Source organism: Vibrio sp. L85 (assembly GCF_963871815.1).
GTDB lineage: Bacteria > Pseudomonadota > Gammaproteobacteria > Enterobacterales > Vibrionaceae > Vibrio > Vibrio harveyi.
Genome location: NZ_CAWMYL010000168.1, coordinates 1 through 115,343, shown reverse-complemented (window position 1 = coordinate 115,343; position 115,343 = coordinate 1). Strand labels below are relative to the sequence as shown.

Below are 115,343 nucleotides of genomic sequence, written 5' to 3'. Positions count from 1 at the left end.
TCAATTTGTTGGTGAAGAGGTCACTAAGGATCAAGTTCAAAACGCTCGAAATATAGAGCGAGAAGGGCAAGTTGCGCTTAACCAATTGAACAATCAATTGGAGCAGCACAATATCGCAATCGGACAATACAAGCAGCAGATTGAGCAACTATCCGTTGAGCTTGGTCAAAACGCATCAATGGATTTAGGTGCGTTGCAAGCGTCCATGCAGCAGCTCGATGAACGTCTACAGCAATTGTCATCGATTAACTTGGTTCAGCTGGAACAAAGCGTCAATGAGTTAAACCAGCGTTGTGTTACTGGGGAAGGTAAGCTCAATGAGCTGCAAAACCAGATGGCAGCGAATGAATCGACGATAAAAGTGAACCAAGAGCAACTGGTTAAACTCTCTGCTTCGTTAGATGCTAAGTACTCATCTCTTGAAGTTCTTGAGCAAGATATTATTGCGATTCAAAAACAGATTACGGAGTTGAATACCGCATTCGAGTCTGCACAAAACCATTTACAACAAGCCGTGCTGGCGAAGACCAATATTGAAAGCCAACTGACAACCAATCAACAGTGGTTGAATGAAGCACTCGATCGTTTTAGCACAGCAAAAGCTGATTGGAGCCAGGCTTTGCTGGCGAGTGCATTCGAGGACGAAGCGCAATTCCTAGCATGTAAAGCTGATGAAGCCGAGATGCAGGTTTGGCAGCAAGAAATTGATGCGTTCAAACTGACTCAAATCAAGTTAGAACAAACATTGGCAGATTTAAGTTCAACGTTGAAAGACTTGGTGTTGCCAGATTTAGAAGGGCTTAACGTTAAGCTAAACAGCAATCAGCAAAGTTACGTTGAAGCGCGTAATCAGCTTGATAGCACGCGCTCTTTGTTTGAACGTCTAGAGAAAGTCCGTAATGACATCGCGACGTTACATGACAAGAACACTAAGTTAGAAGACGAATATAAAGTGTTTGGCACCTTGTATGACGTTGCAAGCGGTAAAACGGGTAGCCGCATCAGTCTGCACCGATTTGTCCTTGGTGTGTTATTAGACGATGTATTGATTCAAGCGTCACAGCGTTTAAGTCTGATGAGTAAAGGTCGTTATATCTTGGCTCGTAAAACTGAAGGCTTTAAAGGTGCGGCAGGACGAGGCTTGGATTTGGTAGTAGAGGACAGCTACACAGGTAAAACGCGTGATGTTGCGACGTTATCAGGTGGTGAATCTTTCATGGCAGCGTTGGCATTAGCGCTCGGTCTATCTGATGTTGTGCAGTCTTACAGTGGCGGTATTCGCTTGGATACGCTGTTTATTGATGAAGGTTTTGGCAGCTTAGATCCGGAATCTTTGGATCTTGCGATTCAAACCTTGGTCGACTTACAACAAACGGGTCGCATGATTGGCGTGATTTCTCACGTTTCCGAGCTGAAAGAGCAAATGGCGCAACGCATTGATGTCGAACCGTCGCGACTTGGTTCTACAGTTTCTGTGAAGTCTCAGATGGCATTTGATTCTTAATCAGTACTGGAAAATATGAATAAACAAAAAGCCCCACTAAATTACGGTGTAAAATAGCGGGGCTTTTTGGTTCTCAGTTTCGAAGCATTTATTGTTCGCAGAAGCGACCTTCTTTCGGTGATTGCGTAATCGCATATTCACCATCAAGGTTGCGATAAACAACCGTGTTCCAAACTGATCCGTCATTCAATTCAAACTCTATCGCGTAGTTCACACCACTCACAATTTGTGCATGAACGGACAAGATCTGTTTAAACGAAGCGAGAGTTTCCATTTTGTTTAGGACAAAGGCCATTGCCTTTTGAGCGTCTGGGGTAGCATCGAATTCGTTCCACCCACCTGGCATATTTCCTTGTGTATTACATACATCTGCCGAGGTTGTTGACTGTGTCGCTTCATCTTGAGTTTTTTGCTGACATCCGACAAGCAAAACCAAGATTGCGCAAGCTGACACTGTTTTTAATTTCATAAAAATAACCTCTATTTATGTAAGCCCGCATTATATAAGTTGGCGTTCCAGCCCAATGTCTACGTTGTGCAAACTTTTTATATGAACAGGGTTAAATCCTGATTAAATCGTTGCGAGCGAGCTCCAAAAAATAGATTTTGGTTAACTTTTTGCCTAATTTTGCTAGTAAGTCACGCTTAAGAGCGAACGCTAATTTCCTATTCATTTCGCGTCGTGAATTAAGATCACAATTATAAAATAGACTTGGAAAACATAACTTTGCACGTGTATCTGTTTTCGCAACACAGCCATATAATCCAATAAAAATTCATTAGGCACTAATATAAAGTGCTGAATGATTGTTGTGATAAAGCAAAATGGATGAGAGGTAACACGATGAAGCAAAAAGCGCTATATCTAGCAGTAGCATTGGGTTTGAGTGGTCTTTCAAACGTAGCATCCGCTAATGAAATGGTGAATCCAGATGGCGGTGTTGTAGTCGGTTATTGGCATAACTGGTGCGATGGGGCTGGTTACAAGGGCGGTAATGCGCCGTGTGTGACGCTGGATGAAGTTGACCCAATGTACAATGTGGTTAACGTCTCCTTCATGAAGGTGTTCAATACCAGCGAAGGCCGCATTCCAACCTTTAAGCTCGATCCAAATATTGGTCTTTCAGAACAACAATTTATTGATCAAATTAGCGCACTAAACCAACAAGGACGCGCCGTTCTTATTGCGCTTGGTGGTGCAGATGCGCACGTCGAGCTGAAAACTGGCGATGAGCAAGCATTCGCACAAGAGATCATCCGCCTTACTGATAAGTTCGGCTTTGATGGTCTGGATATCGATTTAGAGCAATCTGCAGTAACCGCGTCAGACAACCAAACAGTAATCCCAGCTGCACTTCGCCTTGTAAAAGAACACTATCAACAGCAGGGCAAAAACTTCCTAATTACGATGGCGCCTGAGTTTCCATACTTAACAGAAGGTGGCAAATACGTTCCTTATATTACTGGATTAGAAGGGTACTATGATTGGATCAACCCTCAATTTTACAACCAAGGTGGTGATGGTATCTGGGTTGAAGGTGTGGGTTGGATTGCACAAAACAATGATGCGCTAAAACAAGAATTCATTTACTACATTTCAGACTCTCTATCGAACGGTACACGTGGTTTCCATAAAATTCCGCATGACAAATTGGTGTTTGGTATTCCATCTAACATTGATGCAGCAGCAACGGGATTTGTTCAAGATCCTCAAGATCTTTACGACGCGTTTGACCAACTTAAAGCGCAAGGGCAGGCACTTCGTGGCGTAATGACATGGTCAGTTAACTGGGATATGGGCACCAACAAGAATGGTCAGGCGTACGGTGAAAAATTTGTGAAGGATTACGGTCCGTTTATCCACGGTCAGACTCCACCACCGCCAAGTGAAGGCGAACCGGTGTTTAGCGGCATCAACGATGTTCGAGTGCATCACGGTAGTGCATTTGATCCGTATGCAGGTGTTACCGCATCTGATAAAGAAGATGGAGACCTAACTAACAGCATTACTGTCGAAGGTTCAGTTGATGTGAACACCGTTGGCACTTATGTTTTGGTTTACAGTGTAAAAGACAGCGACAACAATGAAACCAAGCAAAGCAGAACGGTTGTTGTTTACAGTCTTGTGCCTGAGTTTGAAGGTGTCGCGGATACAACTATCCAGCTTGGTGATGCATTTGACCCAATGGCAGGTGTAAAAGCCACGGATGCAGAAGACGGTGATTTGACTGATCAAGTTCGTGTAGAGGGCCGTGTAGATGTGAACGTTCTAGGCGTCTACAACTTGGTTTACCGCGTAACGGACAGTGCTAATCAAACTACGACAGCTCAACGCTCTGTGATTGTTTCTGATGGCAGCAGTTACCCTCCGTATGAATCTGGAAAAGCGTATGAAGCAGGTGACATTGTCACAGGTTCAGATGGCAACTTGTATCAATGTAAACCATGGCCATACACGGGGTGGTGTTCAAATCCTTCTTATGCGCCAGGTGAAACCGTTTATTGGTCAGACGCATGGGATAAGTTGTAATTAGTTCATTTGCAAGCCTCCTTCACTGGAGGCTTTTTTATGCGCGTAACTTCACATCTTATTGAACCTACACTAGAACTTTAAAGCGTAATCATTAATATCCCGCCTCCGCATTTTCCAGACTTACCTATAGTTGGAATGCGTCGCTCTTTGTCAATTTGGTACGGTCACCTAGGAGGATTTAATGAAAAGGATCAATGTAGTAGGCAGCAGTGCAAGCGGTAAATCGACGTTTTCAAAGCAACTCGCAATGAAATTAGGTGTCACGTACATAGAAATGGACAGGTTGTTCTGGCTTCCCGATTGGAAAGAACTCGATGATGAGACGTTCTTCGATAAAGTCGTGGGCGTAACTCAACAAGACGCTTGGGTACTCGACGGGAATTACAGCCGAACACAACCATACAAATGGCAAAGAGTCGATACCATCATCTGGCTCGATTATTCACGTTCTATCACCACTTATCGTTCCATAACTCGTGCTATTAAAAGGGCATGGACTCAAGAAGAGTTTTGGGAAGGAACTGGCAATAGAGAAAGCTTTAGAAAAGCGTTTTTGAGTACAGACTCGATTATTTGGTGGTCGGTTAAGAATTACCGAAAGAATCGGAAGCGTTATTTAAAATTGAAAGATGACTTAAAAGGTTCGCCTATCGAGTTCATCCACATCACTTCACCAAAAATGGCACAAGATTTTCTTGGTTCTCAAGATTTTATAAATAGATAAGTAACTTATTTAAGTGACTTTTTGGCAACGGCTCGCAGCTGTGTAAATCCTGACATTCCGCCTCCGTTAGATGATGAATACTAGGGTCTGTTGACCTTTCGCTGCAAAAATCAGCTCGAGAGATTAACAGACCCCAATAACGTTCCCGTCGTATTCATTGTGGAGGTATTATGATCGGCTACGAAGAAATGGCGATATCCGGCTACCTAGGTTGGTTACTCGCTGTTTTGTTGGTTTACCCCTTTGCCTATGTTGGTATTCATATCGGTGTATTCGATATAAAAATCCGTACCAAAGTCAGCCGTTATTTCAATCGCTTTATATTAGCTTTGATTGCATTTTTACTGATTATGCATATGCAAACTGAAGTGGTTTACGGCAAGTACTTTCTTGGTCTTTGGGAAGCACAACAGTAACTCTGATCGCATTAATTCCCATCGCCTTGTGCTAAGTTGTCGAAATTGAACTAAAAATCGACAACTTAGCATGAAGCCATACGACCTATATTTTCTTCATACTTCACCCGTACACATTCCACCTTTCTCCGAACTGATGACAGAGCTCGCTCCTGATTTAAAAGTCGCACACTTTGCCGATGCTGGCTTGTTGGAGCGTTTGGTTGCCGGAGAGGAAGAATCTAAGGTGGAGCAATCCGTACAAGACAAAGTACGAGAGCTTTCTGAACAAGCAAACTTGGTGGTTTGTACCTGCTCCTCAATTGGTCGCTTTGCTGAATCACTTACGGAGCAGGGAGTCAATGTTCAGCGTATCGACCGCGCGATGGGTGACCAAGCTGTAACTCATGAGCGAGTGTTGTTACTCGCGGCATTATCGACAACCATTGAACCTAGCTTGGCGTTACTTGAGACAAGTGAGGGCAATTGTATCCGTCAGTTAGATACGTTTGTGGTTGAAGGTGCTTGGGAGCGTTTTCTCGACCAAGATAACCAAGGCTATTACGACAAGATAAAAGCGGTAATAGAACAAAAGGCTCGTGATTATGACGTAATTGTATTGGCACAAGCTTCGATGTCAGGTGCTGCATCATTAGTTGATGTCGACATTCCAGTATTAAGCAGCCCACGTTTAGGCGTAAAAAGGGCAATTGAAACCTTAAGGATATTCCATGCAAATAACTAGTTGGATTCAGCTTTGCTTGCGCGAGCTTGAAGGGGCGCCCATAAAAGAACATTCCGATATCGAAGCATCTTTTGCTGAGTCTGAACGTTTCTCAAAATGGAAGGCAAGCACAAGAGAAATACGCTTCGAAGAAGTCAGTGATCGTTGCTGGATCAAGAGCTGCACGGGTGGCTACATCACAGAGGTACATTTGCATGCAGATGGTTCACTTGATGAATACACCTTGTTTGGACGCCTTCACACCAAAGGGCATTGGGAGCTAGAGGCTGGCGTACTTCATATCACGATCTACAAAGGTGAAAATACTTACGAACTTTCTGTTGTGGGAAATCGTGAACCTTCCATCCACTCTGCGATTGAATACAAAAATGGAGAAGTGCACTCCTATCTAAAACTGACTCCAATTTCTCAATAGCAATTTAACAAGAACGAGCACCACAATATGGACATTGTATTTGTAAGGCATGGCGTGCCAGATTTTACGTTAGCGGATGAGCGGCAGATGACTCAGCTTGAGAAGGACTATGCGCCGCTTTGTCGAGAGCATTTGCCCGTGCTGCAAGAAAAGCTCAATCATCCAGTCTTCAATGATGCTGAAATCATCATCAGCTCTCCTTATACAAGAGCCCTTCAAACTGCAGAAATTCTCAATCGTCATCGCGGTTTGCCTTTGTTTGTTGAGCATGACTTGAGAGAGTGGCGTGCTGACAAAGAAGGCGGCTACATTACATTGAATGAAAGAGACCGACGCTGGCTCGAATACCGAGAGCTGTTAAAAGCGGGTATTCCAATGACTGACAGTCGCTACGAACATGTTGATGAGCTAAAAACACGGGCAGAGTTGGTGCTGGATCGTTACCGCCAATATCAAAAGGTTGTTGTCGTGAGCCACTTTAATGTGTTTGAAGCACTACAAGGTTTCCAAGACGTAGGACTGTCCTGTGGAGAATTTCGATACATTAATTTCTGATCGAATTATTATCTTCTATAGTAAAATCAGGCATTAGGGTCTGTTGACCTTTTGAGCTGATTTTTGCAGCAGTTTGTGGGTTCTTCCTTCTTTATAAACTAAGAAAGAGGCAGAGGCTTTGAAATGTAGTTGCCCTACCTGATAAGCCGATAACGCAGTAGAAAGGAGCCACAAACGCTGCCCGAAGGGTTCGGCTAAAAGCGTTTTACTCTTTGTTGAGAGGATTTTGCTTAGAATAACTAGGCTACAAACCTCTCGCCGCGATTAAAACGCTTTTATCTCGAACAAAATTTAACCGCAAAAGGTCAACAGACCCTAGTTTAATTTCAGGTTGCTGTATGAAATCTCTCAAAACACTTTTACTTTTATCCCTTGCAACGTTGTTTGGCTGTACGTCTAAACCGGACGGCGTGGAGCCGGTCAACAACTTTGAACTTCAACCATATCTAGGTAAGTGGTATGAAATTGCCCGTCTTGATCACTCCTTTGAGCGTGGTTTATCGAATGTGACGGCTGAATACGAGCTCCGTGAGGATGGTGGCGTAACGGTTATCAACCGAGGCTATTCAGAAGAAGATAAAGAATGGACGCAAGCTGACGGCAAAGCGTATTTCGTTGATGGTGAAAACACAGGGCATTTAAAAGTGTCTTTCTTCGGTCCGTTTTATTCGTCTTACATCGTATTTGAACTAGGTGAGAACTACGACTACGCGTTTATCTCTGGTTTCAATCACGACTACCTATGGCTACTGTCACGCACACCAACTGTCGATAAAGCAACGGTCGAGCGTTTCAAACAAGTAGCAAAAGAGAAAGGCTTTGCGTTGGACGAGCTAATTCTCGTAGACCAAACCAAATAACACACGAAATGCTCGCCTTATAACAACGATCTGTGCTTCATAAAACTCAGTGGTGTCTGTCCGGTTTGTTTCTTAAAGAACGCAATAAATGCGCTGTCTGATGAGAACTCCAAACAATGGGCAACATCACTGACTTGTCTTTCTTCACATAAGAGCTCAATAGCCTTAAGTAGCCGCCATTGTTGACGCCAATCTTGATAAGACATGCCAGTCTCAGCCTTAAATAGGCGTGTAATGGTTTTGCTGCTCGCGCCAACGGTTTGGGACAGTTGGTTTAACTCAGGTGCTATAAAATCACACTTGGTCATTGCCTTACGAAACCCTGTTAAACGTCGATCAGAAGGCAAGGGCAATGAGAACTCAAACTGCTTCGCTTGGTAAAACTCTTCCCAAAACAAAGCGCTCGTTGCCTGAGTTTTCGTTTCTTCAATATCCCACTCCCATAACGCCATTTTGTCGATCAGTGCTTTTAAAAGATCGTTCACCTCAATCATCACTATCTCATCAGGGCAGGTGTATTTACTGCAATCGAAATAGAGTGAACGGTAAGCTACAACGTTGGTCATGACGGCTCTGTGAGAAGTATGCGGCGGAATCCACACAGCTTTAGTTGGTGGTAAGGTACAAATAGAGTTATCGAGTGCGAACGTCATGCAGCCTTGTGGCGCATAAAGCAATTGTCCTTTCTTGTGTTCGTGCATACCGGAATCATGCTTGCCGACATCCGCTGCGATGCCAACTACACTCGCGGCAATTGCGTCCGCATTAAACTGAGTATTGTCTTCAATAATTGCCATTTGTCCGAATCTTGATGTTTTTGGTTTTAATGTTGTTAATGGGTAAAGCATAACGCCTTCTATACTGCACGCCAAGTTAAGTTCGTTACCCACTTAAGCCACGAAATCTCGGCAGGGGTGGGACAGAGAGGTAAAAATGAAAACGAAACCTTCTATTGGGTTGATGGTGGTGATGCTGATGTTTCCGCAAATTGTGGAGACGATTTACAGCCCAGCGCTAGGTAATATTGCTCAGTCGTTTGCTGTGACGTATTCACAAGCGGCGCAAACCCTATCTATCTATTTTTCTGCGTTTGCTATTGGTGTGGTGATTTGGGGAATCTTGGCAGATAAGTGGGGCAGACGCCCGACCATGCTGGCAGGGTTGTTGGTTTACGGCGTATCTGCTTTGGTCGCGATGCAAACAGAAAGCTTTGACGTGATGATGATGGCTCGTGCGTTCAGTGCTTTTGGGATTGCGGTTGGGTCGGTCGTGACACAAACCATGCTAAGAGACAGCTTTTCAGGCGATGAGCTAAGCAAAGTATTTAGCGTTATGGGCATGGGTATTTCCATTAGCCCAGTGATTGGCATGTTACTCGGCGGTCAGTTAACAGCACTCGGTGGCTATCAGGTTGTGTTCTTTACGTTGTTTATTTTGGCGCTTGTGTTGCTGTGCTACAACGCGGTTAATCTACCTGAAACACAAACTCAAAAGCAGCCGCTAAACATAGGTTCATTACTTGGACGAATGCTGAAAGATGCTCAAATCTGGCAATCTGCGTTGTTGGTTGCGCTCTACAACATTGCTTTATTCGCATACTACCAATTGGGCGCATTCACTTTTGAGCAGCTCGGACTGAGTTCTGAGCAGTTCGGATACAGCGGTGTGATATTGGGCGTTGGTACCTTAATTGGCAGTTTGATGAACAAGTCATTGCTAGCAAAAGGTCGCTCACAAACGCATTTGCTTTGGATTGCATCAGCATTTTTGATCATCGGAGGCTTCGGTGTGTTTATGCTGCAAACATCGATTTGGTTCTTGGTTCCAATGTCATTCATTGTGATGGCATTTGGTATCGCCATTCCAAATGTACTGAGTACCGCTTTGGTTGATTACAAGCAGCAAGCGGGCAGTGCAGGGGCATTGCTAGGATTAATGTACTACTTGATGATTGGTTCGGGTCTAGGTTTAGCTGGAATGATTCAAAACCTTGGATTTGTTCTTATGTCGTGTGCAGCTTTGGTTTTGTTAGTGACATTGTCACGTAAAGTTTAGCTGAAGTATATTGAAGAGACCGACAAAGAAAAGCCCTGCAAGTAATGCAGGGCTTTTTGTTATTGGTTTGAGTCTAACAGTTTGAATTTGTGAACTATTAAATTCAAAGGTATTACTTAATCAGTCGAACAACCAAAGAACCTGGCGCTCGGATCGATTCAATGTTGTGGCTCAGTACCGTGCCTTCTGTTGGCGCTGTGTAACGCTGAATCTCATCACCAAAGCTGTCGTATTGAATCGCAACCAATTGACCTTGCTCTACCTTATCCATCATCTTCACTTGTGGTAGTACAAAACCACCCAGTTCGGCACGAATGCTGATGATGTCTTTGCCTTCTAGGCAAGGCGTGATCTCTGCAACTTCACCGGTCACTACGTCATGACGAGCAAGGATATTGAAGATGCCAGTCACGGTACGGTCGATCAGCTCTTGTTCTGTGTAACGACCCATGCCTACCTCGATGGTGATGCTTGGAATGCCGCTGTTGTTCCAGACAGTTTCAAGTACACCAGCGTCACCCGGATCGTTAAGAATCGCATCTGGGTTAATGAGGCGAGCCATTTCCAGAGATTGCTCAATACGGAAATCGGCAAATACGTACAGCGGGTAAGCAGCACCGGTGGTTTGAGTGTGCAAATCAATCGCCAGTTCTGCGTTTGGCTTAAGAAGGTTATTCCATAAAGCAAACAGGAAGCGGTTTGCTTCGTTGCCGTTTGCATCACCAGGGAAGAAACGGTTTAAGTTTGCAGGAGATGCATCTGGATCTGCAGAGAAGAAGTCACGGCTGTGGTTCAGCATACCCGTTAGGTTGATGGTCGGAACGACAGTTACAGTACCTGCGATGTCTTTACCAATCAGTTCACGAGCGGTCTTTTGCGCCGCTAAAACACCGTTGTATTCATCACCATGAACACCTGCTGTGATCATGATTTTCTTACCCGGTTTTTCGCCTTTGAAAACCAACACAGGCAAATGTTGCCATTGAGATAGGGCGTTGGTTGCGATACGGAACCAAAACTTGTGCTCGCCTGCAGGCAAGTCTTTTACGTCAAGAGATTGAATGACTTGATGACCTTGAATTACGTCATCCAAAAATTGTGTTGCCATTAAAGTTGTCACTCCAAAACATCTTACTTGGATGCTTGTTTGCCATACGGCTTGAATTAAAAAAGGCGAGAACTTGTCTCGCCTTATTCTTTATACCCAAACTCTGCTTTCGCGTTTAAGTTGCTTGGGGATATTGGTAATCAGTTTACGCAAAACCCATCACGTGAGCTGCGACGACGACAATGCTCGATAGGGTAAAGAGTAATAGCATAAAGCGCCAGCAGAATTTCGCCCAGTCACCCCAGTCGATACGACATACACCCAGTGTTGCCATTAGCGACGCTGAAGTAGGAACGATAACGTTAGTGAAACCGTCACCAAGTTGGAATGCTAGAACGGCTACCTGACGTGTAACGCCAGCGATGTCTGCAAGAGGAGACAATAGAGGCATTGTCAGCGCTGCTTGACCAGAACCTGAAGTCACGAAGAAGTTGAAGATAGATTGGAAAACATACATCAACCAAGCCGCAGCAACGTCAGGAAGACCGCTGATTACGCCACCAGCGCTGTTCAGGATCGAGTTCAGTACGCTTGCTTCATCAGTAGTACCGCCACCTAGGATAAGCAATACACCTTTCGCACAACCAACCAATAGAGCAGGGGCAAGCATGATTGCTGCACCTTCTTTAAATGCGTCAGCCGCACAGTTTAGCGTCATGCCGTTCAGACGGAAGATTGTACCGATGATCGCAACGACAAAGCCCATAGTGAAGAATTGAGATGCGATTTCTGGGATGTACCATGCGTTAGCCACTACGCCCCAAACAACCCATACTGTCGTTGCGATAACCGTAAGGATAACTAGGGTGTCACCTAGGTTCCAACGAGAATCGTGGTCACCTAGCTCTTGCTGACGGAAGTATTTGTCAGTACGACGGCTGTAAGAAAGCTCAGGGTTTGCTTTGATACGCGCTGCATAGATCATAGTGAAAGCAATACCGATAAGTGTAAAGCCAGCCCACAGACCCATACGTACAGTCATACCAGACAGAACCGGAATACCAGCAATACCTTGCGCGATCGCTACCGAGAATGGGTTCATCCAAGACGTTGCAAAACCAATCTGAGTCGCAACGTAGGTCACCATAACTGTAGTGATGCCATCGTAGCCAAGGCGAACCATTAGTGGCGCAATGATAATCGCAAATGCAACGGCTTCTTCACCCATACCAAATACTGCGCCGCCCAAAGAGAACAGCAAAAACAGAACTGGAATGAATAGCGCTTCGTTACCTTTGGTCTTGTCGATAAGGCGTAAGATACCGTTGTCGATTGTGCCTGTGCGCATTACCACACCAAATGCACCACCGATAACCAGCATGAACATGATAACGCCAATCGCGCTGCCCCATTTAGAGCCTGAAACCAGACCTTCGAATGGGAAGTTCATTAGACCAATGCCACCGCCTGAAGCGAACAGTCCAACCTTGTTGTAAACCAATTCACCGTTTTCGTCGGTTGCATAAGAGAAAGAAGATGGATCGATAACAGTACGAGTTTTTTCTGCACCGTCGACCATGTAGGTCACCTGTTGGCTATCGAAATGACCAGCAGGGATTAAGTAGGTAAGAATCGCAGCAAGAATACCAACAATGAAGATCAAAATGAGGGTATCAGGCATCTGCCATGATTTTGGGGTTGCCGCCGATTCCGATGGCTGAGCGTGTGTGTGAGACATAACCTATTTCACGTAGAATTATAGAAAGCATGAAATATCGATAAAATAGAATAAAAAGTCAATATTAACTGAGTTGATGAACTATAAATTCATCAATAATTTGATCTGAAGAGGGTTGAGTTGCTTATCAATGATTTAATGGTTAATTGTTTTGGTTAGATGTTGTGCGAATGAAAACGGAGTTAGGACTTGTGGTGATTCACAAGTCCCATAATTATTCACTTTTCTGCATGAGGTGTTTGTTCTGAATAAAACGCGGCAACATCGCGTAAATCTTCATCATTCAGCATGCGTAATTGGGCTGCCATCATCTCAGCCAAAGGACCTGAACGAAGCCCATCTTGATAGGCTTTCATAGAATCATACAGGTACTGAGCATTCTGACCAGCTAGGTTAGGGTAGGCGTCGTTTGTTGTCATGCCGTTCGAACCATGACAGTAAACACAGCTTGGCGATTTAAGCTTACCTTTATCAACGTCACCGAAAGGTTTCGCCACAACAGAGGAAGAGAGAAGAAGAGACGTTAGAAGCACGTATCTAAGCATTGAATGCACTCATTGTAGTTCTTGAAAGCGCATAGAATAAAGCTTCCCCTTAGGGGAAGCTCAATGATCAAAATCAAGTTAAAGCAGAGATTTAAGGCTAGATAGGAAGGTATCGATGTCTTGTGCTGAAATATCTTTGTGCGTCACGAAGCGGATTGGGTTTCCTGGGGTAATCGTGATGCCTTGCTCCTTCATCTTTTCTGCGATACCAGCGATATCCACTTGTGGATCAAGCTTGGCAAAAACGATGTTGGTTTGAACAAATTCTGGATTAACAGAGAAACCAGGCAATTCCGCTAAACCTTCCGCCAAGGTTTTTGCGTTGATGTGGTCTTGTTTTAGCTGTTCTACTTGCTCGGTAAGGGCTAGTTTACCGGCTGCAGCAAGAATACCCGCTTGGCGCATACCACCGCCGACCATTTTTCTTAGGCGGCGCGCTTTTGCGATGTACTCTTTGCTACCAAGCAGCAATGAACCGACAGGGGCAGCCAAACCTTTAGATAAACAGATAGTCATCGAATCAAAGTACTGACCAATCTCTTTCACTGGAACATCAAGCGCAACAGCTGCGTTGAATACGCGAGCGCCATCTAGGTGCATCTGTAAGTTATGTTTGTTCACAAACTCACGAGCCTCTGCAAGGTAGGAAAGAGGAATCACTTTACCGTTGATGGTGTTCTCTAAACTAAGTAGGCGAGTACGTGCAAAGTGCGCGTCATCTGGCTTGATAGCAGCTTCTAGCTTATCGAATGGCAAAGTACCGTCTGGGTTGTTTTCAATTGGTTGAGGTTGAATAGACCCCAGTACCGCAGCGCCACCAGCTTCGTACTTGTAGTTATGCGCTTGCTGACCACATAGGTATTCGTCACCGCGCTCACAGTGTGCCATTAAGCCAAGTAAGTTTGCTTGTGTGCCTGAGGTTGTGAACATTGCCGCTTCAAAGCCCGCAAGCTCAGCCGCAAATTGCTCTAACTCGTTAACGGTTGGGTCATCACCGTACACATCATCGCCGACAGGAGCGGTAAACATTGCTTCACGCATTGCTTGTGTAGGTTGCGTAACGGTATCTGATCGAAAGTCCATAATTCTCTCCTCGGTCGAAAAGACCTAAATATAACCGCAAAGACGAGCTTTGCTTAGGCAAGCGATAGTTTTGGCATCCGTAATAATGCCTTGAATAATTTGTTGTTCGAGTTCTTCTCGTGACAATGTCACTACTTCAATAACTTCGTCGTCGTCACACTCGTATCGATTGGTTTTGTTCAGTTGTTCGGCAACAAACAAGTACTGGATTTCATCACAGAAACCAGCAAGAGGGGTTACTTGACCAAGCGATGTGAACTTTTCGGCGCTGTATCCTGTTTCTTCTTCCAACTCTCTTTGAGCACAGTGCAATGGATCTTCATCGCCTTCACGTGTGCCAGCAGGCAATTCAAGCAGCCATTTGTTAAGAGAGGGACGGAATTGATTAACAAGAACGATGTTGCCATCTGAAGTAATAGGTAAGATAACGGCAGCACCGGGGTGTTGGATAGTGGTATGTGTGATCATCCGACCAGTTGGTAGTTTAACTTCCTCTTCGACCAGAGAAATCTGCTTCCATTTATGAATTGTATTGCTCATGCAGTTGTGGATCCTAGCTGTAACCGCGCATTGACGTGTTTTGCACATTAACCACAAACCACCGGAAACAAAAGAAGAAAATGGTTTCATACTCTTGCGAAACCAGCACATTCAGTGAGTTATGTCTCATAAATGAAAACTATGGTTGCTCGCGCACGCGCGCGAAGAGCATCTGGTATAAACGAGGTTCACTAAAAAATACACTTGTAACAAAGTGATAACAAATGTATAAAATTATATATACAGCCTCAGTTCAACAGCCGGAGCTTCTATGATTCAACCATCTTTCGCATCTAATGCAGAAAAGGCGCTTCTTTCAGAGCGTATCAACAAGCTAGCGAAAGCGTTAACTGATGGCGTTTACGAACGCGAACACACCATCAAACTCTGTCTTCTTGCCGCTCTTGCCGGCGAAAGCGTCTTCCTTCTTGGTCCTCCAGGGATCGCAAAAAGCTTAATCGCAAAACGACTTATCCAAGCTTTTGATAATAGCAGTTATTTTGAATACCTCATGACGCGCTTCTCAACACCTGAAGAAGTGTTTGGTCCATTGAGCATTCAAGAGCTAAAAGACAACGGTCGTTATGTCCGTCTTACTCAAGGGTACTTACCAACGGCGCAAGTGGTTTTCCTTGATGAGATTTGGAAGGCGGGTCCTGCGATTCTGAACACGCTATTGACCGTTGTGAACGAAAAGACATTTAAGAACGGCAGCGATATCGAACGTGTACCGATGCGCCTTTTGGTTTCTGCATCAAATGAACTGCCAGATGAAGACAGCGGCTTAGACGCACTTTACGACCGTATGTTGGTGCGCGTGTTTGTAAACCGCATTCAGGATAAACAAAACTTCAAATCCATGCTGACGGTGGGTACGTCTCAAGAAGCGCAAGTTCCAGAGGGCTTGGCGATCACAGACGAAGAATACCACCGCTGGCAACAACAGCTCGACAAACTCACTCTGACCGACAACGCATTCGAAAAGCTATTCCAACTAAAAACCATGTTGGAAACCAAAGTTGAGTCTGAGTTTGGCGACGCCTCATTAACGGACATGTACGTGTCTGACCGCCGTTGGAAGAAAGCGGTCAAACTGCTTAAAGCGAGCGCGTTCTTTAATGGGCGTGACGAAATCAATCCACTTGATCTTCTGCTACTTCAAGATTGTTTATGGAACAGCCCTGAGTCACGCGATGTCGTTCGCGGTGTGATTCAAGAGTTCGCACTTAAACATGCCTTTGACCAGCAAGAAGCAGAGCAAGAGATCGAATACTGTCGTGAATCTTTGGTTGATGTACAGCATGAGCTTGAAGACAAATATCGCATGACGCTAAACGCAGAAGCGGCAACCGGTCTGCTTCGCAAAGAAACCATGAGCTTCGATACATCCAAAGCGAAAACTTACAAAGTAGGTGCGGCGGTGAATCTGGTTAAACTGGTTATTCTGCAAAGCAACATGTCGGTTTCTGAATCAGAGAAGGGCGACAGTCGCTGGGTATACGTGCCAAAAGACGAGCTTGATCGAGTGATCAAAGAAGGTCATGGCGATGTGTATGGTTACGTGAACCAAAACACCAATATGTGTCGTCTGCGTTTTGATGTCGATGCTGCCAACAACCTAGTGATCCGTGACATTGCTAACCGAGGCGTGTTGGTGAGCTTGGTTACCCAACAAGGTTTAGACGTTGAGCTTTACCAAAAATGGTTGGCAGAAAGCGAAAAAGCAGTCAGCCAATTGAGCGAAGCTGAACATCATATGCGTAAGGTTAAAGCCAACTTCCATGGTGCATTACCACACAGTTTCGTGGATCCAGAGTTACCACGTCTAATGGAGTCGAGTCTGCAACAGGTGAGCCAGAGACTTGAGTCTATCCAAGGTGAAAGCGAGAAGATCATTCAACGCTTCAAAAACTTACATCAGTTTTTCTCTTAAGGAGACGACATGTTAGGTGCAGACGGACTCAACTTAGCGCTCATGGTGGCGGATTCAGGCATCATTGATAGTGCGGTTAACGATTTAATGGCGCGTTCACAAGTCATGATGATGGCAGAAAACCGAGGCATGAAATCCTCAGTGAAAAACCATCTGCTTAAATGGCGTGGCAACGTGAAAAAGCGCATGACAAAAGTCTGTGAGACAGAACGTTTTCAACAGGAGCTCGCACTCTACCAAGAAGTGATTTATTGGGATGAGAACGAGTTCTTTGAGCGCATTGATGATGTGATCAAGAAGCTTGAATGGCACTCAGCGTTTTACATGCAAGCGCGTCGCATGATGGAGAAGAACAAGGGCGTGAATAACCCGATGTTCCCTCATTACTTCTGTGACCAGTGGTATCAAAGCCTTGCAGAAGCAATCAAACAAGCACAAGTCTCTGAGCTTGAAGAGAACAAAGAAAAAGTCCTTAACGACCTTTATCAGCGTATGGAAACCATGCGTAACATGGATAAAGTGACGGAGTCTGGTGACGAAGAAAGCGTAGGGCGTTTATGGGATATGGCGTCAGCTAAGTTGAGTAAAACCGACTTAACCGTGATGAAGCGCCACGCAGAGTTCCTTAAAAAGCACAAAGGCTTACAAGAAATCGCAGAACAGCTTGGTCGCATGGCGGGACAAGTGAATGATCCAGACCTCAACCGCGCGCCAGCAGAAGAGCTGCAAATGGTTGAGGAAAAGAGTGACGAAGCGACAGACGACATCGTCGGTATTCATGAAAGTGACGATCTCAATAAACTGCTCCCTAACGAAACCATGTTTTTGGCATACCCAGAGCTGGAAGTGGTGTTCTACAAGCATTTGGTTGATAAACGCTTGATGAACTACCGCACGCAAGGTAAGTCTCGCACACTGCGTAAGGTAAAAGCGCACAAACCAGATCATAAAGCGGTGGACGTTGAAAAAGGACCGTTTATCGTTTGTGTTGATGCGTCAGGTTCGATGAGTGGCTTCCCAGAGCAATGTGCTAAAGCTATGGCTTATGCACTGATGCAAATCGCTCTCGCTGAACAACGAGATTGCTACGTGATTATCTTCTCCACTGAGCACATTACTTACGAGCTAACTCGTCAGGATGGGTTACGTGAAGCTGCCGACTTTTTAACTTACAGCTTCCATGGTGGTACAGATTTGGAGCCAACGTTGATTAAATCCATCGATTTGATGAACAGCGACAAATACAAAAACGCCGATATGGTTGTTATTTCAGACTTCATTGCGCCAAAACAGCAAGATGAGTTGCTTGCAAAAGTCGATGCGTTAAAAGCGAAGAAGAACCGCTTCCATGCTATCAGCTTGTCGAAGTACGGCAACCCAGCGTTAATGTCGATGTTTGACCACACTTGGTCTTACCATCCAAACGTAGTAGGACGCTTGTTTAAACGCGTTGCCAACGGTTAACCACGAGAGTTAAGAGAGAAAAGCGGCACTGATTGCCGCTTTTCTTTTGTCTATCTGTTTTGATTTGTCTTAACCAAAGTGAGTAAATCTGGGCGGTGTAGGTCGAATTAACATCGGATTGGTTTAAAACAAAGCAAACAAACAGAAATTTTGGATTTTTGTTTGACTATATTTCCTGAATCCGTAAAGTAGCAACCAACGCTACGGGGCAGAGCCTTTAAGCGTAAACAATTTGGCGCCTTGGCAGAGTGGCTATGCAGCGGATTGCAAATCCGTGGACCTCGGTTCGACTCCGGGAGGCGCCTCCATATTTTTGGGTATGGCAATGGCGATATCCAGATGCGAAAGCATCACCAATAGACCAGCGAAAGCTGGTCTATTGGTGATGCTTGGCAAGCTGAACAAGCACTCGCGGAGTGTTTGCATACAGATAAATGCGCTTCTCAAGTGTGACTTCTCAGCCAGCATTTAGCTTTAAAGCCCTTTACAATATGTTCTTCAACAAGGAAGCAGTGAAGACACATGAGAAATACCGACGACTACATTATTTTCTATCATTTGGTTGAGCAAGGTTCATTCAGCGCCGCAGCAAGACAAATGGAACTTACTAAGTCGGTCGTCAGTAAGCGTATTGCCAAATTAGAGCAGGAGATAGGTGTTCAACTGCTTTATCGAACCACACGCACGCTTAAACTGACAGAAGCAGGGCAATCCTTCTTCGAACATGCTCGTAGTGTTTATCAAGCCGTCGCAACCGCCGAGGAGTCGATTGTTGGTTTGGGTAAGAACCTATCCGGCAATATCAAGATTACGGTACCTACCATCTCTGGTGAACTTATCCTTCCTACGGTTATTTCTGAATTCAACCAAGCTTACCCTGATATCAACATTGATATGGAACTGGACAACCGGTTTGCTGACATCGTCAACGAAGGTTTTGACCTTGCTATTCGTACTGGGGTTTTACCAGACTCAAGCCTAATCGCACGCAAGCTTGTTGATGCAAACTGGATTGTGTGTGCATCGCCCAAGTACGTAGCCAAACATGGCAAACCAAAAACGCCGGACGATCTCACTAAGCACAACTGCTTGGTTTACGCCTATCAAGAGACAGGGGCTCGTGAGTGGGCTTTCAAGCGTGATGATGAGGTGTATCAGGTTAAGGTGGATGGGAATCTATGTACCAATAACTCATCTGCGTTACGTAACGTCGCTTTGCTGGGGCAAGGTATCATTTATGTGCCTCGGGTGCTGGTTTATGAAGACTTGCAGCAAGGTAAGCTGATTCAGTTGTTTAAAGACGAAACGGCTAAGTGCTTGGGTATTTATGCCGTGTACCCATACACCCGCCAGCAACCAGAAAAGATTAAGATCTTTATCGAGCACCTGTATCAGTGTTTTCAACGTCGTAACCATCAATTCTAGTGGCTCAACTTTTCTCAAAGGAGTGATTCTCCTTTGATTGAAGGGATTTGCTCTAAATTTTAAACTCTCCACTCTAACTATTTTCTTCAGTGATCGGCAATGTCACAGCCATATAACGCTGCTATAACGTCATGGTATTCACATGTTGTGGTTTTGTGCTGACTCAATATTCTGACAAGGTCAGGAATACAAAGCCTTGTCATCCCTTTTAACTTTCTTGTTCTTCGATATCGTGCACATTTGTTAACAATGTACTTTGCTATTGTTTCTTTTTGGAAACGATAAGTTTCTTTGTTGATTTTACAGTTCTAAGAATTTTAAGTGATTGAATGTATGGGTAATTAATGTAGTTAACTTGATCTGGGCGTCGTTATCGGACTTTGGTGGCATGGACGTTCAGATTCGGACTACTTATATTGGCTGGGTATAATAACTAGAGATACGGATATGAAACAGAAGCAGCTCATCGACGCGTTTGTCACCATTGTCGGGGAAGAAAATGTCCTTACCGATCAAATCAAAACCAAGTATTATCGCAGCGGTTTTCGCTCAGGAAGCGGCACGGCGTTGGCGGTGGTTTTTCCTAAGACTCTGCTAGAGCAGTGGAAGGTCATCCAACAATGTGTCGACAATAATTGCATCATCATCATGCAGGCGGCTAAGACGGGTCTGACCGAAGGCTCAGCGCCAAGTGGTAGTGATTACGACCGCGATGTGGTGGTGATCAATATCACCAAGATGAAGCAAATCTATCTGTTAGACGGGGGTAAGCAAGCCGTTTGTCTTCCGGGGGCGAGTCTGCATTCGTTAGAAAAAGAGTTGCGAGCAGTTAATCGCGCGCCGCATTCGGTGATTGGTTCTTCTTCTCTTGGAGCAACAGTTGTAGGTGGTATTGCGAACAACTCTGGTGGCGCTTTGGTTAAACGTGGTCCTGCTTACACAGAATTAGCCATATTCGCTCAGGTGGACAAAGACGGTAAGCTCAATCTTGTTAACCACCTTGGTATTGAAGGATTAGGCTCGACGCCTGACGAGATCTTACAGAACATCCAAGATGGTAATTTCGACCCAGATAAAGTGATTCATGATGAACGCATGGCGTCGGATAAAGAATACGACGAACGTGTTCGTGATGTGACTTCTGATATCCCATCGCGCTTTAATGCCGACGAACGTCGTCTGTACGATGCGAGTGGTTGTGCGGGTAAACTCGGCGTTTTTGCGGTTCGAGTCGACAGCTATCCAATCCCAGAGAAAGAGCAGGTGTTCTATTTAGGCACTAACGATCCAGAGAAATTGACCAAGCTGAGAAAAGACTTCCTTACTCAATTCGAAAACTTACCAGAAATGGGTGAGTACCTTCACCGTGATATCTTCAACATGGCAGAGAAATACGGTAAAGACGTTTTCCTTTCTATCGATTTATTAGGCACAGACAATCTGCCTAAGATGTTCTCGCTAAAAGCTAAGGTTGAAAACTTCTTAGAGCGTGTACCGTTAGTCAGTAAATACCTGCCAGATACTATTCTCTACTACGCAAGCAAGCTATTCCCACAGCACCTTCCTAAGCGCATGTTGGAATACCGTGATAAGTACGAGCACCATCTTGTACTTAAAATGAGTGACGGCGGTATTGCCGAAGCGCAGAAATACCTCAAAGAGGTTTGGGCAGCTGAGCACGATAGTGACTTCTTCGAATGTACACCAGAAGAGGGTAAGAAAGCGTATCTACACCGTTTTGCAGCGGCAGGTGCAGCAATTCGTTACGAAACCATTCACCGCAAGGAAGTGGAAGACATTGTTGCTCTCGACATTGCGTTACGTCGTAACGATGAAGAATGGTTAGAAACATTACCTGAGGAAGTAAGTAAGAACCTCGTTAAGTCTCTCTATTATGGGCATTTCATGTGTTATGTGTTCCACCAAGACTACATCTTTAAGAAGGGTACAGACACCAAGCTGATGAAGAAACTGATGCTGGAGCACCTAAATAGTCGTGGCGCGAAATACCCAGCAGAACACAACGTAGGTCACTTATATGAAGCAGAAAACTCGCTACAAAAGTTCTATCATCAACTTGACCCGACCAACACCTTTAACCCAGGCATAGGTAAAATGGACCGCTACAAGCGCAACTGTAACTGTTGTGCTTAAGCACTAAACCGATATGATGTGGAGAGTCGCTTAAACAGTGGCTCTTTTTAGTAATAAATGGTGGTAGAAGTGGTTTGAATTTTAATCGAATCGCTCAACTCCCATACGTTCAGTCGTGTTTTTAACCATCTGAATCAAAAAGAATAAATTTTTGTTGACCTAAAATCTTAATCCGTTAAAGTACGCCTCGTTCTCACGGCGCAGGTCGTTAGAGCAGGTGGTGTTACCATCGCATTGATTGCGTTGCCCTGGTGGTGGAATTGGTAGACACAAGGGATTTAAAATCCCTCGACGTTCGCGTTGTGCCGGTTCAAGTCCGGCCCGGGGCACCATCCTAAAATTGAGTGGGTGAATTTAATATCCCGCCGTCGAGTTGACCGGCCCAGTGTCGGACCATCAATTCCGGCTCGGGTCACCATCTCAAATTATGCGACACTAGCTCAGTTGGTAGAGCGCAACCTTGCCAAGGTTGAGGTCACGAGTTCGAACCTCGTGTGTCGCTCCAGTTGAGGCGCCTTGGCAGAGTGGCTATGCAGCGGATTGCAAATCCGTGGACCTCGGTTCGACTCCGGGAGGCGCCTCCATTATTTTCGAAAGCTCGTCATCATGACGGGCTTTTTTTCGTTTTAAAGCATGATAATTCATCGCTTAAGTCTCAATTTCGCTACGCTTTTTGGTTATCTCCTCCCTGATTATTTGATCGTGATTCAATAATTGCGCTCAATTAGTTATTGGTTTTATAAATGTTACACAACTCAATAATTGTAGAGGGTGATTGGTGATAATTTCTCCACGATTGTAGTCCGAACTTTTTGTTGTACAACAGACGGTTAGTTGGATCTCTTCCAGTCGTCATGTTGGCTCTCTAAGTTCGAACTTCGTTCTAAAACGTGAGAGAAAAATAATGAAAACATTCAACCTTAAACCCACACTTTTACCTTTAACTTTGCTGCTGAGTTCGCCGGTATTGGCGGCACAAAATGGAACTATGATGCAGTATTTCCATTGGTATGTGCCAAATGACGGCGCACTCTGGACACAAGTTGAAAACAATGCGCCAGCACTATCCGACAACGGTTTTACAGCGCTGTGGTTGCCACCAGCATATAAAGGCGCAGGTGGTAGCAACGACGTTGGTTACGGTGTTTACGATATGTATGACTTAGGGGAGTTTGATCAAAAAGGATCGGCACGAACTAAGTACGGCACCAAAGACCAATATCTAAATGCCATCAAAGCAGCACACAAAAACAATATCCAAATTTATGGTGACGTAGTGTTCAACCATCGTGGCGGTGCAGATGGCAAGTCGTGGGTCGATACCAAGCGTGTGGATTGGAATAACCGCAACATTGAACTTGGCGATAAATGGATTGAAGCATGGGTTGAATTTAGCTTCCCAGGACGTAACGATAAATACTCGGACTTCCATTGGACGTGGTATCACTTTGATGGCGTCGATTGGGATGACGCAGGTAAAGAGAAAGCGATCTTTAAATTCAAAGGTGATGGTAAAGCATGGGATTGGGAAGTCAGTTCTGAAAAAGGCAACTATGACTACCTCATGTACGCAGACCTAGACATGGATCACCCAGAAGTGAAGCAAGAGCTGAAAGATTGGGGTGAATGGTACTTAAACATGACGGGTGTTGATGGCTTCCGAATGGATGCAGTGAAACACATCAAATATCAGTACCTACAAGAGTGGATCGATTACTTGCGTAAGAAAACGGGCAAAGAGCTCTTTACCGTTGGTGAGTACTGGAACTACGACGTGAACAATCTGCACAACTTTATCACTAAGACTTCTGGCAGCATGTCATTGTTTGATGCTCCGTTACATATGAACTTCTATAACGCTTCACGCTCTGGTGGCAACTTTGATATGCGCCGAATCATGGATGGCACCTTGATGAAAGACAACCCAGTGAAAGCAGTAACACTGGTTGAGAACCACGATACGCAACCACTACAGGCCTTAGAGTCTCCGGTGGATTGGTGGTTCAAGCCTCTTGCGTACGCATTCATTTTGCTTCGTGAGGAAGGTTATCCGTCAGTCTTCTACGCAGATTACTACGGTGCGCAATACAGCGATAAAGGGCACGATATCAACATGGTGAAAGTGCCTTACATTGAGCAATTGGTGAAAGCACGTAAAGATTATGCTTATGGTAAACAACATTCTTACCTTGACCACTGGGATGTGATTGGTTGGACACGAGAAGGGGATGCGGAGCATCCGAACTCTATGGCGGTTATCATGAGTGATGGTCCTGGCGGAACAAAGTGGATGTACACAGGTTCACCGAGCACACGTTATGTCGATAAACTAGGTATTCGTACCGAAGAAGTATGGACTAACGCTAGTGGATGGGCGGAATTCCCAGTGAACGGCGGATCGGTTTCTGTTTGGGTTGGCGTTAAATAATCTCGAGTGCAGAGTTGCAGGTGTGACCAATTTCGAAAATAGCATGCATTTAATCAATGTCTTATTTGATATTCATGAAACAAATGCGTAACTTTATTGTTGAGCATTATCAGTAGGCAGATTAAGGAAAGGAATCTATGCAGGAAGTTGCAACTATTGCGATTATATTCGGTGCAATATTCGGTGGTGGTATCGTTAAGTTGATTCTTAATCATCGCAAGGAAGTAAAAGCGCTCGAAATCTCTGAGCGTAAACTGATGAATCAAGAAGAGCGAGATGGTCTTAACAAACAAATAGACGACCTGAAACAGCGCGTCGAAGTATTAGAGCGCATCGTTACTGACAACAAATACCAACTTGATAAAGAAATTGCGTCTTTGTAATTCTGAACCAAGAACAAAGAGCCAGTTTAATACTGGCTCTTTTTGTATCTGTCGCTGAATCACAAGAAAGCGAAGTAATGGATTAACGCTCATCAAAGAAGTCTTTGTTGCGAATGTACTTGCTCATTAAGTGATAGGAAAAAGGGCGGATCAACCAACTTACCAAAGAACGCCCAAGGCGCATTAACGTTGGCGTGTTCTCATAAATTCTTCCATTATAAAGCCACAACATTTTACCTACATGCCAATAAAGAAAAGGTACCGGAGGCATAAAAGTAACAATATCGATGTCGCAACAGATTCGATAGGTTTTGTGGCTTAAACGATAGCGTTTCTTGAATGTCCAATCACCAATCGCTGGTTGACCAAATGTCACCACTCGTTTGATGCTTTTTGGGTACTTACGTTCGATATAGTCGGCAAACACGCTGCCAATTGCGCCGCCCGACGAATGTCCAGTAATGGTGATGCGCTTACCTTGTAGAATCAGAGGTACAACGGTGGCTTCTAGCCGCTCAATCACGCTCAAACCGAGACGATCTTCATTTCGAGAAGGTTGGCTTTCTTGAAACAACAAATGGTAGAAACCTGCATGGATGCGATAGTTAAGTCCTAATCGCTTGCAGCTACGAGTCCACATGGCAAAGTTCAGCAACCAATCGGTAATACTGTGCGAGCCTTTAATAACCACAACGACCTCAGTACGTTTTTTACTCCATAAAACACGGATCATGGTTTTGCCAAATTCGTTTTTAATGATCCGCTGCCCATTAGGGTCAAATCCATAACGTGTCTGCCTAAATACTCTGGGATAAGCGAGATTACACAGCACGGCGTAGCGTTCGTATTGGTATCGTTTTAATGGCTTCACGTTGATTTACTTTGTCGGTATCAAGAGAAGATTTTAAAACTAGAATATTAAAATGACATGAATAAGAAGAAAAACGTTAACTAGATTTATTGCCTAATGGTTGATTAAACAAATCGCACTGTTTATATGTACCCACAATTGAATGCAAATCACAAATGGATGATTATATGTAACCAATTGAATTGATGTGAGGTTTATATCGCTGAAAAAGAATTGCTTAGATGAGAAAATTCTTTTTTATCAGTGGTTTTATAAGAGGCTCTATTTATGCAATTAAGTCTAAAGAGGAAAATGGTTTTCTCTGTCGTTTTGGCAATTGCAATCACATCTGCGATTCTTCTTTTTATTGGCTACAAGACCTTTCAAACCAATAGTTGGCAAGCAATAGAAAGTGAAAGTCGAAATATATTACATGCAAATGCAAAAGGTATTGGTGATTGGTTTTATGACAAGAAGCAAGCGGTACATGGCTTGAAGCGACAAATTCAGCTCGATACTTCATTGGATATTGTTCCTCACTTACGGCAAACCTTAATCTCTGGTGGTTTCGGTCTTAGTTATTACGGCAACAAACAAGGAGAGATGTTTCGTCACGATCCTTCGTTAAACAAATCTGGGTACGATCCACGCGTACGTGGATGGTACAAGCAAACGTTGGCGGAAAACAAAGCAATAACAACGAAACCATATGTTAGTGTAACTATGCAAACACTCGTTGTGACACTTACTGACCCTGTTATTGAAAATGAACAAATTATCGGTGTCGCAGCGTCTAATTTAGCTTTGGATAAGTTGATAAAAGACGTGTTGGCAATTGAGGTGCCTGGTGCTGGTCAAGCAATTCTAATCGATCGTCAAGGTACGGTCGTTGCGCATAAAAACAAAGACTTTATCTTGAAACAGGTCTCTGAGATTGCACCTGAGCTAAATATTGACAGCTTAAATCAAGCGTCTCAAAACTTAGCTACAATTTTCACTACTGTTGATGGGCAAGATAAAGTCGTGATGGCAGAACCCATTGAAAATACCGATTGGTTACTCGTTATTGAAATGGACAAGAGCGTGTTAGAACAACCGTTATTTGACATGATTAGTAGTCAAATTACCACGGGGCTGCTTGTTCTAATTGTTATGGCAATTGCTACCTCTTGGTTCGTTGCGCGTCAGTTAGTTGAACTTGGTCGTGTAAGTGAGGCGCTGGCTGATATTGCAGAAGGTGAAGGAGACTTAACTCGAAGACTACAGGTATCTAGCCAAGATGAAGTTGGTCAATTGGCAGATAAGTTCAACGTATTCGTAGATCGCTTACGTCAAATGATGAAAAATGTTAGCGAAGTTTCGACGGCGATGACGAAAGGCGCTGATCATGCCAATGTAAATGCGACGCAACGTAATGAAAGTGTTAGTAGGCAACAAGATGAAATTACAATGGTCGCTACCGCAGTAACTGAAATGGCGACTGCGACGGCTGAAATAGCTTCAAATGCTGACAACACAGCGAAAAGTGCAAGCCATTCTGTTGAACTTAGTGAGCAAGGCTTTAAACAAATGGAAAAAAGCCAGTTGTCAATCAACGAACTTGCTGATGAACTTACCAATGCTGTTTCCATAATTAGCGAGCTTGAGGAACATGGAAATCAGATAGCAACCATCTTAGCGACAATTCGAGAAATTGCAGAGCAAACTAATTTACTTGCATTGAATGCGGCTATTGAAGCGGCGCGAGCTGGCGAACAAGGGCGCGGTTTTGCTGTCGTTGCAGATGAAGTACGAGTGCTATCGCAACGTACACATGCTTCAACAGAAGAGATTGAGGATAAGATAAAGCGCTTGCAACAAGCTACAGATGGTGCAGTGAAAGTGATGACACAAAGTCATGACATGGCAAAAACTAGTGTCCATGACGTTAACTTGGCTGGCGAGAGTCTGTCAAAAATCCGAGAGGCGATCCAGCAGATTAGTGATATGGCAACACAAATAGCGTCTGCTGCAGAAGAGCAATCACTAGTGACTGCGGAAATAAATGCTAATACTGAGTCGGTTCGTGAAGTGAGTGAAGTCATGGCAAGTGATGCGGTGGATGCTGTTGGGCAAGCGCAACAATTGAACCTCTTAGCGAATAACTTAAAATCGGAACTTTCTCGATTTAAGCTTTAAACTGAGCGTTTGTATGTATAAGAACCGGGCGCTTAGTGCCCGGTTTTCGATTATGGGGAACTAAAATCAAACTTTGACCCTGGGGTTAATTCAAACGCTGAATTCTTAAACTTAATGACGTAGATCTACACGTCAACATCGAATTTAGTTCAGAAGAATTTTCAAATTCTGCTTGCGGTTGGCAAAGTGAGCGATGAAATACTATTCGAGTTGGTGATTGTATGATCTAATAAGTTTGCTTTTTAACCGTATGAATCAAAAACACAAAATTTGTTGTTGACCTAAAATCTTAATCCGTTAAAGTACGCCTCGTTCTCACGGCGCAGGTCGTTAGAGCAGGTGGTGTTACCATCGCATTGATTGCGTTGCCCTGGTGGTGGAATTGGTAGACACAAGGGATTTAAAATCCCTCGACGTTCGCGTTGTGCCGGTTCAAGTCCGGCCCGGGGCACCATCCGAAAATTGAGTGGGTGAATTTAATATCCCGCCGTCGAGTTGACCGGCCAAGTGTTGGACCATCAATTCCGGCTCGGGGCACCATCTCAAATTATGCGACACTAGCTCAGTTGGTAGAGCGCAACCTTGCCAAGGTTGAGGTCACGAGTTCGAACCTCGTGTGTCGCTCCAGTTGAGGCGCCTTGGCAGAGTGGCTATGCAGCGGATTGCAAATCCGTGGACCTCGGTTCGATTCCGGGAGGCGCCTCCATTCAATAAAGTACCATTACATATCTATTGAATGTTTACTGTATAATTGCTGCTTATTAAAACGAAGGCGTTGAAGATAAAAGACTCTATCTCGGTTTAGTAACGTGGTGATAATCGAAAGAGCAAACGCTCTTACGAACTTTTCAAAGTTTCAATACGAAACACTATGGCGCCTTGGCAGAGTGGCTATGCAGCGGATTGCAAATCCGTGGACCTCGGTTCGACTCCGGGAGGCGCCTCCATTCTCTTTCTTGTTTCAATTCAGACCTCTGACCAATCGGTCGTGAGAATTCGCCTTTTCGTTGTGATTCTTCGACAAAAGTATCAATAACCTTTACATCTAACTCTTAATTCTATTTCACCCTGATTTTCGACTGGGCATAACTGCTCAACGATCCCAATTTGATCATTCAACTGTATTAACAGAACGTTGTTGTCTATAAACTATGTGCATTACTAAGGGCTAATTGATAGCATCATATATTAACACTTGTTAATATATGAAAGTGTTAGTCTTTTTGCTCAGGAAGAGCGTATTCGGTTTATGGAGAAATACACGTGTTAAGACAATTGAGCAGGCAAATCGTAGTCTTGATGATGAGCACCGCATCTTATACTGCTTTTGCAGCGTCAATGGCAAGTTACCCAGAAGGGTGGCAAGATTGGCCCGTTGTTAAAGAGTCACAAAACCTACCTGCAGATACTGTCCTGCCGCCAGATACTTCACTATTTATTCAAGAATCCGTAAGAGCCTACAGCTGGATCAACAATGGTCAGGGGTCACCACTTACTATCCGAGTGAATCCGAACAAAATAGAGCAATACAAAACTCACGGTCCGTATACAGATGGACCGACGGCGGTGGCGATTTCAGAAGTAGAAGGTATCGTGTGGGTGACAGAACATATTGGAGGTATGGCAATTTATGGCAGCTATGACCGTAAAGGAAAAGACATTAGCCATTCACATCCTTCATTGGCGCCTTCGTTTTGTCAAAGTTGCCATACTACTTATCAGGACATCTGTATAAACGGTACTTGCGCAGAGCCCGTTTTGGATGTGTACAAAGATAAGCAGTAGTCCAAAGTGAGTAATCGAGTTTTCGGTTGGTTGACGATAAACCAGATGCTTTTTTTATCGCATCTGGTTTTAGTGATTTCCATTATTTCTGGGTTGTCCTATACGCGCTTCCAAAGTGAATGGGATATGCGTATCGAGCATGCAGTGATTATGGCGAAAACGCATCTGTCTTCACAAATGACGTTTCTCTCCGGCTCTATAGCGGGTCGTAATTATGCAAACTTGATGATGCCTTCGACCAAAGAGAACTTCAGAGCCATCGATGGTCTACTGTTTGTTGAGGTCTCCGGCACGTCAGATTACAAAGAACAAAAAGTGGCAGTTCGATATTTGGCACAATCCAATCAAGTGTGGCGAATTGATGTCAGCGATCAGGAGGTAAGGGCGCTCCAAGCGCAAAAGGGAAATCTTGAGCACATCTTGGCGGCGACGCCTGACACAGATGAAATTAAGCGTAATAAGCTCCAATACCTTATCAACAAAGCAAAGGTTGATTTAGAGGCACTACAAATCAGCAAGGGGCTTAATCAAGATACCAATCTGCCATGGACAAAAGATTATCTTCGACAAACCGACTTCTACTACGATGCCAATCTATCGGTGCTTCATGTTTGTCTGCCTTTAAGAAACGTAAACGGTGGCTACATTTGGGCGGTATTAGATGCAAGTAAACTCGACACTATCAAAACGACGCTAATTAAAGAGCTGCTTAATGAGGCGTTAATCGCTTCGTTAATCTCTATGGTGATGATATACATGGTCACCATGTGGATTGTTAGCCCACTCAAGCGTCTTTCAATGTCGATGAAGAAAGACATTGAAAAGATCGACCAATCGTATATTCCTGAAATTCAGCGATCGGATGAAATTGGTGACTTAGCTCGTTCATATTCCAGCTTGATTACGAAAATCAAAAACCAGTTGCGCGTTCTTCGTCAACAAACTGATACTGATGCCTTGACGGGATTAGGGTCGCGTTACTTGTACAAACGTACTGCACCACTGTTTGTTCAGCAAACGGTAGGTAATATGAGTTATGCCTGCTTCGTTTTGTGCGATATCGATAACTTTAAAAAGTTTAATGACACATACGGACATATCGAAGGGGATAACACGTTATGTGATGTTGCTGAACTCTTTCGCTCGTTTTTAGGTAAGGACCAACCGTCGTTTCGATTAGGCGGCGAGGAGTTTGCCTTGCTTGTTTACGGGAATACCTTAGATGTGCTTCAAGCAAAAGTAGAACGTTTAAGACAAGCCGTAGAGGCTTTAGCCATTCCACATGCCAAAAATCTTCCATCACAAGTTGTTACCATTTCAGTAGGGGCTGTGCCTTTGACAAAAATAACGCCTTATCCGAGTGTGGATGCATGCGAGAAAGCACTCGAACAAGCCTTTGAGGTTGCGGATAAGAACTTATACCTAGCCAAAGATAAAGGACGCAACGTTGTGATTATGGACAAACCAATTGAAATATAATCAGCAGAGCCTAATGGTGTAAAATAGTAGGGCTTACTCTGATCTAGTTCTATCGCATCATAAAATGTTGAATTTTTTCAAACAAATTCAATACGGCTAAACCGTTTTCAACACGTACCAGCCAAATAGATTTATTTCATTTATGAAGAAATGTTAAGAGTTTATCTTCTCGGTGATGAATTACTACACAAAGATGTAGCAAATTTACCGTTAGACCCTTTTAAATTGAGGGTTTTAACCTGTCTACCCCTTTAGGGTAGTTTGATTCCGTAATTGATTTACATCATGTATTAATTTTCTTTCACATTTAACAATGCGCTCAGTTATAAGAACCTAACCCTTAGGAAGTACAATGAGCAAGTTGAAGCTAGTAGTCATCGGTAACGGTATGGTAGGCCACCGTTATATCGAAGACTTAGTCGAGAAAGCTGATATGTCTAATATGGACATTACGGTTTTCTGTGAAGAACCTCGTGTCGCATACGACCGTGTGCACCTTTCCTCTTACTTTTCTCACCATACTGCAGATGAACTTTCTTTAGTGAAAGAAGGCTTCTACGAGAAACACGGCATTAACATGTTGATCGGTGAGCGTGCGATTAACATCAACCGTGAAAACCGCATTGTTTACTCAAGCACTGGTCGTGAAGTTCAATACGACAAGCTGATTCTTGCTACTGGCTCATTCCCATTTGTTCCACCTATCAAAGGTCACGAAAGCAAAGACTGTTTTGTTTACCGCACTATCGAAGATCTTAAAGCGATCGAAGCGTGTGCGAAGAAGAGCAAATCAGGTGTTGTTGTCGGTGGTGGTCTGCTAGGTCTTGAAGCAGCAGGCGCATTGAAAGCACTAGGTGTAGAAACGCACGTTGTTGAGTTCGCACCAAAGCTAATGGCTGAGCAACTTGATCTAGCTGGTGGTAACCAACTTCGTCAAAAGATCGAGTGCATGGGCGTGAAAGTTCACACTAGCAAAAACACGCTTGAGATCGCGGCAGAAGGCACAAATGCACGCAACGTTATGCGTTTTGCTGACGGTTCAGAGCTAGAAACAGACTTCATCGTATTCTCCGCAGGTATTCGTCCCCAAGACAAACTAGCACGCCAAATGGAGCTAGAAGTGGCACCTCGTGGCGGTGTTGCTATCAACGACCATTGTCAGACTTCTGATGAGAACATCTACGCCATCGGTGAGTGTGCGTCTTGGAACGAAATGTTCTACGGCCTTGTTGCTCCTGGCTACAAGATGGCGACAGTTGCCGTTGATCACCTGCTAGGTAACACAGAAAGCAAATTCGAAGGCGCTGACATGTCTGCGAAGTTGAAACTTCTTGGTGTAAAAGTAGGTTCAATCGGTGACGCGAACGGTCGTACCGAAGGCTGTAAGAGTTACGTTTACCAAAACGAAGAGCAAGAAGTTTACAAACGTCTTATCGTTTCTGAAGACAACAAGAAACTGCTTGGCGCGGTTATGGTCGGTGACACCTCTGACTACGGCGACCTGCTTCAACTTATGTTGAATGAAATCGACCTGCCAGAGCACCCGGATGCGTTGATCCTTCCTGCACACGCAGGCGCTGAGAAACCAGCACTAGGTGCAGACGCTCTACCAGAAAGCGCAGTAATCTGTTCTTGTTTCGACGTAACCAAAGGCAAGATCGCACAAGCGGTTGCTGATGGTCACCACACATTGGGCGACATCAAAGCCGTGACTGGAGCAGGTACAGGCTGTGGTGGTTGTATTCCTCTAGTCACTTCTGTTCTAAATGCTGAGCTTGCTAAATCTGGCATCGACGTGAAGAACGACGTGTGTGAGCACTTTGCATACTCACGCCAAGAATTATTCCACTTAATCCGCATTGAAGAGATCAAAACGTTTGATGAGCTTCTAGAAAAATACGGTAAAGGTTACGGCTGTGAAGTTTGTAAACCATTGGCTGGTTCTATCTTGGCTTCTTGCTGGGGTGAGCACATTCTTAAGCCACAACTGGTTAAGCTGCACGACACGAACGATAACTTCCTAGGTAACATCCAAAAAGACGGTACTTACTCTGTGATCCCACGTATGGCGGGTGGTGAAGTAACACCTCAAGCATTGGGTACGCTAGCGAACGTTGCTGCAGAATACAACCTATACACCAAAGTAACCGGTGCTCAACGTATTGGTCTGTTTGGTGCACAAAAAGACGATCTTCCAGAGATCTGGCGCAAGCTTATCGACGCTGGTTTCGAAACAGGTCAGGCGTACGCAAAAGCACTTCGTATGGCGAAGACATGTGTGGGCTCAACGTGGTGTCGTTACGGTGTTCAAGACTCTGTTGGTCTAGGTTCCTACATCGAGAACCGTTACAAAGGCATTCGTACACCTCATAAGATGAAGTTCGGTGTTTCTGGTTGTACTCGTGAGTGTGCGGAAGCACAAGGTAAAGACCTTGGTGTCATCGCGACTGACGCAGGCTGGAACATGTACGTATGTGGTAACGGCGGTATGAAACCTCGTCACGCAGACCAACTTGCAAGTGACCTAGATAAAGAAACGCTAATCAAGTACATCGACCGCTTCATGATGTTCTACATCCGTACTGCTGCGCCACTACAACGCACATCAGTTTGGATGGAAAACATGGAAGGTGGCGTTGACTACCTACGCGAAGTGATTGTTGACGACAAACTTGGCATCAACGCGCAACTAGAAGCAGACGTAGCGAAACTTGTCGACGAATACGAGTGTGAGTGGACTGCGACTATCAACGACGAATCACAACTGACTCGTTTCGCGCACTTCATCAACTCTGACAAGCGCGATGAAAACGTCGTGTTTGTACAAGAGCGTGAACAGCACCGCCCAGCAACCTTCACGGAAAAACACCCTGAAGCGAAAGGCGACATCCTACACGTAGCGATCACTGAAGCATAAGGGAAGGTTGATTATGTCATTTGAAAAGATTTGCCAAATCAGCGACATCGTACCGGGCACGGGTGTTTGTGCACTGGTTGATGGTCAGCAAGTTGCGGTATTTCGCCCAACACAAGCAGAAGAAGTGCTGGCTATCAGCAACACAGATCCGTTCTTCCAATCAAACGTGCTTTCTCGCGGTTTGATCTGTGAGCACCAAGGCGAGCTTTGGGTGGCAAGCCCACTTAAAAAGCAGCGCTTTAACCTGACTACGGGTGCGTGCATGGAAGACGAGCGTTTTAGCGTGAAAGCGTACAAAACGCGCGTAACCAACGGCGAAGTAGAGATTTCTGCATAAGCGTGGTTTCCATTCCCTCCTCTAAGGGGGAGGGAATGAACCGAAATCTAGATTTAATAGGTAAAGGCTTTCCAGAGTCATCTGCGGGGGACAGGGAAGCGAGATGTTACTGAGTTAACGGGAAGCCTTTCTCTATTCAATCTTTAATTTTTAACTTTCACTTTTTGAATAAGGACACATTCATGTCTACTGATTTTAAGCCTGCAGAATTCGTTCAAACCATGATCAACGTGGGTGAAGCGAAAACCAACACCAGTACTCGCGATTTGCTACTCCGCGGTACAATGGCGGGTATCATCCTGTCGCTAGCGGTGGTTGTGGCTATTACGACTATCGTACAAACGGGCGTGGGCGTTGTGGGTGCGCTTGTCTTCCCAGTTGGTTTCGTGATTCTAAGTGTGATGGGTTACGACCTAGTAACAGGTGTTTTTGGTCTGGCTCCTCTAGCTAAATTTGCAAACCGTCCTGGTATCACTTGGGGTCGTATCTTCCGTTGTTGGGGTTTGGTTGGTTTGGGTAACCTAATCGGTTCTCTAATCGTTGCTTACCTAGTAGCGATCTCTCTAACAGGTAACTTCTCTCTAGAATTGAACGCAGTAGCGAAGAAATTTGTCGCTGTTTCTACAGCACGTAGTCTTGGTTTCGAAAATATGGGCATGGACGGATGGATCACGTGTTTCGTACGCGGCATCTTCTGTAACCTAATGGTGTGTCTTGGCGTTATCGGCAACATGACTGCACGTTCAGTGTCTGGTCGTGTAGCAATGATGTGGTTCCCAATCTTCATCTTCTTCGCACTAGTATTTGAGCACACAGTGGTAAACATGTTCCTATTCCCACTAGGTATGATTCTAGGTGCTGATTTCGGTATTGCGACTTGGTTGAACTTCAACCTTATCCCAACCATCCTAGGTAACATCGTTGGTGGTCTAGTGATGACTTGTATTCCACTGTACCTAACTCACGCTAAAACTGCGCCTTCTATCAATGCTGAAGAAGAAGTAAAAGCACAGCCTGCAATGGCTAAGTAATTGAGGTTTATTACCAATATATTAGGTAATGAACAAGTCGGGACTCTCTTTGGGCTTGAACTGAGAGATTCCCGACTACGCTCCTTCGTCGATTTCGGGAATGACTCATATAGGAGCAATTCAACAAATACTGCTCATCTAATGCGATAACAAGCAAAGCGAAAAGCCTGTCATTCCTTAGATGAAGGAACTTCAGAGCAGGGAACCTCGTTCCCATATACTAATAAGCTATTTGGCTATAAAAAGCGTTTCTTTGTCAGAGTCTCTCTTTATATCTAAATTTTTCGATAGGCGTTGATATGACAACTGTTAACTCATCTTTAAACAGCGGCTTTGTTTCTCTTGTTGGTGCAGGTCCGGGTGACCCAGATTTACTGACAGTAAAAGGCTTAAAAGCCATTCAAGCAGCCGAAGTTGTGGTGTATGACCGATTGGTGTCGAAAGATATTCTAGAATTGGCTCACGCATCAGCAGAGATGATCTACGTAGGTAAAAAGTTGGACTTTCACTGCGTGCCTCAAGATCAAATCAACCAAATCTTGGTGCAAAAAGCGCAAGAAGGTAAACGTGTTGTACGTCTAAAAGGCGGCGATTCATTTATCTTTGGTCGTGGCGGTGAAGAGCTAGAAGAGCTAGCAGAATTCGGCATCAAATACGAAGTGGTTCCGGGTATCACAGCTGCTGCGGGTGCAACGGCTTACGCAGGTATTCCATTAACGCATCGTGACCACGCGCAAAGCGTTCAGTTCATTACTGGCCACGTACAAAAAGATGGCCGTGAGATTGAATGGCACTCGCTAGCGCAGTCAAACAACACGCTTGTGTTCTATATGGGGTTGAAGCAAAGCGGTCATATCATGGATAAGCTTATCACACATGGATTAGACCCAGAGATGCCATGCGCTATCATTGAAAACGGCACACGTACAGAGCAGCGCGTATTCCAAGGTAATCTGAACGAGCTATCTAATATGGCAGAACAAGCAGTGAGCCCTGCGTTGATTGTGGTTGGCAGCGTGACGCAATTGCACAGCAAATTGGATTGGTTTGGAAAATAACTGAAGACTTAGTCTTAAGCATTAGATCGCGCAAGGACTGCGTTTCTGTTGCATCTCTCTTTTTCGCATTGGCATTTCATCGATCAAATCGTTGATGAACTGCCAATCAGTCTTCGCACCCCAGCGGTGTTTCTCTTCTCCGTCTTTACCCAAAAGAATCGCAGTGTGTTGACCTGCTTTGACTTCGTAGAGAGCAGCCAGCATTTTCAAATCGAACTCTTCTTTTAACCATGAAGGTTCAGTAAAACCGTCCTCTGCAATCACTAAAGTGATCACATCGCGGTCTTCCAATTCACATTCATTCATCAAAGCTTCGAGCAAAAACTGTTTTACGTGGTCGTCATTCGCAGGGGCGAAGTATAGGACACTGCGATGTGGCCAGTACTGTGAGTGTGCTGGATAACCAAACGCATTGCCTGATATGAGGCATGCAAGCAAAAGGGCTAACGTCGACTTGTTCATGGCTCCCTCCTTGAAACGCGAGACTTCGTTTATCACGTTATACGGTAAGTTTAGTGGAATTAGCTCATTGTGCTTTGGTCCAAAGTGGCATAGGGTATGCGGCAAACAAATAAAGCGTATTAAATAGATGAACTCTGAAAGCAAACAAAAGATCGCAATCTTAGTCGACGTACAGAACGTGTATTACACCTGTCGTGAAGCGTACCGCAGCAATTTTGATTACAACCAGTTTTGGTATGTCGCGACACAAGGAAAAGAAGTGGTAAGTGCACGTGCCTATGCCATTGCGAGCAATGACCCAAAACAGCGTCAGTTCCACCATATTTTGCGTGGTGTTGGGTTTGAGGTGATGCTTAAACCTTATATTCAACGTCGTGACGGGAGCTCGAAAGGCGACTGGGATGTAGGTATTACACTAGATGCGATTGAGATTGCGCCGGAAGTGGATGAAGTGGTTCTGGTATCTGGCGATGGCGATTTTAGTTTGTTGGTGGAACGCATTCAGCAACGCTTTAGCAAGAAAGTCACAGTGTATGGCGTACCAAAGTTAACTTCCCAAACCTTGATTGATTGCGCGGACCATTTTGTTGCTGTCGATGACGACTTTCTTCTTTAACTTCTTCTCGCTGTATAGCTTTGAGAATAAAGAAAGGGCGAGTCACTTCAGGCTGTACGTTAACGTACAATGACTCGCCCCAAACTATAAGTTGGTTAGTTACGAAGGAATGATCATTTGTCCTAGCACGTAACCCAAGCAACAAGCACCAATCACACCAATTAAACCCACAGACATGAATGAGTGGTTGAAGTACCACTTGCCAATCTTAGTCGTACCTGAAGTATCGAAGTTTACTGTCGCGATATCAGAAGGGTAGTTAGGGATAAAGAAGTAGCCGTAAACCGCAGGCATTAAGCCGATAAGCAGTGCAGGGTCCAAGCCTAGTCCGAGACCAACAGGTAACATCATACGTGCTGTTGCTGCTTGAGAGTTCACTACTACTGATACGATGAATAGCGCGAGTGCGAACGTCCAAGGATAGTTGGTTACCATTTCAACAATGCCGGACTTGAATTGAGGCATCGCGTATTGGAAGTAGGTATCTGACATCCATGCAATGCCGAAGATAGCAATTGCTGCCACCATGCCGGATTTAAAAACTACGCCGTTTGGCACGTCACGTGGGTCGGTTTTGGTCGCAAGCAAAATAATACCGCCGAAGCAGAGCATCATCATCTGAATAACCACAGCCATGCTGATTGGCTTCGCGCCATCGACGATGGTTCGCACTTCCGGCCACATCGCAATAACGACGATCACAAGAATCGACAGAATGAACAGCAAAACAGAGTTGCGTGCGCTCGCTGGAAGCACTTCGTCCAAAGAAGTTGCCGTTGTGTTTAAGATTTTCTCACGCCAAACCGGATCTTTTAGACGCTCTTGGTACTCTTCGTCATCTTCAAGCTCTTTACCGCGTTTCAAGCTGTATAGCGACATCAACAGCGTACCAAACAAGGTTGCTGGTACTGTTACGAGAAGAATCGATAGCAAGGTGATTTCGTGTTGAATGTCAGACAGCTGTGCTAGGTAGTAAACCACAGCGGCTGAAATTGGTGATGCCGTGATTGCGATTTGAGAAGCAACGGATGCCGCAGCCATCGGACGCTCAGGGCGAATGCCGTTTTTCAACGCAACGTCGCCAATGATTGGCATGATGGAGTATACCGCGTGACCAGTACCAAGTAGAAAGGTCATAAAGTAAGTGACGAACGGTGCAATGAGGGTAACGCGCTTAGGGTTCTTACGCAGTACGCGCTCGGCTACCTGCAACATGTATTTCAAACCGCCAGCGGCTTCAAGAATGGAAGCACAAGTAACCACCGCAAGGATGATCAGCATTACAGTGACGGGTGGGGAGGTTGGTGGCATCTTGAAGATAAAAACCTCAATGACCAAACCAATACCTGAAACAACACCAAGACCAATGCCGCCATACCGTGAACCGATATACAGCATCACGAGCAAAAATAGAAACTCAAGATACAACATGTTTAATTTCCTTATTAGAAACAGGGACTTTTATTGTTTCTATATTCAAGAAAAAAATACTTAGCCTTGTTCACATTCCATTTCATAGGAAATAGTAATGTCTAATAATTGGGAATAACTCACGCTACGGAGCCAAAGTGTTACGTTGCCTTTGAGCTGGTGTTGTTGGAATGTTTTTATCCACTAGTTCTGACGTTAAACCGAACCATTTTGGTGCATCTTCGCGGTTTAATGGTTTATTTTGCTGCCGTTTATTTGGGACTTTTTATTGATTTTAATGCCCTGTGGCACGTCAAAGTGACACAGTGTAAACATTACTGATAATTATTTGCATTGAGTGCTTGGCTTGCGTATAACTGCGTTCAAACAAAAACGTACGTAAACACAACAATGTCTGAGCAGTTTTTTCCGCAACTCTTCCATTACTCAAAGGAAGTCACGCCATTCTTACACGGCAGTATTGGTGAGATTGGTGCTAGTGCAATCCATATCGATAACAACATCAATCCAATTGTACAATCACTCTACCAATCGCTTTCTCAAGCGCATCCTGAAGCGGGTAAAGCCTATTGGCTAACTCGAACATGGGACCTGCTTTGTTGGCAGCCTATGTATGTGGCATTCATTTCGATCTATGGATTTCACACTTTGCCAAATCTACGGGGGATGGGGCAATACGTGCAGCAAGGGTTTGTCACGGGTTACCGCTTTGCTGATGAACAGCATATTCATGGTGAAATTGAAGAACTGATTGTCGAAGCTGGTAAGCAAATACGTGCACTTTATGACTTCTATCAGATACAAATGAGTGATTGGACTCGCATACGCCCGGGCTTTACTCATCAATTGATGTCTGATGGTGTGATGGCATGCTTGATCCGACTCCAGCAACATTTTCCTCAATTTAGTGACGAGCTCATTCACCAGCATGCCAAGTTGTGGTTGGAAGCGCTTGGGTTAAGTTCTGAAAATACATCATCCCTGTACGCTTTTTCAGACGAGCGTCCTTTGAAATTAGTCCGAAAAAGCTGCTGTTTAGTCTACAAATGTGAAGGGCGAAAACTGTGCGAAGATTGCCCTCGAACAGAGGAAAATAAGCAACTCGTCAAATCTCGAAGTACCGTAAAGTAACAAACATATAACATATGTAACAGTGCTCGATCTATGATTGAGAATGAGTATTATTGTCGACTCTGTAATTTATAAAAAGATAAAGACAATGATAAAAAGGAAGTTTTCTTTAAATCTCATCATGCTTGCGATGAGCAGTGGCTATGCAATTCAAGCACTTGCAGAAGAATCTAATATAAGCAAACAGAGTAATGCGGATGAACAAGTAGTGGTGGTTGGCAGTGTTATGCCTAAGTCCATTTCAGACATTCCGGGTACGGTTTGGTTCGTTGATCAAGAGCAGATCGCTCAACAATACCGAGCAGGAAAAAACCTTGGTGACATCTTATCGGCAACGATTCCGTCATTAGACGTTGGTACGGGTGGCCGAACTAACTACGCGCAGAACCTCCGTGGGCGTGCAATGTTGGTTATGATCGATGGGGTGTCATTACAATCCTCACGCCCAATCAGTCGTCAACTCGACGCGATTGACCCATTCAATATTGAACGTATTGAGGTGTTATCCGGTGCGACATCGATATACGGTGCCGGCGCAACGGGTGGTGTGATAAATATTGTCACAAAAAAAGCGACGTCAGATGAACTTGCATTTGAATCTTACGTGAGCGGTACGACCGGTTTTAATGGTAGTGACGATTTTGATTATAAGGTTGCCCAATCAGTATCTGGCGGAAACGACAAAGTAAGTGCGCGTGGTTCGGTGGTGTACGGCGAAACTCAAGGTTTCTATGATGGTAATGGTGACATTGTCACGCCGGACATCTCACAAGGTTCACTGCAGTACAATTCAACGCTTGATGTGATGGGCTCTGCGGAGATTCAAACGTCAGATGAAAGCCAACTTAGCCTAGTTGCGCAATACTATGATAGTCAACAAGACTCGCCTTATGGTCTGTACATTGTGGGGCGCGATTTCGTCGATGTACGTAAAGGATTTGAATCTGACCGCCAACACGGCACAGAACGTGTTCTTCTTAGTGCAAGTTACAGCCATGAGTCTGTATTAGGTCATCAATTGATTGGTGAGTTGTCCTATCGAAGTGAAGACCAAACTTTCACACCATATTTCCAAAGTGCTTCTCAGCAAGAAACAGAGGTTTTTGCAGGGCGTCTGGCGTTAGCGAAGAATTGGAACGATTTTAATCTTATCTATGGTATTGATGCTTATCTTGATCGTTTCGACAGTAACCAAGCACTCTTCGATTCGACGATTGCTAATAATTCTGGAAACTTGATAAACAAGACGTATGCACAAGTTGGCCGTTACCCTGGTGTAGACGTGTCTTCTTACGCATTGTTTATTCAAGGGGACTACCAAATTACTTCGGATTGGTCTGTACAAGCAGGTTATCGCCATCAATACATGGATAACAAAGTTGATGACTTTGTCGCTTATAGTGTGCAGAAGAAGATTGCTGCAGGAGCGGGAACGTCGGCTGATTCAGTACCAGGTGGCAGTACAGATTACTCAGTTAACCTATTCAACCTTGGCACTATCTATCGGTTGAATGATGAGTCGCAAGTTTGGGCAAACTTCTCCCAAGGTTTCCAATTGGCGGACCCAGCGAAATACTATGGTCAGGGCAGTTACGATGCAGTAGATGCAAATGGTCATTACGCACTAAAGGACAGCATCAATGTATCTGATTCTAAATTGTCAGGCATTAAAACGGACAGTTACGAAATTGGTTACCGTTTAGATAAGGAAGCGTTGTCTCTTCAAGCAGCGGGTTATTACTCGTTGTCAGATAACTCAATCAAATACGACCGTAAAACTTTGCTGATTACCAGTGTGGATGACGAGCAACGTGTGTATGGTGCGGAAGCAAACATCAACTACTGGGTAACCAGCGATATTCTTGTTGGTGCTTCCGGTCATTATGTCGTATCTGAACTGAAGACCAATGGCAAATGGGAAGATTTGAGTGCTGGTAAGGCAAGTACATCTAAAGCGAACGCTTGGGCAGCATGGTACCAAAACGATTACTCTGTGCGTCTACAAAGCCAAACTATGTTCGATTACGAAGATGATGCGAACAACAAGTTAGATGGATACACAACATTTGATTTGCTAGGCAGCGTGATACTGCCTGTTGGTCAATTAGGATTCGGAATCCAAAACCTGTTTAACGAGGATTACACCACGGTGTGGGGACAACGTGCGCAAATCCTGTACGCAACTCACTATGAGTCTGCTGCTTATGACTATAAGGGAAGAGGTCGTACGTTCACGCTTAACTACAGCCTTGAGTACTAAAAGTCCGTATCTGAGATACAAATAAGCACGTTAAATTTGGATAAAAAAAGCCGCGTTATGCGGCTTTTCTTTTATGCTTCGTCTGTTGCTTGAGTTTCTTCAGTGGTTTGTGAAGTTTGCTCATTAGCTTGCTGTTCCGCTTCCATCTTCGCGCGTTCTGCTTTTGAGATGTAGCGAGGCTTATTGCTCTTATGAAGCTTTGCATTTTGTTTTTTCTGCTTCGCTTTTAAAATCGAATTAATTTTCTTCTTGCGGTTCATGGTGTTGGTCCTTTAATTTAGCGGGGCAGGATAGTGATTTTTCCGCCAAGTTACAACCCTAATGGATTCCCTATGAAAACACTTACTACCAAGCGCCTCACACTGCGTCTTGTCAGTGTAGAAGATGCGCCGTTTATTTTAGAACTCTACAACCAGCCAGACTTTTATCGTTTCGTCGGTGACAAACAAATTCGAACCCTAGAAGAAGCCAAGCGTTACATCCAAGATAACATGTTAAGAATGCAGGAACTTAAGGGTGTCAGTTTGCTGGTGGTTGAAACCAACCATGATAAACAGCCAGTTGGCATTTGTGGTTTGGTTAAACGCGATACATTAACAGCGTTTGATATTGGTTACGGTTATCTGCCTAGCGCTTATGGCAAAGGTTACGCGAAAGAAGCCGCAAGTGTCGTCGTGGATTTTGCTCGTGAGGAAATGAATGTAGAAAACTTGGTCGCTATCACCAATAATGACAATATTCGCAGTATAAGTTTGCTAGAAAAATTGGGTTTTCAGTTTGAACGCGTTGAGCAGACTTACGATAATGGTCGAACTTTACAGCTCTATACGATGGAGTTGTAACCAGATAAGTAACTTAAAGCCTTATTGTTAAGGTCTCTGGGTTATACCAAGTAACCTGAGATACTAGGTTCAGCGTGAATGACTTAGTTTTTTAGTCAAACAAATGGCTACGTCAAACAACTTGGAAAGAGCTTGCTATTACACGGTTTAGTTTTCTTTGCTCTCGAATCAATGATAGGGCTCTGAATCCTGCATCTTGAAGTCACTTGGGTATGAATCTGTTTTAGTTAGAGGAAAAAAATGAGCGACATTTTGTTAGGTAAACTCGCCACTGAATTTAAAACCGTCAAGGCGATGGTCGAGGTTTACTGTAAAGACCACCATGGCACAAAAGGTGAGCTATGCGCGGAATGTCGCGAATTGTTAGAATATGCGGAAGTTCGGCTTGATCGTTGTCCTTACGGAGAAGACAAGCCGACTTGCAATAAATGCCCAATACATTGCTACAAACCCGAGCCTAAAGAGCAAATGCGTTTAGTGATGCGTTATTCAGGACCGAGAATGTTACTCAAGCATCCGATCTTAGCGATTCGGCACTTGGTGCATGAGAAGCGTGAGGTTCCAAATAAACCAGCTGCAAATGTGTCGAATCGCCACAAACGAATGAGTGCAGAACGCGAAGCCAAGAAGCCTAGTTAAAAACTTACTAAGAAGTCGTAACAACGGTGAGATTCTTGATCCAATACTTTTGCGTGTATCGACGATAACACAGTGCCAATTTCACTACTTCTTCTGCGATCATTAGTGCGTAAACGCATTTAAACTCCCAGTCTAAGACGAACGCGGCGACGGCGCACAAAGGCAATCCAGTCATCCACATCGCGATAAAGTCCATGCGTAAACAAAAGACGTTATCGCCACCCGCTCGAATAATGCCGTTTATGATGATCATGTTGAGCATGCGGAGCCAAATCGCGCTACATAAAATCACGACTGCGGGTGCCGCGAGTGGGTAAAGTTCTGAGTTATCTAGGTTCAATGCTGCAATGATTAACTCTCGATTTAGTAGCAGTAATGCGCCAATCGAAATACCAAACACAAACACCGCTTTAATGAAGAAGCTTGCCATGTGCTGAGCTTGCTCAAAGGCATCACGCCCTAACGACTGCCCAATCATCACTGAACACGCAACAGAGATTCCAAAAAAGATGGAGTAACACAGAGATTCAAATGGACCTAACATGCTAAACACCGCGAGTTCTGTCGTGCCCATGTGACCAAAAATCATTTGATACACCATCGTACCAATGGCCCAAAGTAGCGCGCCTAAGGTCATTGGTAATGCCAAACGGCGATAAGAGAGCCACAAAGAGGGGCGTTCAGCCCCTTCTTTTACTTCCAATAACCAATGTTTACGCCAACGCATATAGCCAATCATGGCTAGTACTTGGAATAAGCGAGAAATCGTCGTCGCTAATGCCGCACCTGCAACACCCATTGCAGGTATACCTAGCCCGCCTTTAATGAGCCAAAAGTTCAGAGCGATATTGAGCACAATAGTCATTGCTCCCATTAATAGTGGAGTGACGGTGTCACCAGACGATCGCATGCTGGCTTCTAATACAATAATGATGTGAGTCAGTAGCAACACAGGGAACGCATACCAAAGGTAGGTAGAACCAAGGTCAATGACTTGAATATCGCTGGTTTGCAGGCGCATGATCACTTCGCTGCCAACTGTGATAATTAGAGTGACAGGAATAAGCACCTTTAGACCAAAACGAATCGCAATACCGGTGACGGTTTTTGCACTTACGGCATCGTCTCGTCCCCAATATTGCGCAACAAGTGTGCCATTTGCAGATGCTAAACCTGCCATGATCATAATGGCGACAAAATGCCATTTTGATGCAATTCCCACAGCTGCGGTTGCTTCTTTACCAAAATCGCTAACCATGAGAACATCGGCTAAGGCAAGTATTGCTACCAAAGCACTCTGGATGGCGACAGGAAAACCCAAACGGACAATCTGCTTAAGTAGCCCGTTATATAAAGGGTTAGCACTATTTTTGATACCAATGTTGTTTGCCATAGTCACTCCTCAAATTTTGAGAGGAATATAAAGCGTATAGGAAAGGAAATACATGTGTGAAAAACCACAAAAGCTGTGCAAATCCGTCATTGAGCAATTTGCAACCAAAACGGAATGGCAAGATGACGTGTACTTGGCTCCTGCATGTAAGGAACGCTTTCTCACTTTGACAGAGATTCCTGAGTGGCATCGTGCAGACATTTTTATGGCAGGCTTGGCTGAGTTACGTGATGGTTATCATGTCGAAAGAAACAAAGTTGGTGTGCATACTTTGTTGTTTACGGTTGAAGGTGGTGGCGTTCTGATAACCCCCGATTCTGTCAAAGAGATAGAACCTTATACGCTGACCATTTTGCCTGTCGATACGTGCTTTCGGTTTGAAATGAATCCTGACAAAGATCATTGGAAAATGGTTTGGCTACTACCTCAGAATGCAGGTTCTTGGCGGCATCTGTCGGATCTTGGTCAGACGGTCATGCCTTTCCAAGGTTCAGAGCAAATTTGGGCGTTAATGACCTTGCTCTACAATGAGATAGGCGGTCGTACTGGTTTTCGTCAGTTATTGATCAGCGAAGTACAACGTTTAGTCAAAAGCGTCGAAACGCCTATCAGTAGCTCGCTTTCTCGCGTTCAAACATTATTTAATGAAGTGGAAGGGCAACTGCACCTACCTTGGACGGTCGCCGAGATGGCAAAGCGATGTTTTATAAGTGAAGAGCAGTTTAACCGACTGTCCAAACAATTATTCAACATGAGTCCGAGGAGCAAGTTAATTGAGCTTCGCATGCACAAAGCGGCGGACTTATTACAGTATCCAGCTTGGTCGGTTGTCATGATAGCAAACCGATTGGGTTATCGTGATCCTTACAACTTCACGCACCGATTTAAAAAGTTCTACGGCAGTTCGCCAACACGTTATCGCAAGAAATTATTGGAGAATCAAAACTAATGAGCCGCTTTAATTCCCCAATGATTTAAAGAGTAGAGTATTTCAGAAACAAAAAACGAGGGCATGAACCCTCGTTTTTTTGTTTGGTTGGGACAGGTTAAAAATTACAAACCTGCCGCCATTTGGTGCTTGGATTTAGTTGCTGCGATTAGCATGTAAATGCAAGTTGCAAGTAATGCTGCAAATAAGTAGCCCAACAAACCGTGCATTTGACCCATAAATTTATCAGCAACCACTGGACCTGCTACTGAGCCCACGCTGTAGCTAAACAACATGACTTGCGTTGCAGACACGATGAAACGCTCGTCTAAGCCTTCACAACCTAGGTTAATCGCAATTGGGTATAGAGCGAATGTCGCCATGCCTAATAGGAACAACGCCACTGCCAACACCACCGCTGACGAAGAAATGAAAGTGAGTCCGATAGAGAAAATGCCAAGGATGCAGAAGAACGCCATTAGTACAGTACGTACCATGTACTTGTTTAAGGTTGTCACCATAGGTTGAACCAACATACCGCCCAGAATCACTAACGCCATCAAAGTACCAATGTCTTGGTGGCTGATTTTACGGTTTGCGAGCTCTACTGGCATCAGACCGTAAATTGCTCCCAGAGTAAGACCAGAAACAACACAACCAATGATTGCTGCGTGGCTTAGTTTTGAAATCTGTTTGAACGACAGTGCAGTAGACTCATGGCTGTTTGGTTGTTCACAGTCGATGAATAGTAGCACTAGCATCGCCATCAAGATCAGTGTCGTGATGGCAACAAAAGGGACGCCACCACTTACGCCAAGAATGCCAATGCCAAATTGACCAAGCGCAGAACCGCCGTACAAAGAAAGCATGTATAGACTCAAACGTTTTGCGCGTGAGGATTCATCGCCAGACATTAGCCATGATTCTACGATGACGAATACGCCCGCTACTGCGATGCCCGCAATAAAGCGTGCAAATAGCCATACCATTAGGAATAATCGGCAAAACGATGATTGTCAGAGAAAAGGCTGCCAAGCTACCGACAAACGCTTTACGGTGCCCAACGCTGCGAACGATTCGCTCAAAGAACATGGCGCCAAACAATAGACCGCCATAGAACACACTCGCCAACCAACTCGCGTAATCAGCAGAGATGTTGTATTCACCAAGCATAAGAGGGATCAAGCTCATCAAATAGCCTGATGCCACTGCATAAAGAGACAGTGCTACGACAGGAACTGTGACTCGTGGTGATGCTGCAGGAATGGCTGTGTTTTCCAATGTTTTGCGCCTATAAGTTAAGTAAAAATCAGGGGTTATTTGGCGCGAATATGAGGCTAATTAATAGGCAAGTAAAATGATATATTTGATTCGTTTCGACAAAAGTTATTTATCGAAATTCTATGAGGAAATGCTGCATAAAAACGCCAGCCCGAGAGCGAGGCTGGCGACTGGGTTTATTTGTTAAGTGCTTGATTTAGCCACTGATCGAATTGAGTTTTTGGTAATGCTCCGTTGATCATGTCAACGCGTTGTCCATTCTTAAAAACCATAATGGTAGGGATACTACGAATACCGAATTGAGCCGCCAATTGTTGTTGAGCTTCAGTATCAATCTTGACAAAACGAGCGTTTCCGGTCTGTTCTTGTGCGACATCCGAGAAAACAGGAGCAAAACCAACACATGGATTGCACCATGGTGCCCAGAAATCAACCACAACTGGAGTGTCACTCTCTAGTAGTGCTGAGAAGTTATCGATGGTGCCTTCTACAGGCGCACCATCAAATAAAGCGTTCTTACATTTACCGCAACTTGCAGCTTCTGCAACTCGCTCATTAGGGACACGATTTAAACCGCCACAAGACGGGCAACGAGTTTTAAACGATGACATGACTTCTTCCTTTATGACAACTTGATGAAAACATGACTTACCAGTCTGCTTCATAATTTGTATACTTATTTTTTAGCCTGCCGAAATACGATATGACAGGTTTGTATTTGGACCCGAACAGGTTCTAAGAAATTTCATTAAAATACAACAATAAATAGGTCTGCGATGACAAATTACTACGCTGAAATTACTGGCTGGGGAAAATGCCTTCCACCAGCTTCGCTCTCTAACGACGACCTTAGCACTTTCCTTGAAACTTCAGATGAATGGATTCGCACCCGTACTGGTATTGAAAACCGTCGCATTAGCCACGTAAATACGTCGGACATGGCAACGGTAGCTGCGCAACATGCGATGGCTCGTGCTGGCGTGGAAGCGAGTGACATCGACCTTATCATTGTTGCGACATGCTCTCCTGATTCTCTTATTCCAAACATTGCCTCTAAGGTGCAACAAAACCTTGGTATTCGCTCTGCTGCCGCGTTCGATTTAAACGCGGCGTGTACGGGTTTTGTCTACGGTCTTGAAACTGGTACGCGTTTGATCCAGTCGGGCAACTACCGTAATGCGATCATCATTGGTGCGGAACGCCTTTCTTTCTACATCGACTGGGCAATGCGTGATACGGCAGTATTGTTCGGTGATGGCGCTGGTGCAGTCGTTCTGACGCGTACAGAGCAAGAAACGGGTCTTCTACAATCACAAATTGGTTGTGATGCAAAAGGGCGAGACATTCTCTCTGTTCCTAAGTTTGGTACATGCATGGACCGCTTCGCTGAAGACAACGGTTATTGGGATTTCAACTTTGTTGGTCAAGAGATCTTTAAACGCGCAGTTAAAGGCATGGGGCTGGCTGCGAAAACGGTTCTGAAAGCTTCAGAGTTAACTACAGATCAAATCGACGTGGTAATCCCGCACCAAGCGAACATCCGTATCATCCAAACGCTGTGTGACCTTTCTGGTATCCCACAAGAAAAAGCGTTCGTGAATATTCAAAACTACGGCAACACATCAGCAGCAACAGTGCCAATCGCATTGTGTGAAGCTCTTGAGCAAGGTCGCGTGAAGCCAGGTGATAACATGTTATTGGCTGCATTTGGCGCTGGTTTGACATGGGGCGCTGCTGTGTTGAAATGGGGTGACCGCGTAACGCCAATTGGCGAAAGTGAAGCGGCATTACCAGAAAGCGATAAGACCGCATTAGAACTTCTAGAGCGTGCAATCAAGCTATGTAATGAACGACCACGCAGCGAAGACGCTTAAATGAGATATCAAACTCAATAAATGAAAGGGAGCATAATGCTCCCTTTTTTGCGTACTGGATTGCAGCAGCTATGACATAAAGCCAAGGTTAGAGGAAGGGAAGTTGCGTATATTTGGGAACACGTAATCCATTGCTGTCCCATCAGTAATGCCCATCCATTGAGCTAAGGTTGCACCTACTTGATCAGTGCCGATTCTTGGAATCAAACGCCCTTTAGAGTAATCATCTTCACCACCTAGTATCAATTCGGGCCAAGTTCCAATTGGTTGAGAACCATTTACCGCGCCTCCCATCACAAATTGATGTCCACCCCAGCCATGATCGGTACCATTGCCATTATTTGTCATGCGTCGCCCAAAGTCAGACATGGTAAATGTAGTGACATTGTCACGCATTCCAAGTGCGTCAATAGCGCGATACATAGCGAAAAGGTTAGTCGCCAAGTCTTCTAGCAATGCAGGATGTTTTGAAAGCTGTGAATCATGGACATCGTAACCAGTATGTTTAACAAAGAACACTTGTCGTTGTTGGTTTAATTGGCTCTGGCTTGCGATAAGCTTGTAAACCGTCTGCATCTGTTTCCCTAGCGTTGTAGAGGTAAAAAGAGGCGCATTGTCGACGTTATGCAGTTGCTCAGCTAACACACCACTCATGGTCATTGATTCATCCACCATGAGATTAAAATGCCCGCTGAATGGATTATCGGGAGAAGTGGCTAACAACTGGTCGTACACTTCTTTGTAAAGCGGGTTTCCAATCGCACTCAACTGGACGGCGCGGTCCTTTTTCAAAACTGTTTGCCTATGTTCAAGTGAGCGCAGCCATAAGGAGTCACCATGAACACTGTAGAGTGGAGTAATCTCAGACGTTCGGCCCATTATGTCGAGCATACGTCCTGCCCAACCAAGGTTTGAAAACGTATCCATACCGCCACGCATCAGAGTTTTGGTCTGCGAGTTGTGAGAAAAGAGTTGATCCGGTAAGGGCACTTCGCCAGACTCGATCATCTGCTTTGACATTGGCTGTTCAAGTACGCCACTGTTCAGGACGACCGTCGCATCGCCATTTTCAAAGACCTCCGTTAATCGAGCCAACTTAGGGTGCATCCCCAAAGGCACCTCATTTCCTCGATTATCTCTGGCGTTTAAGCCAATCGGAATGACGGTATTTTTTGCGACCGATAACTTACCGCGCACGCTGGCATATTGATCATAATGAAAGTCGGAGAGTGGCAAGAAGGTATTGATTGCATCGTTACCGCCATCCATATAAACACAGATCAAAGCACGGAAGTCATTGCTCGGTGTTGCGAGTGCGTAGCCTGATAAGCCGACAGAAGCAAAAGCACCCAAAGAAGCGGTACCTTTCATAAAGTTGCGTCGTGAGAGTTTCATAATCCGCTCCTAATCTTGAATGTAGAATTCGCTGCCCGAAATTGCTGTGAAAATCACTAAAGCAAGTTTGGTTTTCGGTACGTAACTGGTTTGGTAATTATCGAGCACCTCAATCATGAGTTGTTTTAGCTCTGGTGAAGCGGTTCCGGCAAAGAAACGCATGTCGACACGATCAACCAAAGCGTTATGGTCATCGAGGAGTTGATAAAGTTCATCCATATTGAGCGTGTAAGTCGATTCGGAACCTTTGCGCACGCTATAAAGCATGAAGTTCACCAGTTCGGTGTATACCGACCAATCAAACAGTTCATATTCCGGTGCAACTAAACCATTAAAGACAAAGTCTTTTGACGGCTGATAATCAGGAGAGTAGAAGTTGAACACGGATGGAGAGCGCAATGGTCCTTGATTCGCGATATTCATCAAGGATACTGCGTTGTCGTAACGTGCCGCTGTCAGAGTAAAACCAGCAGCGCGATGGAAATTAGTGATGACCAAGATTGGCTCTTTAACTTTAATTGGTTGGTTCGATGTCAATCCTCGCGCTTCGTCGTCGAGAAGAATCGCTTTAATTACCGCGCGCAAATCGCCTTTCACGCCCTTGCCATTGTTATTGAACGTACTAGCAACGCGAGCAATGTACTCTGGCGTTGGGTTTGAGGTGACAAATCGCTGAATGAGCAATTTAGAAACAAAAGGGGCGATGTTGTCATGAGCCATTAAGATATCAATGACAAGTTCGAGCTCTTCTTCTGCATTTAAACCAGCAGGGATAGTGGACCCAAGCACGACTTTCTTGTTGGTATCATGAAGGCTGTTTACCACTCGCATTGGTAACACAAAGTCGACATCCGACTTATTCCAGCCAGTTAGAGCTCGAGCGAGTTCTTGAATATCGTTTTGTGAATAGGTAGCAAGAGGTTGCCCGGTGTCATGATTAAACTTAACACTGCCATCGAGGTTGAGTTGATATAACCCAATAGTGAAGAGCTGCATCAGTTCGCGAGCAAAATTTTCGTCAGGTAGTGCGCCGGTTGTTGGGTTTTCTTTCGTACTCCCCATCATAGATAGGTAATTTCCCATTGCAGGGTGTTTAGCCGCTTTGAGCAACAAATCCTTATAGTTGCCAAACGCATTCTCAACGAGTAAGTCGTAATAGCTGACTAGTCCGGTTGGCTTGCTCGATAAGAAACCGCCATTTTTTGAGACCACCAGAATCTGACTTAATGCAAACGCCATTCTCTGACGCAGTTGATCTTCGGAGGTTAAAACAATTTGATACCAAGCGTTTTCTCTATTTGCTTGGGCTCCTTTGCTGAAAGGAGTGAAGTAAAGATCACTGTGATAGGTGGGTGGGAGAAGTATTTGTTCTGTAATCCACGTGTCATAACTGGTTTGGTTTATCTGGTCTATCAAAGCAGGAGTTGGACCAAATGTCGTTTGATATAAAAATCGTGCGGTCGCTTGGTCAGGGTCGTCTTCGTCAGCCGACACTGGTCCCACAAAGAACAGCAGCATGGCAACAAAGCCCAATACCCAACAAGAAATTTCATTTTGCTTCTGACGTTTCATCGTTAACTCTCTTACCCAAAGGAACGACTTAAATCCATTTAACGGGAGTAATGAAGCTCTTAATGAGCTAATTAATAAATTCAGTTAAATCAAGCAGCTGCAGAACGGATTATAGACGGTAAAAATCACTATCAAAGTTGTTAATTGCAGAAAATAGTCTTGCTGAAGGTTAATTTTTAATGAGAAAAAATAATAAGTGACTGAATAATCGGTGAGCAATGTGATGTGAGCCATCTCAAATAAAATATGAAACTTTTTTGAATTCATACGTTGAGAACGAGAACGTTTGAGTCAGGTTTGACCGAAAAGTGCAAATTGATATAACACTTAGTTGTGGTTTTATGAGCTTTTAAAGAAATTTTGAATAAGAAATGAAGCCATCAAGCGTGACGAGTTAAACCGTTCACGAAAGGTGAGGGTTTTATGTGCTCTGTGTATTTATACAGTAGTGCGCTGTAACCGTAGTTTCTTGGGTTTAATAATAGAAACCACTCTACGATGAGGATCTGTTGCTCTTTCACGGTTAAATTTTGTTCGGATTGGACGCCTAGTCATTCTAAGCAAATATTCCTAAACAAAGCATAAAACGATTTTCGCCGGGAGCGACTAACCGAACCCTTCGGGCAGCGTTTGTTGGTCATTTGTATTGCGTTATCAACTTCTCGTGTAGGCTAGCTACACAGCAAAGTCTTTGCCTTGTAAAAGTAACCAACAATTCGCTGCAAAAATCAGTTCGAAAGGTTAACAGAGCCTAAAAAAGAGTGGTTTTATTGGATTTCGTGAGACTATTTTCTTGCTAGCTTATGGTGCGCGCGGGAGAAATGATCGGCACAGAAAGCACCAACAATAGAAAGCTCACCCGCTAAACACAGACCAGCTGCCACTTCTGCCAACGCTTTCGCTTTGCCATTTCCATGCAAGCCAAGTATATCCAAACACGCTTTCTGAGTTGGTAAGCCAGTACCGCCACCAACAGTTCCAACCATGATGTTTGGTAAAGTTACGGAGGCATATAGATTGCCGTTAGAATCCACATCCATTCGAGTAATACCAACTGCTGATTCTGCAACGCAAGCCGCGTCTTGTCCGCATGCGATGTACAAAGCGGTGAGGGCATTGGCATAGTGCGCATTAATACCGATAGTGCCGCTTAGTAATCCACCGACCGTATTCATCTTGCCAAATTTCACCATGGCATCTGGTGTCGTGTGCAGGTATTTCTCAACCAATGCCGCAGGGATTGTAACCTCAGCGGAAACTTTTTTACCGCGGACTGAACGCAACGTGTGTGTGTTGGCTTTTTTATCACCAGACAAGTTGCCATCTAGGTAAGCATCAACCGGAGTGACTGGACTGTGTTCAAGAATGTAATGGAAAACTTTGTGCGTCGCGATGGTCACCATGTTCTGACCAGACGCGTCGCCCGTCACGTATTCAAACACGAGGTAAACATGATTGCCCTCAATGTTAACGTTGATGTCTTTGAGCTTGCCGTGCGTAGTGGTTGATTCCGCTTCTTTACGGAAAATATCGTATTGAGTCACTACCCAACTGACGAACTGCGCGGCTTCTGCAAGTGATTGGAAACCAAACACGGGAGTACGGCTCACACCTTCGCTGATCAAAAGGGTACTCGCACCACCAGCAGCAGTAATTAAGTTTACTCCGCGGTTGTAAGACGCCACCAATGCAGCTTCCGTTGTTGCAAGTGGTACTAAATAGTCGTCGCTTGCGTACAGACCGTTAATACGCAAAGGACCTGCAACACCAACAGGAACGTTTACCGTGCCAATAAAGTGCTCAATGTTGTTGGCGTATTGGTGGTAATGCGATTGCGTGAAAGGATCTAAGAGAAGATCTTTGTCTGTCATCGATTCCAGCACGTTCCAACGGCGTTGAATGTGCTTCTCCGTCAGACCTGCACTGAGGCAAAGTTTCTTTCCTGGCTTGTGGTATTTCGGTTCTAATGCCGATTGTACTTTTTCGCAGGTTCCATTCTCAGAAAGTGCAGAGCTTTTCCTTGCGCTGTCTAAATTTAATTTCGGCATACAAACGTTTCTTTATTCATTTGGTTTGGAATTGTAGTGATACAAAACGTGATTACAATCCCGTGTATACGTTTTGCAACAAAAGGCTGCTCAGCTTCAAATTGAACAATGCGCGGCTTGAGCGGAAGATTGCTTGATATCGATCAGATAACAAATAAGGAATACGATGGGGTATTAATATAACGCATTGAAAATACGGCATTATAAAGCATGCATAACGTCGACGTAGGAAGGTAAGAAACGAGCAAGTCGGTAAATTCTTCCTATTGTAAAGATTGTGCAAAGTGGATGAATTACTCTAATTTGAGACTTCAAAATGATTGGATTGAAATGTGTTTGAGTGGCGTAAAATGGTAAATAACTTGGTTTGCGCCACGGCATAATAGCCCCACGTTTTCAATTGAGGGTAACGTATGATTGTTTACTTTCGAGTTCAGGACGTAGAAGTGCTGTGTGATGAGATAGACCTCGCAACACTGATGCAAGCCAAGCTCAAGCAATTACCAAGTACCAAGCCTCAAATGGACTGAGCAGTATAACGTCACGAAGTGCTGGATGCGTTCAGCGCAATAGACTGTTTATACACTTTAGGAGATAACCCGGACACTCTTTTAAAGGCGCGCGAAAAGTGCGAAATACTGGTGTAGCCAAGTTGATTGGATATATAAGTGAGAGAGTGTCCTTCTTCCATCAATTCGCAAGAAACAGAGAACATCAATGACTCCTTAATATGTCGAAAAGAAGTCCCTTCATTCTTTAACTTTCTTTGAAAGGTTCGAACAGAATAGCTCAGCAATTGAGCCGCTTCTTCTATCGACAAATTACGCTCTCGCACATAAGGGCGCAGGAGTTCAAACACGCTATCGGTAAAACTCGTATGCCACTGAATCTGACTTGGTTCAGTGCCTAACTGTGAGTCTGATATTTGAATGGGTACGTTAAGAATGTCATCGGGAATGTAAACACCAGTCTTCTCTTGACCTACGAATATCTGGCACTGGCTAGGTACAACACTTTTCACGATGTCACTGTTGCTTCCTTGTAGGCGAACCTTGCTTGGATACCAAGTGGTTTTGGTCAAAATGCTGATGAGTTCCGCGATGTAAATGACAGCAAATGCTTCAGACCAGTCCGCAATTTGTGTGTCTTTTTGTTCAGAGAAACGACAGAACCAAGCATGACCATGATGGGTTTCGAAACAAACGTTACTGCCGGGGGAGTCTAAACTGAATATCTCATCAATGTGCTGCATTGAATCGCCGATGGTTTTAAATGGCACAAACTGATGCAAGACATTGGGTATGACGCGGCGGCGGAAGACTAACACCAATAAGTCGGTAAATTTTGTAATGCCCAGTTGAGAAGAAGTTAAATGAATCAAACGCTTTATCGATTCAGATGGGATGTAGTCACTCTCGGTCTGGAATAAGTCCGCAGGCAAACCGGCATCACTGAGCAATTTGTGTTTGTCCAAGCCATAGTCGGCAAAGACCTCGACCAGAATACGAGCATAGTTAGTCTGAATAACGGGTAGATGAAATGTTTGATTTGGCATCAAGCGAATACTCCATGTATGCCCAAGTGACCTTCAACCAATCTTAGCGCATAACGCACGGTTTTTGATATAGCTCGCTATTTATTCTTCAATTAATGGCAGGTTGGACAGGACGGTATATTCTTAAAATGTTCAATCTATTCAATGGCAAGGGGATAACATGTCCGAGAACGAAAACGAGAAACAGCCAACGGAAGTGGCGGAAAACAAAGAGACGAATAAAAAAGACAAAGTAAAGACGGTCACCAACTATCTGCTTTTATTTATTGTTGTCATGCTCGGCTTCAGCATTGTGTCAGATCGCATCATTCCAGTGACCGACAATGCGCGTGTTAAAGGTTATATCGTGCCAATAAAGCCCCAGGTTTCTGGCAATGTCCTCAATATTAATGTTCGTCCGAACCAACTTGTTGAAGAAGGCGATGAGCTCGCCGTTCTCGATAAATCTGACTATGAAATCGCGGTAAAGCAAGCCGAAGAGAATCTTGAAATTGCTGGGCAAAACGTCGGTGCACAAACCGCATCAATCGCTTCGGCTCAAGCAAGGTTAACGTCTGCGATTGTTGAGCGCCAAAACACAGAAGCGCAAGCCAACCGTGTACTTGCTATGGCAGAGAAAGGTGTGGTTTCTAAATCGGATGCAGACAAAGCCAGAGCATCATTGGCAACGGCGAGAGCAAACGTAGTAAATGCAGAAGCGGATCTTGAAAAAGCGAAACAACAACTTGGCGCAGAAGGTGAAGAAAACAGCCAAGTCAAAGCAGCATTGCTGGCACTAGAGCAAGCTCAACTGAACTTAGAACGTACTGTGATTCGTGCGCCAACTCAAGGTGGTGTTTCGAACTTCAGTTTGACCGAAGGCTTCTACGCTTCAGCCGGTCAGCCAATCATGACGTTTGTGTCGACAGAAGACATTTGGATTGAAGCGTACTTCCGTGAAAACAGCTTAGGCAACGTTAGCATTGGTGACGAAGTAGAAATCGCCCTCGATTTTGTTCCTGGTAAAGTCATCAAAGGCAAAGTCAGCAGCATCGACTGGGGTGTCGATTGGGGACAAAACCAACAAGCGGGCAAGCTCGCGCAAGCCAACCAACAGACAGGCTGGTTACGCCAAACGCAAATGTTACCAATCGCTATCGAGTTTGATCGTGAAGAGGTAACAGGAATGCTACGTGTTGGCGGGCAAGCAGACGTGATTGTTTACAGCGGTGACAACTTCGTGTTCAACACCCTCGGCAAACTTTGGATTCGTCTACTGAGCGTACTGTCTTATGTCCGATAATCTGAGCATTGATAACGCAACTCAACGCCGGATTCTGCGCTTCACCATTGGTGTAGGTCTGGGGGTGTTTCTCGCTGCTTGGATTAATTGGCAACTGGCGTTTGTCGCGCCGGTATTTACCGCGAAGTTCTTGGTCGATAAGCCAAACCTTCATAGAGAAACGATTTACGAGTTGCTGCTGGCATTGATTGCCACCATGGGATTGGGACTGCTTCTTTCAGGAGGCATTACTCAGTACCCAATTGTTCTACTGATTGCCGTCGGTTTGATGATGGCATGGGGTTACTACTTGTTTACTGACCCCAAATGGAATCTGTTCGCGACCATTTTGTTGATTGCGGTGTTGATGTTGCCGTTTATGGCAATAAATAACCCAGCAATTTCTATTGTGCTCGCGAGTGGCTTGGCAATTTCCGGTGCGGTATCGGTGGCGATTTTTGCTCTGGTTCATATTTTTCTACCAGAGCCAGACAGTGAGTTCGCGGGGTATGCGGCTCCACCAATTGGTAAAGAACAACGTTGGCATGCGTCATTTCGAGCCATGTTGATTTCGTTTCCTGTGGTGTGCTTCTTCTTTGTCTTTCAGATTTCAGAAGCGCTGCTCACCATGATGTTTGTCGCGTTGCTGTCTTTGATGATTACGTCAGAGAAGTCAGTCAAATTAAGCGCGTTCTTAATCATCAGTAACGGTATCGGCGGGATACTTGCCATCTTGGCATTCTCGATTCTCGCCATTGTGCCAAGCATATTCTTTTACACCGCCTTTATTGCGTTATTGGCGGTATTGATAGGGAAGAAGATTTACACCGTGCCAGAGAAGGCACCGATATTCGCCACGGCGTTCAGTACCTTGCTTGTCTTGATCGGCAGCACGCTAATGAGCTCCGGAGATATCGACAGCAATACATTTATCCGAATCTTCCAATTGGTGTTGGTCGGGACGTACATGATCCTCGCATCACTCTTTTTGGAAACCCGACAATGGAAGTTTTTGCAAACATAACACTTAACAGACAGTGAAAAGGTAACGCTATGAAAGCTTCAAATGATTTCTCTAAACAGGCGATAGACGCCGCTATCAAGATCGGAGCCGTAGCGTTACTGATCTGGTGGTGTTTCTCTATCCTCAGTCCATTCATTATGTTGGTCGTGTGGGGCGGTATTATTGCCATCGCGCTCTACCCAGTCATGATGTCCCTTCACAATCGGTTAGGTATCTCAAAAGGTAAGGCGAGTGCGCTCCTCAGTACTATCGGTGTGCTGTTACTTTTAATCCCACTTATCGCGCTCTCATCCGGTCTATATACCAGTGGTACCGAGGTCGTCACAGGGTTACAAGATGGCACCTTAGTCGTACCTAAGCCACAAGAAAGCTTAAAAGAGATCCCTGTCGTGGGTGACAAGTTGTTCGTTGCGATTAACTACGCATCGACCAACATGGAGGGCTTCTTAGTTAAGTATGGCGAGCAAGTGAAAGGCTTCCTTTCTCAAGCCGCATCTATTGTTGGCTCGGTAAGTGGTGGTTTCATCCAGTTCATTATTTCGACCATGATTGCTGGTGCGTTCATGAGCAATGCTGAAGTTTGCCAGAAAGGTTTTACCAAGCTGGCTGACCGCCTTACCAACAAGAATGGCGAAGCGTTGATTGATCTTTCAAAATCGACCGTTCGCAGTGTCGTTCAAGGTGTGATTGGCGTTGCACTGATTCAATCTGTCATGGCGGGTGTTGGTATGGTCGCAGTTGGCGTTCCTGCTGCTGCGCTTTGGATGGTTGCTGTGATTCTGATTGCGATTGTTCAGTTGCCTCCGATTCTGGCATTGATTCCTGCGATTATTTACGTGTTTAGCGTCGAATCGACACTGGTTGCTGGCATCTTCCTAGTCTGGTGTATTTTGGTGAGCGCGAGTGATGCGGTACTGAAACCAGTACTTCTAAGCCGTGGTTCTGACACACCGATGCTTGTGACACTGTTGGGTGCACTGGGTGGTATGGCAATGTCTGGTATCGTAGGTCTGTTTGTTGGTGCTGTGGTATTGAGCCTGACTTACCAGTTGATGGTGAACTGGTTAGATGAAGATGACACTGAAGCAAACAAAGCACTGAGCATGGACCAAAAAGCGAAGGAGGAAGACAAAGCAGAGGTGGCATCATGAAACCGATGACCAGGGAAGATAACTTTTACTTTTTGTTTTTCGCACTCATTGCGTTATTTTTTGGCTGTGCCGTGATGCATCAGTTTTATCCAGATGGGCAGGAATTTGTTCTTGCTCTTTTGGTGGTGACGCTAGGCGCTTCGATTGCAGGCATCAACAAGAAGAACAAATCCAATCGTACATGGTATGGTGTGTTACTGATTGTGGCCGTCATCTCCTATGGTATGTCGTTTTTAGAGCATTTAGATCTGTCCATTTTGACGCTAGGTGCGTTATTGGTGTTCTTGTTTTCACATATATACTCGGCGCTAAAGCAGGTGGTTTTGACCAAGTCGGTCACGACAAACCACATCATCGGTTCGATTTGTATCTATCTGCTACTGGGGCTTGCGTGGGCGGTGATTTACTTGTTGGTGTTGGAGTTTTTCCCAAGCTCTTTCACTGGATTAGAAGCAAAACCTTGGCTGTCGAACTTGTTTAATGCTTTGTACTTTAGCTTTATCACATTAACGACAGTGGGCTATGGTGACATTTCACCAACGGTTCCAGTGGCTCAGTTCTTCGTTTTCTTTGAAGCGATAGTCGGGAGCTTTTACTTAGCCATCATGGTGGCAAGTCTGGTGAGTATTCGTTTGGCTCAAGCACAGAGTTAGCAAACAAATGAATGGTCTGAATGGCGGAGGTGAAAAGTCTCCGCCATTTTTGTTTTAAGAGAAAATGTACTTAGCCATTAAATGCACGAGCAACGCGACCTTCACAACGGATTGTATAGCTACCCACATAAGCAGGAATGAAAGCCGATTGCCCTTTACCAAGCACTAAGGTTTCGCCGCTTTTTGCAAGAAGCGTTACGTCTGCATCGATCGGCATTAAGATTTCCGCACTACTCATCTCAACTTGTTGATCTTTTGGCTCTTGGAAGACAGAGAATTTGAAGTCTTGTACAGGAACAGGGAAGTAATGCTCACACCCTTTGATTTCTGCTTTGGTTAGAAGCGTGTTCATCGGTTTTGGAATAAAGTCGGTACACTTAACCAGTTCTTCCACATCCATGTGTTTTGGTGTTAAACCAGCGCGAAGTACGTTGTCTGAGTTCGCCATGATTTCCAGACCGGTGCCTTTAATGTAAGCATGAGGTGTTCTTGCGCTTAAGAACATGGCTTCACCGGGTTTAAGCGTAATAACATTCAGCAGTAAAGGGGCAAACAAACCCACGTCATTCGGGTACTGAGCAGCAAGGTCTAAAATCAATTCGCACACAGGGCGTACTTGGTTGGCTGCTGCGTAACTTAATAAGTGATCCACTGCGTTAACCTTGCGTGCTTCTTCCATGGAAAGAATCTCTACGAAGAACTGACACAACCCTTCTTGGTTGGGATTGAGCTCAAACTGTTCTAGGTAGCCGTTGATTTCAGGAATGTCACACAGGCGGAACTCAGCGATGATTTCATCAAACGGACGAAAGCCGTTCATTGCTTGATATTCCGTTAGGGCGTAAACCAGTTCTGGCTTATGGTTGGCATCTTTGTAATTCCGATTGAATGCACTCAGCGGTACAGCTAACTCTTGTTCTTTTGCATAACCGATCTCCGCATCTTGCTTATTTGGGTGCACTTGAATAGATAATGCTTTATCCGCCGCAAGAATCTTGAAGAGGAAAGGTAGGTCACCAAAGGCGTCTGCCGTGCTTTGCGATAGAAACGCTGACGGATCTTGTTTGATCAATTCTGATAATGAAACCATTGTACTCGAAGCGGCAGTACTTCCTTGTTTAACGATAGAGCAACCATTCGGATGCGTACCCATCCAAACCTCGGCTTGAGGTTGTTGAGCTTCGTTAGCAAAGCCAAATAAATCGTGGATAGCCGTGCGGCTTCCCCAGTCGTAGTTTTGGATCTTATTGTCCATTTTGAAGAAGCATTTTGATGAAATAGTATTCGAATTCATGAATTTTACCCGTAGAAAACCCTCCGAACTGAATCGGAAGCAAAAAATAGTGGAGATTGGGCGGGTGAGCGGTTAACTCACCCTAAGAGGTGTAGAAGTCGCTTCTACAATCAGGTGTCTACAACCTAAGTTTGGGAGCGAGCGGCTTTCTTGAAGGTTGAGCCTGTAAGAACGGTAACAACAGCAAGCCAATAACGGCTGCGCATACCGAGATGGTGATAAAGAATCCAGTCCAGCTGTATTCTTCAAGAATCAATGCTAATGGGTAGCCAGAAAGTGCGGCACCCATGTAAGCAAACAAACCAACAAAGCCCGTTGCAGCACCAGCGGAATCTTTGTGTGAACATTCCGCTGCTGCCATTCCAATCAACATTTGTGGACCAAATACGAAGAAACCAATCGAGAATAGCCCAGCAGCTTGGAATGCGAAGTTGGTTAACGGCATCAACCACAACGCAGCGACAGATAAGAATATACCTGCGGCAAACAAGAGGTTCATTGGACCTCGGTTACCACCGAACAGTTTATCCGATCCCCAACCAGCCACTAGAGAACCAACAAAGCCACCGATTTCAAACATCGACAATGCTGCGTTGGCATTGATTAGACTGTAGTGGTGTTGCTCTGTCAGGTACAAATTCCCCCAGTCATTGATGGCGGTGCGCACGATGTAAACCAGTACATAGCTAAATGCGAGCAACCAAATGTACTTGTTGTTGAACACGTATTGTTTGAGGATTTCTTTATAACTCAGACCTTGCCCGTGATTTTCTTGCGCCAGTTCTAACTTGTCATCACGCCATTGACCAACCGTTGGCAGTCCTTGAGTGGTCGGTTTATCGCGTAAGCGCCAACAAACAATGACACCAAGAATGACGCCGATAACGCCCGGTACGATAAAGCCTTCTCGCCAGCTGTAATGGAATGTAAGAAATCCAACGAGTAGGGGAATTAAAGCGCCGCCTACGTTATGGGCGGTGTTCCAAATTGCCCACAAGAAACCACGTTCTGAGCGCGAATACCACGTCGTAAGTAACTTAGAGCACGAAGGCCAGCCCCAACCTTGGAACCAAGCGTTCATCACCCAAAGAGCAGCGAGTGCAACCAAAGAGCTAGAGAAGCCAAACGCGATATTGATAAGGCCCGTCGCGATTAAACCGACACCCATGAAAAAGCGAGGGTTAGAACGGTCAGATATGGTGCCCGAGATAAACTTCGATAAACCATAGGTGATGTAAAAAAGCGTACCAATCATACCGATGTCGGCTTTATCTAAACCTAAATCAGCAATCATCGCGGGAGCAGCGTAGTTAAACGTTTTACGAGTGAAGTAAAAGCCGGCATAACCAAGATACATACCCAGCATGATGTGTAGACGCCAATAGCCGTAGCGTTCGTCCACTTGGTCTTTGCTAAGGGGAGCTTGGTTATAGCTCGGAGACTGAAATAATCCAAACATGCTCGTTACGCCTTAGGTAATGTGATGGCGATTTGCGTGCCATCCACATGATCGTTCAAAGAGTAGATATACATTTTGCCGCCAAGCGCTTGTACACGTTCTTGCATGCCGCGAACGCCCATACCTTTCATGCAGTCTTCGGTTTTGAAACCAATGCCGTTGTCAGCGATGTTCAACGAAATGTTCTCCTTAATAGAGAGCTCGATAACGATAGACGTCGCATTCGCGTATTTAGCTGCGTTGTTTAATGCTTCTTGGCATAAACGGAATAGGGTGACTTTTAGCGTGTCGCCCAAAGATTCATAGTCACCTTGCCAATCAAGCACAACGCGAGTGCCATGATTGTCGAACTCCATTTCACGGGTTAACTGGTGAACGGAGTCTTTTAAGTCCAAATCATCGAGCATCTTCGGACGCAGTTTGCTCAGCAGATGTTTGGTGGTGTCATAGACATTGAGTGATAGGTTCTCGATCATATCGGCACAGCGTGTGTTCATTTCAGCGTTATCGACCCGCTTAATGATGCTCGCTTGGGTACGGATCGCTGTGATGTTCTGACCAATTTCATCGTGCAGTTCTCTTGCCACGTCGCGACGCACCGACTCTTCCGCTTGGATGAGCTGTCGAGACAAGGTTTGGTTTCTCGATAATTCGCCACGAAGCTTTTGGTTAAGATCTTTTTGTTTCTGCACCGCTAAACCGAGCATGATGCCAGTTAAGGTTTGTGCCGAAAGGGACAACAGAAGGTCCGTGATTTCCAGATTCGAAACACCGCTTCGCGCAGCAATCAGCGCGATACTATTTAACATGGTCGCAAGCAGTGCACCTTGCCAGCCGTAGCGTAGCGCAAGCACAATGATTGGGATTGCCATGCAAAAAGGCGCGAAGCGTTTTAGCTCATCTGGCAAACTGGTTTGAACCAAAATGCTGGCGATCAACAGCACGCTATAAAGCAGAATATGACGAACTTTGAATTGAACTTCGTTTGCCAGTAAGTTCGAGGTCAACGGCGACCAAGGGCTTTGGAAAAGGTAGTTCCAAAGCAAGTAACACATTGGCAGAACCAACAAACCGCCCGCAATGCTCGCCAACCATGCCATGTAGACAGATTGAACGTGATAACCAACCGCAAGTACGTTAATGCAAGACGTCACGAGTAACACGACCGCCATAACCGCTAAATGCTGGTTCTGATCGCCTTTGTAATAACGCTTAGCAAGGTAAACAACCGGCATGCTCAGGAAGCTGGCAACCAACACCATTAGCCATTGCGGCTGTTCAAGAAGTAGAGCAAGAGCAACGGTCAATCCCCATTCGGCGAGATAAATCGTTGCCCAATACTTTGTACGCGTGTGCAGTGTTAGCCCCAAACGCAACGCAAAGGGGAACAACAAGATCGCGAGCTCCGCATCGTTCACAAAGTAATAAGCGATCACCCACAGACAGAACCACGAGCATCCTGTCATGAATAAACCGCAAATGGAGGTGATGGTGTAGCTACGCATTAAAACGACTCTTGCGAGAACAGTTTGGCGAGTTCAACGTTGTTCTTTACGCCAAGCTTATCCATGGCGTTTGCACGGTGAACGTGAACGGTTTTATGGCTTAAGCCAAGCTCAGTGGCGATTGATTTCACATCTAAACCACGAGCCAATAATTGGCACACTTCGTTTTCTCGGCGAGTCAGTTGAGTCAGCGTTGCCGCTTTGTCACTTGGTGTGGCGAGCTTCAATGCAATATCCGGCGTTAAATAACAACCGCCCAAAGCACTGGTTCGTACGGCTTGAATCAACTCATCAGGACTACAACGTTTACTTAGGTAACCTTTGGCGCCGAGTTTGAGAGACTTTTCAACCATTGCGGGAGAGTCGTGCACGCTAAGCATGACACAAGCAATGCCTGAAGGGATTTCGGAGAGTAGGGTAAGCCCACTTTCGTCTGCCATTGAGATATCTAGGATAACTACATTTGGCTTGCACGCAGGTAATCCCACTCGAGCTTCTGCTACCGAGCTAAATTCACCTACAACATTCATGTCTGGCTCAAGGCTCAACAACTGAGCAAATCCAGAACGAACAATGACATGGTCATCAACAAGCGCTACGTTAATCATCTTAAATACCAAACTTCAGCAATACACAAACGAAAATGAGCTCAATACCAATCGGGATAAATAAGTGTTTAGAAAATTGTGCAGAAAAAATCGCTTAGAGCGAGGCGGAGATTGCCGTTAGCTAGTTGCTCTAACTACAAAATTTCCAACAAAGCTATAAGTGATTTTAGCCAGCAAGAATAAACACCTATTTGTTTTGATTGGTATCTAAGCTCAATAAAAACTTACTATGATACTAAATTGACCAAGTTTATTTAATGATCTAGCGCGCTTTGACTAACAAAGCGCGCTGTTTGATTAAGCTTGGTTTTCTGCGAGTTCAAGCTTCTTCTTGTTTTGACGAATCTTTTTCTCTTCTGCGATAGCAACGAAAGCAAGCAAAACAATACAAATCATTGCTGAGGTATCTAGGGCAGCGAACGTGCCTTTCCAACCCGTAAGACCAAAGATTGGTGTACCGTCTGCAATCATACCTAGACCCAATTTCGCGAAGCTGTCACCAATTAGGTAAGCGAATGTGCCTTTTACGCCGTCTGCCACACTGATTGCTTTCTTAGGAACAAAGCCAACCGCAGCAACACCGATAAGTAGTTGAGGACCAAACACAAGGAAGCCAAGAACAAATAGTGACGCTAGGTACATGAACTCACTGGTTGCGTGTTGGTAGAACTCAAGTGATACGATGATCAAACCCAAAGAAACACAAGCCACTAGCGCACGGCGACCATTCGCAAGGTCAGATAAGTAACCCCACATCAATGTGCCGACTAACGCACCCACTTCGAATAGGGTGAAGCCAGAGATTGCTGCTTCTTTTGATAGACCAAGTTCTTGGTATGCGTAAACCGTTGACCATTGGTCGATACCGATACGCACGATGTAAAGGAAGATGTTTGCGAAGCACAGTAGCCAGATCACTTTGTTTTTCAGAACGTATTCAACAAAGATCTCTTTCTTAGTCATTTGATTGCCTTCAGCCGCTTCGTCTTCTTCGCTGACTACTTCATCAAATAGCTCTTCTACTTTACCTAGACCGTAGGCTTCCGGAGAGTCGTTACCATAGCGCATACCGATGAAACCAACGATGAGCGCAATGATAGAAGGGAACACGAACATGCCGATTACGTGACCGTCGAACAAGTAGTTTGCACCAAACAGAGCTACACCAGCAGCACCCGCACCACCTACGTTGTGAGACATGTTCCAAAGACCTAGGTAAGAACCACGCTTGTTACGCGGTGTCCACTTAGTAATGGTCGAGTAACTAGAAGGACCACCAGTACTTTGGAAGAAACCACTTAGTGCGTAGAACGCCACCATCAAGAACAAGCTTGCGCTGCCACCGCCCATGCTGAAACTGAAACCAAGCATTGCCAGACCAGAAAGGATAAGCATGAAAGGAAGGAACTGCTTGGTGTTTTTACCATCGGCATAGTAGGAAACCACGGTCTTACCGATACCATAAGTAATCGAGAAACCGAGACCAATCAAACCTAGATCTGTCATCGACAAACCGTAAGTAGAAATCATGTCGTTTTGTGCGACGTTGAAGTTTTTACGGATCAGGTACATCGTCAAATAGCCAATAAATACCACTAGGTAAGATTGGATAAATGGTTTGAACCACATTTTTCTACGCGCTTCGACTGGAAGGTCTAGGGTAGGCTTCCGGACTTGTTCAAGGAATTTTAACATCGTGAACTCTCTTGTATTAGTGTGATGCACTTGCGTGCTCGCTTTCTTTTAACTGCTGGCGATTGTAGAGAGTCCGCTTTTTAACTACATGAGAGGAGGGCTTAGATCGACTAGGAAAAATTCCTAGAAAACGATTGCTGATTAAGAAAGCGTGAAAATCATCACATTCATAGAAGTATAAATAGCGCTTTAAATAGTGCTTTAAAAGTGAATAGACCGTATCTGTGGCGTGAATTGGCAAGTTCTTGAACAGGCAATGGTCTATGTTGAATGCCAATGTGCGTTGGCTCTTCTGTTCAGAGTGAGTCGTCTCTCATTATCAAATTGCACTTGGATTGTGACTAATGACAGCCCGGAAGTTTGTGCTTAAACTAAAATAATCCTTGGTATTTTAAGATGTTAGCTTGTATGCCCAATACAGATATTCCTTTGGTCCACTCGGAAGAAGTAAAGCTTTTTGCCACGATGCTCAATGAGCTTGATGGTGATATTCATTCATTACTTGAAACCGCACGTATGCCACAGGATATCTTATCCAGCCAATCCTCTAATGCGTTTGTGCCAGAAAGTGCATTAAAGTCGGTATTTCAGACCTTAGGTGAAAGAGCATCGCCCGAGAAGTTTGCCTTGCTTACTTGGACGCTTTGTCACGATATCTACGTTCCTAGGTTTGCCAATCAAATTACCCAAACGCACTCACTTAAAGCGGCATTGGAAGAAGTCTCCCAACTGCTAAAACAGATCTCAGATAATGTCAGTCTTTCGGTCGTATCGCGTGGCGGTAAATGGTGGCTCGTCAGAGAAAAACAAGACGCAAAGAGAGAATGGTTTCGTTACGCGGAAATGTTCTCCGCCATGTTTATGAATGAACTACTCAAAAAGCTTGTGGGTTCACAGTGGCGATTGGCGGAGGTCGGGATTCAAGACATAGAAGCCGAGCCATTCAATCTATTACCTGGGATGAAAAGTGCCCAGTTCTTTACTAGAAGACCGGTTACTGCTATCTCGATTCCGAACGAATGGATTAACCAGCCGATTGCTTTCACGCCATCTCAAACGGCGCCAAACACGAGTTTTCGTGGTGAGAATGATAAGTTTAGTGATGCATTAGCAAGGGCGCTGACGCCTTATCTCTCGATGGGAAAGATCTCTATCCAGTTTGCTGGCGAGTTGATTGACATGAACGCTCGCACCATACAAAGGCGGTTGGCGAGCGAGAACACAACTTATCGAGAAGTGATCGAAGGGTTAGTACTTAAACAAACGTTGGAACTGTTAGCGGACCGAGACCTCAGTATTACGCACATTGCACTCAAAACAGGCTATTCAGATTCTGCTCACTTCACCCGCGCGTTTAAGCGAATGATGAATCTCACGCCTAAAGCGTATCGTCAGTCTTTGTTGTGCCCCTCCGTCAAATGAAACGTAACACATAAAGCCTCTGAATAATCGGAGGTTTTTGTCTCAACTCGCATTTCTTTCACAATATCCGCATGTTGTCGTGTAAAGGCAATTAAACCGCCTTGAAAGTCGTCATGATGACTTCTATGTTTTTAACGTAAGCCGTCTGTTTCATATGTTTTTTGCCTGATCAGTCGTTTTTGGTGATCACAGAAATAGATGCCCTCATAACACCGCTGTTCTGACAGGGAAGTTATAGGAAATGGCCCCCAACTATCCAAAAAACGTAGGTGTAATAATGACAATTTCTAAGAAGAACCTTTCTTTTGTTGCGCTATCTTGTGCATTTGCCTTAAACGCGAATGCAGCATCGACACTGTTTACTAACGTTGATGTTTTCAATGGCACCGATGAAAAGCTACTTCAAAACCAGAATGTCTTAATCGTGGATAACATGATTAAGGAAATCTCACCGAAACCAATTAAAGCTGATAAGCAAACAACGACAATTAATGGCGAAGGCTTAACCATGATCCCTGGCTTAATCGACATGCATTCCCACATGTGTATTCAAGAAGGCATGTTGGTTGGTAGAGATGGTTATGATCAAATGGCGATGGGGGCTCGTGCTCATGTTTCCATGATGCAGTATCTCGACCAAGGCTTTACGACGGCTCGTGATGCAGGCTGTAATATTCTTGGTATCGCAAAAGCGATCAACAATGGTTTGCTTGAGGGACCGCGATTGTTCCCTGCGGGGGGCTTCTTGAGTCAAACTGGTGGTCACGCGGATACTGGTAGCTTTAACGATGTTCCAGGACGCGTTGACGATCTTGAACTCCACGGCTTTGGCTATATCGTCGATGGCGAAACAGAAGCTCGTCGTGCTGCACGTCAGAACCTACGTTCGGGCGCGACGCAGATTAAAATAATGGCCGGCGGTGGTGTTGCGAGTGAGTTCGATCCAATTCACATGACGCAATTCTCTAAACAAGAGATGGAAGCGATTGTTGGCGTAGCAGAAGATTACGGTACCTACGTTATGGCGCATGCTTATCATGATCGTTCGGTTAACCGTGCCATTGATGCTGGCGTAAAAGTGATTGAGCATAACTTCTTAATTTCCGAAGAAACCATTAAGCGAATGAAAGAAAAGGGTGTGGCACTTTCTGCACAAGCGGTGATGTCTCTTGAAGCCTTTGCTGAACCTGAAAAGATCACCTTCTTCAGCCCGGATCAAAAAGCCAAAGCGACCAAAGTAAACGAAGGCGCGAAGCAAATGTTTGAATGGGCGCGTAAATATGACCTGTTGATTGTTACTGGTGGCGATATGTTTGGCCCTGCATACAATACGCGCCAAGCAGACAACATGGTTTGGATGGAGAAAGTCGGTTTTACACCATATGAGATCATGAAGATGGGCACATCGAATGCCGCAGAAGTACTAAGCTGGTCGGGCGGCATGAATCCATATAAATACGGAAAACTCGGCGTTGTAGAGCCGGGCGCTTACGCTGATGTAGTGCTGGTGGATGGGAATCCTCTGCAGGACATCACAATTCTTAACGATTACCAAGATAAATTCAAAGTAATTATGAAAGACGGCAAGATCCACAAGAATACCTTGTAGTAAACTCTTTCGACTATTTGGGGGCGCTATTGTCCCCAAATTTTTCTCTAAAAGACAAAGAACTATTCAAGGGAACGTATGAAGAAGTACCTATTGGCTGGCTTAGTTTTGCTGGCTTCATCAAATGTATCCGCCGATCAATTAAGCTGGGAGCAATTGTTGCCAGTGGATGTCCCTCAGATTGAAGACCCATTTGTAAAACTCACAGACCAACAACTTTTTGAACTTGGTTCTCTTGCAAGATACCGTGATGCTCAAAATCTTAATGAGCAACAGAAACAAACCATGAAGGAATTAGAAGACAGCTTAAAAGCTGACGACTTAGACATTGAATGGTTGTTCAAAAAGCGCGAAGAGATTACTCAGCATCGTCGTATGTTGGCATCAATGCCAAACACAACACTTACTGAAGATACTTATGAAATTCCTGGCTTTGTAACGCCAGTAGAATTTAACAATGACGTTGTCACAAAATTTTTCCTTGTTCCAACTATGGGCGCTTGCATCCATACGCCACCGCCACCTGCAAATCAGATTGTTTTGGTCGATTATCCGAAAGGTTTGAAACTGACTTCTCTTTACGAGCCAATTTGGGTGAAAGGGGATCTGCATGTGAAAAAGACTAAGGCGGATGTTTCATACTCCGACGGAGCTTCGAACGTAGAAACCATCTACCAGATGGACGAGGTTTCAATTCGACCTTATCGATAAGAGTACACCACCGAAAATACAAAGAGCAGTGAGCTGTCGCTTAATGGCAATTTTCAAAACGCTGAATCATTAAACTCTTTTTCTAGAAATCAATTTAATGAGAAACCAGACATGAAAGTAACTGTTCCAAAGCTTAGTTTTATCGCTCTTTCACTTGTAATGGCGTCATCGATTAACGCGGCGAACTTTGGTAGCCCTGATACGGTTGATAATACCATTGCTGAAAATGCTCGTGAAAAACGCACTTGGCGAAAGTCACTAGCGGAAGATCATAACTTAACGTTTGGTTTGGATTACCAAGCGCTTGGCTTAACGGCGTCTGACCCGCAAAGTGGCGGTGAAGATACCGCAAGTGCTGGTGTTGCTCGCTTTTATGGTAGCTGGAATCTGGTTGGTCTTGAGTCTGGAAATACGGGCGGATTGGTTTGGAAAGTCGAACACCGCCATGCTTATAGTGATTTGTCACCAAAAGAGTTTAGCTTCATCGGCAATGGGCTAGGTTATGCAGGCATGATTGGTCCTGCGTACAGTGATCAAGGTGCTCGCCTAACTAACCTATATTGGAAACAAAAGCTCAATGGTGGCAAAACCTCGTTCATGGTGGGTTTCTTAGATACCACTGACTATGTTGATACATACGCTTTAGCCAGTCCGTGGACCGGATTCAGTAACCTTGCACTCAGTACTGGTGGTGGTTCCATTGGTCTACCGGATGATGGGATTCTCGGCTTAGCTGTCGGCCACATGCTGACTGATAACTTCTATATGGTTGCAGGTGTGGCCGATGGTAAAGGGCGTTCAGATGAACCATTTGATGGCTTCGACACCTTATTCAACGATCATAAATTGTTTACGACGTTCGAACTGGGTTGGACGGCATCACAAGATCAAATCTATACCGATAATGTTCATTTAACCGCTTGGCATTTGGATGGCGACACGCAACATAACCTGACGAATAAGGACAGCGGGCAGGGTATTAACTTTTCAGCAAGCTACTTTGCTACAGAGCAATTAATGCCATTTGTTCGTGGTGGCTTCTCGGAAGGCGATGTGGCACTTTATGATCGCTCCCTAACGGTGGGGATTGGTTACTTTGGTTTAGGTAAACCAACCAACAACCTAGGCTTAGCCATTAACTGGAGCCATGTTAACGATAACCTAGAACACGCTTATGGTGTGGATGACTCTGAACAGTTCACTGCCGAGCTTTACTACAACATGCAGTTGAACGACTACATCCAAATCACACCGGATATTCAATACATCAAAGACCCAGCATTTTCGAACAAAAGCAGCACTTGGGTATTAGGTCTTCGTGCGAGAATATTCATCTAGATGATTATGTTTATTTGCCTTACTAAGAATAACTGTATATAAATACAGTTATTCTATTTTTTGGGCTAATTTTGCTGTCGCAAAGAGAAAGGGAAAGGCAATGAACATCGCGTTAAGAGACAAAATCATTCAGGTGTGTAAGAAGAAAATAGAGCAGAAAGGCGACAATGTTGGCGTGTCCTTTTATGCCTTTTTCGCTAATAAGAATGACAATCCTGAGTTATTGATGGAAGCGGCGACTTGGTGGATTCAAATTCATCAACTCGATCACTTCGAAAAAGCGACCAAGATAATTCATTTGGTCGAATCTGAAATGTAGAAAGGGGCACATAATGTGCCCCTTTTTTTCAGCCCTAAACTTAGATATTTATAATCAGAGATTAAGCTCTTGCGAACTTATAGGTACGGTAACCACCAAGTAGGTTACGTGCTTTAAATCCTGAATTGACCAGTTGACGATAAGCGACGTTACCGCGCAAGCCGACCTGACAGTAAATCACGATCTCTTTGTCTTTCGGCAGTTCATTCATACGTTGGCGAAGTTGGTCGACAGGAATATTGATTGCGCCATCAATGAAGCCGACAGATTCCAATTCTCCCGGATTACGAACATCGAGCAGAACTTGGTCCTCTGAGAGGTTGTCGATTTCATCAAAATGAATCGCTGTTGCGTCACCTTTAATGATGTTGTTCGCAACGAACGCCGCTTGGTTAATCACATCTTTCGCTGAACCATACGGTGGCGCGTAAGTGAGTTCAAGGTGTTGTAGTTGTTCTACTGTCATACCAGCACGCTGAGCGACTGCCATTACGTCGATACGTTTATCAACGCCATCTTTACCTACTGCTTGCGCACCTAAAATCTTTCCGGTTGCTGGATCAAACAACATTTTGAACGACACAGTTTCTGCGCCAGGGTAGTAACTCGCGTGGCTGGCTGTGTGGACATACACTTTTTCATAAGTGATGTTGTCACGTTTTAGCTGTTTCTCGTTTTTACCAGTAGAAGCGACGGCTAAATCAAAGATCTTGCAGATCGCCGTGCCTTGCGTACCTTGGTAAGTTTCTTGGCGACCAAGCATGTTGTCTGCAGCCATACGACCTTGACGGTTTGCCGGACCTGCCAACGGAACAAGGGTTTGTTCGCCAGTGACAAAGTCTTTCTCTTCAACCGCATCACCAACGGCATAGATAGAAGGATCGCTGGTCTGCATGTATTCGTTGGTGTAAATACCGCCTAGTGCACCAATTTGAAGACCGGCTTCTTGCGCGAGTTTTGTTTCAGGGCGTACACCAATAGCCATGATCAGGATATCGGTATCAAGCTGATCACCATTGTTTAGAGACAGCGTCAGTTTTCCTTGAAGGTGTTGGTGTGCGTCATCTTCACCCGCTTCTATGTTCGCAACAGATTGGTTCGCCACATATTCAACAGAAGATAGAGCAACGCCTAAACGCAGGTCGATGCCTTTCTCTCGGATTTCTGCATGAGCAAAGCCAGCCATTTCTCGGTCAACGGGCGTCATCACTTGATCCGCCATTTCAACCAATGTGGTTTTTACGCCAAGCTGGTGGAAGGCTTCCATCATTTCCAAACCGATGAAACCACCACCAACGACCGTAGCGTGTTCCACTTTGTTGGTTTCGATCGTCTTAATGATGCGATCCATATCTGGGATATTACGCAGCGAATGCGTCAATGGGTTATCAATACCCGGAATAGGCGGCACAACTGGACCTGCACCAGGGCTGAGTAGAAGAAAGTCGTAGCTCTCTTGGTATTCTGAACCATCAAGCAGGTTCTTAACCGTAACCGTTTTATCTTGGCGGTTAATTGAAGCCACTTCGTTCATCACACGAACATCAACATTGAAACGCGCTAAAAAGCTTTCAGGCGTTTGAAGAAGCAGTTTGCTTCGTTCTTGGATATCGCCACCAATGTGGTACGGCAAGCCACAGTTTGCAAATGACACAAATGGACCGCGTTCAAACATAATGATTTCTGCGTCTTCACTAAGACGACGAGCGCGTGCTGCTGCAGATGCACCGCCAGCAACACCACCAATAATCACGATTTTGCTCATGGATTTCTCCTACTGAATGATCGAAAACGCCTACACCTTACTTAAATAATTTAGCTGTGTCTAATGTTAATTTAACTACATTAGCATTGACTTAATAATATTAATTAGTAATATCTAATAAAACTTAACGTATTGATGAAGAGGCATAAGAATGGGCGACAGTATGCTACAAAGTGCGACCGAAGCGAGTGAGCTACTTAAAATAATGGCTCATCCAGAGCGCTTAATCGTGATGTGCAAGCTTATTGAAGGCGAAAAAGGGGTCGGTGAACTGTTTGAAGGCTCAACATTAAGCCAATCAGCCTTTTCACAACACCTCACCGTATTGAGAAAACACGACATCATCAAAGCTCGAAAGGTTTCTCAGCAGGTGTTCTATTCGATTTCTGATGAAAGAGTTGGTCCGATGATCGAGGCGTTTAACCAAGTTTTCTGTAAGCAGTAATTCAAAACTTTATGCGGGTGGTTGTTATGTTTGAAGTTCCTTGGATGTCGCTTTTGGGCGGCGTCATGGTTGGCGCATCAGCGGTAGTATTGATGCTTTTCAATGGCAAGACCGCTGGAATCAGCGGGATCTTAAATGGTGCCGTTGAGAATGCGGACCGAGTTTGGCGAATTGTCTTCTTAATTGCGATGGCATTGGGCGGTGTGTTTGCTGTTTATGCTCTTGGCGGGTATGTACCAACTGAGTACAGCGGCTCTCTTGGTTTGGTTGTCGTTGCTGGTTTACTGGTTGGGGTCGGTACACGTATCGGTAATGGTTGCACAAGTGGTCATGGCATTTGTGGGATGGGGCGTTTCTCTATCCGTTCTGTAGTCGCAACGTGTACTTTTATGGCAACAGCCATGTTAACCGTCTTACTAGTCTCGTAAGGAATAGTGTCGTTATGAAAACTCAGGTAATGAAAAGCATTAAGCAAATTTCTATCGTTGCATTTTCTGGTGCGCTCTTCGGTATTGGTATGGTGATTTCCGGTATGGCTGATCCGGCAAAAGTGATCGGCTTCCTCGATATTACCGGCGCGTGGGACCCAAGCTTAGCCTTCGTTATGGGCGGAGCACTTGCGGTGTTCGTTCCTGCTTATCTTTTATTAATAAAGCCAAGAAGCGAATCTGTGTTTGGTGATGAGATTGTCTGTCCAACTTCTAAAGCGATAGACAAAAAGTTAGTTGGCGGTGCAGCACTGTTTGGTATTGGGTGGGGCTTACTGGGTGTGTGTCCTGGACCTGCGGTTGCCAGCCTTTTTACTGGCAACACACAAGTTCTGCTATTTATTTCGGCAATGTTGGTTGGGTCATTCACCGCTAAAACAATAGTTAATCGGTAAAGAGCGAATTTCAATGCTAAAAAGAGTATTTCAACGTTAAAATGAGAGCGTCGTAGAAACTGGGCAATGGTCACTCAGCTTATAGTCGAGCACATCTTGTGTTTTGAAAACGGTTTGAACACCTGACGACGCCTTTAAATCACCACTCACTATGATGTGATCGATCACAGAGCGGAATTGGTGGGTTTTATTCGGATTACGATTAGAACGCACTTTACATTCCGCTTTGGTATTTTTGGTCACTAGCTTTGCATTGGTACTGTCCGATAGCACGTCCCATAACCAATCTCCTCGATAACCCAAATTGTGGTTAAAGTCGCCAAGCACCACATATTGTTGCTTGTTGTCCTCGCGCGCTTTTATCCATTTGGCTAGTGCCTGTCCTTGTTGTTTCACGATCTTACAATCGCGATTATTGCGATACGCACCACTGCACCCCGCTTTTAGATGTACAGAGAGTAGGTGAGTCTCGTTGTCTTGGTTTGGATTCAAGACAAGGTAGCTGGCGAAGCGGAGCTTGCTGTTGCCTCGTGTGATAGAAAAGTCTGGTTTGTCCAACACGCTCATACCATTACGTACCGCAAAACCGGTGTATTGATTGGTGTCATTGAACTGAAGGTGTCGGTTGGAGGCGTTTGAACGATCGGACAGATAAATAGTGAAATCATTGCCAACGGCTTTTTGGATTGCGGCGACACTTTCGACTTCTTGAAAAGCGAGAATATCGACTTGTGTTTTATCCACATAGTGGGTCAGTTTTTCAAAATCTTGTGGTGTTCTAGACACTTTTCCACCATCTATAGATAGCCATTCAATATTCCAGCTGGTTAATTTGACGGAATTTTGAGCAAATGAAAGAGAACTAAAAAGTAATATTACCGTAACAAAAAGTGATCGCATTTTGGTCTGTTCCACTCCTATTATTTAGCGCATTCCTTTCCATCCTTTATCCTATAAGACCTCGAAAAAAAGCAAGTGGATTTCGCTCCAATTTTGCAATTTTCACAGTTTTCTTCGCAAGTGAGATCAACGCCAATAAGATCGATTTGTTCTTGTTCGCTACCCATTTTTTATTGATCAAAATCAATGTTTTCAATTGGTGCTTCTCGTTAAATACGCCACAATATATTGTGTCAGCAGAATAAAAAATAACCCCATATAGTGTGTTTGTGGATAACTCTGTGAGTATGCTGGGGTAAGGAGAAAAAGTGAAACCAATCGTAATCAAGCGTGACGGCTCAAGAGCTCCGTTCAACAGGGATCGTATACAAGCAGCAGTAGAAGCTGCAGCGGAAAACAAAGACAAAGATGTCGCCATTTATGCACTAAATGTTGCTCTGGCAGTTGAGTTACAGCTTCAGGATCACGATGAAGTTCACATCCATGAGATTCAAGACTTAGTCGAAAATGAACTCATGCAAGGTCCTTACAAAGCCCTAGCACGTTCTTACATTGAATACCGCCACGATCGCGACATCGCTCGTGAGAAGCAAAGCGCGCTAACTCGCGAAATCGAAGGTCTGATCGAAGAAAGCAACCTAGACCTAATCAACGAGAACGCAAACAAAGACGGTAAAGTAATTCCGACTCAACGTGACTTGTTGGCTGGTATCGTTGCGAAACACTACGCGAAGACACACATCCTTCCTCGTGATGTGGTTCAAGCGCACGAAGTAGGTGACATTCACTACCACGATTTGGATTACGCTCCGTTCTTCCCAATGTTTAACTGTATGCTTATCGATCTTAAAGGCATGCTAACGCACGGCTTTAAAATGGGTAACGCTGAGATTGATACGCCAAAATCAATCTCGACTGCAACAGCAGTAACGGCACAAATCATTGCTCAAGTAGCGAGCCACATTTACGGCGGTACAACCATCAACCGTATTGATGAAGTTCTAGAACCGTACGTAATCACAAGCTACGAGAAACACCTAGAGATCGCAAAAGAGTGGAACATTGCTGAGCCAGAAGAGTTCGCAAAAGCACGCACTGAGAAAGAATGTTACGACGCATTCCAATCTCTAGAGTACGAAGTAAACACGCTACACACGGCGAACGGTCAAACACCATTCGTTACGTTTGGTTTTGGTCTTGGTACAAGCTGGGCATCACGCCTTATCCAGAAATCGATTCTGAAGAACCGTATTGCAGGTCTAGGTAAGAACCGTAAAACAGCGGTATTCCCTAAACTAGTATTCGGCATCAAAGATGGTCTGAACCACAAATCAGAAGATCCAAACTACGACATCAAGCAACTTGCGCTTGAGTGTGCGTCTAAGCGTATGTACCCAGACATTCTTAACTACGACAAAGTAGTGGAAGTAACGGGTTCATTCAAAACGCCAATGGGCTGTCGTAGCTTCCTTGGTACTTACGAAGAAAACGGCGAGCTGATTCACGAAGGTCGTAACAACCTAGGCGTAGTAAGCTTGAACCTTCCTCGTATCGCTATTCGTGCAAACGGCAGTGAAGAGAAATTCTACGAGCTTCTAAACGATCGCTTACGTCTTGCACGTAAAGCACTAGAAACACGTATCTCTCGCCTAGAAAACGTGAAAGCACGCGTTGCTCCGATCCTTTACATGGAAGGTGCGTGTGGTGTTCGCCTGAAAGCAGACGACTCAATCGCAGATATCTTCAAGAACGGTCGTGCGTCTATTTCTCTTGGTTACATCGGTGTACACGAGACAATCAACGCGCTATTCGGTACAGAAGCGCACGTTTATGATGACACTGTTCTACGTGAAAAAGCAGTAGCAATCATCAAGCACCTGAAAGACACAGTAAACGGTTGGGCAGAAGATACTGGTTACGGTTTCAGCCTATACGCAACGCCAAGTGAAAACCTATGTAGCCGTTTCTGCCGCATCGATGCGAAAGAGTTCGGTGTAATTGAAGGCGTAACAGACAAAGGTTACTACACCAACAGCTTCCACCTAGATGTTGAGAAGAAGGTGAACCCATACGACAAGATCGACTTTGAGATGCCTTACCCAGAAATCTCAAGCGGTGGCTTTATCTGTTACGGCGAGTTCCCGAACATGCAACGTAACGTTGAAGCACTAGAAAACGTATGGGATTACAGTTACACCCGCGTACCTTACTACGGTACAAACACACCAATTGATGAGTGTTACGAGTGTGGCTACAACGGTGAGTTTGACTGTACAAGTAAAGGCTTCACTTGCCCAAGCTGTGGCAACCATGATTCAACCAAAGTGTCAGTGACACGTCGTGTTTGTGGCTACCTAGGCAGCCCAGATGCACGTCCGTTTAACTTCGGTAAGCAAGAAGAAGTGAAGCGTCGAGTTAAACACCTGTAAGGTTTACTTAAGCTCAAACCCAATAATGAAAATCAACCTGTCGTGGGTTGATTTTCTTTTCTAGCCAGCAAAACAAGGCACGATTATGAACTACCACCAATATTATCCAATTGACGTTGTTAACGGACCAGGTACACGCTGCACGCTATTTGTGTCGGGCTGTGTACACCAGTGCCGCGGCTGTTATAACCAGTCGACGCAACGCTTGGATTCTGGTGTGTTTTTCACGCAAGAAGCGGAAGACAAAATCATTGCAGACCTTAACGACACGCGTATCAAACGCCGTGGTTTATCTCTGTCCGGTGGTGATCCTTTGCACCCAGCGAATGTGCCGCACATTCTTAAGCTTGTAAAACGCGTAAGAGAAGAGTGCCCAGGCAAAGATATTTGGGTTTGGACAGGTTACACGCTTGAAGAGCTGGACGATGCGCAGCGTGAAGTGACGCAATACATCGACACATTAATTGATGGCAAATACGAGCAAGATAAACGAGACCTCAATCTAGAATGGCGAGGCAGCTCGAATCAAATCATCCATCGATTCACTGAGCTTTAAGCGTTCCAACTCAAGAAAAGCCAAATATAAAAAGGGCACATTCGGATATTTCGAATGTGCCCTTTTGGTGTGAGTTCTTTTTAAGCTTTGATTGATGAAATCGTCCTGTTTTTACTTAACTCAACAACTATAGCACAACGTTTCAGTTACGCCGTCACACTGGAGTCATCATCAACCATGTTATTAATCCATCGCTTAGACTGAATTCGGTGAGTCGTTAGAATGCCTTTTACTAATTCTTCGACCAGTAGAGACATCAACACCCAATGCAGTGGTAAACCTAACACCATTCCAGTGTAGTAGGTAAGCGGTATACCAATCGCCCATTGACCAAACGTGTCGATGAAAATGCTATAGCGAATATCAGCGCCACTCTTTAATACACCTCCAATACCAACCATATTAAACACGCGCAGTATCATGCCTAATGCGAGTACCAAACATACATTTAACGCCATTTGTTTGTCTGTGAGCGGGCTCATCTCTAACAAATTCAAAATCAAAGGCGAGCAAATCCATACGACAAAGAACAAAATGGTTGCCAATACTGCGCTCGTTAATACATACCACCACGCAGTTTTTTCTACACGGTCATATTGTTGGGCTCCAATGTCATTCCCAAGCAGTACAGAAGCGGCAACAGCGAATCCCATAAAGGTTGAAATTAATACGCCTTCAATTGGTGATAGAAACGAGATAATCGCCAGTTCTGTTACGCCCAACTGACCATAAATGATGCTGTAGACAATCAAACCGCCAGTCCACAACGCATCGTGGATTAACATTGGCACTGAGACTTTGAAATATTTGTTTCGATACTTCTTTACTGTGCCTTCACGCCAATCTGAGCGAGTAGGAAGCAGATGTGAATACCGACGAAAAAAGAAGTAAACCAGCACCGCAGTTTGGAAAAAGCGTGAGATAAAAGTACCGACTGCAGCCCCAAATACACCCCATTGTGGAAATCCTAGTAAGCCAAAGATCAAAACCGCATTGAGGAAAACGTTCACGATGATAGCGGCAATACTGACGTAAGTCGGCATCTTTGCCTCACCGACGGATCTCAACACCGACTCAATAGGAACGACAACAGCCGTGCCTATCAAACTCAAGCCTGTGACGACTAAGTATTCTCTCGCATAACCAACATACTCAGGATCGTCCGCCATAAAAGAGACGATTTCTTTGTCATAAACCACGTACAGCCAAATGAATGGCAAAGTCACTATCAGCGAAATAAACCAGGATTGGGCGAGCGTTCGTCTGATTCCTGCAAGGTTTCCCGAACCATAATATTGAGAGGCTAAAACCGTTACTGCACCACACAATCCAAACACCACGGCGAGATTAAAGAAAAAGATTCGGTTACCAACACCAACCGCTGCTGTTGCAGCTTCACCTAACTGACTCACCATAAAAATATCGATGGCACCGAGTAACGAAAACAGCATGGATTGCAGCGATACAGGAACGCCGATCGCAATCAGTTTTTTCCAAAATGCTTTGTCTATGTATTGACGTGTTAAGAGCATCGCATTTCTCCTCTAAGAACAATGCGAGTAGTTTATCCGTATGATTTGGCGGTGTATTTTTCGAAGACATCCAAAAGTTTTGTCAAACTATCCAGTGTTTATCGGTGGTTTGATAGAACACGTTTGCCGTGAGTGCATTTGTGAGCCATCGAATCATGGAAGAGAAGCAAGAACGTTACACCATTTCAGAAAAGACCTATCAAGAGTTCATCGACCACACTCGCGTGCTTGCTCTTGAAGAAAGAGGCATCGTCCAATGTGGAATTGCTACTTGTCGAGAGTTCTTTTCCGTTTATCGAAAAAACCAGAAGAAACACATGTTGTTGTACACGGTTCGTGGCAAAGGCTGGTTGGAGAGCGGAGCCTGTCGTTATGAACTGGAGCCCGGATCGTTAGTGATCGTGCCAGCAGGTATCGAAAATGGCTTTGGAATGGAAGACGAAACGTGGCAAATCGCGTGGGTGTTTCTCTCACAAGACAAAGAATGGTCGATGGTGAATGAAGAGATTGAGTATCAACTTACACCAGCACCAGAAGTGATGTATTTCTGCATTCAGACTCTATTGCGAAGTATCAATCTACCTATCGATTACGGTGGTGAAGTCGGCGCACACAGTGTTGCCCAGTTAGAGCTCATGCTGAATATGCCGCACTCAGATTCCATATCACGCAACCAGTTAAAGTTGCGCCGCGTATTCGATTTGGTTCAGAGACAACTCCATAAAGAATGGACGGTAGAACAACTTGCAGCCCTGTACCCATGTTCTGAACCCCACTTGCATCGTTTGACCCAGCAGCAGTTTGGGCGAAGCCCAATGGCACACTTAACTCGTATGAGAATGGAATATGCCGCGCGTTTGTTGCGCTCAACAGAGTGGTCAATTCAGCACATCGGTGAAATAGTAGGGTACCCAACAGGCGCAAACTTCAGTACACGATTTAAAGCTTGGTCCAACATGACTCCGCGCGAATTTAGGAAAAACGGTAAGCTAGATTCAAACTTCAATGAGTGAATCGTTCTTTTTATGACCGATTGAGTTCATAAAATTCCCTAGGCACCAGAATTTTGTACTCTAATTGGCGAAATGTGTGAAAAATCATTTCGCCATTTTTAACGAAAGTGTTACCGTGAGGTTCGATACTTGAATTTCAAAGGGTTATGACTTTCATGTTTTCTAATCTACCAACTCCCGTATTAGATCCTATTTTATCTCTTTCCGTCGCATACCGCGGCGATGAACGTCCAAACAAGGTTGACCTTGGTATTGGCGTGTACAAAAACAGCGCTGGTGAAACGCCAATCATGAAAGCCATTCAAATGGCACAAGAAGTGGTTGTCGAAAGCCAAAAGACCAAATCCTACGTTGGGCTTGCAGGCTGTGAAGAATTCAACCAAAGCATGATCGATCTACTTCTGACGGGTACGTCAGCAACAGATCGTGTGGCAGCGATTCAAACGCCCGGTGCAAGCGGTGCGTTGCGTATGCTGGGTGACCTAATGAAGGTTGCACAACCAGATACGACGGTTTGGATTTCAAACCCAAGCTACGTAAACCACAAGCCAGTGATGGAAGCGGCTGGACTTAAGGTGAAGTTCTACCATTACTTCTCGCCAGAAACGAAACAAGTTGATACAGCGAAAATGCTAGAAGACCTCTCTAAAGCAGGTCCTTCTGATGTTGTGCTTCTGCATGGCTGTTGCCACAACCCAACGGGTGCAGATATTGATTTTTCTGCGTGGCAATCAATTACAGAGCTTTCGCAAAAGAACGGTTTTACCCCATTTGTGGATATTGCTTACCAAGGCTTTGGTGACGGTCTTGAGGAAGACGCAAAAGGTCTCCGCTTTATGGCTGACAACGTAGAAGAAATGCTGATCACAACCTCATGTTCTAAGAACTTTGGTTTGTACCGTGAACGTACTGGTGCTGCGATTGTGATCGGTAAAAACACGCAAGACGTGGCGAATGCAAAAGGTAAGCTTCTGACGTTAGCACGTTCAACTTACACTATGCCGCCAGATCACGGTGCAGCATTGGTGAAAACCATTCTTCAAGATGCCAACCTTACTTCAGTTTGGAAACAAGAATTGAACGAAATGCAGCAACGCTTGCTGAATCTTCGTCAAACTTTGTGTAACGAATTGAGAAACAACCATAATACAGATCAATTTGATTTCATCGAGAGCCACAAAGGCATGTTTACTGTGCTAGGCTTTAGTGAAAACCAAATGGCGCAACTGCGTGAAGATTATGGTATTTATGGTGTCGGTGATGGTCGTATTAACATCGCTGGTTTGACCGAAACTCATATTCCTTACGTTGCTGACGCGATCCAAAAAGTATCTCAACGTTAATTGGGAGAGTTAATGAAGAACTGGAAACTGATTCTGCCGCTAATGATGAGCGGCGGTCTTATTGCTTGTACATCTACACCGACAACCACTGAGCCTGCTGAGCCAGAAACGCCAGTTGTGGAGCAACCGGTAGAGAAGCCGGACGTAAAACCTGAAATCGAGCCAAAACCTGAGGTGAAACCGGAGCAAAAACCGGAAACAAAACCTGAGAAAAAGCCGGAGCCAAAACCAGAAAAGCCAGCTAAGGTTCAAAAAACACCTGATGGCATGCTGGTCCTTGGTGCAGAAGAATGGGTTTACGTACCAGCGATTGACCGCACATTTAAAGCTCGCATTGATACAGGAGCAACAACGTCTTCTATCAGCGCAACCGAAGTGGTTCCGTTCGAGCGTGATGGTAAAGATTGGGTTCAGTTCAAAATCGATATCAATGGTAAAGCAAGTAAAGAATTTAAACTTCCAGTAGAGCGTTGGGCAAAGATACGTCAGTCTTCTTCGGAAGATGTTGATAAACGTCCAGTTGTTGTTGCTTACATCCAGGTAGGCGACCTAAAAGAGCAAACCGAGTTTACTCTAACAGAGCGTGGACATATGAAGTTTCCGATGCTCTTAGGACGCAGCTTTTTCAGAGATGTCGCTGTTGTGGATGTATCAAAAAAATACGTTCAAAACAAACCAAGCGGTAAGTAGTTCATCGTTTGGAAACTGAAACAAAAAAAGCCTCTCAACTGAGAGGCTTTCTTAATTTTTTCAATAAGTTAACCGAGTTTTAGTTCGCTTGGTTAACCTGTAGAAGTTAGTAAGCGAAACGCGCTGACAACACAAGTTGTTGACCGTAAGTACCGTTATCTTTCAAATCAGCACCTAAAGATAACTGTTGAGTCGAATGGAACCTTGCACCAAGGTTGTAAATCGTTTTTGAATCATCATTATCGATTAATTGGCCAATTCGACCGTGCAATTCGATGTTCTGCATAAACCAAACGCGAGTACCGATGTTAACTTCGGTCTTCCATTCGTCACCGACAAGATCACCACTGTCTTTTTTAATGTTGTGAACCAGCATTTGACCATAGATATCAGCAAACTGACCTGCCGGACCATTAAAGCCGATACCACCGGCGATGTCCCAGTCACCACTGAACTCACTGTCTGCGCGTCCAATAAAATGCGTGTTTTCTGTAAAATATGTTGTGACTTCGCCGCCAAACGTGCCTGGGCTTGTACCCATGCGGAATTCCATCATGTTGTAATTGAAATTGTTAGCGTGTGCGGCAAGTGGCAAAACAGCGCACAAACCAAAGGTTGCTACCTTTAGAGCTTTACCTAGCATGGGTGTCTCCGGCAAAAAATAATACGAACGAAAAAAAGGTCTGCAAAATGCAGACCAAGATTTACAAAATATCATTATAGGTGTTTCCCGTCACCCTATGCACTAGGACAAAGTGCGCATGATCAATGTTTTATTGCCCAAATTGGCGTTGAAAGGGCAGAACTACATCACAACTAAATGTTCGACTTCGATTTCCGGTTTGCTTCCGCCTTCAAACTCACCGAATAGACGTACTTTTGTCGTTTGGTCAATAGGAGTTGTTAGTCGAATATCATCATCCAATTCAACCATGATTTCGCCAGAGCCATCGCTGAAGATAAATTGGTCAGCACGAGTTTGACGTAGTAGATTGCCTTCTACGACAACGTCTTTCTCTGTAAACATGCTTGATTCTTTGATCAACGCATCTACCTTTTCTACCGTTACAGGTCCATTAAATTGGATGCTTGATTGACCGTGGTTGTGGTCTTTAGCCATTGCAACAGTAGGAGCGATAGCAAGTGCAACGATAGTAGCGATTACAGTATTTTTCATAATTTGGTTTCTCTATATAGGTGTTCGTTTTTGATGGTGCTATTAAAACAAACCGTATTTGAACCATTACTGATTCGAACATTCATATTCGATTCATTTTCTTGAGTCCGATACTGAGATAACGTTATGATTGTTCACCTTCTTTTTTCTCTTATTAAACGTTCATGAAATCACCAATCCCTTCATTAATGGTACAAGGCACGACTTCTGATGCCGGAAAAAGCGTCCTTGTGGCAGGTTTATGCCGTGTACTAGCCCGTAGAGGGATAAAGGTTGCCCCATTCAAGCCACAGAACATGGCCTTAAATAGTGCAGTAACCAAAGATGGTGGGGAGATTGGGCGTGCTCAAGCAGTGCAAGCGCAAGCGTGTAATGTCGAACCAACCGTTCACATGAACCCAGTGCTAATCAAACCGAACAGCGATACAGGTGCACAGATCATCTTACAAGGTAAAGCTTTGTCGAACATGGATGCTGTCGGATTTCATGATTACAAAAAAGTGGCAATGGGAACCGTATTGGACTCATTTTCAAAACTGGTGGATGAATACCAATCCGTCATGATTGAAGGAGCAGGCAGTCCGGCAGAGATTAACTTAAGAGAAAATGACATCGCCAACATGGGCTTCGCAGAAGAAGCCGACGTACCCGTTATTATTATCGCGGATATCGACCGTGGTGGTGTGTTTGCCCATCTGTATGGGACGCTAGCGTTACTATCCAAATCTGAACAAGCTCGCGTCAAAGGCTTTGTGATTAATCGCTTCCGTGGCGACATCAGCTTGCTTGAATCTGGTCTTGATTGGCTAGAAGAGAAAACGGGCAAGCCTGTACTGGGTGTATTGCCGTATCTTCACGGGCTAAACCTCGAAGCAGAAGATGCAATTACGGCACAGCAAGAGCTGTCTTCACAAGTGAAACTCAATGTTGTGGTACCAGTATTAACCCGCATTAGTAATCACACCGATTTTGATGTGTTGCGTCTTAATCCAGACATTAACCTTCGCTACGTTGGCAAGGGCGAAAAGATCGACAAAGCCGACCTCGTGATCTTGCCGGGTACTAAGTCAGTTCGAGACGATTTGGATTATCTACGTAGCCAAGGCTGGGATAAAGACATTCAACGTCACATCCGTCTGGGTGGCAAAGTCATTGGCATTTGTGGTGGTTACCAGATGCTTGGCAACGTAATTGACGACCCAAATGGCGTAGAGGGTCAGTCTGGTCGTAGTGAAGGTCTTGGTTTGTTAGACATCACTACAACTCTAACCGACAGTAAACAGTTAACGCATACACAAGCGCAGCTTTGCCTAAACGGTAAGACAGCAGACGTGAAAGGCTATGAGATTCACGTTGGTCGAACTGAAGTTAAGAGTGCTCAACCTCTCAAGTTAAATTCTGGGGAGGCAGAAGGATCGCTGAGTGAATGTGGCCAAATTATGGGAACTTACCTACACGGGTTCTTCGATGAGGCAGACGTGTTGAGCTTGGTTTCAGAGTGGGTAAACGGCACTCAAATAAAACAACAAGACTTTGAAGAGTTAAAAGAACAGGGCATTAATCGCATTGCGGATGCGATAGAACAACATATGAATCTTGACTTTCTGTTCAAATAAAACCAGTTTTTAACTGTTTGAAGCACAAATAAAAGTGGACAGATAGCTCCACAGTTTCAACTTCTGCCTGCCTAGAACCGGAGTGTTTTTATGAAAGCATGGAAAATACATGCTTGCCTAATGGCAATATTGAGCGTTTCATCAGCAGCAAACGCAGCAACTGAATTAAAAGTCTACGCAGCTTCGTCAATGACCAACGCGGTCAACGATATTGCACAACAATTCGAGACAAAGTATGACGTAACGGTCACGCCTGTTTATGGGGGTTCTTCGTCTATCGCTCGCCAGATTTTAAACGGCGCACCTGCAGATATTTTTATCTCGGCAAACACTAAGTGGATGGATTACTTAGTAAAATCAAAAGCAGTAAAAAATGACAGTGTCACTAATTTAGTGCGAAATAGCCTAGTTTTGATTGCACCAAAAGCCTCAACAATCGAGCCTTTTGATTTTTCAGATGCAAAAGCATGGAACCAAGCATTAGAAGGTAATCGTCTTGCTTTGGGTAACCCTGTATCTGTTCCTGCCGGCATGTACGCGAAAGAATCGCTCACCAACCTTGGTGTTTGGAAGAAACTAGAACGCCAAATTGCACCTGCAAAGAACGTTCGTTTAGCTTTAGCGCTTGTTGAACGCGGCGAAGCCCCATTGGGCGTGGTGTATAAGACGGACGCACTTTTAACAGATAAAGTAAAAGTGGTGGGCGAGTTTGCAAATGACACTCACGCGGACATCATTTACCCAGCAGCGATTGTTAAAGACTCTACGCAATCCGAGCAATTCTTCGAATATTTGAAATCGGACGATGCTAAAAAAGTGTTTGCACAATACGGTTTTCAATAAAAAGGGCACAGAGTGACAGAACTTGAATACCAAGCCTTAATACTGAGCCTTAAAGTTGGAGCATATGCTGTCCTATGGTTGATTCCTTTGGGAATTGCTCTTGCTTGGTTACTTTCACGAAAAGAGTTTATCGGGAAGTCTATTCTAGACAGCTTGATCCATCTGCCATTGGTTTTACCGCCAGTGGTAATTGGTTATCTATTGCTGATCTCGCTTGGTCGTCAAGGCTTTTTGGGGAATTGGCTATATGAACATTTTGGTTTGGTATTTAGCTTCAACTGGAAGGGAGCGGTGGTTGCTTGTGTTGTTGTAGCTCTACCTTTGATGGTGCGTTCCGTCCGTCTGAGTTTAGATAATGTTGACCCGAAACTTGAACATGCCGCATCGACGTTAGGCGCATCACCTTTGAAGGTGTTTTTTACGATCACATTGCCTTTAACCATTCCTGGAATTATTACCGGAACGATGTTGTCTTTTGCCCGTAGCCTTGGTGAATTTGGTGCCACAATCAGCTTTGTTTCTAACATACCAGGCGAAACCCAAACCATTCCTTTGGCGATGTACAACTTCATAGAAACGCCAGGAGCAGAGATAGAAGCTGCTCGTTTGTGCGTTATTTCCATTGCTTTAGCACTGTCGACCTTAATGATCTCTGAATGGTTAAATCGTAAAGCGGCTTCACGTCTGGGAGCTAAGCGATGAGTATCAAAATTCAATTTAAACAATTACTTGGCGAAACTGACTTTGACATTGACCTAACGTTACCGGGTAACGGAATAAGTGCCTTATTTGGTCGCTCAGGAGCAGGAAAAACAACGTTAATCAATGTGATTAGCGGATTGGTCACACCCCAACAAGGCAAAGTGTTCATTGGGGAACATGTTCTTTTCGATAGCGATGTTGGCATTAATTTACCCACGCATAAACGCAGAATCGGTTATGTCTTCCAAGACTCGCGTTTATTCCCGCATTACTCCGTGAAAGGCAATTTACTCTACGGTGTCGTGGAAAAAGATGAAGATTATTTTGATAAGGTGACAGAACTGCTCGCTATTAAGCCGCTACTGAAACGCTTTCCAATCTCTTTATCCGGTGGTGAAAAGCAACGTGTCGCTATTGCAAGAGCACTTCTTTCCAAGCCTAATCTACTTTTGATGGATGAACCTTTGGCGTCTCTAGATATGCCGCGTAAGCGTGAAGTAATGCCATTTTTGGAAGAGCTGTCTGAGCAAGTCAATATTCCAATCGTATACGTTACGCATAGCTTGCAAGAAATCTTACGTTTAGCGCAGCACCTGTCGATTCTAGACAAGGGGCGAATCATGACGTCTGGCAAGTTAGAAGATGTGTGGGCATCTCATGCCATGCGCCCTTGGCAGTCGTTTTCAGACCACAGTAGTTTGTTTGAAGGAAAGATCGCAACGCATCATGATAAGTACGCATTGACGTGTGTAAAACTCGCGCCATGTGCTTGTTTGTGGGTTCAAAAGGTGGATGGTGAACCTGATACGCCAATTCGTCTTCAAGTGCGTGCGAACGATGTTTCTATTGCATTAGAGAAACCTGTTGGCACCTCTATTCGTAACGTATTGGCAGCAACAGTCGCTTCCATAGAAGAGCTGAATACAGGTGAAGACAAGCAAAGTATTACCGTTTCGCTCAAACTAGATGAAGAGTGCCATTTGTGGGCAACGATTACGCCATGGGCATTGGACGATTTGAACCTAAAAGTCGGCGATGCCGTCTACGCTCAGATAAAAGGCGTAAGTGTTACACAACGAGATATTGCGTTAGCTCATCACTGATTACCAGAACCTCAAATACACAAAAGGCCGCAGATGCGGCCTTTATTTTGAAGAGTTTCGTAATTACTTCACGAATACTTCTTTGAATTCACGTTTAAGAAGAGGATCGCGACGTGCTTTCTTAAGTTGCTTAACCATGTCTTTCACGCAGTTGTGTAGAACATTGTCTAGCAGTTGAGCACGGTAGTCTTCTTTGTCTTCATCTGTCATGTTTTCTGGCAGATTTAGTGTCGGGAATTCTTCCATTACATTTAGGCCAGCAAAAGCTTGACCAACAGATACTAGAGCGTGGAATTGCTCGAAGTTGTCCAGAATGTTTTGTGCACTCGCTGGCATTTCATCCCAAGATGCACGAACAGCTTCTTCAGACACTTCATGGATAGAGGTAACCATCTCGAACATTTGCTCAGGAACTTCGTCAAACTCGATAACTTTGCGCAGTTCTGGAGAAATAGTTTCTAGATCGATTTTTTTACTTTCGTTGTTAGTTGCTTCTGACATGGTAAGTCCTGTTAGTACATAAGTGCGCACATTACTTTTAGTGCATAGTGTAACCAGATCACAGTGGCTCTCGTTACAAAAGGCGGGAATATTAATACCAAATGCATCAAATAGCTACCATAAGAACTATTTGATTACGTGACCGTTCAACAAAAAAATATAGCACTAAATTTGTCGCGTAATGCAACAAGTCTGTGAGTATGATATATGTTTAATAAAGACTGATAAAAGAATGGAACGCGCTATGCAACCGACAGGGACATCGATGCGCATTCTGTTAGTTGATGATGTTCAACTAGACCGAATGCAGTTGGCTATCCGATTAAAACAACAAGGTCATATAGTTAAAGCCGTTGGAAGCGGGCTAGAAGCACTCAATACCTATGAAAGCTTCGACCCAGAGCTCGTATTGCTCGACATTGCGATGCCCGACATGAATGGCTTCGAAGTATCGCTTCATATCAGAGAAACCTTCCCGGATTGGATTCCTATTATCTTCTTAAGTAGCCATGAAGAGCCAGAAATGATCGCGAAAGCGATAGAGGCGGGTGGTGATGACTATTTGATAAAGCCGGTCGACAAATTGGTGCTCAATTCCAAACTTATGGCAATGCAGCGTATTGCCCACATGCGTCGTGAATTGAAGCAAGCAACCGCGCAACTTGAAGAAATGAATTCACGTCTGCAGCAACAGGCGAACGAAGATGGTTTAACAAAGCTGTATAATCGACGCTATATCGATCATAAACTTGAAACCATGATCGCGTGGCATGGTCGCCATCATATGCCGATGGCGTTAATGCTTCTCGATGTAGACTTCTTTAAGCCATTTAATGACAACTACGGTCATATAGAAGGGGATCGATGCTTACAAGCAATCGCAAACCAACTCAAAGCGACATTCTGCCGTTCAGGAGAATATGTAGGTCGTTACGGCGGTGAAGAGTTTGTCATTTTACTGAGTAGTACAGACGCCCAGACCGCAGAAAGAGAGGCGGAGCGAATCCAAGAAGCGATGTACTTCTTAGATTACCCACATGCATACTCTAGCGTTGCAAATAGAGTGACAGTGTCACAGGGTGTGTTTGCATTTCAGCCAACAGGTAAGGATAATGTCGCTGAATTATATGCGACTGCAGATAGAGCACTTTACACATCAAAGTCGCTAGGTCGCAATACGTATACTGTAGTAAATGCAAGTTAAATCAATGCGATAGAATGAGATACACACTAGTGACGCTGTCACTCTATTTCGACTGTCACTTATTTCGACTGTTACTTTTGCAAATTCAGCGCAAGTACAGCAAACCTTACAAAAAGAGTTTGAGCGTAACTTCGCAATTGGCATCGTCTTATCCGATAGTGATGTGTTTACGTTAGGATTTCACGATTTTGACCCAAACAAATACCTAAATATCGACAATGAGGATATTGGTACCCAAGATTCGATTGATTTGAGAAAACAGGTCGCAATTTCGACGCTACCTTATCACCTTTCACTGACTGACAAAGAACAAACGAAGGCTCGATACAACTTAAAAGGCAGGTTGTACGCACTCAGTATTGATCAAGATGTCACGGTAAACGATGATAAAAGACCTGACCGAAACAAAGAATTGATTCTTGGCGCGTACAATGAACTCCAACGTCAAGACACTCTCTCTGAACACCTCACGCTAAGCACCGCAGCAGGTGCCCATTTTATGTATTATCGCAACGACTATGATTACCGTAGCGATGCTCTCGATAACTTGAAGCCCTATCTAGAAGGCATTTACCTCAATACCGATGCGTGGGCATTGGTTGGTGAAGTTAATGCTGAGCTCAAATACTTAGAAAATGAAAAGTGGGGGAAATGGTACGTTTGGTCTTCGCCGCATTATTTTTACGGTGCAGGCTGGGGCGAAGGTAATAATGGCGATGTGGGTAACCCTGAGGGCTGGTACTGGGTCAATGGCGTAAAGCTTTTCTATGATTTTACTAAGGTAGGTCGCACGGTTCAGTCTGTTTATACAAGCTTCAATCGAGTAGACGTAGGTGGCGATACCAGTAAACCGATGAATACTTCACACTATTATGAAGCAAGCGTCGGCTGGTTGATGACACCGCCATTCAAATCCGATTGGATTGACAATGTCGGACTAGGTCTGACGATCAACTACGGCAGCGCACTCAAAGGCGGCAGTTTGGTTTTGTTCTTTAATCAAGAGTAGAGTCAGTCTATCTCTCTCGGTTGAATTTTGTTCGGATGAGGGACGCCTAGTCAAAATTATTTTAGGCGAGGCAAGGACTGTGTCGTTTAGCCTTCCAAACAAATACTGCTTAATAAACCAGCATAAAACCGCTTGAAAACGCAACCGCTCCTAGGCATAAAGAAAACATTTGCATTTATTTCTTCTCCAAGCCAAAATCGCGCCCCATTTTGCTTAATAGGAACATAAGCACATAAACCAAGTCATGGAACGGCGATAGCAAACACACAAGAGTTATGCGTAAGTTGGCTTGTCTGGCGATGGTTTTCGCCTCTACTTCTTCTTATTCCAGTACGGTTCAAAAACAACTTCAAAAAGAGTTCGATTATAACTTTGCATCCAGCATTGTGCTTTCTGACAGCGACGTTTTCACGTTTGGATTTTCAAACTTCGACCCTAATGAGTTCCTTAACCTTGATGATGAATTGTTGGGTGACAGTGAATCCGTCGATTTACGAAAAAAAGTCTCTGTGATGTCTTTGCCATTCAGTGTTCCCGTTAACCATTATCGTTATTCTCCTTATCAAACTAAGGTAAATGGAAGGGGGTATTTACTGTCTGCTCAACAAAAAATATCCGCATTTGAGTCGAGTACACCCGACGAAATGGATGAGTTGACTTTTGGTGGCTACTTAGAAGTCGAACAGGAAGCGTATCTCAACCGAAATGTAACGTTAAGCGCGGCGGCAGGTACACACGTCATGTATTACCAAAATAATTATGCGTACCGGAGTGATACATTAGAAGACTATAGAGACCAGATTGATGGTGTTTATGTCAACACGAACTCTGTTGCTATGGTTGGTGAACTTAACGCGACTGTAAAATACAGCCCTTACGGTCATTTTGGACAGTGGTACTTTTGGTCCTCACCGCACTATTTCAATGGTTTTGGCATCAATCTAGGGAACGGAGATGATGCTATTAATCCCGAAGGTTGGTACTGGGTCAATGGCGTGAAAGTCTTCCATCGGTTGGCTATTTGGCAAAATATGGTTCAATCGTTTTATACCAGTTTTAATCGTGTAGACATTGGTGGAGACACGAAAAAGCCGTTAAACACAGACCACTACTACGAAGCAAGTATGGGCTGGTTGATGACTCCTCCAGTCAAAATTCCGTTTGTCGTTAACATCGGTGTGGGGATGAGCCTGAACTATGGTAGTGCATTCAAGGGGGGAAGCTTGGTGCTTTTCTTCAACCAAGCATAATGTCCGTACATTGATGTCATACGGATTAAGCGTGGCAGAACCTAACGCAGTTTCTGCCTGCTTTTTTCGCCTTGTACAAGGCGTCATCCGCTAACTTAATAACATCAGCAGGATTGCGAGCACTGCGGCTGTCTGCCACACCAAAACTTGCCGTTACTGACACGGTTTTCTTCTTCGGATCGGTATTACCACGTTTTTTACGACCTTGTTTGTTATCTTCAGGACGGTTGTCTTGATCGCGTAGAATCATTTCATATTGTGCAATCAGTTCGCGAACTTCTTCCACATGCGTTTCGCAATCTTCGGTGTACTTGCCTTTGAAAACGATCGTGAACTCTTCTCCACCAAAGCGGTATACCTTGGCGCCGCCCTGGGTTTTCATTAGGCGAGAAGCCACCATCTTCAATACATCATCACCAGTATCATGCCCATAGGTGTCATTGAATTTCTTAAAATGATCCACATCGAGCATCGCAATGGTGAACTTTCGCCCCATATGTTTTAAGTCTAAATCTAATGCACGACGACTTGGGATGAGCGTCAGGCTGTCAGTAAATGCCAGCTGATGACTTGCTGATGTTGAATAGATGATGATCAACAATCCAGTTAGCGTGAACATGGTGCTAGATATGTATTGAACATCGAAGAAAATAAACGTTGCTGATGCCAGAACCATTGCAGAATAGGTCATTGCATGGATGATCTTGTTCTTCTTAAGCACCAAGATTCCAAGAAAGCAAACAATGCCAATGCAGTAAAGCACCAAGACCAAAGGAAGCTTGGAGATACTCGGTACGATAAACAAGATACCATTAGTCCACTGTTCAAAGCCGCCTTCGACGTAATACGTCAATGTTACGTAAGACCAAAACACAAACAGGATCAACATCAACATGTACGTTAGGGTTGCTCGTGAATCGAAGCCTTCTTTATTGAAGAGAAAAACAGCTAAGAAAGACACAGGAAGCAAACTTGCGAGGATGGTAAGCTCTAAAAGAGCTGTGCCAGTTTGAAGTGGTACTTGTAAGCGGTGCTGAATCACAAAATAAGCGAGGAGCATCGCGATACACACCATGGACTCGCGACCTTGCTTGAACGAGTAACACATTAGTAGTGCACAGCCGAGCAAAATATACGGCAAGTTTGCAGCGATTCCCCAGTTCGACTGAGTCATCTGAATAATGCTATCCATACCCACGCTGACCATACCCAATAACAAAATTGGGAATAGAAACCTAAAGCCTGGGGAGGTCATTAAAGATGAAGCCATCTACTACAAATTACCTTCAAATAGTTGAATATATCTAATGAGTTACATTAAGCATTCAATTAATACCGCGTGTGAACAGTATAAATTCACATGCTTTCAAAACTAACAAGAATACGTATATTTAGGAAATTTCCAAGCATTTTACAGTCAATGCTTACAAAAAGAGAGAGGTTGATTAAATTAAGAGCAATCAACAAGTTGCATGTAACTTGTGGGTGCTATACTTTCAAAGTGTTGAACAAAGGAGAAAATCGATGCAGATCAGTTCAGACGTACACAATTACATGGAAACTTTGGTAGGACAGGTGCTTGCTTCAGAGCAGTATATCGATGAGTTTGACAATGAGCAGCTCGCCGATATTGCCTGTCTCGCGCTTATACAGTTAAAACCGGTTTATATTCGACACGACATCGATTTTCTTTCTGCACTTCCTGAGCGAAAGCTGGCTCAGTTTAAGCAAAGTGTTGATATCGCAGTCCAAAATGCAGCGGCAATGATCCTAGAAGACAGACGCAAAAATCGTAACAATGATGTGCCTGTAATTTTGTCCCATACCAGTTATGATGAAGACAAAGAACTGGATTGGTTCGAAAAACCGATCCTCAACGTCAACATAAAATAATCGATGTTCATTAGTATCTAAGAGAAGGTACAGATAGTGGGCATCCCCAAGGAGGAACCGTGGGATTCTTTTCACGCTTGTTCGGTGGCAGTGAAAAAGCTGCTGAAGTAAAAACGGTTGAACCAGTTGAGTACAAAGGGTACCTAATCTATCAAGAAAGCCTTTCAGAAGGCGGTCAGTACCGTATTGCTGGACGTATCGAAAAAGACTTTGATGGCGAAGTGAAGTCACATCGTTTTATCCGTTCTGATTTATTGGGTTCAGAGCAAGACGCCAATGAACTGATGCTCAAAAAATCGCAGATGTTTATTGACCAAATGGGTGAAAAGATCTTCGATTAAGAATTCACTGCAACTTGATACGAATCATCTTAAAGAGAGCCATTAGTGTATATGCTGATGGCTCTCTTTCTTTTTTAGGCTTAAATATCTGTTAAATAAGCAGTTAGAGTGTGTCTGGTTAGGCCTCTGCTTAGTCATGCTAATCGTTGTTATTTTTCAGCGCGAAGTGGAGAATTATTCATTCCGTGGCGTTATATGTAATGAAATTTAGTATTTTTATTACAAAACACTTGAAGTCACGATTGACGTTAGATAAAAACAGAATAATAACAGGGCTGTTAGTCAAGATGTGACTATGCAAGTGGGTGACCCCAAACACCATCATTCGTTTGCATTTATCTTGCGTCGTAAACAGATAGAAATAAAAAAGAATTAGAGTAGAGCTACGCTCTGTTTTGGGACTAATTATTGATATGTATACAAGGAGTATGCGTTTTGCAAATCGGTGTACCTAGAGAAATACTCGCAGGTGAATCGCGAGTAGCTGCATCACCAAAGTCGGTTGAGCAGTTAATTAAGTTGGGGTTCGATGTCGCTATCGAATCTCAAGCGGGGGTGCTAGCCAGTTTCGACGATGCAGCTTATGAAGCCGCAGGGGCGAAAATTGTATCTAGTGAAGAAGTATGGACATCAGGCTTAATCCTTAAAGTCAATGCGCCGCTCGTGGATGAAGAGAAAGGCATCGACGAAATCGCATTACTACAAGATGGTGCAACACTAGTAAGCTTCATCTGGCCTGCTCAAAATGCAGAGTTAATGGAACAACTTTCTAGCAAGAACATTAACGTTCTGGCAATGGACGCCGTTCCTCGTATCTCTCGTGCGCAAGCATTAGACGCACTTTCTTCTATGGCTAATATTGCCGGCTATCGTGCAGTGGTTGAAGCTGCACATGAGTTTGGTCGATTCTTTACTGGTCAAATTACGGCAGCAGGTAAAGTTCCACCAGCGAAAGTGTTGGTTGCAGGTGCCGGTGTTGCGGGTCTTGCAGCGATCGGCGCTGCTGGTAGTCTTGGTGCTATCGTTCGTTCTTTTGACGTTCGTCCTGAAGTAAAAGAGCAAGTTGAATCGATGGGTGCAGAGTTCCTGACTGTAGACTTCAAAGAAGACTCGGGCTCAGGCGACGGCTACGCGAAAGAAATGTCAGATGAGTTCAACAAAAAAGCGGCTGAGCTGTACGCAGAGCAAGCTAAAGACGTTGATATCATCATCACCACCGCACTAATTCCGGGTAGACCGGCTCCGACGCTAATCACCAAAGATATGGTGGATAGTATGAAAGCCGGTAGCGTTATCGTTGACCTTGCAGCAGCAAACGGCGGTAACTGTGAATACACTGTAAAAGATCAAGTCATCACAACGGCTAACGGCGTGAAAATCGTTGGTTACACCGATATGGTAGGTCGACTGCCAACGCAATCTTCTCAGCTATACGCCACCAACCTTGTAAACCTTCTAAAGCTGCTGTGCAAAGAGAAAGATGGCAACATCAACATTGATTTTGAAGATGTTGTTCTTCGCGGTGTCACTGTAGTGAAAGAAGGCGAGGTTACTTGGCCTGCACCACCGATTCAGGTGTCTGCGCAGCCACAAGCTAAACCACAAGAACCTGTTAAGCCACAACCTAAAGTTGAAGAACCAACGTCTCCGGTTAAGAAGTTTGGTGCACTGGCAGTAGGCGTTGGTGCGTTTGCGTGGGTAGCGTCTGTCGCTCCAGCAGCTTTCCTGTCTCACTTCACCGTGTTTGTGTTGGCGTGTGTGGTAGGTTACTACGTAGTGTGGAACGTAACACATGCTCTGCATACTCCTCTAATGTCTGTAACGAACGCGATTTCGGGCATTATCGTAGTAGGTGCACTGCTACAAATCGGTCAGGGTAATGGCGTTGTTACCTTCCTATCATTCATTGCTGTTCTCATTGCAAGCATTAACATCTTTGGTGGCTTTACCGTGACCAAACGTATGCTTGAAATGTTCCGCAAAGATAAATAATAGGAGTAACCAATGTCTGCAGGATTAGTACAAGCGGCATACATCATTGCTGCGCTATTTTTCATCTTGAGTCTCGCGGGACTTTCTAAACAAGAATCGGCAAGAAACGGTAACTACTACGGTATTGCGGGTATGGCGATCGCGCTTATCGCGACGATCTTCAGCCCAAATGCGGAAGGTTTTGCGTGGATCATTATTGCAATGGTGATCGGTGGTGGTATCGGTATCCACTACGCGAAGAAAGTAGAAATGACTGAAATGCCAGAACTGGTTGCGATTCTACACAGCTTTGTAGGTATGGCAGCAGTACTTGTTGGCTTTAACAGCTACTTAGAGCCACCAGCACCAGTTTCAACTGACCTTGCTGGTATGCACGCTGAACACGTGATTCACCTTGTTGAAGTATTCCTTGGTGTATTCATCGGTGCAGTGACCTTTACCGGTTCTATCGTAGCGTTTGGTAAACTGCGTGGCATCATCTCATCATCGCCACTTAACTTGCCTCACAAGCACAAAATGAACCTTGCGGCGATCGTCGTTTCTACGCTTCTTATGATTTACTTCGTAAAAGCTGACGGCAGCATGTTCGCATTGATCATCATGACGCTAATAGCGTTTGCATTCGGCTACCATTTGGTTGCATCGATTGGTGGTGCAGATATGCCAGTAGTCGTTTCAATGCTGAACTCATACTCAGGTTGGGCAGCAGCAGCGGCTGGTTTCATGCTAGCAAACGATCTTCTGATCGTGACTGGTGCACTGGTTGGTTCTTCAGGCGCCATCCTGTCTTACATCATGTGTAAAGCAATGAACCGCTCATTCGTGAGTGTAATTGCAGGCGGCTTTGGTCAAGAAGTTGTGATGTCCAGTGATGAAGAGCAGGGCGAGCATCGTGAAACGTCTGCTGAAGAAGTTGCAGAAATGCTGAAGAACTCAAAATCAGTGATCATCACTCCGGGATACGGTATGGCAGTAGCTCAAGCGCAATACCCTGTTCACGAGATTACTGAAACGCTACGCGCTCAAGGAATCGAAGTTCGCTTTGGTATTCACCCAGTAGCGGGTCGCCTACCTGGCCACATGAACGTACTGCTAGCGGAAGCTAAAGTTCCTTACGATATCGTGCTAGAAATGGACGAGATCAACGATGACTTCCCAGAAACAGATACGGTTCTTGTTATCGGCGCGAACGATACAGTTAACCCAGCAGCACTAGAAGATCCAAATAGCCCAATTGCAGGTATGCCTGTATTGGAAGTTTGGAACGCGCAAAACGTAGTCGTATTCAAGCGTTCAATGAATACTGGCTATGCAGGTGTTCAGAACCCATTGTTCTTTAAAGAAAACACCTCAATGCTATTCGGTGATGCGAAAGAAAGTGTCGAGGCGATTTTCAAAGCACTTTAAAATAAGTTGCTTTAAAACTAATCAAGGTCAGCATTCGCTGGCCTTTTTTTGTGCTCTTTCAATGTTATAGTACTGCAAATCCTTAAGCCGTCTAATGTCATTTGCTTGTTTATTGATGTATAGTTCTGGCTAATATAACAAGTAACGGTAACAGTTTGATTAAACAGTTTTTGCTCCGTTCTGCTCTAATGCTGCCACTTTTTTCGGCACCCGCATTTGCAGATTCATTACCAGAACGAATAGATACATTTACAGAGCTATTTAATTATGAAGTGGCCCTTAAATCGTATGATATACGCATACTGCAATCTAACTACCCAACTAAGTTGCTTTCTCCGGATTCAATGCTGCCACAAACCGCAGATTACCCGCTGAAAGACATCCAGCAGTTGTACCGTTTGGCGAACACATGTCGCGGAAAATTACCGTTAAGCCCTTTAATTACTGAACCTTTGGTGTTTACGCGTGCCATATGTAAAGGGACGCAGCTTACACCACGTTGGTTTTCTCGAAGCGGTCTGATCCACCCAGGTGGTGGTACATACGCAGCGCGTTATGCGGAAAAGTATCCTGAGCTACGTAACAAACTTGCTCAGTACATGCATATCAAAGAGAGAAGTAATGATGAAGGGGATGAACTGCTTTCTAGCCTGCAAAACATGGATGACGATGCAATTAATGCACTCATCGCTGGCGCAAGTATGTTCATTGAAGGCAAAGAACTGTGGCTTCGCCGTGGAGACCATTATTTTGTATTCGCTAAAAACGTATGGCAGGAGAACGTTGCAAACGCCGGTCTGTCTTACGGTTTAGCATCAGAAAGCCGAAGTTGCTTCGTAAAACGTGGCAACATTTGTTGGGATGTGGAAGATCACTCGCAAGTGTTGCGGATCAGTATGATCATCCTCGTCATCGCCAACATTTTGTTGGTGATCGGTTGGGCGGTATATCGTTGGAATAGCAAGCGTGAAGAAATGCGCAGCCGTATGTTGGTTCTGCAAATTTTAACGCACGAACTGAGAACGCCGATCGCATCATTGTCGCTAACTGTAGAAGGGTTTCGTCGAGAGTTTGAACACCTTCCGGAAAGTGTCTACGATGAATTCCGTCGATTGTGTGAAGATACGCGCCGATTACGCCAGTTAGCAGAAGCAAGTAAAGATTATTTGCAATCTGATAACCAAATGCTTGCAACAGACTGGGTTCCATCCGTTGCAGAATGGCTAGAATATAAGATTGAAGAAGAATTTGATAACGCTGTACTTTTCAAAATTAATGAAGATGTAGCTGCTAAAGTTAACGTGTATTGGCTCGGGACCTGTATCGATAACTTGCTGCGTAACGCATTGAAGTATGGCGAAGCACCGGTAGAACTTCGTGTTGAAACCAGTGCAGAAAAAATCATTATCCAAGTCATAGATGCCGGCAGCTTGACTGCAAAAGATTGGGCAAACCTAAGAAAACCGTTTGTTAGTAAGAGCGGACTAGGGCTTGGATTAACAATAGTTGAATCAATGGTAGGCCGCATGGGCGGAAAAATGTCCCTAATGGGACCACCTACAACCTTTATATTGGAGATACCTTGTGAAACAGACACTGCTTCTCGTTGAGGACGATAAAAACTTGGCTGACGGCCTGTTAGTAAGCCTGGAACAAGCAGGATATGAGTGTTTACATGTGGAGCGTATTTCAGACGTTGAGCCACAATGGAAAAAGGCTGACTTAGTCATTCTCGATCGCCAACTGCCTGATGGTGATTCGGTACAATCACTTCCTGAATGGAAAAAAATTAAAGATGTCCCAGTTATTCTGCTGACTGCACTGGTGACAGTTAAAGATAAAGTTGCGGGTCTTGACTCTGGCGCGAACGATTACTTAACAAAACCGTTTGCTGAAGCGGAGCTATTTGCACGCATTCGTGCACAGTTGCGTGCACCAGATTCAGCAGAACAAGGTAATGCCGATAAAGTCATGACTAAAGACCTAGAAATCGACCGTGCAACACGCGAAGTCGTTTTCAAAGGGGAGATGATCACTTTGACTCGTACCGAGTTTGACTTGCTACTGTTCTTAGCATCAAACCTAGGTCGTGTCTTTACTCGTGATGAGCTACTTGACCATGTATGGGGTTACAACCATTTCCCAACCACACGTACTGTAGACACACACGTACTGCAGCTTCGCCAGAAGTTACCAGGTCTTGAAATCGAAACGCTTCGCGGCGTTGGTTACAAGATGAAAGCGTAAGAACAAGAATGAAAACACTACTTCCTGTAGTTCTATCATTACTGTTAGTGAAACCAGTCCATGCAACGGACTGGTTTCAATCCAACACACCGCTGACACAAGCACACCAACATCTTTTAGAAGATGACCTCGGTGGCATGTTCAACTCTCTTGTCGAACTTTGGCAAAGTGAACCTAATAAAGAACTAAGACCACACCTTAATGACTTGCTTGCTCAATCACTATCAAAAGACTGTGGAAAATCTTTAACGGGAGTGACTCTACCGGAGTGGATAAGCGGGATTAACGTTATCCGTCAAACCATACAAAGCCCCGGGCGTGATACCTATCGCTTAGTCGTTAAGCTACGTGCAACAACCGACATCGATGACATTTCTTTTCGTCGTTGGGTTGATAGCTCAATCTCGGCGGATAGTTCTTTTAACTACGAAGAGCCACAACAAGGGACGGAATTAGCCAACGAACGTAACTTCCTCAAGCGCTATAACCTTACGGGTAAACTAGACGCTGGCTTATACCACCTATCTGTGACGACAAAAGACAAACGCACTTACAGAACTTGGGTCATATTAGGTGATTCAAATTCTTCACAATATGTTCGTTGGACCTCCAAAGAAAATTGGAAAGTAGAAAAGAGCGCGCTACGCAACCCACATTGTCCTCTACCACAACTTGAAGTCGGACTTTACGATTACGTTGAAGGGCAGTATGAACAAGTGTGGAAAAAAACGTATGAGTCGAACTATCCAAACTCATTAGAGTTAGAGGGAATACCAAACGATCGCTATGTTTTAGCTGTAAGTATCAACAGTCGTCGTTGGCAAGGTGACATTATTGTTGAGCAAGCTCAAACTATTAGCCGAACCTATGATGTTTCTCTCGAAGAATAGCTAAAGAAATTACATTTGTGCCGATATAAGTTCAGGAAGAACGAAAACACAAGTGTAGTATGAAGACACAATTCAAAATTTTAGCCACCACCATGACTGCAGCGCTGTTCTCCGGCGCTGCTTCTGCTGCAACTTACGCAATTGAAGCACGCAGTGATGCGATGGGTGGAGTGGGCACTGTATCTGCCTCTTACCTAACCGCGCCATTCTTTAACCCAGCACTTACCGCAATCTATCGTCGTAACGATGATGCAGGCATGATCGTGCCAAGTTTTGGTATAAATTATAACGACCAAAACGGTCTGATTGATGAAATCGAAAGAATCGGCAAACTTACAGATCCAGCAGAGATCGCAAAAGGTCTGAATGGCATCAACGGTCAAAAAATGGATTTCGATATCGGTGGTGTTGTTGCTGTTGGTATCCCTAACAAATTCCTATCTGCGACCGCTTACGGAAAGCTCTACACAGAATCCTTTGTTCAACCGGAAGTTAACGACGTTACGGACATCGACAAAAACTATGTTCGAGGCGTTTCAATCGGTGTAGCAGAGGCGGGGATCTCTTTAGCGAAATACGCTAACTTCATGAATCAACACTTGTCCTTTGGTATCACTCCAAAACTGCAGCGTATATACACTTACTCATACGCTACAAGTTTTGCGTCTTTCGATACCAAAGATCTTCGCGAAAATGAAACCGCAGAAACCATGTTTAACCTAGATGCCGGAGCGTTATGGTTCTTCGGTCCTTACCGATTAGGTATTTCAGCTAAAAACTTGATTGGTCGTGATGTGAAAACAAAAGCGTTTACGTTCACTCAGGGCGGAAATAATTACAACATCAATTCATATGAGTACAGCATGCGTCCGCTTTACACTGTGGGTGCAGGCTACGTAGCGGACTACTTTAGCTTCAGCGTTGACTACGATTTGAATGAAGAGAAAAAGTTTTCTACGTTCGATGACAACACTCAAATGATTCGTGCCGGTTTCGAAATCGATGTACTGCGTCAACTAGCTCTACGTGGCGGTTACATGAAAAACCTAGCGCGTTCAGATGACGAAGGCACAATTACTGCAGGTATCGGACTGTCACCGTTAAATCTAATCGAAGTAGATATCGCCGCACAGTACACTAACGAAGACGCAATGGGGGCTTCAATTAATTTCCTTGCGACCTACTAAGCGAATCGTTATAGTCAGCTCCTCACAATGAGGAGCTTTTTTTATGTTTGACGATTTACCACCTCTGTCCCACGAAGAGCAACAACAAGCTGTTGAGCGCATCCAAGAATTGATGACGAAAGGGACGAGCACAGCAGAAGCAATCAAGATTGTTGCAGAGCAGATTCGAGCCGAATACGCAGCAAAGCAACAAAGCTAAGAAAATTCCAAAGAGCAGGGCAATGACCCTGCTTTTTTGTATCTATCGAAAATCAAATCCTCCCGCAGCAATAGTCCCGCCAATCAATTAAAATTCGACGTTACCACGTCACTAAAAACAAGCGCAAAACAACTGTTACCACTAGAGTAATGAGTTGGTAAAATTTTACTAACTTTTATTAACCATCGCGCACTCAGGCTGGGGTGAATGTATGGCAATTACATAAAAACAAAGAAAACAAGCTACATTTCAATGAGTTACGAAAGAATAAATCTCCACAACGAACAATGCCAAACAACCATTGTGTAATTTAATTACAGACCAATTATTTGTGAATAATTTGGGTAGTGATTTATGCTGCAAAAATCTAAAAGAGACAGCGTCACAACAAATTTTCAGAACTTAGCTTTTGGATACCGGGCTATAAAAGAACAGTAAGCACTTGCGAACAAAATTTGATCGAGACACAAATTCCCGCCTTAAAATAAGGCGACATCAAAAAACAATCGGATTAGGGGTATGAAGAAATAAAATCTAAAGCAGTAGAATCGATGTAAATGATCTTCAAGTTACATCTATGCGTGTCTATGGAGGGGCAAGCGTTTTACTAAGTAGTTACCGCGTCACAACGAAAGACTGGAACAGAGCCAAGTGTAGATTCACGTTCTCGTCCAAATAGCCATAGTCGGTTACGACCATCTCTAAATTGTCACAAGGAACAGTGAAAACGGAATCAGGAAGAGATGAGACTAAGAAGTTTGAATTAGATTATTTCGAGAAAGGAATGTATTACCCGTCTAAGCATCATGTACAAACATTAAGCCAAAAAATTAAACCTTGCGACGAGCTTCAGACCTACACTAATGATGATTTACATACTGGCAATCGACTCGCTACCTTTGTCATGTCTATTGACCTAGACAGGCTTCAAGAAAGTTAAGTTTTACGTACCAATGATCAGTGAGAAGCCTATTAAAAAGCCGAACCCTTGGCGATGGGGTTCGGCTTTTTTGCATGAAGCAGAGAGAAAGTTAGAAGTTGTATTGCGAAATTTGAGTTGGGGTACCAATGTCAGTCATTGGTTGTGATGCTTTAATCGTGTTGATCTTCATTTGACCACGGTTGAACCAAAATTCAACTCGTTCACCATTGGTTAGCTTTAAGCGATAACGGGTCTCTAAGCGCTGAAAAGAGCCATTGCATTCAAAGTCCTCATATTGGATGTCTAACCCGACAACCTGATCTTGCTGATGACCATTGTTAAAATAGAAATGGTTCGTTTTGAAATCTGCCTGTTTTAATAAATCCAGCATCAATGCTAGCGAATCCGCTGTGAAAATAACCATACGATGGTTCTCCTACCTGTCTTGTCTTATTTATATTGTTTTATTTAGAGCTGCGAAAGAATATATAGGAGAGACTTATTGATGTATGTAAGGAATAGTAAGGAGCAGTAATCCTAAACGTATAATGATGGCACGTTGCTCACAAACACCAGACCAACGTATATCATTAGGCAAGTAACCAAGTGCTTTGATGACAAGAAGTTTTTCTGCCATCGGATTAACAGGCATCATGCCATCAAGCCAACGAACAACTGTTGGTTTAGTAACGTGAAAGTAATCAGTATAGATTTAAACTCGCGCCAAAAGAGTGTGCGGAATGATTCGTGAAACATGACAACAATCAGGTCGGTAACGAGGTTAGTAAACTCGGGGCTTGCGTTTAGAGTGTGGGACCGCAAGTCCGTCGGCGATCATCCATTCGTAATCAACATCGGTTAAAGCCTCAAAAGCAAACAATGTTGTTAATCTTAGGAGGACATTTTAACTATTGGTAAATAGTGACATTACAACTTTGCGCTTACACCTTCAGTGCGCATTATATCTGCTTATGTTTAATGCAGTTGCATATTCAATATTTATAATATGTTCCTCTTTTGAGGGACAATTCAATGAAGTATCACGAAATGACAAAAAACTATATTTTTCGTGAGTTTGAATGTGGTTTATCCGTCGAACAAGCTGCTGAACTTTGTTTAAAAACTGTGAGAACAGTCAAAGAATGGGATAAGGGAAAAAATATTCCACCGGAGTGCAAACGGTTAATGAGAATGACTAAGGGCAGGGAACTTAGTTCGTCTGAACAATGGGAACACTTTAAGATGCATCATGACAGGCTGGAACTGCCAACGGGCCAACTTGTTACAGCTCAACAAATTTTAACAGGGATTGCTTTACTTGAAATTGGAGCATTGACTGACTTAGAAGCGGCAGGGCGAGTATTAAAATACGCGAGAGCACTAAAGGAAATGATGTAAAAAAGGCTCCCGAAAAGGGAGCCTGAAAAGTCTAACTAACTATAAATTAATTTTGTGTAGGGCTATTAGCCTTTTCTTGATGGTTTTCAGACTGACTTGATGCTTTATTAATATTACCAAAATTAGTCTGATTTTGATTGGTTGGAATTACTTTACTCAAAGATTTTGAAACTTGTGCTACTTCTTTTATTTGTTGAATAATATCAGGAACATTACTCACATCAGCTTTTCGGTTATCCACAGGTCCGTAAAAGATCTTAACTAAGTCTGACTTTAACTTATTTCTCATCTCAGGTGGTACGTCATCAAGATAAGCTCCAATAGAACCTAGTTGAACCCCACGATTTCTGTATATAAGCTCTTGTCTACGATGATAAGCTGATTCCTTAAGTAAATAAACAGAAGGTGAACTAAAAAGGAGCACTGTCAAAAAGCGGAGGAAGTACCCAGAAATATCGGGTGGTAAAGTAAATACCAAACTAAGGGTTGACTTTCCAAAGTCAATAGAGACGAAAAACAAAAAAAACGCAATCATAGGGAGCCCCATGAGAATAAGTCCGTATTTTCGTAAATTATCAGCCTCATTACGTTGCTCATCAGCATGGGCAATATCTGATTTTGCTCTTCTAAATTCACTCAAAGAGCCAAGGACTTGGGTAAGTTTGTCTTTCTGATTTGCAAACTCACGAACTTCTTTTCTAATAGCAGACTCTAATTTTACGTTTAACTCATCTAATTGAGAATCAAATTCCTGCTGGCTATTTTTTAAATCTCGGTCATAGTCCTGCTTTAAAGTCTCTAATGAATGTAAGTTCTCTTGTAGCTTTGAGTCGACCTTATTAGTTATATCTATCGTAATTGAATTTATTTCACTAACCGTTTTGTTTTTTGCCTCAAAGATATCAGTTTTAGCTGTATTAATAAGTTCGTTATTTGTAATTTTCAAGTTGGAAATTGAATTCTGTAACTCAACATTTTCCTCTTGAAGTTTTGAGATAGATTGTGATGCGAGTGATAACATGCGATTTACGTCTAGTACAGATAAAGGAGCTAAATAAACGGCATGTGAACGAGTTAAAGTTAAGCACTCTATTACTTTCTCTTCTATGATGAGCCATGCTGAGAAGTCAAAACTTTCAAAACCGGATAGTTCATCTTCTACGTCATAATCGTACCAGACTTTAATTGAAATCAATGCATTTTCAACAGCTCTCAATTTTTCAAGTGTAATTAGCCGATCAGATACAGATTTATCTTCTAAAAACGCTTGCAAACTAGCTGACAATATTGAGAAAAAATGGGCTAATCTCTTGATCGAGCTCTTATTTGTCTCAGGAATTACAAACTCATGTATCGATTCATGTAAGTTGGTATAGTTAATTTTTAATGTGTATGTTGATGGTAAGATCTTGTACTGCTCAGACATTCAAAGAAACCAAGTAAAGTGAGTTAGTTAGCAAAGAGGTATTCTATACAATGGATAAATTTCGACAAAGATATAAAACACGTTGAACTGCATTTTGTGTAAATTCCTTGAGCTAAGTATATAAAATCTTAGAATTTCTCTCACAATACCGAGTGGGGAGTTGACTGTCAGGGTAATTTATAAATGAATTCAACATTGTTAGTGTAACGTTTCGATTGCTTAGGTGAGTATTCATTGACTCTTGGCTTACCGTTGAATAGAACAACATAAAAATCGCCCCATTTCCTTATGCCAATAACATAGTGATCCTCTGGAATCTTTATCCAAGTCTTACCATCATCAAAACTGTACTCAGTGAAACCAACCAACTTAACGCGTTGAAAGGAAGCACACTCAAAAGCGTTAACCATGCCTCGAATTTTACTGTATTTGTATCCGCCATCTCGCAATAAAGCTGGGACATCAACACGCTTCCCGTATATGTCTAAACCGTCAGAGTCGAGAAGGTGACCGACGTGGCTCTTTACATATCTAATCAGCATAAAACCACCAACACTGTATATACATACATACATCAGCAAGGATAGTCCTATTCGATAAACTAAAACTCCCGATACTAATACAAAAGTCGATAAGAGAAGCCTGTGATCTATTCAGCAGGTTCTACATGTGCAATTGATCTTATATGTGTTTTTTATGAGAATTTCCGCAAACAAAAACACATCAATACACACCCAAGAGAGAACAACTAGAAGATGAAATATAAATGCCTAATACTTGCACTTGCTGCCATTGCAAACCTTGCATATGGTCAGACATCAGCTTTTCACGACTACACACCAAGTAAGACTACGGGTCACACCACTAGCAACAACCAAGTTCTAGTCTCACTTCCGAACAACTACGATGCCTCTGACATACTAAAAGTCGAGATTAACGATTACAGCTATCTAAGCGTCCACTATTTGAATAAGACTACGGGACGAGAAGATGATGTTTGGTGTGCTAGATATACAGATTCCGGTCTAAAAAAAATGGATGCTGCGTTCAAGCCTGTCACAAGACCATTATGTGAAGCAGGTATAGCTGCATTCGAAAAAGCAGCACATTAAGTACCTGAGTACAGAGAACTCCGATAGTTGTGTGGAATTTACCCCCGTAATACAGATTCGGGGGTTTGACCTCCCGCGCACGTAGCGCAATCGTCCTAGCCCGTCCTCACTTGCTACGCGCTCTGGTCGGTAGGTCTCATCTGATACAGGAAAAGCCTTGCTCGACACTCGCAAAGCTTTGATGTTGATAGTTCAGTTTGTTCCAGTAGGTTGCAGCGCCTTTGATGTGGTGAGTCTCTGCAAGGCAGATTCTGGCAGGGCGAGGGGTGGTATTACCTATTTAGGCTTGGGCAGTTAGGGACACTCGCCAGTCTAAACAAGTGCCCAAGATCGACAGTGGTGGGTGGCTCGGTGCTTCGTCGTCGCTTCGCAACTCCTTATATCTCGGTGACTCCCTTCGGTCGGGGCGATGCCCATCCTTATTGCGTTAACTCTCGTAAGCTATCGAGCGCACCAACGTAGTCATTGATTGCTTCTGTATGCCTATACAGTTCGCCTCTAAGCTGTTCATTCTTACTACGTTCTGCAAGGTATAGCTCTTTGTACTTCAAAGCATCGTAACCACCTTTGAGCAGCGCTTTACTCATAGTTGATGTGCCCGTTTGCTCTTTGAGCTGTGAGAGCATTTCTGTGTGTTCCTGAGTATCTCGAATTGTAATTGCCATCATTTTACCTCTCTGCAGCAAGTTCCCTGGTTCGATTACGATGGCAAAATGGCATCGATAATCCTGGCACCGGTTCGTGTTTTGATAGCAAACGAACTCAGCCATAAATGGCTTTGCTCATCGCTATCTCAAACCGTAAAACAAATAGCCTACGCTCCTGAAGCTGCTCAAATGTCGGTGGTCCAACTAAAACGAACGCGCCAAGCGGGGAGTTATAGACCGCACGATTAAACCGTTCCGGTGTCATCTTCATTGTCCGTTTTCCTTATTCAGATAGTCAGACAGCATTCGAACACCACTACGAAAGAGGTCGTAAACGATGATGACTAAAATCGCGTTAAGCATCGAGAGATGGTCAAACAGTTCGATGATTTCGAGCAGTTGCCCATGGGTTACGTATTCGTTCATTAGCTTTCATCGCCTCCAAACAGCCCACCAACAGGCTTGAGCTCAATGTCTGATTTCTGGTTTTGCGCAATCTGCTCATAGGGTGAACACGTCACAAAGAAGTTAGATTCGCCGTCCGATAGCTTCACCAAGCAATCGTCGAGGTATTCCATCTGAACACCGACTTTCTTTAGGAACACATCATCAAGATAAGACACACCTCTAGGTGTGGTGATTTCGAAATGAACATTCACGTAAACCACCTTTTTCTTGTACCAGCGCTCAACCGCTGAGACATAGATACTTTCAGAATTCGATAGTGGGAACCAAGCTGGAACCGAGCCTACATCATAATAAGACCGACCATCGCAACCAACGCCCGAACAATCAGAACCACCAGAACCCACGACAGAATGAACCGCATGGTTTTGATTAGGGCGCGTTTGACGGTTTGAAGATGAAACAGCACCTTGCTGCGAAGTTTGATGAGCTGGCGTTCCTTGCGAAGATGTCTCCTCAGAACCAGAAAAAATACCAATAAGCGCATACGTTAAATATCCCATTGAAAGAATGAAGATAGCCACAGCGGCTAAGAACTTAGGGTTAAGAAAGATGTTCTTACCAAGCCCTGATTTAGTGATTTGCCCAGTCACCGTAGAGGCATAAAGCAAATGCACATCGAGAGGGACTTTTAGGTTGTAAACCACATCATCTTTACTTGGCACCGTGACAGTACGAAGCGGGTCATGCTCCAATATTCTTGGCTTGCGATTAGAAAAGAAGATCCCGTCTTTCCCTTTGTGTTGCTTTGCCAGCTCGGCGACGCCTTTTAACTCTTTAGGGATTTGAGCGAAGTCGGGTGTCAGTAATACAATGTCCCAGTTGTAGTGGCGATGCTCCATAAACGCGTTGTTGAAGTTCTCGGGATAGATGATGCGTCCTTGCTCATCAAAGCGGGTACGTTGACAGTCATCGACTTCACCACGGTCTAAACTGGATGTATCTACAGTAAGCCAGCGAGAGTGGAAGATTTCTGAAAATCCTTGCGGTAAGTGAGGCTCAAAGTCAGTAAAAGGGCGCTTGTGTATGTTCGCCATCTTGAAGCCAGCATTGGTGGAATAGATTTGCTGACACTCATCGATGAGGATAAAAGAGCCAATAGGTGCCCAGCAGAAAAAGTACTTCCAAAGCTCGAAGCCGTCAGGGTTTCGAGAGCTAATGCGGATAAGGCGAGCACTGTCAGGAAACTTCTCACCGAGTCTTTTCTCGATCACTTCTAAGGGCTGCATACCATGGATGTTGGTAATACAGACTCGACCTTCACGAAGTGCCGGAAGTAGGTCAAACCATACTGCGCATGCTGATTTGTAAGAGCCGCCATGACCGTATCGAAATGAAGTTGCCATGTTATCACCAGTTAAAGAAGCGCATGACAAGCGAAGCGGCGAACGAGTCAAAGATAACCCGCAAGCCAGACGTCACCCCGTACTGAGTCAGGATGTAACGCACGTCAGAGGGAAGGGAATTAAAGTTACTCTCAATCAAGGTATAGACGCCATAGTCTGCCAGTAGCGTCTGCGCGATCCTCAATGAAATCTGAATCGATGCGATTTTGATATCCAGCCAAATGGAGATGCACCACAGCGCACCATACTCGACACAATTAATGATCAGGTCAGGGATGTTTTGAATAAAGTCGAGCAGCGTTTGACCAACATTGGCAATGAACTCCAAAGCTGCGTAGATGTAATCCATGTTATTTACTCCTAGGACCAAACAAGATCCAAAGTGCTATCAAAGCGCAGATAAACAGCACCACTGGGCGAACGTAACCAGAGACCGAATCGAAACGTTGTAAACCCGATTCAACCGTGGTGCCTTTAACGGTGAATGACTTATCACTGAGTGAGCCGTTATTAAAATTGGTGCTGATAGAGACCAGACCTTTCACTTGGTCGACGTAATCTTGAATCGATTGACGCTTGTCGTGAATGGTTTCGTTTATCGATACGAAGTCATCTGAAGAGAAGATAACCTCGGCAACGTCCTCACCATTGGGTGAACCAAAGTTACCACCCGTAAGCAGTCCTTTGATGTCATCTAAATTGCCGTTCAAGTCGCCAACGGAAGCATCAAGTTCTTTGAGTCCTTTGACGGTTGCGTTGGTGTTCTTATTGACGGCGGTGGTGATGTCACCATTCGCTTGTTGGATGAGCGCTTTGGTGTTGTTGTAAATCTTGTTGTCGTTGATTTGCTGCTTTTGAATGGCTTGCGTGTTGCCGACCACCGAGGCTTTTAGGTCAATGACCGCATTGTTAATCTTGGCGTGGGATTCATTGACATCGACGTTTAAGTCATGAATGCCACTGTTCACGTCAGCATTAAGCCCTTTAATCGCGGAGAGAACTGCCGTGTCTGTTGAACCATCGGTGTCCGGGTCTTCCACATCTGGCTTGTCATTCACATCAGGAGGCGTCACCGTATTGGTGGAGTCATCGGGTAAGACGCTTGGGTCTTCGATGTCACCCGTAGGGTCATCAGGTTTATGTTCAGGGTCGTCAGGGTTATCAGGATCAAATGGCTCATCTGGACCATTCTTTCCCCAAAATAGTGTGCCGCCATCGCATTGTTTTCCAGTAAAGACAAACTGTGACGTGCAAGTCGTGTTTTGCGTAAACTCACCAGAATCCGCATCAGTACATACCGTCACTGAAACCGGAGGTCGACGCAGCTCACATCGAGTGGCACCGAAATCACCATAACAGGCGCCAGTCACTTCAGGACCATAAACATACGCTGACCAATGAAGCAGCTTTTGTTCATTGACAGATTGCTTGAATTGGCAAGCGTCCATACAAGAGCCGTCAGGGTTTTCACCAAACTCACATTGGGATTCACACAATCGGGTAGTCGGATTGTATTCCTGATTTTCAGGGCAGGTATCTTGAAACTCCCAGTTAAACCAAATCCGATGTTGAACCGAGTTACGAGTATAAATAACCGAAGCAGAAGGACCGATTTGGATAGAAATACAGTTGATGCCGTTAGGCAAAATCTTCCTAAGAGGAATGGTTTTATTACCCGAGGAATAACCGATATAAGAGCCCACACCGATGTTCGCACATTGGCGAGCAAGCGGCTCTTCAGCGCTGTTAACGAAGCTGGTTACCTTGGCATAAAAGACTTGGTTAGCATTTGCGTAAAAGGACAGCAAAAGTAACGGCAGGATGTGAAGTAGTTTTTTCATAGAACAACCAAGAAAAAAGGGAGCCGAAGCCCCCTGATTCACTGATTAGTGAGTATTGATGCCACTCACAAAGCCATGGAGAAATGCCCCCGCAAAAGCAACACCTAGAACGATAGCGAGAACATCCCCAAGTAAATTACCAGATATCGGAGGCATAGAGACGAACCGTTACTTACGAAGGAAGCCAACAATCATCGTTACACCAAAGCCCAGTGCCGCCATACCGATAAGACCTGCAACCGTCAACGATACGTTAGCTTGACCACTGGTTGTAGCCGCTGTGATGGCATCGGTGATGCCGTCAGCAAATGCAGGCGAAACCGACGCGACCATAAGCGCAGCACCCACCGCGACTTTCTTGTTTACCACGGCGCTTTTTACGTTATTTACAACAAGTTCTAGTTTTTTCATAAGAATTACCTTTTACTCATAAGGCGAACAACACGGCCTGACCAATGACCAACAATCATGTTGACCAAAAGCACGCCACTTACATATAAGAACAGGTCGCTATTGAAGGCGACAGGCTCTTGATATTGATTGAAGTCAGTGACCGACATCATCACGTAAGAACTACAGTGCTGAGTAGATTCTCCAGTGGCTTGAAGCCAACCACGACGAGTAACATCGACACAAATAGGCATGGATTAACCTTGCGCTTTCATTGAAGTTTCAAAGTGCTTCTTGATTTCTTGGTCGACGGGGATCAACTCCGTCACAATCGCACCGGCCAATGGGTCGTCTGGATTGATTTCCAAACGCAGCTCGTATTCACGGCGAGGAACAAGCGCACCAGTGCGTTCAAGGAGCAGGGCGTAAGTATGATCAATCATCAAAGGTTGATCCCATTGCGGGTTAACATCACCCGATTCGCCAATGGTGCGACGCTTGAATTTCTCCGAGTTAATTTCACGTAATGGACGTGACACGTTCAGTTGCGCACTGTCACCACGCGCTGAGTTCCAAGTGATGTCCATGCCTAGAACAAAAACAGATTTAGCCATTTGTTAAGTCTCCAATATGTGAGTCACCAACTTGCCGTAGGTATCGGGGAAGGTGAATTTCGTTCCATCACGGACAAGGGAACCGACCACGGTTTCAATGTCACCCTCATGGAATTCGATTAAAGAGTTGAGAATTTTCCCGTACTGACGACGCATCCAGTGAGCCGAAGCCAACAGGTCTAACGCCGCGCGTTTGGTCGGGACAGGTTTTGTATTGAATTTCTTTGCGGTAGAAATCGACGCCGAGAAGTCATTCAGTGCAGCGAATGCACCAGCTGGGTTGAGCAGAACGTCGATGTTCCATTTTTTAAGTTCGACCTCGGAGCGATACCAAACCAGTCCCGTGTTCGCGAGTTTCTGTTCAAGTGCCTTGTTGTAGACACGCCAGTAAATGCGAGAGGTACGAGAGCCAATCGAATATTGCTCTTTGGTGTAATCAGGACGACCATCGCGATAGCCAGCAATGGTATGGTCAACATGCAGCACTGGACTGCGACCGCGTTCAGCCGTTCGAAATGCATTGTCATTCCAGGCCGTGCGCGCGTATTCACAATCAAAAATCCCGTCGTAATCATCATAAGCGAGGTCAACACGCGCCAATGTTTGCACACCCAACACGTTAGTCAGCCAGTCATGCAGTGACCAAGGCGCGCGACGGGCAAAGACATGCTTGCAGCCTTTACCATTAATCTGAAAATGCACCGTGTCATTGTTGCCACCGATACCAACGAAACCGCAGAAGTCTTCGCCATTCGCTGAGGTAAGTTTCATGGATTCGGTGTAGAACTGAAAACCAAGCCCACGAGGCGCAGACAGCGACAAGCCCAACACTTGATTGGTGAAGATGCGTAGACATTCTTCTAAGTAGTTTCGGTAACAGATTTCAAAGGCGTCGTTGTACGCATTAATCTCATCTGCTGTCTTGGCAATGGTCGAATTAAACTGAGGTGGAGCAGGGAACTTAGGTGCCTTACAGTTACGCTGTAACAGTGATTTAGGCGCTAATCCTCGGTATTCCTCATGCTTATGCAGACGTTGAAGCGCGTTATGACAATGGCGTAAGTCCTTGACTGCAAATGTAAAACATAGGTAGTCAATATGAACCGATTGCTCATCGAACTTCTTGAGGATGTTAGTTGCAGTAGTCATCGAACACCCCTAAATCAACGCGCTCTTGGTAAGTTGTGTTGGTGATAGAAACCAACTCGTAAGATAGAAATTGAGACGAAGCCCAAGACTCAAGATGAGACATCGACTTAAGCAAATCCCATTCATCACAGCCTTTGACCAACACGGAAACCGTGTAATCAGGCAGCAAGTCGTAATAGATGATTTGAGCTTCGTTCATGGTTAACGCGCCTCAGTTGCCTGAGAAATAAGAAGACGTTTTGGCTCTTCTTTGATGAAAATACGGATGTCAGCGACTTCGTTAGGCGTTAACTTGCCATCGCTCAACAGCTCGTTTAGCAGCGGTTTTGCTGATGGATGTTCATCAACCCACGTTTGAACTTTGGCGTAAGACTCAGCCGTAGCGTCCATGTAATTGTTCTGATAAAACAAGAACGCCGCAGCGCATAAACCCGCGAGAAGAACTAAGAATGTAAATGAGTGATCACGTTCCATGGTTATCACTCCGAGAAAGAAATAGTGACGCCGTCACAGTTTTGAGTGAACAGATTTTTCATAGCAACACCTTGACCGTTGAGAGCGACCACCAAGGACAGACGAAAGCGTCAAGGGCGAACGCCCGTACCAAGGTGGTCAAATACACTGAGTAACCAAATTTGGTTATTAGCCTAATCACCAATTTTGGTTAGCACAAGACACCAAAAATGGTGATTGATAAGCTAAACTGGGAGAAATGGAGGAAATGGCATGTATCAGAATCAACTATTAGATGCCTACAAAAAGGCTCAAAGTTACGTACAAGATAAGCAAATTGCAGCGGATATGAACGTACCGCCGCAAAGAATCAGTGATTTTCGCAAAGGAAAGCGATACATGACTGATACACAAGCGATTTTTCTAGCTGAACAATCAGGATTAGACCCTGAGATTGCTTTGTTAGGTTGTCACGCTGATCGCAACGAGAACCCACAGATAAAAGCAGTATGGGAAGGCATAGCAAAAAAATATAACGGGCTTGGATTGGCAGGAATTTCAATGGCTTGTGGTGGCTTGGCTATGGTGATTTCGAGTCCGTCAGAACCACTATTACAGTGCGCATTATATGTGTTATGTTAAATAGAATATCAACGTACGCCAATTCTTTCTTCGTTTGGGCTCCTATCCCTCTCAGATTTTAAAATATGAGGCTTTTTATGATTGTCATTAAACATAACCGCGATTTACCATAAAATAGCTAATATGGATCTATCAATGTACGCCCCCGATAGTAATGTCCGGTTTGACCCATTTAGAAATGTC

The 115,343-nt window shown here is 44.3% G+C and carries 108 protein-coding genes, 8 tRNA genes and 2 pseudogenes (1 of these 118 running past the window's edge); 73 read left to right on the top strand and 45 right to left on the bottom strand.

Features of this window, described 5'->3' with window-relative positions:
- Nucleotides 1–1,504 carry the 3' end of an AAA family ATPase gene (locus AACR11_RS16680; RefSeq protein ID WP_029790242.1) on the top strand. It extends 1,553 nt beyond the left edge of the window, so the window shows 1,504 of its 3,057 coding nt (coding positions 1,554–3,057); the start codon falls outside the window, past its left edge; it ends in the stop codon at nucleotides 1,502–1,504.
- A gap of 88 nt (nucleotides 1,505–1,592) precedes the next feature.
- Here AACR11_RS16680 and AACR11_RS16675 read toward each other — a convergent pair whose 3' ends face one another.
- Nucleotides 1,593–1,973, bottom strand: coding sequence for a cystatin domain-containing protein (locus AACR11_RS16675; RefSeq protein WP_009699049.1), 381 nt, complete (start codon nucleotides 1,971–1,973; stop codon nucleotides 1,593–1,595).
- A 375-nt stretch (nucleotides 1,974–2,348) separates the two neighbouring features.
- Here AACR11_RS16675 and AACR11_RS16670 point away from each other — a divergent pair, with 375 nt between their 5' ends.
- From AACR11_RS16670 to AACR11_RS16640, 7 genes are all read left to right on the top strand, one after another.
- On the top strand, nucleotides 2,349–4,034 hold the full coding sequence (locus tag AACR11_RS16670) for an immunoglobulin-like domain-containing protein (RefSeq protein ID WP_009702818.1): 1,686 nt from the start codon (nucleotides 2,349–2,351) through the stop codon (nucleotides 4,032–4,034).
- A 184-nt stretch (nucleotides 4,035–4,218) separates the two neighbouring features.
- Complete coding sequence (locus AACR11_RS16665; protein WP_029790244.1) at nucleotides 4,219–4,761, top strand: adenylate kinase; 543 nt, start codon at nucleotides 4,219–4,221, stop codon at nucleotides 4,759–4,761.
- A 170-nt stretch (nucleotides 4,762–4,931) separates the two neighbouring features.
- Complete coding sequence (locus AACR11_RS16660) at nucleotides 4,932–5,177, top strand: hypothetical protein (protein ID WP_005444063.1); 246 nt, start codon at nucleotides 4,932–4,934, stop codon at nucleotides 5,175–5,177.
- 70 nt (nucleotides 5,178–5,247) lie between these two features.
- The gene (locus AACR11_RS16655; RefSeq protein ID WP_029790245.1) at nucleotides 5,248–5,901 is read left to right on the top strand and encodes an amino-acid racemase; all 654 of its coding nucleotides are present in this window, start codon (nucleotides 5,248–5,250) and stop codon (nucleotides 5,899–5,901) included.
- Complete coding sequence (locus AACR11_RS16650) at nucleotides 5,888–6,316, top strand: hypothetical protein (RefSeq protein ID WP_079324922.1); 429 nt, start codon at nucleotides 5,888–5,890, stop codon at nucleotides 6,314–6,316. The genes AACR11_RS16655 and AACR11_RS16650 overlap by 14 nt, the downstream gene beginning before the upstream one ends.
- Nucleotides 6,317–6,343: 27 nt before the next feature.
- Nucleotides 6,344–6,871: a histidine phosphatase family protein gene (locus AACR11_RS16645; RefSeq protein WP_029790247.1), complete on the top strand. Its 528-nt coding sequence runs from the start codon at nucleotides 6,344–6,346 to the stop codon at nucleotides 6,869–6,871.
- 338 nt (nucleotides 6,872–7,209) lie between these two features.
- A complete protein-coding gene (locus tag AACR11_RS16640; protein WP_005444070.1) occupies nucleotides 7,210–7,731 on the top strand; it encodes a lipocalin family protein in 522 nt (173 codons plus the stop codon).
- Nucleotides 7,732–7,748: 17 nt separating this feature from the next.
- On the opposite strand, the gene AACR11_RS16635 is transcribed toward AACR11_RS16640, so the two are convergent.
- A complete protein-coding gene (locus AACR11_RS16635; protein ID WP_173401592.1) occupies nucleotides 7,749–8,579 on the bottom strand; it encodes a helix-turn-helix domain-containing protein in 831 nt (276 codons plus the stop codon).
- Nucleotides 8,580–8,664: 85 nt separating this feature from the next.
- Here AACR11_RS16635 and AACR11_RS16630 point away from each other — a divergent pair, with 85 nt between their 5' ends.
- Nucleotides 8,665–9,786 carry a multidrug effflux MFS transporter gene (locus tag AACR11_RS16630; protein ID WP_029789289.1) on the top strand — a complete coding sequence of 374 codons (1,122 nt, stop codon included), beginning with the start codon at nucleotides 8,665–8,667 and terminating at the stop codon, nucleotides 9,784–9,786.
- Between the two features lie 112 nt (nucleotides 9,787–9,898).
- On the opposite strand, the gene AACR11_RS16625 is transcribed toward AACR11_RS16630, so the two are convergent.
- From AACR11_RS16625 to AACR11_RS16605, 5 genes are all read right to left on the bottom strand, one after another.
- Complete coding sequence (locus AACR11_RS16625) at nucleotides 9,899–10,894, bottom strand: succinylglutamate desuccinylase/aspartoacylase family protein (RefSeq protein ID WP_029789290.1); 996 nt, start codon at nucleotides 10,892–10,894, stop codon at nucleotides 9,899–9,901.
- A gap of 145 nt (nucleotides 10,895–11,039) precedes the next feature.
- A complete protein-coding gene (gene yfcC / locus AACR11_RS16620) occupies nucleotides 11,040–12,572 on the bottom strand; it encodes a putative basic amino acid antiporter YfcC (protein WP_005443800.1) in 1,533 nt (510 codons plus the stop codon).
- Between the two features lie 218 nt (nucleotides 12,573–12,790).
- Entirely contained in the window at nucleotides 12,791–13,117 is a 327-nt protein-coding gene (locus tag AACR11_RS16615; protein ID WP_029789291.1) for a c-type cytochrome, read from the bottom strand.
- A 78-nt stretch (nucleotides 13,118–13,195) separates the two neighbouring features.
- A complete protein-coding gene (gene ltaE, locus AACR11_RS16610) occupies nucleotides 13,196–14,200 on the bottom strand; it encodes a low-specificity L-threonine aldolase (protein WP_009696116.1) in 1,005 nt (334 codons plus the stop codon).
- A 24-nt stretch (nucleotides 14,201–14,224) separates the two neighbouring features.
- Nucleotides 14,225–14,740, bottom strand: coding sequence for an NUDIX hydrolase (locus AACR11_RS16605; protein ID WP_017818795.1), 516 nt, complete (start codon nucleotides 14,738–14,740; stop codon nucleotides 14,225–14,227).
- A gap of 271 nt (nucleotides 14,741–15,011) precedes the next feature.
- Between AACR11_RS16605 and AACR11_RS16600 the strand changes: the two genes are divergently transcribed.
- The 10 genes from AACR11_RS16600 to AACR11_RS16555 all read left to right on the top strand — a co-directional run bounded on the left by AACR11_RS16600 (nucleotide 15,012) and on the right by AACR11_RS16555 (nucleotide 24,527).
- On the top strand, nucleotides 15,012–16,673 hold the full coding sequence (locus AACR11_RS16600; protein ID WP_009696114.1) for an ATPase RavA domain-containing protein: 1,662 nt from the start codon (nucleotides 15,012–15,014) through the stop codon (nucleotides 16,671–16,673).
- A gap of 9 nt (nucleotides 16,674–16,682) precedes the next feature.
- On the top strand, nucleotides 16,683–18,137 hold the full coding sequence (gene viaA, locus AACR11_RS16595; protein WP_005443815.1) for an ATPase RavA stimulator ViaA: 1,455 nt from the start codon (nucleotides 16,683–16,685) through the stop codon (nucleotides 18,135–18,137).
- A gap of 234 nt (nucleotides 18,138–18,371) precedes the next feature.
- Nucleotides 18,372–18,445: transfer RNA gene (locus tag AACR11_RS16590), tRNA-Cys, on the top strand.
- Between the two features lie 214 nt (nucleotides 18,446–18,659).
- Nucleotides 18,660–19,562 (top strand): LysR family transcriptional regulator, encoded by a 903-nt coding sequence (locus tag AACR11_RS16585; protein WP_029789294.1) that lies wholly within the window; start codon nucleotides 18,660–18,662, stop codon nucleotides 19,560–19,562.
- A 447-nt stretch (nucleotides 19,563–20,009) separates the two neighbouring features.
- Entirely contained in the window at nucleotides 20,010–21,716 is a 1,707-nt protein-coding gene (gene dld / locus AACR11_RS16580) for a D-lactate dehydrogenase (protein ID WP_029789295.1), read from the top strand.
- A gap of 245 nt (nucleotides 21,717–21,961) precedes the next feature.
- Nucleotides 21,962–22,048, top strand: a tRNA-Leu gene (locus AACR11_RS16575).
- Between the two features lie 97 nt (nucleotides 22,049–22,145).
- Nucleotides 22,146–22,221, top strand: a tRNA-Gly gene (locus AACR11_RS16570).
- Nucleotides 22,222–22,226: 5 nt separating this feature from the next.
- Nucleotides 22,227–22,300, top strand: a tRNA-Cys gene (locus tag AACR11_RS16565).
- Nucleotides 22,301–22,620: 320 nt separating this feature from the next.
- Nucleotides 22,621–24,144 (top strand): alpha-amylase, encoded by a 1,524-nt coding sequence (gene amyS, locus AACR11_RS16560; protein ID WP_029790847.1) that lies wholly within the window; start codon nucleotides 22,621–22,623, stop codon nucleotides 24,142–24,144.
- Between the two features lie 137 nt (nucleotides 24,145–24,281).
- The gene (locus tag AACR11_RS16555) at nucleotides 24,282–24,527 is read left to right on the top strand and encodes a hypothetical protein (protein ID WP_005446964.1); all 246 of its coding nucleotides are present in this window, start codon (nucleotides 24,282–24,284) and stop codon (nucleotides 24,525–24,527) included.
- 82 nt (nucleotides 24,528–24,609) lie between these two features.
- Here AACR11_RS16555 and AACR11_RS16550 read toward each other — a convergent pair whose 3' ends face one another.
- Complete coding sequence (locus AACR11_RS16550) at nucleotides 24,610–25,398, bottom strand: lipase family protein (RefSeq protein WP_029790851.1); 789 nt, start codon at nucleotides 25,396–25,398, stop codon at nucleotides 24,610–24,612.
- Nucleotides 25,399–25,665: 267 nt separating this feature from the next.
- Here AACR11_RS16550 and AACR11_RS16545 point away from each other — a divergent pair, with 267 nt between their 5' ends.
- From AACR11_RS16545 to cobA, 11 genes are all read left to right on the top strand, one after another.
- Nucleotides 25,666–27,555: a methyl-accepting chemotaxis protein gene (locus tag AACR11_RS16545; protein WP_029790853.1), complete on the top strand. Its 1,890-nt coding sequence runs from the start codon at nucleotides 25,666–25,668 to the stop codon at nucleotides 27,553–27,555.
- Nucleotides 27,556–27,922: 367 nt separating this feature from the next.
- A tRNA-Leu gene (locus AACR11_RS16540) sits at nucleotides 27,923–28,009 on the top strand.
- A 97-nt stretch (nucleotides 28,010–28,106) separates the two neighbouring features.
- Nucleotides 28,107–28,182: transfer RNA gene (locus tag AACR11_RS16535), tRNA-Gly, on the top strand.
- A gap of 5 nt (nucleotides 28,183–28,187) precedes the next feature.
- Nucleotides 28,188–28,261, top strand: a tRNA-Cys gene (locus tag AACR11_RS16530).
- Between the two features lie 167 nt (nucleotides 28,262–28,428).
- Nucleotides 28,429–28,502, top strand: a tRNA-Cys gene (locus tag AACR11_RS16525).
- A gap of 352 nt (nucleotides 28,503–28,854) precedes the next feature.
- Nucleotides 28,855–29,340 carry a hypothetical protein gene (locus tag AACR11_RS16520; protein ID WP_009696661.1) on the top strand — a complete coding sequence of 162 codons (486 nt, stop codon included), beginning with the start codon at nucleotides 28,855–28,857 and terminating at the stop codon, nucleotides 29,338–29,340.
- Nucleotides 29,341–29,466: 126 nt separating this feature from the next.
- On the top strand, nucleotides 29,467–30,819 hold the full coding sequence (locus tag AACR11_RS16515) for a sensor domain-containing diguanylate cyclase (RefSeq protein ID WP_029789296.1): 1,353 nt from the start codon (nucleotides 29,467–29,469) through the stop codon (nucleotides 30,817–30,819).
- Nucleotides 30,820–31,171: 352 nt separating this feature from the next.
- Nucleotides 31,172–33,736: a nitrite reductase large subunit NirB gene (gene nirB / locus AACR11_RS16510; protein WP_079324918.1), complete on the top strand. Its 2,565-nt coding sequence runs from the start codon at nucleotides 31,172–31,174 to the stop codon at nucleotides 33,734–33,736.
- Between the two features lie 13 nt (nucleotides 33,737–33,749).
- Entirely contained in the window at nucleotides 33,750–34,073 is a 324-nt protein-coding gene (gene nirD, locus AACR11_RS16505; RefSeq protein WP_005387969.1) for a nitrite reductase small subunit NirD, read from the top strand.
- 182 nt (nucleotides 34,074–34,255) lie between these two features.
- Nucleotides 34,256–35,104 carry a formate/nitrite transporter family protein gene (locus AACR11_RS16500; RefSeq protein WP_005446948.1) on the top strand — a complete coding sequence of 283 codons (849 nt, stop codon included), beginning with the start codon at nucleotides 34,256–34,258 and terminating at the stop codon, nucleotides 35,102–35,104.
- A gap of 299 nt (nucleotides 35,105–35,403) precedes the next feature.
- A complete protein-coding gene (cobA, locus tag AACR11_RS16495; RefSeq protein ID WP_029789298.1) occupies nucleotides 35,404–36,162 on the top strand; it encodes a uroporphyrinogen-III C-methyltransferase in 759 nt (252 codons plus the stop codon).
- A 21-nt stretch (nucleotides 36,163–36,183) separates the two neighbouring features.
- Here cobA and AACR11_RS16490 read toward each other — a convergent pair whose 3' ends face one another.
- Nucleotides 36,184–36,624: a DUF4174 domain-containing protein gene (locus AACR11_RS16490; RefSeq protein ID WP_009696657.1), complete on the bottom strand. Its 441-nt coding sequence runs from the start codon at nucleotides 36,622–36,624 to the stop codon at nucleotides 36,184–36,186.
- Nucleotides 36,625–36,751: 127 nt separating this feature from the next.
- Here AACR11_RS16490 and AACR11_RS16485 point away from each other — a divergent pair, with 127 nt between their 5' ends.
- On the top strand, nucleotides 36,752–37,240 hold the full coding sequence (locus AACR11_RS16485; protein ID WP_029789299.1) for a LabA-like NYN domain-containing protein: 489 nt from the start codon (nucleotides 36,752–36,754) through the stop codon (nucleotides 37,238–37,240).
- A gap of 99 nt (nucleotides 37,241–37,339) precedes the next feature.
- Here the strand turns inward: AACR11_RS16485 and AACR11_RS16480 are convergent, their stop codons facing one another.
- Nucleotides 37,340–38,671, bottom strand: coding sequence for an anaerobic C4-dicarboxylate transporter (locus AACR11_RS16480; RefSeq protein WP_005446939.1), 1,332 nt, complete (start codon nucleotides 38,669–38,671; stop codon nucleotides 37,340–37,342).
- A 390-nt stretch (nucleotides 38,672–39,061) separates the two neighbouring features.
- On the opposite strand from AACR11_RS16480, the gene AACR11_RS16475 reads away from it, so the two are divergent.
- Nucleotides 39,062–39,802 carry a siderophore ferric iron reductase gene (locus tag AACR11_RS16475; RefSeq protein WP_005446937.1) on the top strand — a complete coding sequence of 247 codons (741 nt, stop codon included), beginning with the start codon at nucleotides 39,062–39,064 and terminating at the stop codon, nucleotides 39,800–39,802.
- 88 nt (nucleotides 39,803–39,890) lie between these two features.
- Nucleotides 39,891–42,062: a TonB-dependent receptor gene (locus AACR11_RS16470; RefSeq protein ID WP_029789300.1), complete on the top strand. Its 2,172-nt coding sequence runs from the start codon at nucleotides 39,891–39,893 to the stop codon at nucleotides 42,060–42,062.
- Nucleotides 42,063–42,133: 71 nt separating this feature from the next.
- Here AACR11_RS16470 and AACR11_RS16465 read toward each other — a convergent pair whose 3' ends face one another.
- Nucleotides 42,134–42,322, bottom strand: a complete 189-nt coding sequence (locus tag AACR11_RS16465; RefSeq protein WP_029789301.1) for a DUF2986 domain-containing protein — start codon at nucleotides 42,320–42,322, stop codon at nucleotides 42,134–42,136.
- Nucleotides 42,323–42,394: 72 nt separating this feature from the next.
- On the opposite strand from AACR11_RS16465, the gene AACR11_RS16460 reads away from it, so the two are divergent.
- Nucleotides 42,395–42,904 (top strand): GNAT family N-acetyltransferase, encoded by a 510-nt coding sequence (locus AACR11_RS16460; protein ID WP_029789302.1) that lies wholly within the window; start codon nucleotides 42,395–42,397, stop codon nucleotides 42,902–42,904.
- Nucleotides 42,905–43,144: 240 nt separating this feature from the next.
- Complete coding sequence (locus tag AACR11_RS16455; RefSeq protein WP_005446930.1) at nucleotides 43,145–43,543, top strand: nitrous oxide-stimulated promoter family protein; 399 nt, start codon at nucleotides 43,145–43,147, stop codon at nucleotides 43,541–43,543.
- Nucleotides 43,544–43,550: 7 nt separating this feature from the next.
- Here the strand turns inward: AACR11_RS16455 and AACR11_RS16450 are convergent, their stop codons facing one another.
- On the bottom strand, nucleotides 43,551–44,936 hold the full coding sequence (locus tag AACR11_RS16450; RefSeq protein WP_029789303.1) for an MATE family efflux transporter: 1,386 nt from the start codon (nucleotides 44,934–44,936) through the stop codon (nucleotides 43,551–43,553).
- Between the two features lie 52 nt (nucleotides 44,937–44,988).
- Between AACR11_RS16450 and AACR11_RS16445 the strand changes: the two genes are divergently transcribed.
- Nucleotides 44,989–45,885, top strand: coding sequence for a helix-turn-helix domain-containing protein (locus AACR11_RS16445; protein ID WP_029789304.1), 897 nt, complete (start codon nucleotides 44,989–44,991; stop codon nucleotides 45,883–45,885).
- A 104-nt stretch (nucleotides 45,886–45,989) separates the two neighbouring features.
- On the opposite strand, the pseudogene AACR11_RS16440 reads toward AACR11_RS16445, so the two are convergent.
- A pseudogene (locus AACR11_RS16440) lies at nucleotides 45,990–47,145 on the bottom strand (MFS transporter).
- Nucleotides 47,146–47,321: 176 nt separating this feature from the next.
- Nucleotides 47,322–47,756: a thioredoxin TrxC gene (gene trxC / locus AACR11_RS16435; RefSeq protein WP_005446926.1), complete on the bottom strand. Its 435-nt coding sequence runs from the start codon at nucleotides 47,754–47,756 to the stop codon at nucleotides 47,322–47,324.
- A gap of 165 nt (nucleotides 47,757–47,921) precedes the next feature.
- On the opposite strand from trxC, the gene AACR11_RS16430 reads away from it, so the two are divergent.
- Nucleotides 47,922–49,019 (top strand): ketoacyl-ACP synthase III, encoded by a 1,098-nt coding sequence (locus AACR11_RS16430; protein ID WP_017189083.1) that lies wholly within the window; start codon nucleotides 47,922–47,924, stop codon nucleotides 49,017–49,019.
- A gap of 69 nt (nucleotides 49,020–49,088) precedes the next feature.
- Here AACR11_RS16430 and AACR11_RS16425 read toward each other — a convergent pair whose 3' ends face one another.
- From AACR11_RS16425 to AACR11_RS16410, 4 genes are all read right to left on the bottom strand, one after another.
- Nucleotides 49,089–50,414 (bottom strand): DUF1501 domain-containing protein, encoded by a 1,326-nt coding sequence (locus AACR11_RS16425; RefSeq protein WP_017189082.1) that lies wholly within the window; start codon nucleotides 50,412–50,414, stop codon nucleotides 49,089–49,091.
- A gap of 9 nt (nucleotides 50,415–50,423) precedes the next feature.
- Nucleotides 50,424–51,986, bottom strand: coding sequence for a DUF1800 domain-containing protein (locus AACR11_RS16420; RefSeq protein ID WP_029789306.1), 1,563 nt, complete (start codon nucleotides 51,984–51,986; stop codon nucleotides 50,424–50,426).
- Between the two features lie 785 nt (nucleotides 51,987–52,771).
- On the bottom strand, nucleotides 52,772–54,034 hold the full coding sequence (locus tag AACR11_RS16415) for a hydroxymethylglutaryl-CoA reductase (RefSeq protein ID WP_079324914.1): 1,263 nt from the start codon (nucleotides 54,032–54,034) through the stop codon (nucleotides 52,772–52,774).
- Nucleotides 54,035–54,575: 541 nt separating this feature from the next.
- On the bottom strand, nucleotides 54,576–55,589 hold the full coding sequence (locus AACR11_RS16410) for a helix-turn-helix domain-containing protein (protein ID WP_029789308.1): 1,014 nt from the start codon (nucleotides 55,587–55,589) through the stop codon (nucleotides 54,576–54,578).
- Nucleotides 55,590–55,749: 160 nt separating this feature from the next.
- Between AACR11_RS16410 and AACR11_RS16405 the strand changes: the two genes are divergently transcribed.
- The 4 genes from AACR11_RS16405 to AACR11_RS16390 are packed head-to-tail and all read left to right on the top strand — an operon-like array spanning nucleotide 55,750 to nucleotide 59,678.
- Nucleotides 55,750–56,871, top strand: a complete 1,122-nt coding sequence (locus AACR11_RS16405) for an HlyD family secretion protein (protein ID WP_005446916.1) — start codon at nucleotides 55,750–55,752, stop codon at nucleotides 56,869–56,871.
- Nucleotides 56,861–57,874 carry a DUF2955 domain-containing protein gene (locus AACR11_RS16400; RefSeq protein WP_029789309.1) on the top strand — a complete coding sequence of 338 codons (1,014 nt, stop codon included), beginning with the start codon at nucleotides 56,861–56,863 and terminating at the stop codon, nucleotides 57,872–57,874. Before AACR11_RS16405 ends, AACR11_RS16400 begins: the two co-directional genes overlap by 11 nt.
- A 29-nt stretch (nucleotides 57,875–57,903) precedes the next feature.
- A complete protein-coding gene (locus tag AACR11_RS16395) occupies nucleotides 57,904–59,025 on the top strand; it encodes an AI-2E family transporter (protein ID WP_029789310.1) in 1,122 nt (373 codons plus the stop codon).
- Nucleotides 59,022–59,678 (top strand): potassium channel family protein, encoded by a 657-nt coding sequence (locus tag AACR11_RS16390; protein ID WP_005446913.1) that lies wholly within the window; start codon nucleotides 59,022–59,024, stop codon nucleotides 59,676–59,678. The genes AACR11_RS16395 and AACR11_RS16390 overlap by 4 nt, the downstream gene beginning before the upstream one ends.
- A 70-nt stretch (nucleotides 59,679–59,748) precedes the next feature.
- On the opposite strand, the gene manA is transcribed toward AACR11_RS16390, so the two are convergent.
- The 5 genes from manA to uhpT all read right to left on the bottom strand — a co-directional run bounded on the left by manA (nucleotide 59,749) and on the right by uhpT (nucleotide 66,239).
- The gene (gene manA / locus AACR11_RS16385; protein ID WP_029789312.1) at nucleotides 59,749–60,972 is read right to left on the bottom strand and encodes a mannose-6-phosphate isomerase, class I; all 1,224 of its coding nucleotides are present in this window, start codon (nucleotides 60,970–60,972) and stop codon (nucleotides 59,749–59,751) included.
- Between the two features lie 118 nt (nucleotides 60,973–61,090).
- Nucleotides 61,091–62,431, bottom strand: coding sequence for an MFS transporter (locus AACR11_RS16380; protein WP_029789313.1), 1,341 nt, complete (start codon nucleotides 62,429–62,431; stop codon nucleotides 61,091–61,093).
- 5 nt (nucleotides 62,432–62,436) lie between these two features.
- The gene (gene uhpB, locus AACR11_RS16375; protein WP_005446911.1) at nucleotides 62,437–63,936 is read right to left on the bottom strand and encodes a signal transduction histidine-protein kinase/phosphatase UhpB; all 1,500 of its coding nucleotides are present in this window, start codon (nucleotides 63,934–63,936) and stop codon (nucleotides 62,437–62,439) included.
- The gene (gene uhpA / locus AACR11_RS16370; RefSeq protein ID WP_017819640.1) at nucleotides 63,936–64,544 is read right to left on the bottom strand and encodes a transcriptional regulator UhpA; all 609 of its coding nucleotides are present in this window, start codon (nucleotides 64,542–64,544) and stop codon (nucleotides 63,936–63,938) included. Before uhpA ends, uhpB begins: the two co-directional genes overlap by 1 nt.
- Before the next feature lie 297 nt (nucleotides 64,545–64,841).
- Nucleotides 64,842–66,239, bottom strand: a complete 1,398-nt coding sequence (gene uhpT, locus AACR11_RS16365) for a hexose-6-phosphate:phosphate antiporter (protein ID WP_029789314.1) — start codon at nucleotides 66,237–66,239, stop codon at nucleotides 64,842–64,844.
- Between the two features lie 408 nt (nucleotides 66,240–66,647).
- Here uhpT and AACR11_RS16360 point away from each other — a divergent pair, with 408 nt between their 5' ends.
- The 5 genes from AACR11_RS16360 to AACR11_RS16340 all read left to right on the top strand — a co-directional run bounded on the left by AACR11_RS16360 (nucleotide 66,648) and on the right by AACR11_RS16340 (nucleotide 71,638).
- Nucleotides 66,648–67,661: a helix-turn-helix transcriptional regulator gene (locus tag AACR11_RS16360; RefSeq protein WP_029789315.1), complete on the top strand. Its 1,014-nt coding sequence runs from the start codon at nucleotides 66,648–66,650 to the stop codon at nucleotides 67,659–67,661.
- A gap of 277 nt (nucleotides 67,662–67,938) precedes the next feature.
- Nucleotides 67,939–69,270 carry a metal-dependent hydrolase family protein gene (locus AACR11_RS16355; RefSeq protein ID WP_029789316.1) on the top strand — a complete coding sequence of 444 codons (1,332 nt, stop codon included), beginning with the start codon at nucleotides 67,939–67,941 and terminating at the stop codon, nucleotides 69,268–69,270.
- A 78-nt stretch (nucleotides 69,271–69,348) separates the two neighbouring features.
- Nucleotides 69,349–69,981, top strand: coding sequence for a DUF3299 domain-containing protein (locus tag AACR11_RS16350; RefSeq protein ID WP_005446901.1), 633 nt, complete (start codon nucleotides 69,349–69,351; stop codon nucleotides 69,979–69,981).
- A gap of 111 nt (nucleotides 69,982–70,092) precedes the next feature.
- Nucleotides 70,093–71,319 carry a carbohydrate porin gene (locus tag AACR11_RS16345; RefSeq protein ID WP_029789317.1) on the top strand — a complete coding sequence of 409 codons (1,227 nt, stop codon included), beginning with the start codon at nucleotides 70,093–70,095 and terminating at the stop codon, nucleotides 71,317–71,319.
- A gap of 100 nt (nucleotides 71,320–71,419) precedes the next feature.
- Nucleotides 71,420–71,638 carry a DUF6500 family protein gene (locus tag AACR11_RS16340; protein ID WP_029789318.1) on the top strand — a complete coding sequence of 73 codons (219 nt, stop codon included), beginning with the start codon at nucleotides 71,420–71,422 and terminating at the stop codon, nucleotides 71,636–71,638.
- Between the two features lie 61 nt (nucleotides 71,639–71,699).
- Here AACR11_RS16340 and AACR11_RS16335 read toward each other — a convergent pair whose 3' ends face one another.
- A complete protein-coding gene (locus tag AACR11_RS16335) occupies nucleotides 71,700–73,403 on the bottom strand; it encodes an FAD-dependent oxidoreductase (protein ID WP_029789319.1) in 1,704 nt (567 codons plus the stop codon).
- Between the two features lie 151 nt (nucleotides 73,404–73,554).
- Between AACR11_RS16335 and AACR11_RS16330 the strand changes: the two genes are divergently transcribed.
- Genes AACR11_RS16330 through AACR11_RS16320 form a run of 3 tightly spaced genes read left to right on the top strand, consistent with a single transcriptional unit; the run spans nucleotide 73,555 to nucleotide 74,731 of the window.
- Nucleotides 73,555–73,848, top strand: a complete 294-nt coding sequence (locus AACR11_RS16330; RefSeq protein ID WP_029789320.1) for an ArsR/SmtB family transcription factor — start codon at nucleotides 73,555–73,557, stop codon at nucleotides 73,846–73,848.
- Nucleotides 73,849–73,874: 26 nt separating this feature from the next.
- Entirely contained in the window at nucleotides 73,875–74,276 is a 402-nt protein-coding gene (locus AACR11_RS16325) for a YeeE/YedE family protein (protein WP_005446896.1), read from the top strand.
- A gap of 14 nt (nucleotides 74,277–74,290) precedes the next feature.
- The gene (locus AACR11_RS16320; RefSeq protein ID WP_029789322.1) at nucleotides 74,291–74,731 is read left to right on the top strand and encodes a YeeE/YedE family protein; all 441 of its coding nucleotides are present in this window, start codon (nucleotides 74,291–74,293) and stop codon (nucleotides 74,729–74,731) included.
- Nucleotides 74,732–74,767: 36 nt separating this feature from the next.
- Here the strand turns inward: AACR11_RS16320 and AACR11_RS16315 are convergent, their stop codons facing one another.
- Nucleotides 74,768–75,631 (bottom strand): endonuclease/exonuclease/phosphatase family protein, encoded by an 864-nt coding sequence (locus AACR11_RS16315; RefSeq protein ID WP_005446894.1) that lies wholly within the window; start codon nucleotides 75,629–75,631, stop codon nucleotides 74,768–74,770.
- Nucleotides 75,632–75,939: 308 nt separating this feature from the next.
- On the opposite strand from AACR11_RS16315, the gene nrdD reads away from it, so the two are divergent.
- Nucleotides 75,940–78,060, top strand: coding sequence for an anaerobic ribonucleoside-triphosphate reductase (nrdD, locus tag AACR11_RS16310; RefSeq protein WP_029789323.1), 2,121 nt, complete (start codon nucleotides 75,940–75,942; stop codon nucleotides 78,058–78,060).
- A gap of 85 nt (nucleotides 78,061–78,145) precedes the next feature.
- A complete protein-coding gene (gene nrdG / locus AACR11_RS16305; RefSeq protein WP_005435220.1) occupies nucleotides 78,146–78,616 on the top strand; it encodes an anaerobic ribonucleoside-triphosphate reductase-activating protein in 471 nt (156 codons plus the stop codon).
- Nucleotides 78,617–78,762: 146 nt separating this feature from the next.
- On the opposite strand, the gene AACR11_RS16300 is transcribed toward nrdG, so the two are convergent.
- A complete protein-coding gene (locus tag AACR11_RS16300; protein WP_029789324.1) occupies nucleotides 78,763–80,148 on the bottom strand; it encodes an MATE family efflux transporter in 1,386 nt (461 codons plus the stop codon).
- Between the two features lie 155 nt (nucleotides 80,149–80,303).
- Here AACR11_RS16300 and AACR11_RS16295 point away from each other — a divergent pair, with 155 nt between their 5' ends.
- The 3 genes from AACR11_RS16295 (at nucleotide 80,304) to AACR11_RS16285 (ending at nucleotide 83,194) form a co-directional block, all read left to right on the top strand.
- Nucleotides 80,304–81,161 carry an AraC family transcriptional regulator gene (locus AACR11_RS16295; RefSeq protein ID WP_029789325.1) on the top strand — a complete coding sequence of 286 codons (858 nt, stop codon included), beginning with the start codon at nucleotides 80,304–80,306 and terminating at the stop codon, nucleotides 81,159–81,161.
- Between the two features lie 155 nt (nucleotides 81,162–81,316).
- A complete protein-coding gene (locus AACR11_RS16290) occupies nucleotides 81,317–82,504 on the top strand; it encodes an amino acid aminotransferase (protein WP_029789326.1) in 1,188 nt (395 codons plus the stop codon).
- 12 nt (nucleotides 82,505–82,516) lie between these two features.
- Nucleotides 82,517–83,194, top strand: a complete 678-nt coding sequence (locus AACR11_RS16285) for a putative ATP-dependent zinc protease (protein ID WP_005446888.1) — start codon at nucleotides 82,517–82,519, stop codon at nucleotides 83,192–83,194.
- 106 nt (nucleotides 83,195–83,300) lie between these two features.
- Here AACR11_RS16285 and AACR11_RS16280 read toward each other — a convergent pair whose 3' ends face one another.
- Nucleotides 83,301–83,837: a hypothetical protein gene (locus AACR11_RS16280; protein WP_005446887.1), complete on the bottom strand. Its 537-nt coding sequence runs from the start codon at nucleotides 83,835–83,837 to the stop codon at nucleotides 83,301–83,303.
- Nucleotides 83,838–83,999: 162 nt separating this feature from the next.
- On the bottom strand, nucleotides 84,000–84,371 hold the full coding sequence (locus tag AACR11_RS16275; protein WP_029789327.1) for a YgiW/YdeI family stress tolerance OB fold protein: 372 nt from the start codon (nucleotides 84,369–84,371) through the stop codon (nucleotides 84,000–84,002).
- A gap of 164 nt (nucleotides 84,372–84,535) precedes the next feature.
- On the opposite strand from AACR11_RS16275, the gene AACR11_RS16270 reads away from it, so the two are divergent.
- The 4 genes from AACR11_RS16270 to modC all read left to right on the top strand — a co-directional run bounded on the left by AACR11_RS16270 (nucleotide 84,536) and on the right by modC (nucleotide 88,635).
- On the top strand, nucleotides 84,536–85,987 hold the full coding sequence (locus tag AACR11_RS16270) for a cobyric acid synthase (protein ID WP_029789328.1): 1,452 nt from the start codon (nucleotides 84,536–84,538) through the stop codon (nucleotides 85,985–85,987).
- Nucleotides 85,988–86,077: 90 nt separating this feature from the next.
- Entirely contained in the window at nucleotides 86,078–86,830 is a 753-nt protein-coding gene (gene modA, locus AACR11_RS16265; RefSeq protein WP_029789329.1) for a molybdate ABC transporter substrate-binding protein, read from the top strand.
- A 12-nt stretch (nucleotides 86,831–86,842) separates the two neighbouring features.
- On the top strand, nucleotides 86,843–87,532 hold the full coding sequence (modB, locus tag AACR11_RS16260) for a molybdate ABC transporter permease subunit (RefSeq protein ID WP_005446883.1): 690 nt from the start codon (nucleotides 86,843–86,845) through the stop codon (nucleotides 87,530–87,532).
- On the top strand, nucleotides 87,529–88,635 hold the full coding sequence (gene modC, locus AACR11_RS16255; RefSeq protein ID WP_029789330.1) for a molybdenum ABC transporter ATP-binding protein ModC: 1,107 nt from the start codon (nucleotides 87,529–87,531) through the stop codon (nucleotides 88,633–88,635). The genes modB and modC overlap by 4 nt, the downstream gene beginning before the upstream one ends.
- 63 nt (nucleotides 88,636–88,698) lie before the next feature.
- On the opposite strand, the gene AACR11_RS16250 is transcribed toward modC, so the two are convergent.
- Nucleotides 88,699–89,136 (bottom strand): DUF3069 domain-containing protein, encoded by a 438-nt coding sequence (locus AACR11_RS16250; RefSeq protein WP_005446880.1) that lies wholly within the window; start codon nucleotides 89,134–89,136, stop codon nucleotides 88,699–88,701.
- A 244-nt stretch (nucleotides 89,137–89,380) separates the two neighbouring features.
- Here AACR11_RS16250 and AACR11_RS16245 point away from each other — a divergent pair, with 244 nt between their 5' ends.
- The 3 genes from AACR11_RS16245 to AACR11_RS16235 all read left to right on the top strand — a co-directional run bounded on the left by AACR11_RS16245 (nucleotide 89,381) and on the right by AACR11_RS16235 (nucleotide 92,599).
- Nucleotides 89,381–90,340: a diguanylate cyclase gene (locus AACR11_RS16245; protein WP_029789331.1), complete on the top strand. Its 960-nt coding sequence runs from the start codon at nucleotides 89,381–89,383 to the stop codon at nucleotides 90,338–90,340.
- Nucleotides 90,341–90,392: 52 nt separating this feature from the next.
- Entirely contained in the window at nucleotides 90,393–91,349 is a 957-nt protein-coding gene (locus tag AACR11_RS16240) for a Solitary outer membrane autotransporter beta-barrel domain (protein ID WP_114145652.1), read from the top strand.
- Between the two features lie 275 nt (nucleotides 91,350–91,624).
- On the top strand, nucleotides 91,625–92,599 hold the full coding sequence (locus AACR11_RS16235) for a Solitary outer membrane autotransporter beta-barrel domain (protein WP_029789333.1): 975 nt from the start codon (nucleotides 91,625–91,627) through the stop codon (nucleotides 92,597–92,599).
- A gap of 25 nt (nucleotides 92,600–92,624) precedes the next feature.
- Here AACR11_RS16235 and AACR11_RS16230 read toward each other — a convergent pair whose 3' ends face one another.
- Nucleotides 92,625–93,869: a GGDEF domain-containing protein gene (locus tag AACR11_RS16230; protein ID WP_009696667.1), complete on the bottom strand. Its 1,245-nt coding sequence runs from the start codon at nucleotides 93,867–93,869 to the stop codon at nucleotides 92,625–92,627.
- 254 nt (nucleotides 93,870–94,123) lie between these two features.
- On the opposite strand from AACR11_RS16230, the gene AACR11_RS16225 reads away from it, so the two are divergent.
- The 9 genes from AACR11_RS16225 (at nucleotide 94,124) to AACR11_RS16185 (ending at nucleotide 102,755) form a co-directional block, all read left to right on the top strand.
- On the top strand, nucleotides 94,124–94,492 hold the full coding sequence (locus AACR11_RS16225) for a late competence development ComFB family protein (protein ID WP_005446871.1): 369 nt from the start codon (nucleotides 94,124–94,126) through the stop codon (nucleotides 94,490–94,492).
- Between the two features lie 59 nt (nucleotides 94,493–94,551).
- A complete protein-coding gene (locus AACR11_RS16220) occupies nucleotides 94,552–94,833 on the top strand; it encodes an HlyU family transcriptional regulator (protein ID WP_005446863.1) in 282 nt (93 codons plus the stop codon).
- A gap of 435 nt (nucleotides 94,834–95,268) precedes the next feature.
- Nucleotides 95,269–96,825, top strand: a complete 1,557-nt coding sequence (locus AACR11_RS16215) for a Re/Si-specific NAD(P)(+) transhydrogenase subunit alpha (protein ID WP_029789337.1) — start codon at nucleotides 95,269–95,271, stop codon at nucleotides 96,823–96,825.
- A gap of 12 nt (nucleotides 96,826–96,837) precedes the next feature.
- On the top strand, nucleotides 96,838–98,232 hold the full coding sequence (gene pntB, locus AACR11_RS16210) for a Re/Si-specific NAD(P)(+) transhydrogenase subunit beta (protein WP_029789338.1): 1,395 nt from the start codon (nucleotides 96,838–96,840) through the stop codon (nucleotides 98,230–98,232).
- Between the two features lie 188 nt (nucleotides 98,233–98,420).
- The gene (vxrA, locus tag AACR11_RS16205) at nucleotides 98,421–99,842 is read left to right on the top strand and encodes a sensor histidine kinase VxrA (RefSeq protein ID WP_301182665.1); all 1,422 of its coding nucleotides are present in this window, start codon (nucleotides 98,421–98,423) and stop codon (nucleotides 99,840–99,842) included.
- Complete coding sequence (gene vxrB, locus AACR11_RS16200) at nucleotides 99,817–100,479, top strand: response regulator transcription factor VxrB (protein ID WP_005446851.1); 663 nt, start codon at nucleotides 99,817–99,819, stop codon at nucleotides 100,477–100,479. Before vxrA ends, vxrB begins: the two co-directional genes overlap by 26 nt.
- An 8-nt stretch (nucleotides 100,480–100,487) precedes the next feature.
- Nucleotides 100,488–101,369 carry a DUF2861 family protein gene (locus tag AACR11_RS16195; protein WP_005446850.1) on the top strand — a complete coding sequence of 294 codons (882 nt, stop codon included), beginning with the start codon at nucleotides 100,488–100,490 and terminating at the stop codon, nucleotides 101,367–101,369.
- A gap of 59 nt (nucleotides 101,370–101,428) precedes the next feature.
- Nucleotides 101,429–102,556, top strand: coding sequence for a conjugal transfer protein TraF (locus AACR11_RS16190; protein ID WP_005446848.1), 1,128 nt, complete (start codon nucleotides 101,429–101,431; stop codon nucleotides 102,554–102,556).
- 43 nt (nucleotides 102,557–102,599) lie between these two features.
- Nucleotides 102,600–102,755 carry a YoaH family protein gene (locus AACR11_RS16185; protein WP_005446846.1) on the top strand — a complete coding sequence of 52 codons (156 nt, stop codon included), beginning with the start codon at nucleotides 102,600–102,602 and terminating at the stop codon, nucleotides 102,753–102,755.
- Nucleotides 102,756–103,786: 1,031 nt separating this feature from the next.
- Here the strand turns inward: AACR11_RS16185 and AACR11_RS16180 are convergent.
- Complete coding sequence (locus AACR11_RS16180; protein ID WP_005451803.1) at nucleotides 103,787–104,101, bottom strand: hypothetical protein; 315 nt, start codon at nucleotides 104,099–104,101, stop codon at nucleotides 103,787–103,789.
- Nucleotides 104,102–104,221: 120 nt separating this feature from the next.
- Nucleotides 104,222–104,433: pseudogene (locus AACR11_RS16175) on the bottom strand (hypothetical protein); the annotation flags it as partial.
- Between the two features lie 276 nt (nucleotides 104,434–104,709).
- On the opposite strand from AACR11_RS16175, the gene AACR11_RS16170 reads away from it, so the two are divergent.
- A complete protein-coding gene (locus tag AACR11_RS16170) occupies nucleotides 104,710–105,075 on the top strand; it encodes a phage protein (protein ID WP_079324912.1) in 366 nt (121 codons plus the stop codon).
- A 46-nt stretch (nucleotides 105,076–105,121) separates the two neighbouring features.
- Here AACR11_RS16170 and AACR11_RS16165 read toward each other — a convergent pair whose 3' ends face one another.
- Both AACR11_RS16165 and AACR11_RS16160 read right to left on the bottom strand, forming a co-directional pair.
- Nucleotides 105,122–106,501: a hypothetical protein gene (locus tag AACR11_RS16165; RefSeq protein WP_079324910.1), complete on the bottom strand. Its 1,380-nt coding sequence runs from the start codon at nucleotides 106,499–106,501 to the stop codon at nucleotides 105,122–105,124.
- Between the two features lie 167 nt (nucleotides 106,502–106,668).
- Nucleotides 106,669–107,043: a hypothetical protein gene (locus AACR11_RS16160; protein ID WP_079324908.1), complete on the bottom strand. Its 375-nt coding sequence runs from the start codon at nucleotides 107,041–107,043 to the stop codon at nucleotides 106,669–106,671.
- Between the two features lie 213 nt (nucleotides 107,044–107,256).
- Between AACR11_RS16160 and AACR11_RS16155 the strand changes: the two genes are divergently transcribed.
- On the top strand, nucleotides 107,257–107,613 hold the full coding sequence (locus AACR11_RS16155; protein ID WP_079324906.1) for a hypothetical protein: 357 nt from the start codon (nucleotides 107,257–107,259) through the stop codon (nucleotides 107,611–107,613).
- 419 nt (nucleotides 107,614–108,032) lie between these two features.
- Here the strand turns inward: AACR11_RS16155 and AACR11_RS16150 are convergent, their stop codons facing one another.
- From AACR11_RS16150 to AACR11_RS16100, 11 genes are all read right to left on the bottom strand, one after another.
- Nucleotides 108,033–108,278, bottom strand: coding sequence for a hypothetical protein (locus AACR11_RS16150; protein ID WP_079324940.1), 246 nt, complete (start codon nucleotides 108,276–108,278; stop codon nucleotides 108,033–108,035).
- Nucleotides 108,279–108,527: 249 nt separating this feature from the next.
- Nucleotides 108,528–108,686 (bottom strand): hypothetical protein, encoded by a 159-nt coding sequence (locus AACR11_RS16145; protein ID WP_017190172.1) that lies wholly within the window; start codon nucleotides 108,684–108,686, stop codon nucleotides 108,528–108,530.
- Nucleotides 108,686–110,071 carry a zonular occludens toxin domain-containing protein gene (locus AACR11_RS16140; protein WP_079324904.1) on the bottom strand — a complete coding sequence of 462 codons (1,386 nt, stop codon included), beginning with the start codon at nucleotides 110,069–110,071 and terminating at the stop codon, nucleotides 108,686–108,688. Before AACR11_RS16140 ends, AACR11_RS16145 begins: the two co-directional genes overlap by 1 nt.
- Nucleotides 110,072–110,075: 4 nt before the next feature.
- Nucleotides 110,076–110,420, bottom strand: a complete 345-nt coding sequence (locus AACR11_RS16135; RefSeq protein ID WP_005445753.1) for a DUF2523 family protein — start codon at nucleotides 110,418–110,420, stop codon at nucleotides 110,076–110,078.
- 1 nt (nucleotide 110,421) lies between these two features.
- Nucleotides 110,422–111,912 (bottom strand): hypothetical protein, encoded by a 1,491-nt coding sequence (locus AACR11_RS16130; RefSeq protein ID WP_049536008.1) that lies wholly within the window; start codon nucleotides 111,910–111,912, stop codon nucleotides 110,422–110,424.
- A 168-nt stretch (nucleotides 111,913–112,080) separates the two neighbouring features.
- Entirely contained in the window at nucleotides 112,081–112,323 is a 243-nt protein-coding gene (locus tag AACR11_RS16125; protein WP_005445757.1) for a hypothetical protein, read from the bottom strand.
- Nucleotides 112,324–112,328: 5 nt separating this feature from the next.
- Nucleotides 112,329–112,556 carry a hypothetical protein gene (locus AACR11_RS16120; protein WP_045487871.1) on the bottom strand — a complete coding sequence of 76 codons (228 nt, stop codon included), beginning with the start codon at nucleotides 112,554–112,556 and terminating at the stop codon, nucleotides 112,329–112,331.
- A 3-nt stretch (nucleotides 112,557–112,559) separates the two neighbouring features.
- Entirely contained in the window at nucleotides 112,560–112,916 is a 357-nt protein-coding gene (locus AACR11_RS16115) for a DUF1293 family protein (RefSeq protein WP_017190168.1), read from the bottom strand.
- Between the two features lie 3 nt (nucleotides 112,917–112,919).
- Nucleotides 112,920–114,065: a replication initiation factor domain-containing protein gene (locus AACR11_RS16110; RefSeq protein ID WP_005445761.1), complete on the bottom strand. Its 1,146-nt coding sequence runs from the start codon at nucleotides 114,063–114,065 to the stop codon at nucleotides 112,920–112,922.
- Nucleotides 114,049–114,264 carry a hypothetical protein gene (locus AACR11_RS16105; RefSeq protein WP_009697828.1) on the bottom strand — a complete coding sequence of 72 codons (216 nt, stop codon included), beginning with the start codon at nucleotides 114,262–114,264 and terminating at the stop codon, nucleotides 114,049–114,051. The genes AACR11_RS16110 and AACR11_RS16105 overlap by 17 nt, the downstream gene beginning before the upstream one ends.
- A gap of 2 nt (nucleotides 114,265–114,266) precedes the next feature.
- Complete coding sequence (locus tag AACR11_RS16100) at nucleotides 114,267–114,539, bottom strand: hypothetical protein (protein ID WP_079324902.1); 273 nt, start codon at nucleotides 114,537–114,539, stop codon at nucleotides 114,267–114,269.
- A 252-nt stretch (nucleotides 114,540–114,791) separates the two neighbouring features.
- Here AACR11_RS16100 and AACR11_RS16095 point away from each other — a divergent pair, with 252 nt between their 5' ends.
- A complete protein-coding gene (locus AACR11_RS16095; RefSeq protein WP_049537369.1) occupies nucleotides 114,792–115,160 on the top strand; it encodes a DUF3693 domain-containing protein in 369 nt (122 codons plus the stop codon).
- Nucleotides 115,161–115,343 lie beyond the last annotated feature (183 nt).

Coding starts and splice junctions, on each gene's coding strand:
- AACR11_RS16485 (WP_029789299.1), top strand. CDS start 36,752: ATGAACTCTGAAAGCAAACAAAAGATCGCAATCTTAGTCGACGTACAG.
- AACR11_RS16430 (WP_017189083.1), top strand. CDS start 47,922: ATGACAAATTACTACGCTGAAATTACTGGCTGGGGAAAATGCCTTCCA.
- uhpB (WP_005446911.1), bottom strand. CDS start 63,936: ATGCGTAGCTACACCATCACCTCCATTTGCGGTTTATTCATGACAGGA.
- AACR11_RS16280 (WP_005446887.1), bottom strand. CDS start 83,837: ATGCTAGGTAAAGCTCTAAAGGTAGCAACCTTTGGTTTGTGCGCTGTT.
- AACR11_RS16125 (WP_005445757.1), bottom strand. CDS start 112,323: ATGAAAAAACTAGAACTTGTTGTAAATAACGTAAAAAGCGCCGTGGTA.
- AACR11_RS16520 (WP_009696661.1), top strand. CDS start 28,855: ATGATGAGCACCGCATCTTATACTGCTTTTGCAGCGTCAATGGCAAGT.
- AACR11_RS16315 (WP_005446894.1), bottom strand. CDS start 75,631: ATGCGATCACTTTTTGTTACGGTAATATTACTTTTTAGTTCTCTTTCA.
- AACR11_RS16480 (WP_005446939.1), bottom strand. CDS start 38,671: ATGTTGTATCTTGAGTTTCTATTTTTGCTCGTGATGCTGTATATCGGT.
- AACR11_RS16295 (WP_029789325.1), top strand. CDS start 80,304: ATGGAAGAGAAGCAAGAACGTTACACCATTTCAGAAAAGACCTATCAA.
- AACR11_RS16325 (WP_005446896.1), top strand. CDS start 73,875: ATGTTTGAAGTTCCTTGGATGTCGCTTTTGGGCGGCGTCATGGTTGGC.
- AACR11_RS16285 (WP_005446888.1), top strand. CDS start 82,517: ATGAAGAACTGGAAACTGATTCTGCCGCTAATGATGAGCGGCGGTCTT.
- AACR11_RS16300 (WP_029789324.1), bottom strand. CDS start 80,148: ATGCTCTTAACACGTCAATACATAGACAAAGCATTTTGGAAAAAACTG.
- AACR11_RS16355 (WP_029789316.1), top strand. CDS start 67,939: ATGACAATTTCTAAGAAGAACCTTTCTTTTGTTGCGCTATCTTGTGCA.
- AACR11_RS16675 (WP_009699049.1), bottom strand. CDS start 1,973: ATGAAATTAAAAACAGTGTCAGCTTGCGCAATCTTGGTTTTGCTTGTC.
- AACR11_RS16415 (WP_079324914.1), bottom strand. CDS start 54,034: ATGCCGAAATTAAATTTAGACAGCGCAAGGAAAAGCTCTGCACTTTCT.
- AACR11_RS16410 (WP_029789308.1), bottom strand. CDS start 55,589: ATGCCAAATCAAACATTTCATCTACCCGTTATTCAGACTAACTATGCT.
- trxC (WP_005446926.1), bottom strand. CDS start 47,756: ATGTCATCGTTTAAAACTCGTTGCCCGTCTTGTGGCGGTTTAAATCGT.
- AACR11_RS16235 (WP_029789333.1), top strand. CDS start 91,625: ATGCGTAAGTTGGCTTGTCTGGCGATGGTTTTCGCCTCTACTTCTTCT.
- AACR11_RS16110 (WP_005445761.1), bottom strand. CDS start 114,065: ATGACTACTGCAACTAACATCCTCAAGAAGTTCGATGAGCAATCGGTT.
- AACR11_RS16465 (WP_029789301.1), bottom strand. CDS start 42,322: ATGAACCGCAAGAAGAAAATTAATTCGATTTTAAAAGCGAAGCAGAAA.
- dld (WP_029789295.1), top strand. CDS start 20,010: ATGAAACAGAAGCAGCTCATCGACGCGTTTGTCACCATTGTCGGGGAA.
- AACR11_RS16660 (WP_005444063.1), top strand. CDS start 4,932: ATGATCGGCTACGAAGAAATGGCGATATCCGGCTACCTAGGTTGGTTA.
- uhpT (WP_029789314.1), bottom strand. CDS start 66,239: ATGTTAAAATTCCTTGAACAAGTCCGGAAGCCTACCCTAGACCTTCCA.
- AACR11_RS16500 (WP_005446948.1), top strand. CDS start 34,256: ATGTCTACTGATTTTAAGCCTGCAGAATTCGTTCAAACCATGATCAAC.
- amyS (WP_029790847.1), top strand. CDS start 22,621: ATGAAAACATTCAACCTTAAACCCACACTTTTACCTTTAACTTTGCTG.
- AACR11_RS16230 (WP_009696667.1), bottom strand. CDS start 93,869: ATGGCTTCATCTTTAATGACCTCCCCAGGCTTTAGGTTTCTATTCCCA.
- AACR11_RS16105 (WP_009697828.1), bottom strand. CDS start 114,264: ATGAACGAAGCTCAAATCATCTATTACGACTTGCTGCCTGATTACACG.
- AACR11_RS16320 (WP_029789322.1), top strand. CDS start 74,291: ATGAAAACTCAGGTAATGAAAAGCATTAAGCAAATTTCTATCGTTGCA.
- AACR11_RS16150 (WP_079324940.1), bottom strand. CDS start 108,278: ATGGCAATTACAATTCGAGATACTCAGGAACACACAGAAATGCTCTCA.
- AACR11_RS16190 (WP_005446848.1), top strand. CDS start 101,429: ATGAAGACACAATTCAAAATTTTAGCCACCACCATGACTGCAGCGCTG.
- AACR11_RS16195 (WP_005446850.1), top strand. CDS start 100,488: ATGAAAACACTACTTCCTGTAGTTCTATCATTACTGTTAGTGAAACCA.
- AACR11_RS16645 (WP_029790247.1), top strand. CDS start 6,344: ATGGACATTGTATTTGTAAGGCATGGCGTGCCAGATTTTACGTTAGCG.
- AACR11_RS16460 (WP_029789302.1), top strand. CDS start 42,395: ATGAAAACACTTACTACCAAGCGCCTCACACTGCGTCTTGTCAGTGTA.
- AACR11_RS16390 (WP_005446913.1), top strand. CDS start 59,022: ATGAAACCGATGACCAGGGAAGATAACTTTTACTTTTTGTTTTTCGCA.
- AACR11_RS16445 (WP_029789304.1), top strand. CDS start 44,989: ATGTGTGAAAAACCACAAAAGCTGTGCAAATCCGTCATTGAGCAATTT.
- AACR11_RS16145 (WP_017190172.1), bottom strand. CDS start 108,686: ATGAACGAATACGTAACCCATGGGCAACTGCTCGAAATCATCGAACTG.
- AACR11_RS16225 (WP_005446871.1), top strand. CDS start 94,124: ATGCAGATCAGTTCAGACGTACACAATTACATGGAAACTTTGGTAGGA.
- AACR11_RS16615 (WP_029789291.1), bottom strand. CDS start 13,117: ATGCTTAGATACGTGCTTCTAACGTCTCTTCTTCTCTCTTCCTCTGTT.
- AACR11_RS16420 (WP_029789306.1), bottom strand. CDS start 51,986: ATGAAACGTCAGAAGCAAAATGAAATTTCTTGTTGGGTATTGGGCTTT.
- AACR11_RS16545 (WP_029790853.1), top strand. CDS start 25,666: ATGCAATTAAGTCTAAAGAGGAAAATGGTTTTCTCTGTCGTTTTGGCA.
- AACR11_RS16605 (WP_017818795.1), bottom strand. CDS start 14,740: ATGAGCAATACAATTCATAAATGGAAGCAGATTTCTCTGGTCGAAGAG.
- AACR11_RS16360 (WP_029789315.1), top strand. CDS start 66,648: ATGCCCAATACAGATATTCCTTTGGTCCACTCGGAAGAAGTAAAGCTT.
- nirB (WP_079324918.1), top strand. CDS start 31,172: ATGAGCAAGTTGAAGCTAGTAGTCATCGGTAACGGTATGGTAGGCCAC.
- AACR11_RS16490 (WP_009696657.1), bottom strand. CDS start 36,624: ATGAACAAGTCGACGTTAGCCCTTTTGCTTGCATGCCTCATATCAGGC.
- nirD (WP_005387969.1), top strand. CDS start 33,750: ATGTCATTTGAAAAGATTTGCCAAATCAGCGACATCGTACCGGGCACG.
- AACR11_RS16245 (WP_029789331.1), top strand. CDS start 89,381: ATGCAACCGACAGGGACATCGATGCGCATTCTGTTAGTTGATGATGTT.
- yfcC (WP_005443800.1), bottom strand. CDS start 12,572: ATGTCTCACACACACGCTCAGCCATCGGAATCGGCGGCAACCCCAAAA.
- AACR11_RS16425 (WP_017189082.1), bottom strand. CDS start 50,414: ATGAAACTCTCACGACGCAACTTTATGAAAGGTACCGCTTCTTTGGGT.
- AACR11_RS16335 (WP_029789319.1), bottom strand. CDS start 73,403: ATGAGCAAAATCGTGATTATTGGTGGTGTTGCTGGCGGTGCATCTGCA.
- modA (WP_029789329.1), top strand. CDS start 86,078: ATGAAAGCATGGAAAATACATGCTTGCCTAATGGCAATATTGAGCGTT.
- AACR11_RS16155 (WP_079324906.1), top strand. CDS start 107,257: ATGAAATATAAATGCCTAATACTTGCACTTGCTGCCATTGCAAACCTT.
- AACR11_RS16270 (WP_029789328.1), top strand. CDS start 84,536: ATGAAATCACCAATCCCTTCATTAATGGTACAAGGCACGACTTCTGAT.
- AACR11_RS16185 (WP_005446846.1), top strand. CDS start 102,600: ATGTTTGACGATTTACCACCTCTGTCCCACGAAGAGCAACAACAAGCT.
- AACR11_RS16160 (WP_079324908.1), bottom strand. CDS start 107,043: ATGCTGATTAGATATGTAAAGAGCCACGTCGGTCACCTTCTCGACTCT.
- nrdG (WP_005435220.1), top strand. CDS start 78,146: ATGAACTACCACCAATATTATCCAATTGACGTTGTTAACGGACCAGGT.
- AACR11_RS16655 (WP_029790245.1), top strand. CDS start 5,248: ATGAAGCCATACGACCTATATTTTCTTCATACTTCACCCGTACACATT.
- AACR11_RS16350 (WP_005446901.1), top strand. CDS start 69,349: ATGAAGAAGTACCTATTGGCTGGCTTAGTTTTGCTGGCTTCATCAAAT.
- pntB (WP_029789338.1), top strand. CDS start 96,838: ATGTCTGCAGGATTAGTACAAGCGGCATACATCATTGCTGCGCTATTT.
- manA (WP_029789312.1), bottom strand. CDS start 60,972: ATGAATTCGAATACTATTTCATCAAAATGCTTCTTCAAAATGGACAAT.
- viaA (WP_005443815.1), top strand. CDS start 16,683: ATGTTAGGTGCAGACGGACTCAACTTAGCGCTCATGGTGGCGGATTCA.
- AACR11_RS16135 (WP_005445753.1), bottom strand. CDS start 110,420: ATGGATTACATCTACGCAGCTTTGGAGTTCATTGCCAATGTTGGTCAA.
- modC (WP_029789330.1), top strand. CDS start 87,529: ATGAGTATCAAAATTCAATTTAAACAATTACTTGGCGAAACTGACTTT.
- AACR11_RS16400 (WP_029789309.1), top strand. CDS start 56,861: ATGTCCGATAATCTGAGCATTGATAACGCAACTCAACGCCGGATTCTG.
- AACR11_RS16625 (WP_029789290.1), bottom strand. CDS start 10,894: ATGGCAACACAATTTTTGGATGACGTAATTCAAGGTCATCAAGTCATT.
- AACR11_RS16475 (WP_005446937.1), top strand. CDS start 39,062: ATGTCTGAGCAGTTTTTTCCGCAACTCTTCCATTACTCAAAGGAAGTC.
- AACR11_RS16600 (WP_009696114.1), top strand. CDS start 15,012: ATGATTCAACCATCTTTCGCATCTAATGCAGAAAAGGCGCTTCTTTCA.
- ltaE (WP_009696116.1), bottom strand. CDS start 14,200: ATGGACTTTCGATCAGATACCGTTACGCAACCTACACAAGCAATGCGT.
- AACR11_RS16290 (WP_029789326.1), top strand. CDS start 81,317: ATGTTTTCTAATCTACCAACTCCCGTATTAGATCCTATTTTATCTCTT.
- AACR11_RS16555 (WP_005446964.1), top strand. CDS start 24,282: ATGCAGGAAGTTGCAACTATTGCGATTATATTCGGTGCAATATTCGGT.
- AACR11_RS16170 (WP_079324912.1), top strand. CDS start 104,710: ATGAAGTATCACGAAATGACAAAAAACTATATTTTTCGTGAGTTTGAA.
- uhpA (WP_017819640.1), bottom strand. CDS start 64,544: ATGATTAACGTAGCGCTTGTTGATGACCATGTCATTGTTCGTTCTGGA.
- AACR11_RS16665 (WP_029790244.1), top strand. CDS start 4,219: ATGAAAAGGATCAATGTAGTAGGCAGCAGTGCAAGCGGTAAATCGACG.
- AACR11_RS16515 (WP_029789296.1), top strand. CDS start 29,467: ATGCGTATCGAGCATGCAGTGATTATGGCGAAAACGCATCTGTCTTCA.
- vxrA (WP_301182665.1), top strand. CDS start 98,421: ATGCTGCCACTTTTTTCGGCACCCGCATTTGCAGATTCATTACCAGAA.
- cobA (WP_029789298.1), top strand. CDS start 35,404: ATGACAACTGTTAACTCATCTTTAAACAGCGGCTTTGTTTCTCTTGTT.
- AACR11_RS16140 (WP_079324904.1), bottom strand. CDS start 110,071: ATGGCAACTTCATTTCGATACGGTCATGGCGGCTCTTACAAATCAGCA.
- AACR11_RS16450 (WP_029789303.1), bottom strand. CDS start 44,936: ATGGCAAACAACATTGGTATCAAAAATAGTGCTAACCCTTTATATAAC.
- AACR11_RS16380 (WP_029789313.1), bottom strand. CDS start 62,431: ATGTTTGGATTATTTCAGTCTCCGAGCTATAACCAAGCTCCCCTTAGC.
- AACR11_RS16650 (WP_079324922.1), top strand. CDS start 5,888: ATGCAAATAACTAGTTGGATTCAGCTTTGCTTGCGCGAGCTTGAAGGG.
- AACR11_RS16120 (WP_045487871.1), bottom strand. CDS start 112,556: ATGCCTATTTGTGTCGATGTTACTCGTCGTGGTTGGCTTCAAGCCACT.
- AACR11_RS16275 (WP_029789327.1), bottom strand. CDS start 84,371: ATGAAAAATACTGTAATCGCTACTATCGTTGCACTTGCTATCGCTCCT.
- AACR11_RS16330 (WP_029789320.1), top strand. CDS start 73,555: ATGGGCGACAGTATGCTACAAAGTGCGACCGAAGCGAGTGAGCTACTT.
- AACR11_RS16165 (WP_079324910.1), bottom strand. CDS start 106,501: ATGTCTGAGCAGTACAAGATCTTACCATCAACATACACATTAAAAATT.
- AACR11_RS16585 (WP_029789294.1), top strand. CDS start 18,660: ATGAGAAATACCGACGACTACATTATTTTCTATCATTTGGTTGAGCAA.
- AACR11_RS16100 (WP_079324902.1), bottom strand. CDS start 114,539: ATGGAACGTGATCACTCATTTACATTCTTAGTTCTTCTCGCGGGTTTA.
- AACR11_RS16630 (WP_029789289.1), top strand. CDS start 8,665: ATGAAAACGAAACCTTCTATTGGGTTGATGGTGGTGATGCTGATGTTT.
- AACR11_RS16405 (WP_005446916.1), top strand. CDS start 55,750: ATGTCCGAGAACGAAAACGAGAAACAGCCAACGGAAGTGGCGGAAAAC.
- AACR11_RS16180 (WP_005451803.1), bottom strand. CDS start 104,101: ATGGTTATTTTCACAGCGGATTCGCTAGCATTGATGCTGGATTTATTA.
- AACR11_RS16635 (WP_173401592.1), bottom strand. CDS start 8,579: ATGCTTTACCCATTAACAACATTAAAACCAAAAACATCAAGATTCGGA.
- AACR11_RS16455 (WP_005446930.1), top strand. CDS start 43,145: ATGAGCGACATTTTGTTAGGTAAACTCGCCACTGAATTTAAAACCGTC.
- AACR11_RS16470 (WP_029789300.1), top strand. CDS start 39,891: ATGATAAAAAGGAAGTTTTCTTTAAATCTCATCATGCTTGCGATGAGC.
- AACR11_RS16640 (WP_005444070.1), top strand. CDS start 7,210: ATGAAATCTCTCAAAACACTTTTACTTTTATCCCTTGCAACGTTGTTT.
- AACR11_RS16130 (WP_049536008.1), bottom strand. CDS start 111,912: ATGAAAAAACTACTTCACATCCTGCCGTTACTTTTGCTGTCCTTTTAC.
- AACR11_RS16115 (WP_017190168.1), bottom strand. CDS start 112,916: ATGGCTAAATCTGTTTTTGTTCTAGGCATGGACATCACTTGGAACTCA.
- AACR11_RS16250 (WP_005446880.1), bottom strand. CDS start 89,136: ATGTCAGAAGCAACTAACAACGAAAGTAAAAAAATCGATCTAGAAACT.
- AACR11_RS16340 (WP_029789318.1), top strand. CDS start 71,420: ATGAACATCGCGTTAAGAGACAAAATCATTCAGGTGTGTAAGAAGAAA.
- AACR11_RS16395 (WP_029789310.1), top strand. CDS start 57,904: ATGAAAGCTTCAAATGATTTCTCTAAACAGGCGATAGACGCCGCTATC.
- AACR11_RS16345 (WP_029789317.1), top strand. CDS start 70,093: ATGAAAGTAACTGTTCCAAAGCTTAGTTTTATCGCTCTTTCACTTGTA.
- AACR11_RS16670 (WP_009702818.1), top strand. CDS start 2,349: ATGAAGCAAAAAGCGCTATATCTAGCAGTAGCATTGGGTTTGAGTGGT.
- AACR11_RS16095 (WP_049537369.1), top strand. CDS start 114,792: ATGTATCAGAATCAACTATTAGATGCCTACAAAAAGGCTCAAAGTTAC.